Here is a 113,098-nt window from a genome sequence, read left to right as displayed (position 1 = left end):
TACTTAATATCGACCTTGGCGCCGGCTTCTTCAAGCTGCTTCTTGATCTTGGCGGCCTCGTCCTTCGTGGCGCCTTCCTTGACCGGCTTCGGAGCGCCCTCGACCAGGTCCTTGGCTTCCTTCAGGCCCAGGCCGGTGATCGCACGGACTTCCTTAATCACGTTGATCTTCTTGTCGCCGGCATCGGCGAGGATCACCGTGAACTCGGTCTGCTCTTCGGCCGGAGCGGCAGCGGCAGCGGCCGGGCCGGCGGCGGCAACGGCCACCGGAGCGGCGGCGGAGACGCCCCACTTCTCTTCGAGGAGCTTCGACAGCTCGGCGGCTTCCAGGACGGTCAGGGCCGACAGATCGTCGACGAGCTTCTGCAGATCAGCCATGTTACTACTCCAAACGACTTGAGTTCTGGGGATGTAAAAAACGAGTGACTAGGCCTGGTTAGGCCGCCGCCTCGTCGTCCTTCTTCGCGTAGGCAGCAAGCACGCGGGCGACCTGGCCGCCCGGAGCCTGGAGAACACCGGCGATACGGGTCGCCGGGGTCTGGATCATGCCCACGAGGCGGCCACGCAGTTCGTCCAGCGACGGGAGCGAGGCGAGGGCCTTGACCCCCTCCGCGTCCAGAATCTGGGTGCCGAGGCTGGCGCCGACGATCTTGAGCTTCTCGTTGGTCTTCGCGTAGTCGGCCACCACCTTGGCAGCCGCAACGGGATCCTTCGAGTAAGCGATCGCCGTCGGTCCCTTGAAGAGACCGTCCAGACCTTCGAACTGCGTCCCCTGAAGGGAACGACGGGCGAGCCGGTTCTTCGTCACTTTGAAGCTGGCGCCAGCAGCCCGAACCTTCGCACGCAGGTCGGTGACTTCCTTCACCGTCAGGCCCAGATGGTGGGTGACCACCACCAGGCCCGTGTCCTGGAGCTTCGATTGCAGAGCCGCGATCGTCGCTTCTTTTTGTGTACGATCCACGGATCGCCTCCTTGTACAGAGGTTTACATGAACCCCCTGCCCTTGCGGGTCGGAGGTCCGGCGAACCTGTCCCAGAAGTTCAAGCCGTTCCTGGTCCGGCGTCCCCACCTCGGCGGGGACCGGACTGGTCAACGGGTTCAACTCCTGTCTGCGCCGGTGAATTTTAAGCCCTCGCCTTCCGAAGAAGGGGCGGACACCTGCGGTCTCGGACAGGGGTGGGCGGGTGTTCCGCCGGGGCGAAGCCCCCTTGGTTCATCCACCCGGTCGCCGCCGACACCCGAAGGAACCGGCAGCGAAAGACGTTCGATTACGCCGCGGTGCCGGCCGCGGCCGACACGCTGGCGAGGTCGAGCTTCAGGCCCGGACCCATCGTCGACGAGAGCGAAACCTTCAGCAGGTACTGGCCCTTGGCGCCGGTCGGCTTGGCACGGGTGATGGCATCGACGAAGGCGCGGATGTTCTGGACCAGCGCCTCTTCCGAGAAGCTGACCTTGCCGACGCCGGCGTGGATGATGCCGGTCTTCTCCGCACGGAACTCCACCGCGCCGGCCTTGGCGGCCTTGACGGCGCCGGCCACGTCGGGGGTCACGGTGCCCAGCTTCGGGTTCGGCATCAGGCCGCGCGGGCCGAGCACCTTACCGAGCTTGCCGACCACGCCCATCATGTCGGGCGAGGCGATGCAGCGGTCGAAGTTGATGTTGCCGGCCAGGATCTGTTCGGCCAGATCGTCGCCGCCGACAACGTCGGCGCCAGCGGCCAGAGCCTCATCGACCTTGGCGCCACGGGCGAACACCGCCACGCGGACGGTCTTGCCGGTGCCGTTCGGCAGGTTCACGACGCCGCGGACCATCTGGTCGGCGTGGCGCGGATCGATGCCGAGGTTCATCGCGATTTCGATGGTCTCGTCGAACTTGGCCTTGGCGGCACCCTTCACCAGGGTAACGGCCTCTTCCAGCCCGTAGAAGGAGTCGCGGTTGACGCTCTTGTAGGCGTCGGTCAGACGCTTGCCCAGCTTCGCCATAGGATCAGCCCTCCACCACTTCGAGGCCCATCGAACGGGCGGAGCCGGCGATCATGCTCGCGGCGGCTTCGACGTCGTGTGCGTTCAGGTCGACCATCTTCTTCTGGGCGATCTCGCGGATCTGCGAGGTCGTGACCTGGCCGACGAAACCGCCCTTGCCGGGGGTCGTCGAACCCTTGTCCTTGCCCGAAGCCTTCTTGAGGAAGTAGCTGACCGGCGGGGTCTTGGTCACGAAGGTGAAGGTGCGGTCGCCGTAGGCGGTGATGACCACGGGAATCGGCATGCCGACTTCCATGTCCGCCGTCTTGGCGTTGAACGCCTTGCAGAACTCCATGATGTTCAGGCCGCGCTGACCGAGCGCCGGGCCGATGGGCGGCGACGGGTTGGCCTTGCCGGCCGGGACCTGCAGCTTGATGTAACCGACGATTTTCTTCGCCATCTCACAACCTCCTGGGACGACGCCTCACGCCCTATGACCGGATGGCCCGGCGCGGCGTCGCGGGGTTTTGCGGTTCGGCCATGGCGAGCCTCCCGCAACAGAATGGAGCCACCGATGCAAGCACCGGCAGCTCCGACTCATAAAATTTGGAACCTTGCGATCAGATCTTTTCGACCTGCGTGTATTCCAGCTCGACCGGCGTGGAGCGACCGAAGATCGAAACCGCCACTTTGAGGCGGGACTTCTCTTCGTCGACTTCCTCGACGACACCATTGAACGAGGTGAAGGGACCGTCGCTCACTCGCACCTGCTCGCCCACCTCGAAGGTGATCGAGGGCTTGGGGCGCTCAAAGCCTTCCTGCACCTGATGGATGATCCGCTCGGCCTCGCGCTGGGAAATCGGCTGCGGCTTGCCGCCACCACCCAGAAAGTCCGTGACCTTCGGCGTGTTCTTCACCAGCGACCAGGATTCGTCGGTCAGGTCCATCTTGACGAGGACATAGCCGGGGAAGAACTTGCGTTCTGTGTTGATCTTGGAACCCCGGCGCACTTCGACCACTTCTTCGGTCGGGACCAGGATTTCCTCGAACTTGTCTTCCAGACCCTTCTGAGCCGCCTTTTCGCGGATGGCCTGGGAGACCTTCTTCTCGAAACCCGAATAAACGTGAACGACGTACCAGCGTGCAGCCATGTCTCAGCCCCCCAGCCCAAGGATCAAGCGAACGGCAACCGCCAGCACCTGATCGACGACGAGGAAGAACAGGGCGGCGAGCACGACCATGACGAACACCATGGCGGTCGTGATGCCGGTTTCCTTGCGGGTCGGCCAGGTGACCCTGGCTACCTCGCGGCGGACCTCGCGCGCGAATTCTGCGGGATTGACTTTAGCCATCGTGCGAACCGTGCGAGCTCCGGAGCGACTGTGAGGGCGTCGCTTTTGCCCTAACCGTTATTGGGACGGGATGGCAGGAGTGGAGGGGATCGAACCCCCAACCCCCGGTTTTGGAGACCGGTGCTCTACCAATTGAGCTACACTCCTATCTCCGTCCGGCCACACCTTTCGGCGTGGGAGGCCGCTTAAACCATTCTTTAGGCGGCGGTGTCAAGGCCTTTCGACCCGACTTTCGGAATAACTTTCAGAACGGCTTTCCGGAAGCCCAACCGTACTCTTCAGACAGACAACCTCCCCCGCCGGACCTTGGGCCCAGCGGGGGAGGCAGGCTTATAGCATCACTCGACGATCTTGGCAACGACGCCGGCACCGACGGTGCGGCCGCCTTCGCGGATGGCGAAGCGCAGGCCTTCGTCCATGGCGATCGGGGCGATCAGCGTCACTTCCATGGCGACGTTGTCGCCCGGCATCACCATCTCGACGCCTTCCGGCAGCGCAACCATGCCCGTCACGTCCGTCGTCCGGAAGTAGAACTGCGGACGGTAGTTCGTGAAGAACGGGGTGTGGCGGCCGCCCTCTTCCTTCGTCAGGATGTAGGCTTCGGCCTTGAACTTGGTGTGCGGGGTGATCGAACCCGGCTTGGCCAGAACCTGGCCGCGCTCGACGTCCTCGCGCTTCGTGCCGCGCAGCAGCGCGCCGATGTTGTCGCCGGCTTGCCCGGAGTCGAGCAGCTTGCGGAACATCTCAACGCCGGTCACCGTCGTCTTCACCGTCGCCTTCAGGCCGACGATCTCGACTTCCTCGCCGACCTTCACGATGCCACGCTCGACGCGGCCGGTCACAACCGTGCCACGGCCCGAGATCGAGAACACGTCTTCGATCGGCATCAGGAACGGACGGTCGACCGGACGCTCCGGCTGCGGGATGTACTCGTCGACCGTCTTCATCAGCGCCAGGACGGCGTCACGGCCGATCTCCGGCTGACGGTCTTCCAGAGCGCACAGCGCCGAACCCTTGGTGATCGGAATGTCGTCGCCAGGGAACTGGTAGGACGACAGAAGCTCGCGAACTTCCAGCTCGACCAGCTCCAGCAGCTCCGGATCGTCGACCATGTCGACCTTGTTCATGAACACCACCAGCGCCGGAACGCCAACCTGGCGCGCCAGCAGGATGTGCTCGCGGGTCTGCGGCATCGGGCCGTCGGCGGCCGACACGACCAGGATCGCCCCGTCCATCTGGGCGGCGCCCGTGATCATGTTCTTCACGTAGTCGGCGTGGCCCGGGCAGTCGACATGCGCGTAGTGGCGGTTCTGCGTCTCGTACTCGACGTGCGCCGTCGAGATCGTGATGCCGCGCGCCTTCTCTTCCGGCGCCTTGTCGATCTGGTCGTAAGCGGTGAAGGTCGCGCCGCCGGACTCCGCCAGCACCTTCGTGATCGCCGCCGTCAGCGACGTCTTGCCGTGGTCGACGTGGCCGATCGTGCCAACGTTGCAGTGCGGCTTGTTCCGCTCAAACTTTGCCTTCGCCATCGCTTTGGTCTTTCGTTCCCGACGTTCCGGACGCACACAATGGCCCGGCCGAGATCGGTTTTCCGTGGCGCACGCGGGATTGGAGCGGGTGAGGGGAATCGAACCCCCGTCGTAAGCTTGGAAGGCTTCTGCTCTACCATTGAGCTACACCCGCAAGCATCCCGCCGGCGCGACCGTCCGGGGCAAACGCGATCACGGACAAGCCGTGGAAAGTAATGGTGGAAGGGGCTGGATTCGAACCAGCGTACGCGTACGCGGGCAGATTTACAGTCTGCTGCCTTTAACCACTCGGCCACCCTTCCAGTCCGCGGCCTGGCGATGCCCGCCGCGGAGTTCGGCAATATGCGAATTTTTCAGGCCTTGTCAACACGGGTTAAGCGGTTCACACCAGAAAAAATTCGGCCGCAGTCCGCTGCGGCCCCCTCCCCTTCTTCGTGGGTATCATGACGCGCTCCAGACATCCCGGTTCCGGCCCCTCCTCCGCCCGTCCCGCAGACCGCAACACCGACCGGTCCGGCGGCAGGCCGCAGCAAGGCGCGTCTCCGCGGCAGGACGACGGAGACGAGGGATCGCGCGGCGGCCGCAAGGCGGCAAAGGGAGGACGGGGGCCGGCGGCACGCGGCGTGCTTCTTTACGGACTGCATCCGGTGGCCGCTGCCTTGACCAACCCCGAACGGCGCATCCACCGCCTGATGGTGACCGACTCGGGCCGCGCTGCGCTGGAGCCGGCTATCGCCGCCGCCCGCGCCCAAGGGCTGCAAAGGCCGGAGGCGTCGCCGGCCGACCGGATGGAACTCGACAGGATGCTGCCGCCGGGTGCGGTGCATCAGGGCGTCGTCGTCGATGCGTCTCCCCTGCCCGATCTGGGCATTGAGGATCTGTGCAACGAGTTGGCCGGGGAAACCTCGGCGGTCATCGTGGCGCTCGATCAGGTGACGGACCCGCACAATGTCGGCGCTATCCTGCGGTCCGCCGCCGCGTTCGGCGCCCGCGCCGTCGTGGTGACCGAACGCCATGCTCCGGAGACGACAGGCGTTCTCGCCAAGAGCGCTTCGGGCGCCTTGGAGGCGGTGCCGCTGATCCGCGTCACCAATCTGGCCCGGGCGCTGACGGATCTGCAACAGAACGGCTTCTGGTCGGTCGGGCTCGCCGAATCGGGTCCGTCGACGCTGGCCAAGCTGAATTTGACCGGCAAGACGGTGCTGGTGATGGGGGCGGAGGGAAGCGGCCTGCGCCGGCTGACCATGGAGCGCTGCGACGCCATCGCCCGGCTGCCGACCGGCGGCCCCGTCGGCAGCCTCAACGTCTCAAACGCCGCCGCAGTGGCGCTGTATGAGGTTGCCCGCCTGCGCGAGTGACCGAACCGCGAGGCTGTCTCGGTCAAGTGCTTGTTTACGCGGAAAAGGGACGCTAAGGTGTGCGTCCCGCAAGCGGCGGGCGCGCCGGATTAGCTCAGCTGGTAGAGCAGCTGATTTGTAATCAGAAGGTCACGGGTTCGATTCCTGTATCCGGCACCAGATTTTTCAACGGCTTAGCGCATATCGCGCTAGGCCGTTTTGCGTTTCGGGAAAATGCTGGTCGGCTGTCGGTCTATTGAGGCGGGTTCAATCCACCGACATGGCAAGTTTATCGGACTTGGGAGCCGTCCAGTCGCTTGGAGTCCTGCGCGGGGAAGTCTTCTTATCTGTCACGCATCGCCCCAGCATACTGACGCGTCTGCCGAGCATCGCGCCCATCCGGTCCCAACCAGAGGGCTTTCCGACCCTTTGCAGTCGCCTGCAAGGCCGCGCTCGCCGGAAAGCTCCGCAGGCCTGTCGCCGTAGGGTTGCACTGTTCCGGCATAGGTCTGGATACGGCATCCGATCTGGGTTATACCCCATGCCGCTCTGGACCGAAATGCCGCTTGAATTTGGAGTTCCGGAACCATAGGCGCGCAGCAGGTATAGAATAAGGGTGGATGATGGTTTTCAGCTCTATCGTATTCATCTTTTATTTTTTGCCAATTTTTATCTTTTGCTATTATTCCCTGCCGCTGAAGCACGGAACGCTGCTTTTCTTCAGCTTGGTTTTCTATGCGTATGGCGAGGTGATCTACACCTACGTCATGCTGTTGTCGATCCTCGTCAATTATGCCTTCGGGCTGTGGATCGCCAGCCAGGAGGGACGGGGCCGCAAGCTCGCCATGGGGGCCGGCGTCGTCGTCAATCTGGGTATTCTCGTCTATTTCAAATATCTGGGCTTCTTCTACGAGATGGTGGCCGCGCTGTTGCCCAACCTGTTCTCGGGGCCACCGCAAGTGCATCTGCCGCTCGGCATCTCGTTCTTCACCTTCCACGCGCTGTCCTACCTGATCGACGTCTACCGCCGGCAGGTTCCGGTCGAGCGCAGCCTGATCTATGTCGCCGTCTACATCACCATGTTCCCGCAGCTCGTGGCGGGACCGATCATCCGCTTCCATGACATCCGCGACGAAATCCACAACCGCAGGGTCAGCGCCGGGCTGTTTGCCGAGGGCATTCAGATCTTCGTGATCGGCCTCGCGCAGAAGGTGCTGATCGCCAACACGGTGGCGGTGGCGGCGGACCAGATCTTCGCGCTCGACCCGACGGGGCTGAGCCTGCTGATCGCCTGGCTGGGAATCGTCTGCTACACCCTGCAGATCTTCTTCGATTTCTGCGGCTATTCGACCATGGCCATCGGGCTGGGGCTGATGATCGGCTTCCATTTCCCGCTGAACTTCAACTTTCCCTACATCGCCCAGTCGATCACCGAATTCTGGCGCCGCTGGCACATCTCGCTGTCGATGTGGTTCCGCGACTATCTCTACATCCCGCTGGGCGGCAACCGCGCCGGTCCGCTGGCCACCTACCGCAACCTGCTGATCGTCTTCTTCCTGTGCGGCCTGTGGCATGGCGCCAGTTGGACCTTCGTGGTCTGGGGCCTGTGGCACGGCGCCTTCCTGGTGTTCGAACGGCTGGGCATCGCCCGGATGCTCGACCGGTCGGTGCCGGCGGTCCGCCATGTCTACACGCTGCTGGTGGTGATGATCGGCTGGGTCTTCTTCCGCGCCGACACGCTGGGCCATGCCTGGATCTTCCTGAAGGCCATGGCCGGTGCCGGCCATCCCAGCCCTCTGGCGCCGCATGTCCTACAGTTCCTGACGCCGGAAACCGTCACCGCCCTGGTCATCGGCGCAGTCGCCGCGACGCCGCTGCTCGGCCGGCTGGTGCGGGGCGGGCTGGATGCGGTGCGGACCGCGGCCGGCGGGCGCCTGCTGGTCGGCACCGGCGAAGCCCTGTATCTTGCCGGCCTGCTCGGCATGTTCGCACTGGCCGTCATGAGCCTCGCGGCCGGCACCTACAACCCGTTCATCTACTTCCGGTTCTGACCATGCGAGCGATGTCTCTCGGGATCGTGCACAGCACGCTTTTGCAGAAGCTGTGCATCGGGATTTTCCTGGCGCTCCTCCTGCTGCCCATGATCGGCCAGACGCTGTCGGTCGGGACGGGCGTGACGGCGACCGAAATGCGGGCACCGAACGAGCTGCCCGGCCTGCCCGCCACCTTCGATGAGTTTTCCGTCCTGCCGCAGCGCTTCGAGGCGTGGCTGAAGGATCATTTCGGCTTCCGCAACGATCTCGTCCTCGCCAACAACTTCATCCGGGTCAAGGTGTTCGGGCAGAGCACCTCGCCACTGGTCGTGCTCGGCCGGAACGGCTGGCTGTTCTACACAGGCGAGCATGCGCTCGAGCAGACGCGCGGCATCGACCGCTTCTCGCCCGAGGAGCTGGACCGCTGGATCGACGTGATGGAGCGGCGGCAGGCATGGCTGGCGGAGCGCGGCATCCCCATGCTGATGGTCGCGATCCCCAACAAAGAGCGCATCTATCTCGAGGACCTGCCGGCCTGGGCCACCCAGGTGAACCCGGAAAGCCGGATGGACCAGATCGTGCGGCGGCTGGCGGAGCGTCGCTCGCCGCTGGTGTTCAAGGACATGACCGCCGACCTCGTCGCCGCGAAGAAGGACATGAAGGTTTACCTCCAGGCCGACACGCACTGGACGGGCGATGCCGCCTTCGCCATCGGCTATCGGCGGATCGTGGAGTGGATCAAGACGGTCCGCCCGGATTTCACGCCGCTGACGACGGCCGACATGAAGCAGGTCCATGTCATGCGCCAGGGCGTCGATCTCGACCTCGCCCGCATGCTGGGACTGGCCGCGGTTTATCGGGAAGAGGAAGTCCGCTACGAGTCCCTGAGACCGCCCAAGCTGCACGCCAACGACGTCTCGATGCCGAACGGCATCGTCCAGAACATCCTGCGCGCCGATCTGCCGACGGCCCCCAGCGTGGTGTGGTTCCGCGACTCCTTCACCATCCCGATGTTCCCGTACATCGCCGAAAGCTTCAGCAAGGCGGTGGTCACGGAGCACAAGGGACTGCGCTTCGACAAGGCGTTGATCGAGGAGCAGAAGCCGGATGTCGTCGTCTACCAGTTCGTCGAGCGCTCGCTCAACAACCCCGTCCCGGCGGAGTGAACGGGGGGTAGGCCGGGACCCTACCCTCGCCAGCTTGCGCCCCGGCGCTGACGCAGACGGGCCCTGCCCACGACGATGATCAGGCCGAGCAGGGCCTCGCCACATCCCACGAATGCCAGCATCAGTCCGGCTCCGAAGATCGGCGGCATTTCTCCGCTGATGGAGCCGTCGGGCAGCACAGTCGGAGGCAGGCAGCACAGGGCACTGGCCGCCCCTGCACTGCCGCCGGCGATCAGGATCGCGCAGCAGGCCCAATAAAGCCGCCGCCATCCGCGGACACGGACCGTCAGGACCGTCGCCGCAAGCAACAGGGTCACCGCAATCGCCGAGATGCCGAATGCCAACAGCGTCAGGCCGGTGTCGGGCATCGGGCACTCCCATGGCTTGAGTCGTTTGCCCGCGTCTTGCGATTGCCGACAAGTCCACGGATGTTTCGCGGCGGGGAACCCCCGGCAGGACGCGGCGGTTGGAGAAGGCATCGGAATGCCACTCACGGCAGTTTGCGCGAAAGGCCGACCATGACCAAGCCCCATCCCGAGTCGGACGACCGGACGCCCACCACCCCCAGCGCGGAGGCGAATCGGATGCGCGCGGACATCGACCGCGGCCTGACCGGCGACAAGGTTCCCGCCACCGATCCTGCCGCAGCGCCGCTCGGCACCGATGACGAAGCCGCCGGCACCACCCCGCCGCACGGCATCTCCCGCGATGCGGTCGTTCCCAGCAGCCAGCGCATGCCGCCGGGGCAGAAGAAGGGCGGTGACACGCTCGACACCTGATCGGACATCCCGATCCGCAGACGGCAGAAAGCCCGGCCGGGTGTTCCCCGGCCGGGCTTTCGTGCAATCCGGCGGCGCCTTGCCGCCGGCCCTGGAAAGCAATGCTTAGAAATAGCGCTCCGGAATGCGGACCACGTCGTCCGGCATCACCGAGGTGGTGATCGGGGCCTTGCGGATTTCCTTCTTGGGATCGCTGCCGCGGGTGATGAGGATGTAGTCCTCCTTGGCGCGGTAGGTGTAGCCGCCGGCCATCGCCACCGCCGACAGGGCGGTCATGCCGTTGACATACTGGTACTGGCCGGGATTGCGAACCTCGCCCAGGATGAAGAAGGGGCGGTGGTTCAGCACCTCGACGCTGACCTTCGGGTCCTTCACATAGCCGGCGGACAGCCGGGTGGCGATTTCCTTCTCCAGGTCCCGGGTGTTGCGGTCCTTGGCCGAAACCTCGCCGATCAGCGGCATGGCGACCTTGCCGGTGCCGTCGACGCGGAATTCGCCGGACAGCTGCTCTTCGCCGAACACGATGACGCGCAGCGCGTCACCCGGGCCGAGACGGTATTCGCCGATCTGACCGGCGCTGGCGGTCTCCATCGGCGCGTCGTTGCCGCCGGCGCAGCCGACCATGGCAACGGCGAGCGCGGCCAACCCGATCCCCTGGCCCAGCGCACGGATCACCTGACGTCGATTCATCCCTAAACCCTTTCCCTGGCTGGTGGATGCCTGCCACAGCGCCGGTCCGGCCCAATGACGGGTCGGTTCCGAGGAACCGTCCCATCCGCCGGCCGCCTTGCAGCGGCGCCCTTTGGTCACGCACCTGAATTCGGGTGGAGACTAGCAACTCGCAAGCGCTTGGGAAAAAGTGGAGAGGAATTACCGCCTTCGGATCTGTTCAGTACATCGCCATCGATCATAAGAGCAGGCATAAGAAAAGGGCGCCCGTCATAGGACGGACGCCCTGCCCTGTTCAGCGGAACCTTTAGGACCTTCGGCCGGGACTTTCCCGGTCGGCCAACCCGATTCCGCCGGATTACCTGCTGGCTTACATCTGGGCGCCGAGTCGCAGATAGATCAGGTTGTCGCTGTATTCGGCGGAGCTGATGTTGGAATTGCGCTTTTCGTAGGTGTAGCCGCCGGTCAGATACAGGTTGCGGTTCATCTGATACGTGCCGCCGACGCCGGCCGTATAGACCTTGTCGTTGCGGTCGTTGCCGTTGAAGTCGTCCTGGCGGTATTGCAGGCGGCCGTTCAGCACCAGCGAGCGCAGCAGCTCGTGGTCGACGCCCAGGGCGACCAGGGTGCGGGTGTAGCTGGAGGCGGTGCCGAAGCCGGGGCTGGCCGACGTCTCGCGCACCTGGCGGCTGGCGGTGGCGCTGATGCCGGTCAGCTGGGTGACCGCCCAGTTGACGCGCCCGCCGAAGGACAGGCCGCTGAAGTCCTCCAGCCGCGAATCCTTGTAATTGCGGACGAGATAGCCGGCGAAGACCTCGCCGGTGATCAGGCCGGTCAGGTCGGTGGCCAGACCGCCCACCACCTCGTAGCCGTCCGAGTCGCGGTCGAGGCCGAAGGAGTCGCGGTCGTTCTTGTGGCGGGTCCAGGAATAGGTGCCCTGGACGAAGGCCTCGTAGCCTTCGATGAACTCATAGCCGACGCGGCCGACCGACGCGTATTCCCAGCGGTCGCGGTCGCCCTGGCGGGCGACGCCGCCGCCGATCAGATCGACGTCGTCGTAGGAGATGTACTGGGCCGAACCGGAAACGCGGGCGCGCAGGCGGTTGAAGCGCTGGGTGTAGCCGGCCTCGCCGCCGCTGGTGAGGAAGGTTACCGGCTCGGCATAGCCCTGCAGGCTGTTGATGTCGCCGCGGCCTTCGTGATTGCGGCGGTGGAACAGCTGGCCGTCCAGCGCTCCGCCCTTGTTCACGTCGAAGCGGCCGTCGGCCTGCACGGCGTAGTCGGTGTAGTTCTCGCCGGAATGGTCGCTGTAGCGGCCGGCATCGGCCGAGGCCGAGAAGTTCAGCGCGTGGGCCGAGAAGTCCGACTTGATGTCCAGCCGCGGCCGGACCGTCCAGATGACGTCGTCCTCATGGTTGTCGCGGGTGGCGTAGACGTTGGTGTCATAGGTGGCACCGGCTTCCACCCGCGGCAGGAACAGGAAGGAGCCGGCGCGCAGCCCAAGCTGCTCCAGCTCCGGCCGGCGGCGCTCCAGCACGGTTTCGCCACGCTGCAGGTCGTCCTGGGCGGCGGCGGGAAGCGACGTCAGCCCGGTCGAGGCGAGAGCGAGGGCGAGAAGGGAAAGGGTGCTGGTCTTCATGGAGTCACCGCGCTTGGCTGGGTTCGGTCGGCTCACTGGGCCGGGGGTCCGGCTCCTTGGTGGGAGGCGCGCCGCCACCGGTCTTCGGCCAGAACCCCGGCCGGGACCGCTGCGGACGCATCCTCGGCAAAGACACAACAAACCGTGCTTCCTACGCAACAGTGAAGCCCAGGCGCCGTTGCTTTTGCCGGGTCCTGTGGTGTGGCCGCAACAAAAAGCTGCCGGCCGGTCGATGGCGCCCGAAGCGATGACCCGCTTGATTTCAGCGCATTTTTAAAATGGTCCTAAGATCAAGGTCATAGCCCGACGAGGTGAAACCGGCACCACCACAGGGCTCCTGCTTTGGAACCGCCCGCCCGGCATCGGGTTGTTCATCACGTTTCTTGATCCGCAAAGGTGCCGCATGACACGCCGACTCGACACACCGCCCCCGCCGCCCTCGACCAAGCGCCCGCCCGACGCCACCACCCCGCCCTATACGCCGGGCGGCGTCGCTCCCCCCGAAAAGGACGATGCCGCCAGCCCGGCTGAAAAGACCGCTCCGCCCGACAGCTACCCACCCAAACGGACGCCTTGACCAAAAGCAGCCGGTGAAATGCGGCGGCAGCGAAGGCGTATCGCGCCGCCGCGGTCATGAATCGGCGGTGCAGACACGTCGAATTGCGACAGAATCCGTTCGCAGCTTATTTTCAGGCTTGCGGCGCTTCTTTTGTTGCGCAAGCGATGACATTCGCATTCCTGTGGCTCTATGCCGCATCTGCGAAGATTGCACTGTGCCCATTGTGTTTTCTACCCTTTCCATGAGGAACGCATGATGGACGCATCGGATGGTGACAGGCGGGAAACGCCGCGCCATCCCTGCCCACGCAGCCGGGAGCGGCGGTCCGTGTCCGCCCCAGCCTTCGCCCCGGACCGAAGGCGGGCGCGAACCACGGGCCCGTTGACATGGACGACTTCGGACGACTGCCTCCCGACGATTACCAGTTGGCCGGCCAGGTTCACCACCGCCTTCGCCGCGCCCATCAGCGTGCCTCGGCGATCTTCATAGACCTGATCGGCGATCAGCTGCTGACCCCCACCCAATGGGGGGCGCTGGCCACGCTGCATGCCGAAGGTCCGCTGTCGCAGAACCAGCTCGGCCGCCTGACCTACATGGATCCCGCCACCACCCAGGGCGTGATCCTGCGGCTGGTGGAACGCAATCTGGTGGAACGCCAGCCCGACCCGCAGGACCGCCGCCGCACCAGCGTCCGGCTGACCCGGATCGGTCAGGCGCTGGTCATCGATTTGATGGCGAACGCCGCCGCCGCCCACGAACAGACGCTGACCCCGCTGAGCGAGGAGGAGCGGGTGCAGTTCATGTCGCTGCTGGCCCGCCTGATGTAGGCGGCACCCGAGACGGCAACTGCAGGAGGGGCACGGACGGGAGGAGCACCTGCGGGAAAACCCCGATCAGTCGGTGACTTTTGCGCCGGGTTTGCTATGAACGCGGTGTGTTGCGTCGCACCGCGACCGGACACGCCGCTGGTCTCTTACGAACCGGGGTCCCCGCAGGATGAAGCACCGCCACCCGACCGCCTCGCCGCTGGCGAAGCTCCTCCGCCCCGCCGCTCTGGGCGCCACCCTGTCCGTCGCACTTGCAGCGGCGGCTCTCACTGCCGGCCCCGCCGCGGCTCAGTCAGCGAAGGAACCGGTGAAATTCTCCGGCGCACCCGTGCGGGTCGGCGAGATCAACAGCTACACCGGCCTGCCCGCCTTCACCATTCCCTATCGCCAGGGCTGGCAGCTGGCGCTGGAGGAGATCAACGCCGAAGGCGGCGTGATCGGCTGCTGCGAGCTTCAGGTCGTCTCGCGCGACGATGCCGGCAAGCCCGACGACGCGGTGCGCGTCGCGCAGGAGCTGGTGACGAACGAGGCGGTCGACGTGCTGGCCGGCACCTACTTCTCCCACATCGGGCTGGCGGTCGCCGATTTCGCCGCACGCAACAAGATGCCCTTCGTCGCGGCCGAGCCGTTGACCGACGCCATCACCTGGTCGAAGGGCAACCGCTACACCTTCCGCCTGCGCCCCAGCACCTACATGCAGGCGGCCATGCTGGTGGAGGAGGCGGCGAAGCTGCCGGCCAAGCGCTGGGCCACCGTCGCCCCCAACTACGAATACGGCCAGTCGGCGGTGGCGTGGTTCAAGCAGCTGCTGAAGGAAAAGCGCCCGGACGTCGAGTTCGTCGCCGAGCAGTGGCCGGTGCAGGGCAAGCTGGAGGCCGGACCGACGGTGCAGGCTCTGGCCGCCGCCAAGCCCGACGCCATCTTCAACGTCACCTTCGGCGCCGACCTCGCCAAGTTCGTGCGCGAGGGCGAGGGCCGCGGCCTGTTCCGCAACCGCAAAGTCGTCAGCCTGCTGACCGGTGAACCGGAATATCTGGAGCCGATGAAGGACGAGGCGCCGGAGGGCTGGATCGTCACCGGCTATCCCTGGGACCAGATCGACACGCCCGCCCACAAGGCCTTCGTCGCCGCCTACACCGCGCGCTTCAAGGACTCGCCCAAGGCGGGGTCCATCGTCGGCTACATCACGATGAAGGCGGTCGCCGCCGCGATCACCAAGGCCAAGTCGGCCAATTCCGAGCCGATCGTCGATGCGCTGGCCGGCCTGACCATCGACAGCCCGGTCGGCCCGGTGACCTTCCGCGCGTCCGACCATCAGGCGACCATGGGCGCCTATGTCGGCACCACGACCGTGAAGGACGGCCGCGGCACCATGAAGGACTGGCACTACGCCGACGGTGCCAACTACCTGCCGCCCGACGACGCGGCGCGCAAGATGCGGCCGGCGGAGTAAGGCGCCGGGCTTCCGGCGCCTCACCCCCATGTCCTTCCTGCTTGTCCAGGCCCTCAGCGGGCTTGCGACCGCGGCGACGCTGTTTCTGGTGTCGTCGGGGCTGACCATCGTGTTCGGCGTGACGCGGATCGTGAATTTCGCGCACGGCTCCTTCTACATGGTCGGTGCCTATGCCGGCTGGTCGCTGATCGAACGGTTCGGCGGCACGCCGGCCGGCTTCTGGGGTTCGGTCGCCGCCGCGGCGCTGGCGATGGGCGTGCTGGGCGCGGCAATGGAGATCGGGCTGCTGCGCCGGCTCTACCGCTCGCCGGAGCTGTTCCAACTGCTGGGCACCTTCGGTGTCGTGCTGGTGGTGCAGGATCTGACCGCCTGGGCCTGGGGGCCGGAGGATCTGCTGGGCCGCCGCGCGCCGGGGCTGAAAGGCTCCGTCGACATTCTGGACCAGCCCTTCCCGCTCTACGACCTGATGCTGATCGGGCTCGGGCCGCTGGTGCTCGGGCTGTTGTGGCTGCTGTTCAACCGCACCCGCTGGGGCACCCTGGTGCGGGCGGCGACGCAGGACCGCGAGATGACCAGCGCGCTCGGCGTCGATCCGGCGCGGCTGTTCACCGGCGTGCTGTTCCTGGGCTGCGCGCTGGCCGGGCTGGGCGGCGCCCTGCAGGTCCCGCGTGAGTCGGTGACCCTGCAGATGGACATGGCCATCGTGGTGGAAGCTTTCGTCGTCGTCGTGGTCGGCGGCATGGGCAGCCTGACCGGCGCCTTCCTCGCCTCGCTGCTGATCGGGCAGTTGCAGGCCTTCGGCATCCTGGTCTTCCCGCAGATCACGCTGGTGCTGGTCTTCCTGTTCATGGCGGTGGTTCTGGTCCTGCGCCCGCACGGCCTGCTCGGCCGAGCCGAGGAGGTGCCGCCGACCGCACCGGCCGCGGTGACCGTGCCGCTGTCGGCCGGGCGCCATGCCGGGCCGTGGGCACTCGCCCTGCTGGCGCTGTTGGCCGCGGCACCGCTGGTCGCCGGCGACTACGCGCTGATCCTGCTGACCGAGGTGGTGATCCTCGCTTTGTTCGCCGCCAGCCTGCATCTGCTGATCGGGCTGGGCGGGCTGGTGTCCTTCGGCCATGCGGCATGGTTCGGGCTGGGCGCCTACGGTTCGGCCCTGCTGGTCAAGCATCTGGGGGCGCCGATGCCGCTGGCGCTGGCCGGAGCGCCGGTTCTGGCCGGGCTGGGGGCGCTGGTGGCCGGCTGGTTCTGCGTGCGGCGGTCGGGGCTGTATTTCGCCATGCTGACGCTGGCCTTCGCCCAGATCGTCTGGTCGATCGCTTTCCAATGGTATGCGGTGACCGGCGGCGACAACGGCATCCTCGGTGTCTGGCCGCCGGGCTGGGCGGCGGGCAAGGCGACCTATTACTGGCTGACGCTGGGCTTGTGCGGCGGCGCACTGTGGCTGCTGCGCCGGGCGGCCTTCGCCCCCTTCGGCTACGCGCTGCGCGCCGGCCGCGACTCGGGATTGCGGGCGGAATCGGTGGGCATCGACGTGCGCCACTTCCAATGGATGGCCTTCGTGCTGGCCGGCACCGCGGCGGGGCTGGCCGGCGGCCTCTACGCCTTCGCCAAGGGCAGCGTCTTCCCCACTCTTTTGGCGGTGCCGCAGTCGGTCGACGCGCTGGTGATGGTGCTGATGGGCGGCATCCAGACCGTCGCCGGGCCGCTTGCCGGCGCGGTGGCATTCCACCTGCTGGAGTCGGAGGTCATGAGCCTGACCGACTGGTGGCGGCTGGTGCTGGGCCTGATCATCGTCGCGCTGGTGCTGGTCTTCCCCAAGGGGATCGTCGGCTTCCTGTCCGGCCTACGTTCTTCCTTGGGGGGGAGGCGGGCATGAGCGAACTGGTGGTGCGCGACCTGCAACGCTCCTTCGGCGGGGTGCAGGCGGTCGGCGGCGTGTCCTTCACCCTGCGGTCCGGCGACCTGCTGGCGCTGATCGGCCCGAACGGCGCCGGGAAGAGCACCTGCTTCAACCTGCTGAACGGCCAGCTGCGCCCCGACTCGGGCTCGGTCAGGCTGGACGGCACCGAGCTGGTCGGGCTGCCGCCCCGGCGCATCTGGGCACTGGGGGTCGGCCGCACCTTCCAGATCACCGCGACCTTCGCCTCGATGACGGTGGCGGAGAATGTGCAGATGGTCCTGCTGTCGCGTGCCCGCCGGCTGTTCGGGCTGTGGCGCCCGGCCGCCGCCCAGTTCCGCGAACCGGCGCTGGCCCTGCTGGAGCGCGTCGGCATGGGACCCCAAGCCGACCGGCCCTGCGGCGTGCTGGCCTATGGCGACGTGAAGCGGGTCGAGCTGGCGATGGCGCTGGCGAGCGAGCCGACGGTACTGCTGATGGATGAGCCGACCGCCGGCATGGCCCCGGCCGAACGGCTCGTCCTGATGGCGCTGACGGCGGAACTGGTGCGCGAGCGCGGCCTCGCCGTTCTGTTCACCGAGCATGACATGGACGCCGTCTTCGGCCATGCCACCCGCGTGCTGGTGCTCGACCGCGGCCGGCTGATCGCGGAGGGCTCGCCGGATCAGGTGCGCGCCGACCCCCGCGTGCAGTCCGTCTATCTGGGAGGCGAGGCGTGAGCGAACCCCTGCTGACGGTCGACGGCCTCCAGGCCTGGTATGGCCGCGCCCATATCCTCGACGGCATCGCCCTGACCATGGGCCGCGGCGAGGTGGTGGCGCTGATGGGCCGCAACGGTGCCGGCAAGACCACCACGCTGAAGGCGATCATGGGGCTGGTCGAGCGCCGCGCCACGACCCTGCGTTTCGATGGCCGCGACCTGTCGGCCCTGCCCGCCCACCGCATCGCCCGGCTCGGAGTCGGCTATGTGCCGGAGGACCGCCGCATCTTCGCCGACCTGACGGTGGAGGAAAACCTGGAGGTCGGCCGCCAGCCGCCCCGCCCCGGCGCGCCGGCCTGGACGCCGGAGAAACTCTTCGCCCTGTTCCCCAACCTCGCGGAGATGCGCGGACGCCGCGGCACCCGGATGAGCGGCGGCGAGCAGCAGATGCTGACCCTGGCCCGCACGTTGATGGGCAACCCATCGCTGCTGCTGCTGGACGAACCGTCGGAGGGGCTGGCGCCGCTGATCGTCAAGCAGATGGCCGAGGCGGTGCGGCGGCTGAAGGCGGAGGGGCTGTCGGTGCTGCTGTCCGAACAGAGCCTGTCCTTCGCCTCGGCGGTCGCCGACCGCGCCTGCGTCATCGAAACCGGCCGCCCGCGCTGGACCGGCACGATGACGCAGCTGATGGCGGACGATGGGGTGAGGGCGGCCTATCTGGCGGTGTGACCGCCCGTCCCCCCGCTCGTCACTGCCCGGCGACGCTGAGGTCCATCACCGACTTCGGATCCAGCGCCTTGTCGACCTGACCTTCCGACTGCCAGAACTTCACCTGATTGACGACGTCGTCCACCAGCAGGCGGGCCTGCGGGTCGACATAGGGCAGGCCGGCGGCAGCGATGTCGGGCTTCTGCTTGGTGGCGTCGGCAATGATGGTCAGCAACTCGTCATAGCCGGGGCCCTTGACCAGATTGCCGGCGGCGTCCTTGCCGTTGAAGGCGGCGTGGTATTCGGCCAGCGCGGTCTTGTAGGCGCGGACGAACTTCTCGACCAGCGGACGGCGGTCCTTCATCGTCTTCGGCGCGGTGAACAGGGCGCCGAGCTGCCAGGGCGTCTCGTCGCCGACCCAGCCCAGCATCTTGCCGGCGCCGTCGGCCACCAGCTGCCGCGACACGGTGGACGGCGCGATGATGGCGTCGACCTGCCCGCCCTTGAAGGCGGCGACCATCTTCGGCACGTCCTGCAACGGCACCATGGTCACGTCCTTGACCGTGAAGCCGTGCTTCTGCGCCAGCAGCCCGATCATGTAGTGGAAGGTCGAGCCGACGGTGGTGATGGCGACCCGCTTGCCCTTCAGGTCGGCCGGCGTCTTCAACCCGGCATCGTAGGCGGCGTTGGTCGCGAGATAGGCGCTGAGGGGGAAGCCCGGCTCGTCGCGGCTCTGCGCCGCGATGATGGTGACCGCTCCCTTGGAGGCGAGATTGTAGAAGCCGGCGGTCAGGCCGGTGACACCGAAATCGACATCGCCCGAGGTCACGGCGACCGGGACCTGCTGGGCCGAGGTGAACATCTTCAGATCGACGTCCAGCCCTTCCTTCTCGAAATAGCCCTTGGCCTTGGCGATGAAGATCGGCCCGGAAGAGGACAGCGCCAGCACGCCGACCGTCGCCTTCTCCAGCGGCTGCGCCAGCGCGGCGGACATCAGGGTGCCGGCGGCGAAGGCGGCGCCAGTGGTGGCGATCAGGGCACGCCGGGTGAGGCGGGCCAGGGTCATGGCGGCGGTCATGGACGGAAATCCTCCCGATGGATGGTTCAGGTTTCTTGGGTAAAGGTCGCTCAGCGCCAGTTCAGCAGGCGCCGCTCCAACTGCGACAGCACGGTGCCGATGGCGAGACCGAGCAGCGACAGCACCAGCACGCCGGCCAGCAGCGTGTCGGTCTGCATCAGGTTGCCGGCCATCAGCACAAAGGCGCCGATGCCATATTCGGCGCCGATCATCTCCGCTGCCACCACCAGGATCAGCGCGATGGATGCGGTGATGCGGAAGCCGGCCAGGATGCCCGGCAAGGCGCCCGGCAGGACGATGGAGCGCAGGATCGACCGCCAGGGCAGGCCGAAGCTCTGCGCCATGCGGATCAGGTTGCGCGGCACCGAATCGATGGCGCTGTAGGTGGCGATAACGGTGGGGAAGAAGACGCCGAAGCCGATGGTGGCGAATTTCGACGGCTCGCCGATGCCGAACCACAGGATGAACAGCGGCAGAAGCGCGATCTTCGGGATCGGGAAGAAGGCCGACACCAGCGGCACGCCGACCGCGCGGGCGGTGGAGAAGATGCCCATGGCGAAGCCGACCAGCATGCCGCCCGCCGTGCCCAGCACCCAGCCGACGGCGATGCGCCCCAGCGACGCCTTCAGGTTCACCCACAGCGATCCGTCCGTCACCATGCCGGACAGGGCATGGGCGACGGCGCTCGGCGGCGGCAGGAACAGCGGGCTGGCGAGGCCGAGGCGGCTCACCCCCTCCCATACCGCGATCAGCACGGCGAAAGCAGCCAGCGCCGCCCAGGGATGGCGTTTTACGGTAAAACCGCCGCCACGGAAGCGGACGGGCTGGCCCATCGTGGAGGCAGCGGCTACGGTGGTTGGGTTCAGGCTGTCAGGCACGGGCGATCTCCCGGTCGGCCATCTGGGCTTCGGCCTTCATCAGGTGCCACAGACGGTCGCGCACTTCGGCAAGATGGGCCTGGGCCGACGGCTCCTGCCGGCGCTCCCGCGGCTCCTCGATGGTGACCAGTTCGCGGATGCGGCCCGGACGGCGGCTCAGCACGCAGACGCGGTCGGCCAGCCGCAGCGCCTCGTCCAGATTGTGGGTGACATAAAGCGCGGTGGTCTTCTCCCGCCGCCAAAGCTCCAGGAAATCGTCCATCAGCAGCTCGCGCGTCTGGGCGTCCAGCGCCGACAGCGGCTCATCCAGCAGCAGCATCGCCGGGCGCACCGCCAGCGCGCGGGCGATGCCGACCCGCTGGCGCATGCCGCCGGACAGCTGTTTGGGCAGCGCCTTGCGGAACTCCCACAGCCCCATGCGGCGCAGGCCGCTGTCGATGCGCTCGCGCCGCTCGGCGGATGAGAGCGGGTGATGCTCCAGCACCAGGGCAACATTGTCCTCCACCGTACGCCAGGGCAGCAGGGCAAAGTCCTGGAAGATGAAGGTGATCGGGTTGAGGCAGCCGTCCGGCACCTCCCCCTCCACCCGGATGCTGCCGGAGGTCGGGGAGACGATGCCGCCGGCGATGCCGAGCAAGGTCGACTTGCCGCAGCCGCTGGGGCCGATCACCGCCAGGATTTCCCCCTCCGCCAGGGTCAGGTCGATGCCGTCCAGCACGGTCAGATCGTCATAGCGGTGGGTCAGATCGGAAACGAGAAGCCTCATCGCGCCCTTATCAAGCCTGCAGCTTTGTCGGTGGAGTCCGACTGTTCGTTGGGCCTGCCACTATAGCGCGGCGATCCGGCGGCGGAGAGGGGAAAGGCGTTCCGCATCCCAGCCATACGGCAGTATGGTAGTGGCCGGAAGGCGTCAAGCCGCTGTCGGCTTCGCGACAGCAGTCGTCGTCAGGCGGTTCCGCTGACCGGGTCACCACCAACCGGCAGGTCGAGCACACGTAATGCGGCGGCACAGCGGCCGACCGCCGCTTCCGCCAAGGCATGGCGTTCGCTCAGTCCCGCCTCGTCCACCTCGTCGGGGGTCATCGCCTGCAACAGGACGCGCAGAGTGCGGACATAGGTGCGCAGAAGCGTGGCTTCCTCGGCATGGTCGCCCAGCAGACCGGCCTGTCCGGCGGTGCGCAGGGCGACAAGCTCGCCATCCAGCGACGCGGCGGCCATCTCGATGGCGAGCAGGGCCCGCGTCAGGCGGACATGCTTCAGAACGACGATATCGGCCATGCCCACCTCCCTTGCCGGCTGGAATGGCCGGGTGAAAGCAATGGCCGTGCCAGCGGCTTCGCGAGGCCCGTCAGCGCCCCCGCATCGACGGATGCCAGGCCGTGGTCGCCCGCTCCAGCACTGCCAGCGCGCCATACAGGCCAGAGCCGGTCAGCGCCGCCACGGCGATGGTGGCCCAGACGATGTCGAGACTCATCCGCGCCACTTCGGTCGAGATGCGGAACCCCATGCCGACCACCGGCGTGCCGAAAAATTCGGCAACGATGGCGCCGATCAGGGCCAGGGTGGAGTTGATCTTCAAGCCGTTGAACAGGAAGGGCAGTGCATTGGGCAGCCGCAGCTTAATCAGCGTACGGCCATAGCCGGCGGCGTAGCTGCGCATCAGGTCGAGCTGGATGCGCTCCGAATTGCCGAGGCCGGCCAGCGTGTTGATCAGCATCGGGAAGAAGGTCATGACGACGATGACCGCGGCCTTCGACTGCCAGTCGAAGCCGAACCACATCACCATGATGGGCGCAATGCCGACCACCGGGATGGCACTGGCAAGATTGCCGAGCGGCAGCAATCCGCGGGCAAGAAACGGCACGCGGTCGGCAAGGATTGCCACCAGGAAGCCGGCACCGCAGCCCATGACATAGCCGCGCAGGACGGAGGTCAGCACGGTCTGGCGGAAATCGTCCCACAGCACCGGCGCGTTGGCGGCCAGCGCCGCGGCGATGCGGCTGGGCGGCGGCAGCAGGATCGCCGGCACCTGGAAGCCGCGGACCAGCACCTCCCACCCCACCAGCAGGCCGAGCCCGAACAGGCCGGGCACGATGACGGAACGGGTCCAGCCCGGCACGCCGGCCAGCACCCCCATCACCCGCCACAGCAGCAGCGTCGCGGCGGCGAGGAACAGCCAGAGCCCCCAGCCGGCGGACAGGTCCAGCCCCTCGTTCAGCAGATGCAGCGGCAGGAGCCAGGCCAGCGCCACGCCGGCCAACTCCGCCCAGGCGCCCCAGACCCGCTTCGGTGCCGACGCGCCTGCAATGACGGCCAGCACCACACCGATCAGGAACAGCGGCGCCATCGTTCCGCCGAACCAGCCAAGGACAGCGCCATTCCGGACACCCACCGGCAGGGCCAGTGCCGCCAGCGCCGGCAGGGCGATGGCGACCAGCCCCCAATCGGCGGCGGTGCGCAGGCTGGTGCGGTAGGGAGTCGTCGCCGTATCGCTCGCCGAATCGCTCATCGCAACCCCGCCCGGCCCAGCAGGACCAATTCAAGCCCGCGCACCACCGCGATCAGCGCCACCGACAGCAGCGAGGCCATAATCAGCGCCGCCCAGATCTGCACGGTCTGTCCGTAATAGGAGCCCGACAGCAGCCGCGCGCCCAGCCCGGCCTGCCCGCCGGTCGGCAGCTCGCCGACGATGGCGCCGACCACGCTGATGGCGACCGACACCTTGAGGCTGGCGAACAGGAACGGCATGGAGGCCGGAAGCCGCAGCGACCAGAAGGCGCGCAGCCCGCTCGCCGAATAGGTCCGCATCAGGTCGAGCCACAGCGGATCGGCGGAGCGCAGCCCCTTCACCATGCCGACCGTGATCGGGAAGAAGCAGAGATACATGCAGATCACAGCCTTCGGCAGCAGCCCGGTCAGCCCGATGTTGCCGAGGATGACGACGATCATCGGGGCAATCGCCAGGATCGGGATGGTCTGCGACGCGATCACCCAGGGCAGCAGGCTTGCCTCCAGCGTCCGGGTATAGACGATGCCGGCGGCCAGCAGGATGCCGAGCCCCAGCCCCATCGCCAGCCCGGTCAGCGCCGCCTCCGCCGTCACCCAGGCATGGAACAGCAGGTTGCGCGGGCTGGTCGGCGCGTAGCCGGTCAGGGAGTTCCACAGTTCCACCACCACCTGATCGGGGGTGGGCAGGATCGGCCGCTTCATCGCATAGGCCTGGGTCAGCACATCTGCGAAGCCGGCCGACTTGTTCGCTCGGGTCAGCGTCTCCGCCGCCTGCGGCCAGTTCAGCCACGCCGCCCCGATGTACCAGGCCGCCAGCAGAAGCAGCGTCATCACGGTGACGGGAAGCGCACGCTTAGTCATCGTAGCTGTGCCCTTCCTTCAGCCCCTCGCGCACACGGTGGGCGATGGCGGCGAATTCCGGCGACTCCCGGATGTCCAGCCTGCGCTCGCGCGGCAGGCTGTTGCAGTCGATGACGTCGAGGATACGGCCCGGCCGCGGGCTCATCACCACGATGCGGGTGGAGAGGAACACCGCCTCGGCAATCGAATGGGTGACGAAGACGCAGGTCTTGCCGGTCGCCCGCCACAGCTGGGTCAGATGCAGGTTCAGGTGGTCGCGGGTGATCTCGTCCAGCGCGCCGAACGGCTCGTCCATCAGCAGCAGGTCCGGCTGGAGCGCCAGCGCGCGGGCGATGGAGACGCGCTGCTGCATGCCGCCCGACAGCTGCCAGGGGAACTTGCGCTCGAAGCCCGACAGACCGACGCGCTCCAGCTGCTCGCGGGCCCGTGCCTGCCGGTCGGCACGGGCGATCCCCATGATCTCCAGCGGCAGCATCACGTTGCGCTCCACCGTCCGCCAAGGATAGAGCGCCGGCACCTGGAAGACGTAGCCGTAGAGCCGTTTCAGCCGCGCCTGCTCCGGCGTCATGCCGTCGATGGCGATCCGGCCGGAGGTCGGACGCTCCAGATCGGCGATCACGCGCAGCAGCGTGGTCTTGCCGCAGCCGCTGGGACCGATCAGCGAGACGAAATCGCCCCTGGCGATGGTCAGGTCGACCTCGCTCAGCGCCATAACCGGCTTGTCCGCCGTGGGATAGACAAGAGAGAGCTTGCGTGCCTCGACAACCACCGGGGACTTGGCCGAAGAAGCGGCCCTGTCCGAGCCTTGCCTGGAAGCGGTCGCCTCCCGGACATCGAGCGGATTTGGGAAGGTCACGGGCGGCGGTCCTTCACAGGGCGGATATGGGGCGGATTTGGAAAACGGACCTGACGGTTTGGTCAGAAATCATCCACCCTGCAAACTATCACCACCCCGACCAAGGCACCAGGGTTGCAAAAGCCCAGCCCTCTCGCCCAACGGCATCGGAACGCAACTTTGAGGAAAATTTTCGCCAGAGCGCAATTGGCATGCACATGCATGCCCTGCATTCTCGCGCCGCCGGACGCGCGCCATGCGCCGATGGCAACCGGAAGGAGGTGACGCGAGTGAGAAAATTCCTAAAGTGGCTCGGCCGCTTCTGGTTCAAGCTGAAGTTCGAGTTCGAAGCGGGCTTCAACACGGACCAGGACAGGTAAGCCAACATTGGCGGGGCTGGGAAACCGGTCCCGCCATTCAGGAAGCGGCTCGCGTCACCTCCTGCCCCGCAGATTACCATGCCCCCCGCCATTTTCAAGGCATGGGCGAGGGGGCGACCCACCCGGACACGCAGCGCGGGTGCGGATACCGCGTAATCGGGACAGGGCGAAAGAACTGGACGGGCGGCACCCCGCCGGAACAGGATCACGCCCCGTTCACGACCGCGCCAGCGACATGCCCGCCGCCAAGCCGCCCCCCAGTCTGGAAGTCACGCGCGAAGACAGCGCGGCCGGCGCCGTGTTCGTGGCAACGCCGGTGCTGACGCCGGTGATCCGCACGCGCTACCTGCTGATCGCGGGACTTCTGGCGACCGGCTTCATCGCCGGGGCCGGGCTGGCGCCCGACGAGCTTTCCCGCATGCTGCAATGGCTGGCCGCTTTCTGCGCGGTGCCGGTGCTGCTGCTGTGGGTGGTGACCCTGTCGGAGACGGTGCAGCGCCGCGCCGTACGGCTCGGCGTGACGGAACGCGGGTTGACGGTGGACGGCGCGCGCATCCATCCGCACGAGACGATCCGGGACCTGGCGCTTTATCCAATGGTGGGCGGCAAGCCGCTGTTCGTCGCCTGGATCGATCCGGCGCACGACTACCGTCACAAGGTGGAGATGACTCTCGTCGCCGGCAATATGGCGCCCAACGATGCGGTGAAGGCGGAATTGAAGGCTGCCGGCAGTCGAAATGTACGGCTGGTCATGCACCGGCGCGGCGGCCACAAGGCGATTGTCCTCGTCCGCGGCCTGACCCTGTCGGGCGGGCAGACCCTGCTGGCCGCCCTGGCATCGGAGCTTCGCGCTCGCAGCCGCTAGAGTGTGATCGCTTCGAGCGGAATCGCTTGAAGCGTGAATCCGATCGCCGAACATAAAACCATAGCGTCGTGCATTTCATATCAAACGCACGACGCTATGGGGCGCCCCAGGGCGAGAGACTGGAAAAGACCGGGAAATCAGCGGCGCGGAATGGCCGGTGGCTCCGGCAGGTCCTCCTCCAGGATGACGACGTTCAGGGCATAGGACACCTCGCCCTCGTCCTCGTCACGGTTCAGCGTGCCGAAAAACTCGCCATCCACCGTCACTTCGGCCGACTGGCCGGGCTTGGCCGGCGGCTCGATCACGATCTTGGGATTGCCCAGCGTCTTGCGCAGGTACATCTGCACGCGGGCGATTTCGGTGTCGGACATCCGGACGGCGGACGGCTTGGCGGGCGGCATGGCGAACCTCGTTGTCTGCGAAGGAGCGTCATATAGGCGGCTTCGCCGCGAAGGGAAAGCGATACATCTCCGGATCTCCCGCTGCCACCGCAGGTGTGGCGCGTGCGCCAGAGCCGCCCCCACCTACGCCCTCGCCCACGCGGGGTAACGCCGGCACAGTCCGACGCTCCGAATGAGCGGCGCTCCCGGCTGGCGGAAAAGGCTATGCTCCCCGCGGCGGTACGCTTCCCGGCAAAGGGCGGCGCCCAGGGGCATGGCCGTGGGGTCATGGCTGTGGGTTCATGGCTGTGGGTTCATGCCCATTGCCCTGGCAACAGGCTGCCGCGATTACGCAAGGATGGAACGCCGTGACGAAGACCGCACTCCCGACCGCAAGCCATGCAGACCGCCGCCCGGCCGGCCGGCGGAGGCGCCGGCTCGAGGCGACCGTCCTGACGGCGGCACTGCTGGCCGCCCTGCCCTTCGGCGGCATGCAGGCGGGCAGCGCCTGGGCGGAGACCGGCAAGCGCGTGGCGCTGGTCATCGACAACGGCCGCTACACCGCGCTCGACGGCCGGTCCGATCAGGCGGTCGCCAACGCCTCGGCCATGGCGTCGGCCTTGCGCAGCGCCGGCTTTTCGGTGACGCGGGCCGACAATGTCGGACGGGTCGCCATGGAATCGGCGCTGGAGCGTTTCCGCGAGGCGCTGTCGGGGGCCGACCTCGGCTTCGTCTATTACACCGGCCTCGCCGTCGGGCTGGGGGAGCGGGAATTCCTGTTGCCCGCCGATGCCGCCCCCACCGGAGCCGACGACCTGCCGCGCAACGCCCTCGACCTCGACGGCGTGCTGAGCGACCTGCGCGACAGCGGGCGCAAGTCCATCGTGGTGATCGATCCCGGCGTCGCCGAGGCGCTGGCCCAGCGGGTCGGTGGCGGTGCGCTGGGCACGCCGATGGAGGCCGACGGCCTGTTCGTCGTCTATGCCCACCGTCCGGGCGTGCCGCCGGTGCCGCCGAAATCGGGCAAGGGACCCGATGCCTTCACCGCCGCGCTGGCGCGCGAGATGGTCAGGCCCGGCGTCGCCTTCCGCGATTCGCTGGCCGAGGTCGCACGTTCGGTCGCCGAACGCAGCGACGGCCGGCAGCTGCCCTGGCTGCAGGACCGGCTGGGCAGCACTCTTGTGCTGGTGCCGGCGGTTGCCGCCGCCCCTGCCAAGTCGCCGGCCACCCCGCCAGCCACGCCAGCCACGCCAGCCACGCCTCCGGCGAAAGAACCGCCAGCGGTGACCAGCTCCAGCCTTCCGCCCGGCAATTATGAAATGGCGAAGTCGGGCGTCCTGTTCGACCGGCCGGCGGTCGGCGCCCGCGGTGTCGCCCAGTTGGCAGCGGGCAGCGCCGTGACGGTGCTGGACTCCGTGCCGGAAGGAAGCTGGCTGCGCGTGCGCGACTCGGCCGGGCGAACCGGCTATCTCACCGCAGGGGCGCTGTCGGCCCGCTGGGCCGACCCATCGCCGCAGGCTGCCCGTGCCCGTGGCCCGGTGGAGGCCGGACCGTCCTTCGGCGATCCCGGTTTGGACCAGGGCGTCGAACCGCCCGCCGCCGGCACCTCCGACCCGGTCCAGACCGAGCAGCGCAGCTTCCCCAGTGCACCGCCCGGAACCGGCTTCTCGACCCCTGACGGCCCGGCGGTGGAGGCGGAGCAGCAGGCGATGCGTGCACTGGGCGATGCCCGCACCGCGGCGGAGCGGGCGCGCAGCCGCCCCGACAGCCGGTTCTGGAGCTACGGCTTTTCCGGCGGCGACCGCTATGAGGGCGGCTGGACCCAACCTTCGTCGAATTCAGGTCTCGGGCGGCCGATCCGCCAGGGAACCGGCGTCTACCATTTCGCCAATGGGCAGACTTATGAAGGGGAATGGTCGGGCGATCTGATGTCCGGCTTCGGCGTGATGACCTTCAACGACGGCAGCCGCTTCGCCGGACGGTTCCGCAACGGCCAGCCGGACGGCCCCGGCATCTTCCACTACGCCAATGGCGGACAGAGCGCCGGGATGTGGCGCGGCTCCGTCCGCCTCGACCAGTAGAACCTACCCGGCACATCCGCCGGTAGGATCAACCCGGCTTCGATCAGCGCGGCTTCAGGGCTTCCACCACCTGCACATGCCCCTGCAACGCGCCCAGCGTCAGGGCGGAGTTGCCGTTGGCATCCATGCGGTAGGGGTTCGCCCCGCTGTCGAGCAGCAGCTTCGCCACCGCCTCGTGCCCGTTGTTGGCGGCGTACATCAGGGCCGACCAGCCATAGGCGGTGGTGCGGTCGACCATCACCCCGCGCTGGATCAGCGTGCGCGCCACCTCCTGGTGGCCGCGGGCGGCGGCGGCCATCAGCGCGGTCTTGCCGTCGCTGTTGGTGGTGTCGAGGTCGGCACCGCCCTCTGCCAGCGCCCGGACCACCGCATCATGTCCGCCCCAGGCGGCATACATCACCGCGGTGGCGCCGTCGGAGGTGCGCAGGTCGGTGCGGGCGTGGCGGTCCAGCAGCACGCGCACCGCGTCGGCCAACCCCTGTTCGGCGGCGATCATCAGCAGGGTCTTGCCGTTGTCCAGCCGCGTGTCGGCGCTGGCGCCCGCCTGGAGCGTGCGCGCCAGCTCCGCCGGGTTGCGCAGCAGGGCCAGAACCGATTCGCGGTCGCCCAGCCCCGGCGTCGCCTTCACCGGCGCCGCGGAGCTTGCGGGCGCGGCGCTGCCGGCATTGCCGATAGCGGTCCCGGTGGCGGGGCCGACGGAGGGACCGGTATAGACCCGCTGTTCGCTCGCGGCACGGATGCGCTCGGCCAGATCGGGGCTTTCCGGCGAGATCATCTGCGCCCGCTCGTAGAAGCGCTTCGTCTCCGACCAGTCGCCGTCCCGTTCGGCCAGCATCGCCCAGCGGCGGTAGGTGTCCGTCATGGTGGTCAGCAGGTCCGCCGCCTCAGGCGACGACGGCGCGATCTGGCGGATGCGCTGCACCGTCTCATAGGCGTTGTCGCCCGGCGGGGTGGTCAAGCGCTTGCCGGCGATCTGGCGGCGGGCCTGATCGACCATCGTCCGCACGCGCTGGGCGGCGTCGGCATCCGGAGCGGCAGGCTGGGGAGCGGCGGGAACCGCGGCGGTCGTCGACGGGTCCTCCAGCGGCGGCAGCGAGGCGACGCCCGGCGCCGCTTCCGTGTTGCCGGTCGCGGGGGCCTTGGCTGCGGGCGGCTGCGCCTGGGCCGGCGGCAACGCCGCGGTTTCTACCGGAGCCGACGCTGTCGGCACAGCCGTCGAAACAGGCGTCGCCGGCTTCGACACTGTCTGGGTGCCGGTGGCGACGGGTGGCAGCGCGGCGGGCGGCTGGGCAGCCGTCTGCGTCGTCGGTGCGGTGGAGGGAACAACGCCGGCAGAGGCGGTCACGTCGGAAGCCGGTGCGACCGGCACCGTGACGGCATGCTGCCGCTCGGCGGGCGCCGCAGCCCCGGTCAGGCCCTGCACGGTCCGCTCGACCGCATCGCGCGCCTTGGCCCAGCCCTCCTCGACCATGGCCAGAGCACGGTCGGGGAAGGCGTCCGGCACGGCGGTGGCGATGGCGGCACCGGCGGCCCCCAGCAGGACCAGCGTGGTCAGCGCCGCCCCGGCATAGAGCGCGGTCCGCCGCGGCGCCCGCATGGCACCGGCCTGACCGCCGTCCGGCGGCCAGCCCTGGCCCTCTGCGCCGGCCATTGGCCCGGCGCCGCGGTCGGTCCAGCTCTGGTCGCCCTGCCAGCGCTCCTCCTGCGTCGGATGTTCCCGACGCTGCCCCACCGACCAATCGTTCGCCGGCGGAATCGCGGCGGACTGCACCGGAACCTGCTGTGGTTGGGGCTGGGGCGGTACCGCCAGCATCGGCGCAGGCCGGGGTACGGGCTGCGGCGTAGGAGCAGACTCCCGCACGTCGTCGACAAAGCCGCCGCCCGCCGTCATCCGGTAGATCACGCCCATGTCGCGCAACTCGTCGGTCAGACCGGCGCGCGCCAATGTGCCTTCCAGTTCGGGCGTGCCGCAGAGCAGCACCTGCATGAAGCGGCCGGCCGGCGTCTCCGCCCGCGTCAGATCGACCAGATCGGCCAGCACCGGCGGCGCCAGCACGGCGGCGTTGTCCACCGCCAGCAGCCCAGACCCGGCAAGCTCCAGCCGCTCTTCCAGCGCCGCGATCAGCGCGTCGAAATCGGTCTCGCCGTCCTCCCCCGGAACCAGATCGGGCAGGGCGCCACTGCCGGCGGCAGCGACCAGATCCTCCACCTCCGATCCGACCGATGCCGCGACCGGCAGCGCCATGGCACCGTCGGCCTCGACATGCTCGACCAGTTGGCGGAACAGGGCGGGACGGCCAGAGCCGGCGTCGCCCACGAGCACCAGCAGCCTTTTGCGCGCCAGGAAGGCGAGCACCAGTCCATCGCGAATCTCGGCCGCCGTGACACCGGCGGACTCGGAAACGGGATCGTGGTGGCCCGGAGCAGCGCGGCGGGCGCGCGAGGAATGTTTCGGGGCAGAACGGTCCATGGACATCTCAAGACGCCGATCAGTGAAGGATGCGCTGATGAGACTCTAGTGATGCGCCCCCCAAGCCCCGACGGAGCAAAGGGCGGTTGCCCCCTCTCTTCCGGGGTGGGTGGACTGACCCTTCCGGCGCGAAAGCAACCCTGGTCCGCCGGACGGGGGAGGCGTATAGGGTTGCCGCCGAAATTCGGTCATATCCCACCATCCGGACAGCGACATTCATGCGAGTCGGAATCGATTTGGGCGGCACCAAGATCGCCGCCGTGGCGCTGGACCGCGACGGGACGGAACTCGCCCGCCACCGCCGTCCGACCCCCCGCGGCTACGACGCCACGCTGGACGCCCTGGCGGAGACGGTAAACGCCCTCGATCCGGCTGGAGCCGGCGGTGTCGGCATCAGCCTGCCCGGTCTGGTCGACGTCGCCGCAGGGCGGGTGCGTGCGGTCAATTTGCCCTGGCTGGAGGGCCATGGCTTCGTCGCGGACGCAACGCGGCGGATCGGGCGGCCGGTGCGGATCGCCAACGATGCCAACTGCTTCACTCTGTCGGAGGCGACCGATGGGACGGGGGCCGGCGGAGGTCCGGTGGTGTTCGGCGTCATCCTCGGCACCGGGGTCGGCGGCGGCATCGTCGTGGATGGCCGCATCCTGCCCGGCGCCAACGGGTTGGCCGGCGAATGGGGCCATGCGCCGCTGCCCTGGCGCGAGGAGGCCGACGGCCCGCCGGTGCCCTGCGGCTGCGGCAGGATCGGCTGCCTGGAAACCATGCTGTGCGGGGCCGGGCTGTCGCGCCTGCACCGCCATCTGACCGGCGAGGCGCTGGACCCGCCGGAGATCGCCGCCCGCGCCCAGGCCGGCGATGCCGCCGCGGCCGGAACGCTGGCCCGGCATGCCGATGCCCTGGCCCGCGCGCTGGCGCCGGTGCTGAACCTGCTGGACCCCGACATGGTGGTGGTCGGCGGCGGCCTGTCCGCCCTGCCCGGCCTGTGCGAGGCGGTGACGCGGCGCTGGGGCGCCTGGACACTGGCTGCCGATCCGCGCACCCGGATGGCCGTCGCCCGCCATGGCGGGGAAAGCGGCATGCGCGGTGCCGCCCGCCTGTGGCCGGACTGACCGGCATTCCGGCCACAGCACCACTTTCGAGACAGCAGCCGCAACCAACGGTCACGGGTGGCACGAGACTTGCGCATTCTCCGCTCAGACCGAACGGGGGACATGCCCATGATGCGGAAGAAATTGGGGACGCGAGCCACGGGCAGCAGCGTTCATTTGCATTTTGCAAACCGGAACGCGACGCGGGCCGGAAAACCGACTGCGCGTTTGCATTCTGCAAATGATCCTGGGGCTCGCGATCAGCAAGCCGTCCTGGGCACCGGCCTCCATCTGGAGCATGCCTGTGCACGTTTGCAGGACGCGGCGGTCGAACTGGAAACGGTGCTGGCGGCCCTGCCCGGCGACGAGCAGGCCGACCTGCACGAGGCCATCGGCTCGATCATGGAGACGCTGCAACTGATCGCGTCGGCCCATGCCCGGCTGGAACCGCCCATCGCCGCCGACTGAGGCGCCATTCCGCCGATTGGCCGCATGGAATTGGCGACATGGAAAAAGGGCGGCCCGATGGGACCGCCCCTTCCGTTCGCCTGACCGTCGGATGCCGGTTCGGTCGGCAATGCGCTCAGTCGGTGATCGTCTGCCAGAAGAAGAACGCGACGGCGAGAACCATGATGGCGATGTCCATGGGAACGGCTCCTGTGGATGACGGCGGATAAGTGTTTCGCTTCGATCTATACGACAGTTCGCCGGCCGGCGGCAGTGCCTCCGTTCCCCCTGCGGCGGTTTTTCGCTCCCCTACCCGCTCCGCACAAAAAAAATCTGTGGGCACATGCTGGCCAACGATGCCGACAAAGTTGGGGACGCGGCCTTCCTGCTGGCGCCCGCCGCCCGGCGGTCCGGACCGAAGAGCCGACAAACTCCGCTTCATCTATTTGTAAACAAAAGAAATTTCGAAGTCGCCGGACCCGTGCCGCCGCAATGGCCCCGTCCGGCCCTCGCGCCGACCTGCCGGCTCCAGACCGGAAGATCGCAGCGCTATGACTTTTGTCAGGGGTTGCCTTCCCAGGGGGCTTTCTGGCAAGAAAAAGGCCGCTGGAAACAGCGGCCTTGAGTTTAGGGAGGAAACGCCCAAGAAGGGCGAAGCAGCAATCGCTTGCTGCACTGCAACAGTACCAGAAGCGGGGGGCGCTGCAACCCCCAAAGCCGGCCCCCGCGTGGGGCCGCAGCTTTTGGAGGGGTCTGTTGCGCATCGGCCACAGCCGGGTCATTCCTTGTTCTGAAACGGAGGCCACTCCGGCAGTCCGGCCGTTACACCAACGCGGCGTGCCGGCATCGGTCGGCCGCTGCATTCCGACCGGCAGCGGCGCTGATGAGGACCCAGCCTTGACCCTCCTTCCCCCCTCCGCCTTGGCGGAATTCGATGCCTTCACCGCATCCCTGGGCAGCCGCACCCCCGCCCTGTTCCTCGATTATGACGGAACGCTGGCCGCCATCGCGCCACGGCCCGAACTGGCGGCGATGCCCGACGAGGCGCGCGCGGTGGTGCAGCGGCTGTCGGCGCTCTGCCCGGTCGCCTTCGTCAGCGGCCGCGACCTGGACGATCTGACCGCGATGGTGGCGGTGGATGGCTTGGTCTATGCCGGCAGCCACGGCTTCGACCTGCGCGGTCCGGACCTGCGGAGGCAGGTGGGGGTGGAGTATGTCCCCGACCTCGACATCGCCGACGGCAATCTGCGCGACCGGCTCGGCGGCATTGCTGGCGCGCTGGTGGAGCGCAAGCGCTTCGCCATCGCCATCCACACCCGGCAGGTCGCGCCGCCGGAGAAGCCGCGGGTCGCCGACGCCGTCCGCGCGGTGGTGGAAGCCCAGCCGCGCCTGCGCATGACCGGCGGCAAGGAACTGTTCGAGCTTCGCCCCAACCTGCCCTGGGACAAGGGCCGCGCCGTGCTCGCCCTGCTGGAGGCTCTGGGGTTGGAGGGGGCCGGCACCATGCCGATCTATCTCGGCGACGACGAAACCGACGAGGATGCCTTCCGGGCCCTGGCAAGCCGGGGGGACGGCAACGGGATCGGCATCCGGGTGATGGACGGCCCGGCGGAGACGGCGGCGACCTGGAGCCTGCACGACCCGGCGGAGGCCGCGGCCTTCCTGGGACGGCTGGCGGGCTGGCTGGCACAGGGGTAACGGCGAACGGTTGATGATTTGGGGAAGCGGCTCCCCCATTCACCAACCCTAAACCCCCGCCGCCTTATGCTGGCCGCTCAACCAGCCGGACAGCGCGTCATGGACATCGGATCGGCCACCACCGCCACGCCCTATCGTCCGCAGGCCAGCGCCGTCGACGGCCTGCAGGACGCGCAGGCCCGCACCGAAGCGGCGTCGGAACAGATCGCCGCCGGCAACCTGGACCCCGCCGTGGTGCTGGAACTGACCTCGGCCCAGGTGGATTTCGCCGCGAACGCCAAGGTGCTCCAGGCGACGCAGGAAAACAGCCGGCGCCTGCTCGACATGCTGGCCTGACCTTGGCCTGAGCCCTGCCGCCGGATCAGCGCGGCTTGTTGGGGCCGTAGATTTTGGGCTGGCTGAAATTCAGGTGGTCGAGAAGGCCCTGGGTGGCGCAGCCGTCCACCGGCAGCTTGGCCGCGCGCTGGTAGGAGCGGATCGCCGTCCGGGTGCGCGATCCCATCTGGCCATCGACCGAACCGGCGTTGAAACCGTGGTCGTTCAACGCCTCCTGGGCGCCCGAGATGAAGGCACGGCGCATCTCGTCGGGCAGATTGTCGGTTTCGCAGGCGGCAAAGGCCGGGGTCGCCAGCAGCATGGCGCCGCACAGCGCGGCACCGCTCAGGGCCGGAAGAAGACGTCTGTTCATGGATCGGTCGCTCCGCATCGTTGGAGTAGCAGTCTGTTGAAACAGCCGAGCCCACCCTTCCATTCCATGGATGGGCATTCCAAAAACGCCTCGAATCGAAAAGGGCGGCCGCAAGCGACCGCCCTTTTTCCCGTCCGACCGGTCAGCCCCCGGCGGCGTGCGCGTCGTCGCTCTGCCCCTTGATCCGGGAGGCGAGTGCGGCCTCCAGGAAGGGATCGAGCGCACCGTCCAGCACCGCTTGGCTCTGCGAGGTTTCCACCTCCGTCCGCAGATCCTTCACCATCTGGTAGGGGTGCAGGACATAGGAACGGATCTGGTGGCCCCAGCCGATGTCGGTCTTGGTGGCTTCCAGCGCGGCGGCGGCGTCCTCGCGGATCTTCAGCTCGCGCTCGTACAGGCGGGCACGCAGCATGTCCCACGCCTTGGCGCGGTTCTTATGCTGCGACCGTTCCTGCTGGCAGCTCACCACGATGTTCGTCGGGATGTGCGTGATGCGCACCGCCGAGTCCGTCTTGTTGATGTGCTGGCCGCCGGCGCCCGACGCCCGGTAGGTGTCGATGCGGCAGTCCTTCTCGTTGATCTCGATGTCGATCTTGTCGTCGATCACCGGGGAAATCGAGACGGCCGAGAAGCTGGTCTGGCGCCGCGCCTGGCTGTCGAACGGGCTGATGCGCACCAGACGGTGCACGCCGGCCTCTGTCTTCAGCCAGCCATAGGCGTTGTGGCCCTTGATCTGAACGGTCGCGGACTTGATGCCGGCCTCTTCGCCCGGCGTCTCGTCCAGCCATTCCGTCTTGTAGCCGTGCTGTTCCGCCCAGCGGGTGTACATGCGCATCAGCATCAGCGCCCAGTCCTGGGCCTCCGTGCCGCCGGCGCCGGCATTCACCTCGACGAAGCAGTCGTTGGCATCGGCCTCGCCCGACAGCAGGCTTTCGATCTGAAGCTTGTTGGCGCGGTCGCGCAGGCCGTAGAGCTGGGCCTCCGCATCGGCGACGACGGTGGCATCCCCCTCAAGCTCGCCCATCTCGATCAGTTCCAGGCTGTCGGACAGGTCACGCTCCAGCGCGCGGTAGCCGGCGACGGAGGTGTCGAGCTGGGTGCGCTCGCGCATGATGGTCTGGGCCCGCGTCGGGTCGTCCCAAAGCTTGGGATCCTCGGCGAGGTTGTTCAGTTCGTCGAGACGCCGCAGTGCATTGTCCCAGTCAAAGATGCCTCCTCAGCAGCGCCAGCGATTCTCTGATCTCGCCGGCGGCCGCTTCGATCTCGGCCCGCATGGCGGTGCCTCCTCGTCAGCCAGAGTTGAAGGGTGTGTCGGCTGCATATGTAGCCGCTCGCCCCCCGCCTTGCACCCCCTTAATGAGCAGCGCCGTCCCGGGCCGCGCCGCCGCACCGGGACGGCTTGCCACTTTCGAGTATGGCCGAGCCCCTGCTTGGCGGTCCTATCCGTTTGGAATCATCGGACCGGTTCATTTCAGAGTACGTCCCATATCCGGCCGCACAACCCTACCGCGGCGGCCGGGATTCCCCGAAATCGAGCTTATCTTCTGCGTCGTTCCTTACCTTTCTTGCGCGATTCCGCCGGGCATCCCTGGCGCGGTCCGCGCAGGGCATTCCTTGCGCGAACGCCTGGACGCGCGACACCTCTGCCGGGGGCACGATGAGCTTCACCAGCCTGAACTTCCTGCTGTTCATCACCGTGTTCAGCGCCGGCTTCATGGCGCTGGCCCGCACGCGCGCCTTCACGCCCTTCCTGCTGGTGGCCAGCTATATCTTCTACGGCTATTGGGATTACCGGTTCTGCGGGCTGCTGGCGCTCAGCACCTTCATCGACTTCTATTGCGGGTTGAAGATCGCTGACTCGCCCGACCGCAGCACGAAGAAGATGTACCTGTTCATCAGCCTGGGCGCCAACCTGGGCATGCTGTTCTTCTTCAAATACTACAATTTCTTCGCCGACAGCGCCGAGATCGCGCTGGCCTCGCTGGGGGTGGAGATCGGACGGCGGACGCTGGACATCCTGCTGCCGGTCGGCATCTCCTTCTACACCTTCCAGAACCTCAGCTACGGCATCGACCTCTACACCGGCGAGGTGAAGGAGCCGGAGCGCTCGCTGATGCGCTATGCCACCTTCGTCGCCTTCTTCCCGCAGCTGGTGGCCGGCCCGATCGTGCGGGCGCGCGACCTGCTGCCGCAAATCCAGCAGCGCCCGCGCGAGATCCCGTTCGAGGAGCGCTTCGCCGGGCTGGAAAAGGTGATCTGGGGCTATTTCCTGAAGATCGGACTGGCCGACAACGCCGCCGTGGTGGTCGACGCCCGCTTCCATCAGCCGGAGTTCTTCAACGCGCTCCAGCATGTGATCGGGCTGGTCTGCTTCTCCCTGCAGATCTACGGCGACTTCGCCGGCTACTCGCTGATCGCCATCGGGCTGGCGCAGATCTTCGGCTACACCATGTGCGAGAATTTCGCCCGCCCCTACTTCGCCACCGGCATGCGCGATTTCTGGCGGCGCTGGCACATCTCGCTGTCCACTTGGTTCCGCGACTATCTCTATGTGCCGATGGGCGGCAGCCGCACGCGCTGGCTGCGCATCCGCAACGTCGTCATCACCATGCTGATCTCCGGCCTGTGGCACGGCGCCAACTGGACCTTCGTGCTGTGGGGCGCGATGCATGGCGGCCTGATGCTGGTTGAGGATGGCGCCCGCCGGCTGGCCGCCGCCAGCCCGGTGCGCCTCAGCGGCCCGATGCTGGCCGCTGGGCGGCTGGTGATGATCGGCCTCGTCTTCATGGTGGTGACGCTGACCTGGCTGCCCTTCCGCGCCGATAACCTGCAAACCGTCTGGACCATCCTCGGCATCATCGGCCATGGCGATTTCGGCCTCCAGCAGGGCAACCAGCAGGCCAGCACGCTGATCCGCGTCGCCGTCGCCGGCATGATCGTTCTGCTGGTCGACATGATGGTCGAGCGCGGCGCCGGCCGCCGCTATGCCGGGACCAATGTGGTGGCCCGCTCGATGGCCTGCTCGGCCCTGATCCTGGTGATGCTGCTGTTCGGCAGCTTCGCCAACCACGCCTTCATCTACTTCCAGTTCTGACCGGACGGAGACCTCCCCATGTACCGCCTTCTGGCTTGCATCGCGCTGATCCTCGCCACCGTCACCGCGATGGACCGGGTTCTGGCCTCGGCGCTGGGCGATCTGCTGCTGCGCTCCAGCGATCGCTTCATGACGGTCTACCGCCCGTTCGAGGCGGAGGCGCAGCCCGCCATCGGCCCAGGGACCAATCCGGGCATCAAGCCCGGTATCAAGCCGCCCGCCGGCCAGGAGGAGCAGCCGAACGCCCTGCTGGTGAAGGCCGCCCTGACGACGCAGCCGCGGCCGGCCAACGCGCCGGCGACCGGCCCGGTCGCCAAACCCGCCAGCGGTCCCGCCGACGTGCTGGTGCTCGGCAACTCGCGGGCGGACAACCACTTCCCCGTGTCGGCACTTCAGGACATGACCTGCGGCCGGGCGCTGAACCTCGGCATGGGCGGGGCGCCGACCGTCCTGTCGGCCCTGCTGTGGGACGATTACGTCGAGCGGCATGGCGCGCCGCGCCTGCTGGTGCTGGAGCCGACCGGCCTGGTCGACAACCCCCACGATCTGGCCGACCTGCCGCTGCTGGCCTACTACTCGCAGCGGATCGACGCCTTCGTCCGTCAGGAAAACCGGGAGCTGTGGATGGCCAACCACGCCTTCAACCTGATGACCTTCAACAACAACCAGACCATGCGGCTGATCGCCGGGCTGGTGAAGCCCGCCGCCGACCGCACCCTGGTGGGCGCCATCCCGGACCCGATGAAGGCGCAACTCGCCGCCGCACCGGAGGAGACGATGACCGCCGATGCCGCCAACTGGCAGGCGCTGGACCACATCATCACCAGCGCCCAGGCGCAGGGCACCCGGGTGGCGGTGGTCATCACCCCCTATTTCCCGACCTATGCCGGCAAGCTGAAGAATTTCGACGCCTTCTTCGCCGACCTGAAGGGCCGCCTGCCCACCGGCGTCACCGTGATCGACGCCCGCCGCGCGGTGGACAAGGACGAGTTGTTCATGGACGCCCTGCATGTCAACGAGGATGGCGTGCGCGCGATGTTCGCGGCGATGGAACCCGACCTGCGCCCGCTCGGCAGCTGCCCGGTCGATGCGATGGCGTCGCTGTCGGGAACCGGAAACACGACGCACTGATCGCCTGAGCGCCGTCACTGTAGCCAACGAAAAAGGGGCGCCCGCGGTGGGCGCCCCTTTCTCTTTTCGGCTCAGTACAGCCCGCCGGTTCCCAGCGTCGCCGCGGCGGGCGGGGCCGGTATCCCCGGCTGCTGGGCCCCAAAACCGGCGTTCGGGTCGCCGCCCATCATGGCGCCGGCACCCTGCGAGGACCCGTCCAGAACCATCTGCGGCTGGTCCGGGTTGGGCTCGGTGCCCGGCAGGAAGGCTTCCCAGATGGCGCGGCTGTCGCCGAACTGGGCCAGCTGGCCGTTGGCCGGGTTGACGCGGACGAGGCGCAGGCCGGGCGGGACGCGGAACGGCGTCGCCGGCTTGTCCTTCAGCGCCACCTGCATGACCTCCTTGAACACCGGCACGGCGGCGGACCCGCCGGTCTCGTGGCTGCCCAGCGAGCGCGGCTGGTCGAAGCCGATGTAGGTGCCGACCACCAGATCGGGCGAGAAGCCCATGAACCAGGCGTCGTGGCTGTCGTTGGTGGTGCCGGTCTTGCCGGCCAGCGGCTTGCCCAGCGACTTCAACGTCGCTGCGGTGCCGCGCTGGACCACGCCTTCCAGGATCGAAACGATCTGGTAGGTGGTGCGCGGGTCGTTCACCTGCTCGCGGGTGTCGGGCACGGCGGGCACCGCCATGCCGTCCTTCCAGCTGACGTTGGTGCAGCCCTCGCACGCGCGGTTGTCGTGGCGGAAGACCGTCTTGCCGTTGCGGTCCTGCACACGGTCGATGAAGGTCGGCACCACCCGCTTGCCGCCATTGTCCAGCATGGCGTAGGCGGTGGCGAGCCGCAGCACCGTCGTCTCGCCGGCACCCAGCGACATCGGCAGATAGGGCTGGAGATTGTCGACGATGCCGAACTTCTCGACCAACGCCTTGACCTTGTCCATGCCGATCTGCTGGGCGAGGCGGACGGTCATGACGTTGCGCGACTTCTCGATGCCGACGCGCAGGGGGGTCGGGCCGTAGAATTCGTGGCTGTAGTTCTCGGGCCGCCAGACCGGCTGCCCGCCGCCCGGATCGAAGGAGAAGGGCGCGTCCATCACCAGCGACGACGGGGTGAAGCCCTGGTTCAGCGCGGTCAGGTAGACGAAGGGCTTGAAAGACGACCCGGGCTGGCGCAGCGCCTGGGTGGCGCGGTTGAACACGCTCATCGCCGGAGAGAAGCCGCCGACCATCGCCAGCACGCGGCCGGTGTGCGGGTCGAGCGCCACCAGACCGCCCTGCACCTGCGGGATCTGGCGCAGGCCGTAGCTGCCCGGCGGCAGCTCCTTCGCGGCGGACTTGTCATTCTTCCTGGCCGGCTTCTCGTCCTCGTCCTTGGCCGGCGGACCGCTCACCGCCTCGACCAGCAGGATGTCGCCCAGCTTGGCGACGTCGGACGGCTTGCGGATCGCCGGACCGGCGACGTCGCCATCCTTTGAGGCGCGGGCCCAGCGCAGCTCGGACAGCGGGATGCGGCCGCGGGTGCCGTCGGCCACCCCGATGTCCAGCCCGTCCGACTGGTCGTCCTTCAGCACGACCGCCAGCTTCCAGCCCTCGGAGCCCGCGGGCGGCGGCATGGCGGCCAGCTTCTTCGGCCAGTTGTCGAAATTCTCCATCTTGGCGACCGGGCCGCGCCAGCCATGGCGGCGGTCGTAGGCGATCAGCCCGTCGCGCAGCGACTTGGTGGCGGTGGCCTGCAACACCGGGTCCATCGAGGCGCGGACCGACAGCCCGCCCTCATACAGCGCCTGCTCGCCATAGAGCTTCACCAGCTCGCGCCGGATCTCCTCGGCGAAATATTCGGAGGTCACGACCTCCTGCTCGTCGCGCTTGCGGGTGACCAGCGGGCGCCCCTGGGCGGCCTTCGCCTCCTCCGGCGTGATGTAGCCGTCCTCCGCCATACGGCCGATCACCCAGTTGCGGCGGGCGATGGCGGCGTCATGCTGGCGGTCGGGGTTGTAGTTGGACGGCGCCTTGGGCAGGGCCGCCAGGAAGGCGACCTCCTCGATGCTCAGCTCGTCCAGCGCCTTGTTGAAATAGTTCAGCGCCGCCGCTGCCACGCCGTAGGAGCGGTTACCCAGGAAGATCTCGTTCAGGTACAGCTCGATGATCCGGTCCTTGGTGAAGGCCCGCTCGATGCGGACCGCCAGGATCGCTTCCTTGATCTTGCGGGCGAACGACACCTCGTTGGTCAGCAGCATGTTCTTGGCGACCTGCTGCGTGATCGTGCTGGCGCCCACCGGCCGGCGCTCGCGTCCGAAATTCTCGATGTTGGTCAGGATCGCGCGCAGGATGCCGATGGGGTCGACGCCCTGGTGGCCATAGAAATTCTTGTCCTCGGCCGCCATGAAAGCGTTCATCACCTGCCGCGGCATGGCGTCGATGGGCACGAAGATGCGCCGTTCCGACGCGAACTCGGCCATCAGGCGCCCGTCGCCGGCATAGATGCGCGTGGTCACCGGCGGCTCGTAGTTGGCCAGCTTGGTGTAGTCGGGTAGGTCGTGGTCGTAATGCTCGAACAGGAAGACCAGCCCTCCGGCGCCGGCAAGAACCAGCATCACGAAGGCCATCAGCAAGGACAGAAGGAGACGCATGACCAATCCCGCAAGAAACGACGAAGAGCGTGGCTGAAGCCCGCCCTTTTCCGGGTTGGGGCCGCGAGCCATGCCTGACAGGGCGGCGCATCCTACACCGCCGCGCCGCGAAGCGCCGCCCCCGTTCCCGTCATGTCAGGAAAATGTGACGCGCAGAGGGCGCGAACAAGAAATCGCCGGCGCAGAAGGGGTAAGCCGTCCCTCGCTGCCGCGCCTCAGCTGCGCTGCGAGCCGTGCAGCCAGCGGAAATAGCTGTCGATGGTCCGGGCCAGCGACTTGCCCAGCCGCTCGCGGTGCGCACCGGAGGTCAGCAGACCGACATCCTGCCGGTTCGACAGATAGCCCATCTCGATCAGCGCCGACGGCACGTCGGGCGCGGTCAGCACGGCGAAGCCGGCCTGCCGGTGCGGCCGGCTGGAGATCAGCGGCACGTCGCGGCCCAGGGTCTGCAACGCCAGCGTCGCGAAGCGCTTGGAATGGTTCATCGTGTCGCGCTGGGCCAGATCGATCAGGATGTTGGCGACCAGCTGGTTCTCGCCCGACAGGTCGAGCCCGACCAGGGCGTCGGCCTTGTTCTCCTTGGCCGCCAGCATCTCCGCCTCGCGGTCGGACGCCTTGTCGGACAGGGTGTAGATCGACAGGCCGCGCATGTCGCCGCTGCTGATGCTGTCGGCATGCAGCGAGATGAACAGGTCGGCCCCGGCCTCGCGCCCGATGGCGACGCGGTCGCGCAGGCGGATGAACACGTCGCTGTCGCGGGTCAGCTTCACCCGGTAGCGGCCGGTCGCCTCCAGCTGGCGCTTCACCTCCCTGGCGGTGGCGAGCGTGATGTCCTTCTCATAGATGCCGCCGACGCCGATGGCGCCGGGGTCCTGGCCGCCATGGCCGGGGTCGAGCACGATCAGCGGCTTTTCCGCCACCGTCGGCGGCTTGTTGTCCGGCAGCGGCGGGGCGACGGGCAGAGCGGCCGGGATCAGCTGGGCCGGCGGGATCGGCGGCAGCGGGGCGAAGGGCGGCGGAGCCGGAACCGTGCTGGCGGGATCGGCGGGCGGCGACGGCTGCGGGGCCGGAACCGGCGCCGGAACCGCCATCGCCGACGAGACGATGGAGGACATCGTCAGTTGTCCCTTGCCGCCGACCTCCTTCGCATCCCTGCCGGCCGCGGCGAGCTGCCGGAATTCGGCCGGCGTCGTCTTTTCCAGGTCGAGGACGAGACGCGGCTGATGGCCGTCGCGCGCCGGGATCATGTAGCCCTCGCGCAGCCGGGCCGGACCGACCGTCTCGAAGGTCAACCGCGTGCCGCGCGGGCCTCCGGCATGGTGATAGCGCGCGACCACCCCCTTGCCCTCCACCGGCAGCGACCCGCCGGGCCAGATCAGGTCGGGCAGATCGACGACGATGCGGTAGGGATCGGCGGCGACCGACACGGTGAAGGACACCGGGTCGCTCAGCTCCAGCACGAAGCGGGTCTTGTCCGGATGGATGCCCAGCCGGGCATCGACCACCGCCGTGCGCGGCGGCGCCGACGGCAGCGCCGCCGTGGTCTGCGCCATCGCCGGCCCGGCCGTCATCCCGGCCGACCCGAAGCCCAGCAGCAACAGCGCCAGCAGAAGCACCCCGAGGACACAGCCAACCGATCTCCGCGGCGAACGGGCGGAATGCGGATGGCGGTCGGGCGCGGCGGCGGGCAGGCTGGGCGGCCGTGGCATCAAATCTCCTCGGCGGCAGAGGGTGTGCGGCAATGGGCAAGCGGCGGAAACAGGCGCCGGATGACCAGCTATAGCCCAGCCAATTCAACGCTCTCAACGCGGATCGTCAGATCCCGAGTCAATTCCCACCAGGGGTGCCGTTCCTGCAACAGTGAGCAGGACGGTTGCCTTGGCGCGGCCGGATCGTACCCCGGACGGGTTGCCCCGGTGGAAGGTGGCAGCCCGGCTTCCCCGCGACGAACTTGTTCGCCGAATCGGCGCATTTCCGCGTTGTGCAAGAGGGATCGCTTGTCTATGGTATCTTTGCGACAGACCGCAATTCGCCAGACCAGGGTCGGACTCCCAAGGTGAGCGCCGATTCGCTGATCCCCGGACATCGATTCCATCGAGCCGAAGGTCAGCCGATCGCCGGTCACGGGGCTTACCCAAGGGGCTGCGGCGTCGCCCTCGACACCGCCTGTCCGGCCATCCGCGCCGGAGGGACGTCGCAGGGTGGCGCGTTCGGGTTGGCGGTAAGAGGACGAAACCTCGAAGCTGGCTGTGGCCGCAAGGCGGCAGCCCGGCGCGTGTCGACCGGGCCGTCCTGGCTGCTCTCGTCAGCGCCGTTCGGCGGTTCCGGTCCGTCGTGCCGTATGCTTCGCCCACAACAGACGCTGCGTCCAGGCGGCCCGACCGGTCGCGCGGGTTCCCTGGGTCGCGCCGTTGAGGATCGTATATGGCCAAGCGCATGCTGGTGGACGCCACGCACCCGGAAGAAACCCGGGTCGCCGTGGTCAATGGCAACCGGCTGGAAGAACTCGATTTCGAGATCGCCAGCCGCAAGCAGCTGAAGGGCAACATCTACCTGGCGAAGGTGACGCGGGTCGAGCCTTCGCTCCAGGCGGCCTTCGTGGAGTATGGCGGGAACCGCCACGGCTTCCTCGCCTTCTCCGAAATCCATCCCGACTATTACCGCATTCCGATGGCCGACCGCGAGGCCCTGCTGGCCGAGGAACGCCGGCTGGAGGAGCAGGCGGAAGCCCGGGCCGAGGCCGCCGCCGACGGCGCCGTGATGGCCGAGCCGATCCGCCCCGAGCAGGTGGTCGAGGAATGGTCGCCGATGCCCTCCCCCATCGCGCCCGAGGCGTCCGATGAGGAAGACGGCGACGACAGCGGCGAAGACGCCGAGGCCGGCGACGAGCAGGCCGCCCCGTCCGAGGGCGCCGCTCCCGACACGCTCGGCGGCGACGAGGACGAGGAGGCGGAGACCCAGCGCCGCCGCTCGCGCCCGCTGCGCTCCTACAAGATCCAGGAAGTGGTGAAGCGCCGGCAGGTCATGCTGGTGCAGGTGACGAAGGAGGAGCGCGGCAACAAGGGTGCGGCGCTGACCACCTACCTGTCGCTGCCCGGCCGCTACTGCGTCCTGATGCCCAACACCGGCCGTGGCGGCGGGATTTCCCGCAAGATCACCAACCCGGCCGACCGCAAGCGCCTGAAGGAGATCCTGTCGGATCTCGACATTCCCGACGGCATGGCGGTGATCCTGCGCACCGCCGGGCTGGAGCGTTCCAAGCCTGAGATCAAGCGCGACCTGGAATATCTCCTGCGCCTGTGGGACGACATCCGCGAACAGACGCTGAAGTCGTCGGCGCCCTGCCTCATCTATGAAGAGGCGAACCTGATCAAGCGGTCGATCCGCGATCTCTACGCCAACGACATCGACGAGATCTGGGTCGAGGGCGAGGCCGGCTTCCGCACGGCGCGCGAGTTCATGGACATGCTGATGCCGGGCCATTCCCAGCGCGTCCAGCTGTACCGCGACAGCCAGATCCCCCTGTTCCACCGCTATCAGGTGGAAACGCAGATCGACGCCATCCACAGCCCGGTGGTGCAGCTGCGTTCCGGCGGCTACATCGTCATCAACCCGACCGAGGCGCTGGTCTCCATCGACGTCAACTCCGGCAAGTCGACCCGCGAGCGCAACATCGAGGAAACCGCCTACAAGACCAACCTGGAGGCCGCCGACGAGGTGGCGCGCCAGCTGCGTCTGCGCGATCTGGCCGGCCTGATCGTCATCGACTTCATCGACATGGAGGAGCCGCGGAACAACGCCGCCGTCGAGCGCCGCATGAAGGAGGCGATGAAGAACGACCGGGCGCGCATCCAGCTCGGCCGCATCTCCGCCTTCGGCCTGCTGGAGCTGTCGCGCCAGCGTCTGCGTCCGTCGCTCTTGGAGACCAACTTCGAGCGCTGCCCGCACTGCTCGGGCACCGGCGTCGTCCGGTCGGTCGAATCCGCCTCGCTGCACGTCCTGCGCGCCATCGAGGAAGAGGGCATCCGCAAGCGCTCGGCCGAGATCACCATCTTCGTCCCGACTTCCATCGCGCTCTACATCCTCAACCAGAAGCGCGGTGAACTGGCCAAGATCGAAGAGCGTCACGCCTTCAGCGTGATGGTCCAGGCCGATGACGGTCTGATCGCCCCGGATCACCGTCTGGAGCGCAACAAGGCCCGCCTGCCCGACGACGACGCCCCACTGGTCAGCGCCGACCGCGTGATGGCCGAGACCGACCGTGCGCTCGCCGCCGAACCGGTCGAGATGGTGGAAGAGCCGGAAGCCGAGACCGAGGCCGTCCAGGTCGAGGAGACCGGCGAGCGCGCCGAAGCCAACGGCGACGGCAATGGCGAGGATCGCCGCCGCCGCCGCCGCCGTCGCCGCGGCCGTGGCCGTGACCGCGAGGAAGGCCGGACCGACGGCGACAGCGCCGAGGGCGATGCCGAGACGGACGAGGGCGATCAGGATGCCGGCCAGGACGCCGGTCAGGACGCCGATGAGAGCGTTCTGCCGGTTGCCGCCGAAGCCATCCCCGGTGCCGCCATCTCCGAACCTGCGGCCGACTCCGCCGACGCCGACGCTGAAGGCGACGACGAGGATGAGGACGACGGCGAGGACGAGACCGGTGCCGATGCCGGCGAACGCAACGGCGATGGCCGCAAGAAGCGCCGCCGCGGCAAGCGCGGTGGCCGTCGCCGGTCGCGCCGCGAGGGTGCGGAAGGCCTGGAGGGCGGTGAGGATGCCGCCGACCAGCAGCCCGCCGCCGCTCCGGGTCAGGATACTCCGGTCCAGGCAGCACAGGCTCCGGCCGAGGCGAGCGATCTCGACTGGATCCTGGCCGGCGAAGCCGCTCCGGCGGTCGAGGAAGCTCCGGTTCCGGTGACCGCGCCGGCCCCGGCTCAGGCCGAGACCGCCGCCAAGGCGCCCGCCAGGAAGGCCTCGCGCAAGCGCAAGGCCGCTGCCGAGGCTCCGGTCGAAGCTGCCCCCGAGCCCACTCCGGCGGTCGTCGCCGAAGCTCCGGCCAAGGGCCGCAAGCGCAAGGCCGCTGCCGCGGTCGAGGCGCCGGTTGAAGCCGTTGCCGAGACCGCGCCGAAGAAGGCGTCGCGCAAGCGCAAGGCCGCCGCCGAGGCTCCGGTCGAAGCCGCGCCCGAGCCCACTCCGGCGGTCGCTGCCGAAGCTCCGGCCAAGGGCCGCAAGCGCAAGGCCGCCGCTGCGGTCGAGGCGCCGGCGGAGACCGTTGCCGAAGCCACGCCGGCCAAGAAGGCGTCGCCGCGTAAGCGCAAGGCTGCTGCCGAGGCCCCGGCCGAAGCCGCCGCCAAGCCCGCGGCCGCCACGCCGGCCCCGGCTCCCGAGCCGGCTGCGGCTGACAACGACGCCGACGCCGATGCAAAGCCGCGCCGCGGCTGGTGGAAGCGGTAAGCCCAACGGCCCAACCGGGACCTCTGGAAAAGGAAAAGGCGCCGCAAGGCGCCTTTTCCTTTTCCCGGACGTTATCACCCCTGCCACAGGACAGGTCGGACCATGAGCAAGGCCTTCACCCGCGAGAACGACACGCAGGACGACGACGACCTCGACGATCCGGCACCGTTGCCGCAGGGCTTCAAGAACTACATGACCCCGCCCGGCTTCCAGCGCCTGCAGGAGGAGCTGCGCCGCCTGCTGCGGGTGGAGCGGCCGAAGGTGGTGGAGGTGGTGTCCTGGGCCGCCGGCAACGGCGACCGCTCGGAGAATGGCGACTATCTCTACGGCAAGAAGCGGCTGCGCGAGATCGACCGCCGCATCCGCTTCCTGAACAAGCGGCTGGAATCGGCGGTGGTGGTCAATCCGCAGGACCAGAAGAACCGCGAACAGGTCTTCTTCGGCGCCACCGTCACCTATGCCCGCGAGGATGGGGCGGAGAACACGATCACCATCGTCGGCGCCGACGAGGTCGACCCCGACCGCGGCCATGTCAGCTGGATTTCCCCCATGGCCCGCGCCCTGCTGAAGGCGCGGCAGGGCGATCTGGTGGATGTCCGCACCCCGGCCGGACTGGAACAGGTCGAGGTGCTGGAGATCCGCTACGCGGACTGACGGAGGGGGCGGCAACCCGCCCCCTGTCAGGCCTCACTCCGCCAGACCTTACTCCGCCGCCGGCTGGTAGATTTCCCCGCCCGACTGGCGGAACTTCTCCGACATCTCGGCCATGCCGGACTCCGCGGCGTCGCGGATTTCCTGCGTGATCTTCATCGAGCAGAATTTCGGCCCGCACATCGAACAGAAATGCGCGGTCTTGGCGCCTTCCGCCGGCAGGGTCTCGTCGTGATAGGCCATCGCCGTGTCGGGATCGAGCGACAGGGCGAACTGGTCGCGCCAGCGGAAGGAGAAGCGGGCGCGCGACATGGCGTCGTCGCGCAACCGCGCCGCCGGATGCCCCTTGGCGAGGTCGGCGGCGTGGGCGGCGATCTTGTAGGCGATGACGCCGGCCTTCACGTCGTCGCGGTCGGGCAGGCCCAGATGCTCCTTCGGCGTGACGTAGCAGAGCATCGCCGTGCCGAACCAGCCGATCATCGCCGCGCCGATGGCGCTGGTGATGTGGTCGTACCCCGGCGCGATGTCGGTCACCAACGGCCCCAGCGTGTAGAAGGGCGCCTCGCCGCACAGCGCCAGCTGCTTCTCGACATTGTGCTTGATCTTGTGCATCGGCACATGGCCCGGCCCTTCGATCATCACCTGCACGTCGCGCGCCCAGGCGATCTTCGTCAGCTCGCCCAGCGTCTCCAGCTCGGCGAACTGGGCGGCGTCGTTGGCGTCGGCCTGGCTGCCCGGCCGCAGCCCGTCGCCCATCGACAGCGCCACGTCATAGGTCCGGCAGATCTCGACGATGTCGGCGAAATGGTCGTAGAGGAAATTCTCGCGGTGATGCGCCAAGCACCATTTGGCGATGATCGAGCCGCCGCGCGAGACGATGCCGGTCACCCGCTTGGCCGTCAGCGGAATGTGGGCCAGCCGCAGGCCGGCATGGATGGTGAAGTAATCGACACCCTGTTCCGCCTGTTCGATCAGCGTGTCGCGGAACAGCTCCCAGGTCAGATCCTCGGCCTTGCCATTCACCTTCTCCAAAGCCTGATAGATCGGCACGGTGCCGATGGGAACCGGAGAGTTGCGCAGGATCCATTCGCGCGTCTGATGGATGTCGGCGCCGGTGGACAGGTCCATCACGGTGTCGGCGCCCCAGCGGATCGACCAGACCATCTTCTCCACCTCCTCCTCGATGGAGGAGGTCACGGCGGAGTTGCCGATGTTGGCGTTGATCTTGGTCAGGAAGTTCCGGCCGATGATCATCGGCTCCGACTCGGGGTGGTTGACGTTGGACGGGATGATCGCCCGCCCGCGCGCCACCTCGTCGCGGACGAATTCCGGGGTGATGAAGTCGGGGATCTCGGCGCCGAAATCCTCGCCGTCGCGGGTAGCCTCAAGTGCTGCAGCGCGGCCGAGATTCTCACGGACGGCGATGTACTCCATCTCCGCGGTGACGATGCCGGCGCGGGCGTAGGCCATCTGGGTCACCGCGCCGCCGCCCTTGGAGCGCAGCACGCCGTTGTCGGCGGCCTCGACATCGCCGCGCTCCAGGATCCAGTCGCGGCGGTGCTTGGACAGGCCGGCCCGCACATCGATGGCGACCGACTCATCGGTGTAGGGGCCGGAGGCATCATAGACGGTCAGCGGCGGCTCGCCGCCCGACAGCGCGATCTCGCGCAGGGCGACGCGCAGGTCGGGAAAGCGCGTGCCGGGCACATGGATTTTCCGCGACGACGGCAGCGGGCCGGTCGAAATGCGGATGGCGTTCTCGTTGAAGTCCTTAGGCATTGGGTTTCTCCGTCGGAGTTGGGCGGACAAACCCGGGACTGCGGACGGAGGTGCGGTATCTTCGTGCGGGCCGTTTCGGAATGGCTTCCCCGGCATGGCGGGGCCGATACGGCCGGACGGGGCGAGAATCGGCCCGTCACGAGGTCCCTCCCTTCGCCGGTATGACCCGGATCAGGTTCGAAGGGTCACCACGCTGCCGGCTTGCGCAGTGCGCCGTCCGGCTGTTGGTATCTCAGCCCCCTGTCGGGACCCCCCTGGAATGCGGCCCATCCTGCCGCCGACGGACGGTCGTGTCAAAAGGAAAGCGCTGCGGACGATCCGCCTGCCATATTGTGGAAATTCGCTACATCCAGCGTTTCGACCGCACATAGACCATCGGCAGCAAGGCCGACAGCAGCATCAGCCCCAAGGCGCTGGCATAGCCGAAGGGCGATTGGCTGCCGGGCATGTCGGTGAAGTTCATGCCGCCGATGCTGGCGACCAGGGTCGGCGGATAGAGCAGGACGGTCAGAACCGACACGATCTTGACGATCTCATTCTGCTCGACATTGATCTGCCCCAGCGCGGTGTCGAGCGCCAGGGCGACCTTGCCGGACAGGAAGCGGGCATACTGGTCCAGCCCGCGCAGATCCTGCAGCGTGGTCTTGGCCCAGCGCCGCGTCGCCTTGCCGGCGTTCCATCCGTCGCCGCGCGCCAGGAAGTCGGTCATCCGGGTGAGGCTGGCCAGACTGATCCGCGCCTTGCCGATTAGGTGACCGGCATGGCCGATGCGCTTCAGCGTCTGGGCGTCGTCCAGCGTCTCGCCGCGGGAGCGCAGCTTGCGCCCGCGGAAATAGCGGCGGTTCAGCGCATCCATCTCCACCCCGGTCCGCCGCAGCACGACCGACGTGCGGTCGATCATCCCGTCCACCAGCGCCGCCAGCACCAGCTCGCCGCGAGACGCGGAGACCTGCCCATGGGTGGCACGGCGGCGGAAGGCCAGCAGGGCCTGCGGATCGATGTCGTGGATGGTCACCAGCCGCCGGCCGGCCAACACGAAGCTGACGGTGGCGATGCGCGGCTCGTCGGTGTCGGCCCAGACCAGCGCGGTGACGGTCATGGTCAGCGCACCGCCGGCCACGCGCAGACGGCTCGACTCCTCGATCTCCGCCATCTGCTCACGGGTGGGCAGGCCGCTGCCGATCAGCGCCTCCGCCCGCGCCAGTTCGTCGGGCGTCGGGTTGATCAGGTCCAGCCATACGGCGGACTCAGGGAACGGGACCGACTCGTCCGCGGCCTCCCTGTCCCAGCGCAGCAGACCGCCGTCATTGACGAAAACATGCAGCAAGGCTGTGCTCCTTGCATGGGCGCGGTTCAGGCGCCCAACCTAGGTCACCCGGCCACCGCGCCGCGGCTTCGCCGGGGGCGGCGCCTTCTCCCCATCGAGGTCGAGCGACGCGCCCTCGTCCTTCAGCGCCTGTTCCAGCTTGCGGCGGAAGGCACCGCCGTCCCGCTTGGCGTCGAGGAAATGGCCGACCGCCTCCTTCGCCGCGTCGCTGTCATAGGGGACCTTGCCCAGAGCGGCCAGTCTGGCACGCTCCATCAGCTTCGGGTCCATCCTCTCCCGGATGGCCTTCATCTGGCGGAGCAATTCCTTGCGCAGATCGCTCATCGGTCCCCCCTTTGGCGGTCCCCTTCCGTGGCGTCAGGCCTTGCCGATCAGGGTGCCGGCGCCGCCTTCGGTGAAGATCTCCAGCAGCAGCGCATGCGGCACACGGCCATCCAGGATAACAGCGGCATCGACGCCCTGCTCCACCGCGCCGATGCAGGTCTCGATCTTCGGGATCATGCCGCCCGAGGCGGTGCCGTCGGCGATGGCCTTGTGGGCATCCTCCAGCGACATCTTCTCGATCAGCTTCTTTTCCTTGTCGAGCACACCGGCGACGTCGGTCAGCAGGAAGAAGCGCGCCGCCTTCACCGCCGCCGCGACCGCGCCGGCCGCCGTGTCGGCGTTGATGTTGTAGGTGTCGCCGTTCACGTCGAAGCCGACCGGCGCGATCACCGGGATGATGTCCGACTGGGCGAGCGCGTGCAGAATCTGCGGGTTCACCTTGTAGGGCTCGCCGACGAAGCCGAGGTCCAGCACCCGTTCGATGTTGCTGTCGGGATCGCGCTGCACGCGCTCCAGACGGCGGGCGGTGATCAGGTTGCTGTCCTTGCCCGACAGGCCGACGGCCCGGCCGCCGGCGCTGTTGATGGCGGCGACGATCTGCTTGTTGATGGAGCCGGCCAGCACCATCTCGACCACCTCGACCGTCTCCTTGTCGGTGACGCGCAGGCCGTCGATGAAGCTGGACTTGATCTTCAGCCGTTCCAGCATCTGGCCGATCTGCGGGCCGCCACCGTGGACGACCACCGGGTTGATGCCGACCTGCTTCAGCAGGACGATGTCGCGCGCGAACAGCTCCGCCAGGCTGGCATCGCCCATGGCGTGGCCGCCGTACTTGATGACGAAGGTGCTCCCGGCATAACGGCGCATGTAGGGCAGCGCTTCGGACAGGGTACGGGCCTTGGCGAGCCACTCGTCACGGGTGGGAGTCTGCACGGGAGGATGCCCTTTGTCGGGGTGGAGTGTCGGGCTTCTTTAACGGAAAGGCCGGCCGGTTGCCTAGGGGGCAATTTAACGGTCACACACCCCCGTGACGGCCTCCCGCGGCTGCGGCCACCGTGCCGCCGGCCGGACGCCACAATCCGGCCAGCCGGGTCATCGGCTGCGTCAGCGCCGTGACCGCCACCGCCATCAGCACCATCGCCGAGAAACAGGCGCCGGACAGCACGCCCGCCTCCAGCAGAAGGGTCAGGACGATGACCTCCATCAGCCCCTTGCACGGCATCAGCGTGCCGAGCCGGAGGGCATCAGGCCAGGACTCCCCGGCCCAGCGGGCGGGCAGTGTGGTGCCGGCCATCTTGCCGGCGATGGTGGCGAGGCTGGCAAGCGCGAAGACGGTCCATTGCGCCGGATCGTCCAGCGTCAGGTTCACCTTCAGCCCGGTCAGGGTGAAGAAGAAGGGCAGCAGGATCAGCGTGGCGAAATGCTCCAGCCGGTCGAGGATCGCCGCCGCATAGCGGCGCGGCATCGCGCTGCCGGCGATGAAGGCGCCCAGGATGTAATGCAGCCCGATCAACTCGGTCACCGCGGCCGAGGCCAGCAGCGCCGCACAGGTCACCACCACCGCGGTGTCGCCCATCCGCCCGTCCGGCGCCACCTGCTCCAGCAAGCGGTCGAGCAGCGGGCGCACGAGCAGGACCGTCGCCCCGACATAGGCGAAGCCCAAGAGGCCAACCTTCGCCACCGCCCAGGCATCGCCGCCGCCGTTCCCCCCGTCGGCGGTCGACCAGGCCAGCACCGCGGTGATCAGCAGCCAGAGCAGCGCGTCGTTCACCGCGGCATAGCCCAGCGCCAGCCGCCCCACCCGGTCGCCCAGCAAATCCATCTCGCGCAGGATGGCGCCCAGCACCGGCAGGGCGGTGACGCCAACGCAGATGCCGAAGCCGGCGGCGAACAGGCCGGGGGTGGCGTGCTTTCCGGTCATGGCGGGAAAGGCGCCGGCCAGCCACCAGCCCAGGGCTCCGCCCAGCAGGGTCGGCACCAGCATGCTGGACAGCGCCACCGTGACGAAGGCCCCACCCCGCCCGCGGAACTCGGCGGGATCGAGATGCAGGCCAGTCAGGAAGGCGAAGAACACCACGGCCATCAAGGCCAGCCCGGACAAGGGCGCAAGCGCCGCCGGCGCAAACAGGACGCCCCACAGATCGGGAACCAGCCGGCCGAGCAGCGACGGCCCCAGCGCCACCCCGAACAGGATCTGGACCACCACCATCGGGGCGATGTGACGGCCGCCGCCGAGCCGCCACAGCAGAAACGGCCCGGCGATCAGCAGCAGGGCCTGCATCAGGAACAGCAGCGCGGGAGACAGACCACCCATCGCTGCCGCCCCTTACTCGGCGCCGAGGGCGAGCGCCGCCAGACTGGCGCGCAGCTCCGCGATGCCGGTGCCCTTCTCGGAACTGGTGACGTGGATGTCCGGGAAGGCGGCGGGGTGCTTCTTCAGCCCGGCCTGGGTTTCACGGCGGATCCTGTCGAGATCCGCAGCCTTGACCTTGTCCGCCTTGGTCAGCACGACGACGTAGGGCACCGCCGTGCGGTCGAGCATCTCCATGATCTCATGGTCGTGGGGCTTCATCCCATGGCGCGAATCGATCAGCACCAGCGCCCGGCGCAGGGTGACCCGGCCGCGCAGGAAGCGGCGGACCATGTCGTTCCACGCCTCCACCTTCTCCTTCGATTCCTTGGCATAGCCGTAGCCGGGCATGTCCACCAGCTTCAGACGATTGCCGAGGTTGAAGAAGTTGAGCTGCTGGGTGCGGCCCGGCGTGTTGGAGGTGCGGGCCAGCGTCTTGCGCCCGGTCAGCGCGTTGACGAGGCTCGACTTGCCGACATTCGAGCGGCCGGCGAAGGCGACCTCCGGCAGGTCGGCCTCGGGCAGCTGGTTCAGCGCGTTGGCGCCCCAGACGAAGTCGCACTCCTTGGCGAACAGCAGCCGGCCGGCCTCCAGCGCGGCCTCGTCGAAGCCGGAAACGATGCTGGGGGTGTCGGGGGTCGGCGTGGCGGGGCTGGTCATGGCGGTGCGCTTTCGTTCTGGTCGGCTAAAAAACATACCGCCGGCAGAGGCCCGTCAAGGGTCTTTGCCGGCGGCAGGTCTCAGACATTCGGCAGAGGCTGAAGGATCAGGCCTTCACGCCCATGCGCTTCATGATGGTCCACTGCTGCAGGACCGACAGTGTGTTGTTCCAGGCCCAGTAGATCACCAGACCGGCCGGGAAGCCGGCGAGCATGAAGGTGAAGACGATGGGCAGGAACTGGAACACCTTCTGCTGGATCGGGTCCGGCGGTGCCGGGTTCATCTTCTGCTGGAACCACATCGTCACGCCCATGATCAGCGGCCACAGGCCGAGATGCAGCATGGCGGGCGGGTCCCAGGGGATCAGGCCGAACAGGTTGAAGATGGTCGTCGGATCGGGCGAGGACAGGTCGTGGATCCAGCCGAAGAACGGCGCATGCCGCATTTCGATGGTCACGAACAGCACCTTGTAGAGCGAGAAGAACACCGGGATCTGGATCAGGATCGGCAGGCAGCCCGACACCGGGGAGACCTTCTCGCGCTTGTACAGCGCCATCAGCTCCTGGTTCATGCGCGCCTGATCGTCGCTGAACTTCTCGCGCAGCTCCTGCATCTTGGGTTGCAGGGCCTTCATCTTGCTCATCGCCTGATAGGATTTGTTGGCGAGCGGGAAGAAGACAGCCTTGACGCAGACGGTCAGCACCAGGATGGCGATGCCAAAGTTCCCGATGATGCGGCCCAGGAAATCCAGCGCGTAGAAGAACGGCTTGGTCAGGAAATAGAACCAGCCGAAGTCGATCGCCAGATCGAAGTTCTTGATGTTCAGCTTCTCGGAGTAGCTGTCGAGCAGCTTCACCTGCTTGGCACCGGCGAACAGGCGACCGGTGTTCTCGGCCGAGGCGCCCGGCGCCACCGTGACCGGCGCACCCATGGTGTCGGTCTGGTAACGGTCGGTGTTGGCGACCTGATTGTAGAGGAAGCGCGCCGTGACCTTCTCGTTCGGGTCGGGCACCAGCGACACCAGCCAGTACTTGTCGGTGATGCCGACCCAGCCGCCGGTGGTGTCCTTGGCGATCGAACCGGCCTTGCGGACGTCGTCGTATTTCTCTTCGGTCAGCGAGCCGTTGAAGACGCCGAGCGGACCCTCATGCAGGATGTAGTAGCCGGACGTGTGCGGCGTGCCGCTGCGCGACACCAGGCTGTAGGGCAGCAGGGTGACCGGGGCGGCGCCGGTGTTGCGGACGGTCTGCGTCACCGTGAACATGAAGTCCGGGTCGACGGCAATCTTGCGCTCGAACACCAGCCCCTGGCCGTTGTCCCAGGTCAGGGTCAGCGGCTTGTCCGGCGTCAGCGCGGCGCCGTCGGCGGTCCAGCGGGTGGTCGCGGTCGGGGCGGCGATGCCGGCGCCCTGCGGGACCCAGCCGAACTCGGCATAATAGGCGGCGGGCGTGCCGGCCGGGGCCAGCAGCACGATCTCCGGGCTCTTGGGGTCCGGCGTCTCGTGGTACTGGGCCAGCGTCAGGTCGTCGATGCGGCCGCCGACGAGGTTGACGGAGCCGTGCAGGGCCGGCGTGTCGATCTTCACGCGGGTGCCGGCCGCCAGCTGCTCGGCGAGCAGGACGGGGCGCTCCTTCGCGACCTCAGCCGTGGCCGGAGGCTGCTGGGCGGGCACGCCGGGGGCCGGCACCGGCACCGACTGCTCCGTCTGGGCGGCCTGCTGGGCGGCGAGTTGCTTCTGCTGCTCCACCCGCGGCTTCTCGTAGAAAAACTGGAAGCCCAGAAGGATGGCGATCGACAGGGCAATCGCGATGATGAGGTTGCGTTGGTCGGTCATGGCGTCCCGGTTGCCGTGGGGCCTTTGGAAGAAGGGCGGCGTGTGCGCGGCCTTGTTACGGGTTTTCGCCGGGCTGGGCAACCGCCGCATGCCCCTTTTCCCGCAGTCCGCAGCGATGCGGCGCCATGGGCGCCGGCCGCGGGACGGGATCGGGCACGGGATCCCAGCCAGACCCGCCCCAGGGATGGCAACGCCCGAGCCGGCGCACAGTCAGCCATCCCCCCCGGATGGCCCCATGCTTTTCCAGCGATTCGATGGCATAGCAGGAGCAGGTCGGCTGGAAACGGCACTGCCAGCCCACGAAGGGCGACAAGGTCCAGCGATAGAGATAGACGAGCGCGCGGAGCAGGTGCGCGAGCGGGCTGAGGCCGGCGATGCGAAACATGACGTCGCGAGCCTCCTACCCTTCCGCCTCGCGCCACAGGCCGAGGCGCTTCAACCCGGCGGCAAGGTCGCCGAGCAGGTCGGTCCACGGCCGTTCGGCCGTACCGCCGCGGGCGACCAGCACGAAATCGTGGCCGGGCGCCGCATGAACGGTCAGAATCTGCCGCGCGGCCTCACGCAAACGGCGGCGGGCGCGATTGCGCACCACCGCGTTGCCGACCTTGCGGCTCGCCGTCAAACCGAGACGGATCGGCGGACCGCCTTCGGCGGGCCGCTGCTTGTCGTCGTGCCGGCGCACCTGGAGGATCAGGCCGGGAGCCACATGCTTTCGCCGTGTCCCGGCCACGGCCAGAAATTCCGGCCGCCGCATCAGGCGCCCGACCTCGTGGCCCGGCGCCGCCATAGCGGGGATCAGGCGCTCAGAACCTTGCGGCCGCGGGCGCGGCGACGGGCGATGACCTTGCGGCCGCCGACAGTCGACATGCGGTGGCGGAAGCCATGACGACGCTTACGCACGATTTTGGACGGCTGGAACGTGCGCTTCATGGCGCCTACTCCTTAAGCTTTTCTGATGGTGACGGGAAGAAGACGCCCAGCCGATCGGCCGGGCGCCGGATCTATGAACCTGAACCGAACCGAAAGGCGCCTTACTCGGCAGCCCGGCGGCCGTTGACCATGCCGCGGCCGGTGGTGCGCTCGGAGATGCGGGCAGCCTTGCCGCGCAGATCGCGCAGATAGTACAGCTTGGCGCGACGGACGGCGCCCTTGCGGACCAGCTCGATCGAGTCGATGCGCGGGGAGTAGAGCGGGAACACGCGCTCCACGCCCTCGCCGTAGCTGATCTTGCGGACGGTGAACGAGGAGTTCACGCCAGCGTTCTTGCGGGCGATCACGACGCCCTCATAGGCCTGGACGCGCTCGCGCGTGCCCTCGACGACCTTCACGTTCACGCGGACGGTATCGCCCGAGGAGAACTCCGGGATCGTCTTGCCACCGAGGGCCTTCTCGATCTGCTCCTGCTCGAGCTGCTGCAACAGGTTCATAGCACTACCCCTTTTCTATCGGCGCGCCTCGCGGCGGACCGTCACTCCGGTTTCGGGTCGCGCCGGCGAGCCTGCCGCCGACCCTTGTTCGTAACAGTTACTGCCGGACGGCTTGCCTGGTAGAGCGACCACAGGTCCGGCCGTCGGGCCTCCGTGATCTTCTCCGCCTCGGCCAGCCGCCAGGCCTTGACCTTCCCATGGTGACCGGACAGCAGAACCTCCGGCACCGCGCGCTCCACACCCTGTCCGTCGGTCCAGACCGCCGGCCGGGTGTAGTGGGGGTATTCGAGCAACCCCCGTTCGAAACTCTCTTCGCCCGCCGTCTCAACGTTGCCCATGACGCCGGGGAGCAAGCGCACCACGGCATCCATCAGGCTGAGCGCGGCGAGTTCCCCGCCGGACAGCACGAAATCCCCGAGGCTGACCTCTTCGAGGCCGTGCGCATCGAGGACCCGCTGGTCCACCCCTTCGTACCGGCCGCAGAGCAGCGTCACCACCGGGGTGGCGGCCAGCTCCTTGACCAGTTCCTGGTTCAGCACCCGTCCGCGAGGCGACAGATAAATCGCCCGGCTGCGTCCCGGTGCCCCCACAGGTCCCGCCGTCGCAGTCAAAGCCGCGTCCAGCACGTCGGGCCGCATGACCATGCCGGCCCCTCCGCCGAAGGGGGTCTCGTCGACGGAGCGGTGTTTATCGCGCGCGAACGAGCGAATGTCCACCGATTCCAGCGCCCAGACTCCATTTTCCAACGCCTTGCCGGCCAGCGAGTGGCCGAGCGGCCCCGGAAACATTTCCGGGAACAGCGTCAGAACCTTGGCCGTCCAGACCCGCGGACCGTCGGCGCCGTGATTCACGGCCCCTCCTCCCCGCTCCGGTCTCCGTCCTCTTCACCCCCGGCCTCCTCCGCCTCGTCACCGGAGCCCTCGCGGGCCTCGATCACGGCGGGAAGGTCGACGACGATGCGACCGCCCCGGACATCGACCGCCGGCACGCAGGCCTTGGAGAAGGGAAGCATCTCCAGCGGCCCGCCTGCGGTCCTGATCTCCAGCACGTCGCCGGCGCCGAAGTCGTAGATCGCCTTCACCGTGCCGTAGACGGTCCCGTCGGCGAGTTCCGCACGCAGGCCGATCAGATCGGCATGGTAGAACTCGTCCTCGTCCTCCGTCGCCGGCAGGGCACCGCGCTCCACATAGAGCCGCAAGCCTGCCAGGGCCTGCGCCTGTTCGCGGCTGGTCACTCCGTCGACCTTGGCAAGGAAGTTGTCCTTGACCATGCCCTGGAGCGTCACCGTGAACCGGCGGGTCCCCGTCTCGTCCGACAGCGGGCCGTAGGTCATGATGTCGGCGGGTTCGGCGGTGAAGCTTCGCAGCTTCACCAGCCCCCGCACGCCGTGCGATCCCGCGAACTGGCCGACACAGATTTTGGCGGTCATCGAAGGAGCACCCGGCACGTCGTCACAACCTCAACCCTGCGGGCCGGATGGCCCACATTCACCCGTATCAGCCCCAAGGTCAGCCTTCTGCGGCCGCCGCGGCAGCGGCGGCCTCGGCCTTCAGACGCTCCTGCGCCTTGGCCTTCGGAGCCGACTTCTTCGGGGTCTCGCGGACGGCGGGCTTCTCGACCAGGCCGGCAGTGGCCAGGAAGTGAACGACGCGGTCCGTCGGCTGGGCGCCGACCGACAGCCAGTGCTTGGCGCGCTCGGCGTTCAGGATGATGCGCTGCTCGTGCTCGCGCGGCAGCATCGGGTTGTAGGTGCCGATCTTCTCGATGAAGCGGCCGTCACGCGGGCTGCGGGCGTCCGCGATGACGATCGAGTAGAACGGACGCTTCTTCGCACCACCGCGAGCCAGACGAATCTTCAAAGCCATTGGTCGAAACTTTCTCTTCTCAAGTCAAACAGGTATCGGGTGATTTCGAGAGGCGGTCGGGTCAGCCGAAAGGCCCCTTCCCGCCAAAGCCGCCGAGTCCCTTCGGCAGCAGATTTCCGAGGCCGCCGCGCAGCATCCCCTTCTTCCCAAGCTTCTGCACCTGCTTCATCATTCCGCGCATGGTCTCGAACTGCTTCAGCAGCTTGTTGACCTCCTGCACCGAGGTGCCGGAACCGGCGGCGATGCGCTTGCGGCGCGAAGCCTTGATAAGGTCGGGGTTCTTGCGCTCCGCCTTGGTCATCGAGGAGATGATCGCCTCCTGGCGCTTGATCATCCCGTCGTCGACGTTGGCGTCCTTCAGCTGGTCCTTGATCTTGCCGATGCCCGGCAGCATTCCCATCAGGCCGGACATGCCGCCCATCTTGCGGAGCTGCTTCAGCTGCATCGCCATGTCGTCGAGGTCGAAGCCCTGGCCCTTCTCCATCTTGCGGGCGAGCTTTTCGGCCTCGTCCTTGTCGATGGTCTCGACGGCCTTCTCCACCAGCGACACCACGTCACCCATGCCGAGGATTCGGCCGGCGATGCGGTCGGGGTGGAAGGGCTCCAGCGCGTCGATCTTCTCGCCGACGCCCAGCAGCTTGATCGGCTTGCCGGTGATCTGGCGCATCGACAGGGCCGCACCGCCGCGGGCGTCGCCGTCGATGCGGGTCAGCACGATGCCGGTGATGCCGACCTTGTCGTTGAAATTGGTGGCGACGGTGACGGCGTCCTGGCCGGTCATCGCGTCGGCGACCAGCAGGGTTTCCACCGGCTTCGTCGCGTCGCGGACGGCCGCGACCTCCGCCATCAGCTCCTCGTCGATGGCGAGGCGGCCGGCGGTGTCGAGCATGACGACGTCGTAGCCTTCGAGACGGCCGGTCTCGATGGCGCGCCTGGCGATGGCGACCGGGTCCTGGCCCGGCACGATCGGCAGCGTGGCGACGCCGGTCTGCTCGCCGAGAACCTTCAGCTGCTCCTGGGCGGCCGGACGGCGGACGTCCAGCGAGGCCATCAGGACCTTCTTGCGGTCCTTCGTCTTCAGGCGCAGCGCGATCTTGGCGGTGCTGGTGGTCTTGCCCGAGCCCTGGAGGCCGACCATCAGGATCGGCACCGGGGCGGCGGCGTTCAGGTTGATCTCGGCGCCTTCGCCCAGCATCTCCACGAGGTTGTCGTGGACGATCTTGATGACCTGCTGGCCGGGGGTGACCGACTTCAGCACCTCCTGCCCGACGGCGCGTTCCTTCACCTGGGTGACGAACTGCTTGACGACGGGCAGGGCGACGTCAGCCTCCAGCAACGCCACGCGAACTTCGCGCAGTGCGGCGGAGACGTCCTCCTCGGTCAGCGCGCCACGGCGGCGCAGCTTGTCGAAGATGTCGCCCAGGCGTCCGGTCAGGCCTTCGAACATGCGTTACTCGTTCCCCAGTTCCGGGTCCAGCGTCAGAGCCGCCACCCGCACAAGCACGAAAGCGCCAGTGCGCGAATTTCGCGGACTGGCGGAGATACCCGGCGTTGGGCCGGGGTACCCGGTCTATCGACTTTGCGGAAGACAGGTCGGCGGACCATAGAGAAGCCGGCAGGCCGAGTCAACCGCCGCAGTCGGTCTTTTGCCGTTATCCTTACGTCTGCCTTGCCCCGCGGCGGTTATCGGTCCCAAGCTTGTCACAAGCCATCAACCCTTAACCAAATTTTGGCGACTCTTTCGGATTATGAGTCACCAAATAGAGAAGGTATGCCGGCGATGTCGTCCGCCCAGGGCTTTGGCTCCAACAGCCCGCGAACCAAGCTGACCCAGAGCCAGCTCAACGCGATCCTGTTGCGGCACCAGGCATTCCGCAAAAGCCAGCCCGGCGGCGTGCGCGCCAACCTGAAGATGCGCGACCTGTCGCATCTCGATCTCTCCGGCATCGACCTGTCCGACGCCGACCTGTCGGGAGCGAAGCTGTTCAGCGCCCGGCTGACCGGCGCCAACCTCGCCAACGCCAACCTCTATGCCGCCGACCTGCGGCTCGCCAATCTGGAGAAGGCCGATCTGCGCCGGGCCGATCTGCGCGGCGCCTGCCTGCGCGGTGCCGTGCTGAGCGAGGCGACGCTGGTGGAGGTCGACCTGCGCGACGGCACGCTGCTGCATTACGACTCCAGCGGCGGGATGTACGCCCACGAGTATGAGGATTCCGTCCTGACGTCGGAACTGACGGCGGCGACCATCCGCGGCGCCGACCTGTCGCGGGCCAAGATCGCCAACGCCTTCGTCATGCAGACCGACCTGACCGACGCCGTCCTGCGCGGCACCAAGTTCATGCGCGCCAACCTGACCGGCTCCAACCTGACCGGCTGCGACCTGACCGACGCCGACCTGACGGAGGCGAACCTGTCGGGCGCCCGGCTGTCGGGGGCGGTGATGACCGGCTGCGCCATCAACCGCACCAATTTCAGCGGCGCCACGCTGATCGGCGCCATCCTGGACGCGGCGCAGATGCGTTCGCCCAACCTTCAGGCGGCGGTGCTGGCCAAGACGCTGGAGAACCCGGAAGACGACCTGCGCGAGATGCTGATGGAGCATCTGAGCTGGATCGACAGCGGCGGCAAGTCCGGCAAGCGCGCCGACCTGTCGGCGCTGGACCTGTCGGGGCGCAAGCTGGACGGCATCAACCTGTCGGCGGCGATCCTGCAATGCATCGCGCTGCGCGGCGCCAACCTGTCCGGTGCAGCGATGGCGATAGCCGACATGTCGCTGGCCGACCTGCGCAAGGCCGACCTGTCGAAGGCCGATCTGCGCGGGGTGAATTTCGAACGTGCTACCCTGACCGGCGCCAACCTGACCGGCGCCCAGCTCGGCCCCGTCCATATCCAGACGATGAGCGGCCATGTCTGGCGCGCCAACCTGCAACGCGCGCGGCTGGGCATGGCGCTGCTGTGCAAGGCCGACCTGCGCAAGGCCAACCTTTCCGGCGCCAACCTCGCCGGTGCCGACCTCACCGGCGCCAACCTCAGCGAGGCCGACCTCACCGGCGCCGACCTGACCGGTGCGGTGCTGGACGGCGCGACGATGGATCAGGCGATCGTCGAGGAAGCGATCGGGCTGGCCAGCTGAGCTGGTCGGTTCAGGGTTTCGGTTTCAGGCGGCCAAAGTTTTAAACGGACGGCCCGCCCCGCCGGGCCATCCAGTCGCCGGAACCGTAGACACTGCGAACATGGTGGACCAGCAGGTTGCGGGCATCGATCAGCTGGCCCATCCGCTCGCGGCAGGCGACGATGCCGGTGTCCGGGTGATAGACCGGCGCCAGTTCGCGGAAGCGCCGCCGCACCTGATCCTCGTCGAAGCACCATTCATTGACGAAGCCGAACAGCTGGGCGGCGTCGCGCACCTGCGTGATGCGACCGTCGAGCGGCTGGAAGGACAGGCGTTGCAGCGCATGGGCCAAAGTCTTGTTGCGGTAGCCCAGCGTCTCCACCGCGGCTTCGAGCCGGCGGACATCCTCGCCCGGCAGGATTCGGGCGCCGGGATCGGCAAGCGCCAGGGCGGCGGCCAGCGCCTTGCGGATCTCACCGTCGCTGGCGTCGGTCTCTCCCACCTCCAGCAGCGCCTCCCCCTCCGGATCGCGCGGGCCCGGATCGGCACCCGCCTTCAGCGCCAGCAGCAGGGCTGCGGCGACAAGCATCGGCACCCCTGCCCCGCGGGTGGCGGCCAGCTCCAGAACGGCGGCACGGAACCGGGCGCCGCAGGGCACGGCCCGGCCGGGGGTGGATGAGGAAACGGTCTCTTCCGGTGCGGTCATCGTCGGCGCCAACACTTGGTGGAAGCGGGCGCGAGTCTACGCAATCGCCGGAGTCGCCGCAATCGCACCGATGGACGCGGGACCAGGGATAAAAGAGGCTGGATAAAAGAGGCTGGATGACGGGGATGGAGGATCCGCTTCCGGATCACTGCGCCTTCATCGCTCCCGGCTTGGCCGGCAACCGGTCGAGCAGTTCGCCGATATAGGCGGTCTCGTCCTTGCCGGCCATGGCGGCGAAGCCCTTCAGCATCTGGCTGCCGAAGGTGAAGACGCTGGCAAGGTCGATGCGCCACGCCCCGCCCTCGCGGACGAAATCGGCAGGGACCAGCGCCGGCCGGTTGTCGACCATCAGCAGGCCCGACGCCCGGTCGCCCTTGACCCGCACCGGCCCCAGCGCACTGCGGGAGATGACGTTGGGTCCGAGCCAGCCGGCTTTCAGCGCATGGTTGGCGATGTCGCCGACCGACATGCGCCGCAATTCCGCCGGACCGAGATAGCGGCGCAGCCCCATGGCGGCGAAGCGCTCCGCCGGCTCCAGCCGTTGCAGGGGCGCATCGCCGGGCTGGCGGGCGGCGTCGCGCACCGACTCCAGCGCCTTGACCGAATTGCGGGTGAGCAGCGGAATCACCGCCGCCCCCCGCTTCTCGGACAGCGCCGTGCGGGCGGCGTCGAACGTGGCGGCGACCTCGCGCTCCTCCGGCGTTTCGCGCGGCGGGGCGGCGAAGCTGGTGGCGGCGGCGATCAGGACGACGAAGAAGGCGAGAAAGGCGACACGCATACCGGAGAGAACCCGAAAACGGAGGGAAACGTCACGCCTTCTCCTCGACACCGAAGAATTCGAGCTGCCAGCGCATCTCTTCATCGGTCATCGGATAGTGCGTGCCGTCCCGAGCATTAAGCGCTGTTTTTGGCGGAATCTGGGCGAGCCGCAGCTGCACCTGCCGGGCGAAGCGCATGGTCAGCCCGGCGCGCCACACCAGGGCGGTAACGGCGCGCGGCGCATGGGTGGCGACGATGCGGTCGACCACCGGCAGCGGGATCTGCGAAAGCTCCGCGAGCGCGGCCATGACGAAGCCACGGTCACCTTCGACCATCGAGCCCTCGATCAGCTTCTCGGTCAGCTTGCCTTCCTTGTTCAGGCGTGCCGCCTTGTCGCTGGGACGCTCGACCGGCTTCTCCGGTCCGGCAGCGGCGGCGACCGCCTCCTCGCCGAAATCGACAGGGCCGAGCGGCAGGCCGGGTGCCGCGCCGCCCGCCGCCTGTCCCACCCGCTGGCGCACCGCCTCCACCAGCCCGCGCGCGGCAGCCGGGTCGAGGTCGTCGCGGTCCTGCAGGACCTTCAGCAGATTGTCGGCGACGAAGCTGGCCAGCCGCGCCACCGCGCGGGCCGGCAGCCGCGGGCGGCGGACCAACGGCGAATGCCAGGGCTCGTGCTGCGGCGCCTGATCGAGGATGCGGTCGAGCGTCTCTTCGCGGATCTGGGCCGACGGGTTGCCGAGCAGTGCCGTCACCGCCGCCTCGTCGTCCGAGCGCGCGATGGCGTCGGCGACGGAGGCGGTGACATTGTGCCGGCTGGCGATGGCGGTCATCGCGCCGCGCACCGGCCCCTTCATGATGATGTCGGTCAGATCCTCTTCGGTGAGGATCGGCGAATGCTGCAACACGGGCGCGCAGACCGACAGCTCGACGTCGCGGGCCAGCCGGTTGATCACGCCGTGCGGGGCGTTGGGCAGGTCCTTCAGCGCTTCGGCCAGGATGCCGCGCACCTCCGTCGCCTGATCGCGGGCCAGCGTTTCCAGGCATTCCACCGTCAGCCGCTCGATCTGCATCGCCTGGTCGGCCGACAGTTCCGGCAGCAGGCGGGCGATCTTGCGCGCCACCGCCTGCCGCACCATGACCTCGCGGTCCTTGGCCAGCAGCAGGTCGGCCTGCCGCGGCGTGCCGGCATTGGTGGCGATGGCGCGCCGCACCTCGGCTGCAGCATCGGCGGCGAGGAAATACAGCAGCTCCGGCCGGGTCTTGGGATGCTCGGCGACCTTCCGGCGAACCGCCGGATCCTCGCTCTGCACCATCCGCTTGGCGGATTCGTAGTCGGCGGGGTCGAGGGTCTCGGGACGCGGATTGGCAGGCGGGGTCACGGGATAGGCTCCGCGGCGGAAACATCGGAGGAAGGTGGCTGAGCGGCCGCCCGATAGGCGGGGGCCAGGGCGAAATGGCCCTTGCCGCTCTTCTTGGCGTCGTACATGGCGGCATCGGACCGGTCGGTCAACTCCCGCACCGATTCGCCGCGGCCGGGGGTGTGGACGGCGATGCCGATCGACAGGCCCAGCGGCTTCTCGGGACTGGCCGACAGGTGGGCCAGATCGCGCATGCCGTTCAGCAGCCGTTCGGCGACGATGCGGGCCTTCGCCTCGTCGGTGCGGCCCAGCCACAGCACGAATTCGTCACCGCCGAGGCGACCCGGCAGGTCGCCCGGCCGCACCCCGGTGCTCAGCAGCGTGCCGATGGCCTTCAACACCGCGTCGCCCTGCTGGTGGCCGTGCAGATCGTTGACCGCCTTGAAATTGTCGAGGTCGACATAGAGCAGGGCCGACGGCCCGCTGTCCGGCCGGGAGATCGACTCCTCCAGCCGTTCGAAAAAGGTGCGGCGGTTGAACAGGCCGGTCAGCCCGTCGCGCTCCGACAGGCGGCGCAGCCGTTCCTGGTAGGCGAGATGGGCGTGCGCGATGCCGATATGGTCGGCCACGCCCGACATCAGATGGCGGTCGTCTTCGTCCCACGGCTCGGAATCGCCGGTGCGCCAGACCAGCAGCGCGCCGTTCGCCGCCTGCCGGTACTCCGTCCGCTCGCCGATCAGCTGCACGTCGCCCAGCCGGTCGGTCACCAGCCCTTCGCTGTTGGCGATGCGGTCGAGCAGGGCGGTGCCGACCTCCGGCAGTTTTGCGCCGAACTCCGCCACCAGCGACAGGACGACACGGCCGCCGGCCGCGCCCTCCTCCGCCCGATAGATGCGGCAGCCGTCGGCGCTGAGCGCCCGCGCCGTTTCGGTCGCGGCAACGGCCAGCGCTTCCGCGGCGTCGAGCCGGTCACGCAGGGTGTGGACGATGTGACCGAGCAGCCGTTCGCGGTTCCGGATGCGCGCCAGCTCGTTGGAGCGCAGCACCTGTTCGGTCACGTCGCGGCAGACACCGCGGGCACCGATCCAGTCGCCCTGCACCCCGAACAGCGGCAGGGCGGAGGCGACGACGCAGGCCGGCGTGCCGTCGGCGCTCTTCAGCCACAGCTCGGTCTGGTCGACCGCCCGGCGGCAGTCGAACGGCATCGGCAAATCTTCCGCCTCCTCCAGCGCCAGGCTGCGCGGGTCGCGGCCGATCAGCGCGTCGGCCGGATAGCCCAGCGCGCCCTTGTGGCTGACGAAGACGAAGGTGCCGTCCGGCCCGGTCTCCCAGGCGAAGTCGGAGGAGACCTCCACCAGATCCTTGTAGCGCCGCCGCGATTCGGTCAGCGTGTGGCGCAGCTGGCGCTCCAGCGTGTCGTCGCGGCCCAGCAGCAGGAACCCGCCGTCGGGCAGCGGCACGCCGGCCCATTCGACGATCATGATCCCGCGCAGCGATTCCACCGGCACCGACCGCAGCCCCGGCGCCACGCTGGACGCCGACAGCCAGTTGCGCAGCTCCGGCAGCCAGCGCGGATCGCTGTCCATCATGTCTTCCGCCTCGGCATTCGCTTCGGCGACGGCCAGCGCCGAATCCAGCCGCAGGGCCGGGCCGGGATACAGCGCGACCAGCGTCACGGGGCCGGTCTGGCCGCCGGTGGAGGCGGAAGCGGTGGCGAAGGTACCGGTGGTCAGAAGAAGGTCCACGGCAATCCCAGAGGGCAATCCACGAGGCTTGCGGGCCACGAGGCAGGCGGAGCGGAAACCTTTGGCTGTAAACCATTACAAGGTCTGGTCCATGCTACCTCTTTAGGGGTTAATCTTCAATCAACCAACGACGCGGGGAACTCCCCATAGCGGCGGCTTGGCCAAAGGGCGGCTGCGCGCCTGCGACTATGTGAAGCGCCTTGCGGCCGGCCGGCGGCGGCCCCATTCTTGGGGGATGACCGTCCCGACCTCCCCCCAGGACAAGGCCGCCGCACCGGCGCCCAGTTCCACGACCGGCTCCGTTTCCGGCCCTGCGACCGCTCCGCCCGCCGCCCTGCGCGACCGCGCCGTGTGGATCTTCGACCTCGACAACACACTCTATCCGGCGTCCTGCAACCTGTTCGCCCAGGTCGACCGCCGGATCAACGAGTTCATCGCCGACCATTTCAACATCGGCATGGACGAGGCGCGGGTGCGGCAGAAACAGTTCTTCCGCGACTACGGCACCACGCTGCGCGGCCTGATGATGGAGCATGACGTCGATCCGGTCGCCTACATGGATTATGTCCACGACATCGACGTGACCGGGGTCCAGCCCTCCGCCCTGCTGGCCGACGCGCTGGCGCGGCTGCCCGGCCGCAAGATCATCTACACCAACGGCTCGGTCCGCCATGCCGAGAACGTCGCCGGCCGGCTCGGCATCCTCGACCGGTTCGACGCGGTGTTCGACATCGCCGCCGGCGGCTTCGTGCCGAAGCCCGATCCCCGCCCCTATGCCACGCTGGTCGAGCGCCACGGCGTCGATCCCGCCGACGCCTGCATGGTGGAGGACATCGCCCGCAACCTCGCCCCCGCCCATGCGCTGGGCATGACCACCGTCTGGGTCCGCGGCGAGCAGGAGTACGAGAAGGCCGGCGTCGGCGCCGGGGTCCACATCGACCACACCGTCGACGACCTGCCCTCCTGGCTGGCGGCGGTGGCTGGAGTTTAAGGGGCGCGTCCGGGGGCTTTGTCGCAAACCGGCCGACGCCGGCCGCGGGTATGGTTGGCAGCGGTATGGTTGACAGCGGCCGCGATGCGGCTCCATGGTGCCGTCCCTTGGACAATCGACAGCAGAACGACCGCGCCATGAGCCACGCCAGCCTGCAAGCCACCATCGACGCCGCCTGGGAAAACCGCGCCGATCTCACCACCGCCACCACCGGTTCGGTCCGCGACGCCGTGAATTCGGCGCTGGACGCGCTGGACGCCGGCGACCTGCGCGTCGCGGAGAAGACCGCGGACGGCTGGACGGTCAACCAGTGGCTGAAGAAGGCGGTGCTGCTGTCCTTCCGCCTGAACGCCAACGAGATGATCCCCGGCGGCCCCGGCGGCTCCTCCTGGTACGACAAGGTGCCGCCGAAGTTCGAGGGCTGGAGCGAAGGCCAGTTCCAGAACGCCGGTTTCCGCGCCCTGCCCGGCGCCATCGCCCGCAAGTCGTCCTACGTCGCCCCCGGCGTCATCCTGATGCCGAGTTTCGTCAATGTCGGCGCCTACGTCGACAGCGGCACCATGGTCGACACCTGGGTCACCGTCGGCTCCTGCGCCCAGATCGGCAAGAACGTCCACCTGTCGGGTGGCGTCGGCATCGGCGGCGTGCTGGAGCCGTTGCAGGCCGATCCGGTCATCATCGAGGACAACTGCTTCATCGGCGCCCGCTCGGAGATCGTCGAGGGCGTGATCGTCGAGGAAGGTGCGGTCATCTCCATGGGCTGCTACATCGGCGCCTCGACCAAGATCATCGACCGCCACACCGGCGAGATCTTCATGGGCCGCGTCCCGGCCTATTCGGTCGTCGTCCCCGGCTCGCTGCCCGGCAAGCCGTTGCCCGACGGCACCCCGGGCCCGAGCCTGTACTGCTGCGTCATCATCAAGCGCGTCGACGAGAAGACCCGCTCCAAGACCGCGATCAACGACCTGCTGCGGGATTGATCCGACAGCAGGTCCAGCGTCACCCCCGCGAAGGCGGGGGTCCAGGCGTCGCATACAGCACTCCGGCCCCGGCACCTGGATCCCCGCCTTCGCGGGGATGACGACCGGCGGAGGCCGGGCCGGTTGGAAAAGAGCCGCATGACCATCGACCCCGTCGCCCTCGCCCAGGATCTGATCCGCTGCCCCAGCGTCACGCCGCGCGACGACGGTGCGCTGGGCGTGCTGGAGGCGGCGCTGGCGCCGATGGGCTTCACCTGCCACCGCCTGCGCTTCCAGCAGGAGGGGACCGAGCCGGTCGAGAACCTCTATGCCCGGCTCGGCACCGCGGGGCCGAACTTCTGCTTCGCCGGCCACACCGACGTGGTGCCGCCGGGCGACCGGGGCTGGACGGTCGATCCCTTCGCCGGCGAGGTGATGGGCGGGCGCCTGTTCGGCCGCGGTGCGGTGGACATGAAGGGCGCCATCGCCGCCTTCGTCGCCGCCGTGTCGCGCCGGCTGGAGGACGGGCCGCCTGCCGGCTCGATCAGCCTGCTGATCACCGGCGACGAGGAGGGGGTGGCGATCAACGGCACCCGCAAGGTGCTGGACTGGCTGGCCGAGCGCGGCGAGCGCATCGATGCCTGCGTGGTCGGCGAGCCGACCAACCCCAAGGCGCTGGGCGACATGATCAAGATCGGCCGGCGCGGCAGCCTGACCGGCTTCCTGACCGTGTTCGGCGCGCAGGGCCACGTCGCTTATCCGCATCTGGCCGACAACCCGCTGCCGCGGCTGGTCCGCATGCTGGCCGCCATCACCGAAGACCCGATGGACGAGGGCACGGCGCATTTCCAGCCCTCCACCCTGGCGCTGACCACCATCGACGTCGACAACACGGCGACCAACGTCATCCCGGCCCAGGGCAAGGCGACCTTCAACATCCGCTTCAACGACGCCCACACCCCGGCCGGCATCGAGGCGTGGCTGCGCCAAACCTTCGATGCCGTCGGCGGCGCCTATGAGCTGGAGGTCTACTGCTCCGGCGACAGCTTCGTCACCCCGCCGGGTCCGCTGACCGAGCTGGTGGCCGAGGCGGTGGAGGGGGTAACCGGGCGCCGTCCGGAATACTCGACCACCGGCGGCACGTCGGACGCGCGCTTCATCAAGACTGTTTGCCCGGTGGTGGAATTCGGGCTGGTTGGCCAGACCATGCACAAGGTGGACGAATATTGTTCGGTGGAGGATCTGCGCCAGCTGACCGCCATCTACGAGTCGATCCTGAAGGGCGTGTTCACGCGCCTTGCCGGGTGAGAGGTCTGACCGGGACACCACGATGCCGCTGACCACGCCCGCCATCCTGTCCGCGCTGAACGGCGCCTGGCGGCTGGCCCGCTTCGACCGGACGGGGATGGAATTCTTCGACCGCACGCCGGACGGCGCGCTGAACTCCTTCTACGCCGCCCTGGTGGTGTTGCCGGCCTATGCGCTGCTGCTGGCGATCCGCCTGTGGGACCAGCTGGACGGCACGCCGGTCCTGCAGCTGGTGACGGTGGAGGGCATCGCCTACGTCGTCAGCTGGACCGCCTTCCCGCTCGCCCTGTTCCGCATAGCGGCACTGCTGGGCAAGGAGCAGCTCTATCCCGGTGCGCTGACCGCCTACAACTGGTCGGCGGTGGTGCAGATGGGGATTTATCTGCCGGCCATCCTGCTGTCCGCCAGCGGCCTGCTGCCGTCCGGCGTGTCCGAAGCGCTGGTCTTCGGCGTCATGATGGCAATGCTGACCTACCAATGGTTCGTCCTGCGCACCGCCCTGTCGCTGTCGGGTCTGGCCGCCGCGGCCCTGGTGATGCTGGACCTGTTCCTGTCTGCCGCGATCAGCGATCTGGCGGACGGGATGCTGTGATCGGGATGTCGTGAGGGCCAGGAAATCCCTCACGACACCCTGACCCACCATTACCCCTGCGTGCTGACGCCCGCGTCGGCGAAGGTCGCCATGCCGGCGTGGCATGCGACGGCCGACTTGACGATGTTGATCGCCAGCGCCGCACCGGACCCCTCGCCCAGCCGCATGCCGAGATCGAGCAGCGGCTCCTTGCCGATCAGTTGCATCAGGCGGGTGTGCCCCGGCTCGACCGAGCGGTGGGCGACCATGCAATGGTCGAGCGCCCGGCGGTCGGCCTTGTAGAGCACCGCGGCGGCGGCGGTGCAGGCGAAGCCGTCGAGCAGGACCGGAACGCGGGCAACGCGGGCGGCCAGGATGGCGCCGGCAATGGCGGCGAACTCGTAGCCGCCCAGGCAGCGCAGCGCCTCGAACGGGTCGTCCTTGGCCTGCGGGTTGGCGGCGACGCCGGCCTCCACCGCGGCGATCTTGCGGGCAAGGCCCTCGTCGTCGATGCCGGTGCCACGGCCGGTCCAGTCGGCCGCCTCGCCGCCGAACAGGGCGAGGCAGAGCGCCGCCGCCGAGGTCGAGTTGGCGATGCCCATCTCGCCCAGCGCCAGCAGCTGGACGCCCATCTCCACCGCCATCATGCCGTAGGCCATGGTGCGGCAGCATTCCTCCTCACCCATGGCCGGGCCCTGGGTGAAGTCGGCGGTCGGGTTTTCCAGGTCCAGCTCATAGACGCGCAGGTCGGCGTCGGCCACCTCGCAGAGCTGGTTGACCGCCGCCCCGCCATTCTGGAAGTTGGCGACCATCTGCACCGTCACCTCGGCCGGATAGGCCGAGACGCCGCGGGCGGCCACGCCATGGTTGCCGGCGAAGACGGCGACGCGCGGACGGCGGGCTTCGGCCGGGTGCTGGCCCTGCCAGGTCGCCATCCACTGCGCGATCTCCTCCAGCCGGCCGAGCGACCCGGCCGGCTTGGTCAGCTGCCGTTCGCGCTGGAGGGCCGCGGTGCCGGCCTCCAGATCGGGGCCGGGCAGGTTGCGCACGAGCGCGCGGATTTCCTCGAAGGTGACGGCGGGCTGCTGGTTGCTCATGATCGGTCCTGAGGGGTGAGCGCCAAAAACGGCGCGACCTTGCACCCATCCGGCCGTCAAGTCAAAGCGCCAGCGTAGGGCATTATGCCGCCTTGGAGACCGCGTCGGTTCCGGCAGCGCCCGCCGTGGCGGACGCCACCGGCGTCGCCGACTCAGAGCCGACGATGCGGCCCAGACCGAGGCCGAAGCCCACGGCGACGCCGGTGCCCGACGACTGGTCGGTCCGCACCGGCTCGTCACGCATGCGGCGATGCTCCTTATCGCGCAGGCGGGCCGGGCGGCCGCTGACGCTGTCGACCTCGTCCGGCGTCTCCAGCGCGTTCAGCGCCAGCACCTGATAGATCGACAGCGGCGTGCCGTTCAGCGCCTTGGCCGGGGCCGTCGGCACCTGGGTGGTGAAGCCGTCCGGCATGTCCTGCTTGCGCACCGCGTCGTTCGCCACCTGGGCCGGGGCGAAATTCGCCATCGGGTTTTCGGAGAATTTGGAGGCGAAGCGGTCGTAGATCTCCTTCAGCGACTTCGCCTTGCCGGTGGCCTTGTCGTAGAAGACGTTCTTGTTGGCGGCGGCGGCATCGGGGAAGACGTCGCGGGCGGTGCGGCCGGGGTTCTCCTGCATCGCGTTCAGGAACTTCGAGGCACCGCCGGCGCCCAGGAAATGCGCCATATACAGCTCGGTCGAGCCGATCTTGCCGTCGACCGTCTCCTCCAGATACTCCTTGTTGTCGCGGGTGTATTCCGCGGCCATCAGGGCCGACGCGGTCGGATCCTTGCGCAGATCCAGGATCTCCTTCTTCATCTCCGGGTCGGAGACATAGGGCCGGCCGTCGCCGCGGGTCTGGATGGCGTTGGCGTATTTGCCGTAGCCATGGTCGGCGCCATGCTCCTTCATCGTCTGCAGCCAGGTGCTGTCGATGAACTGGTAGAGCCCCGTCGCCGAAGAGGAGGAGGACTTTACGTCCGTGCGGTACCCGCTCTCCACGGCAGCTTTTTCCATGAGGTAGGAAAAATCGACCCCCGTCTTCGCGCTGGCATTGCGCACGGCAGCCTCCACAGTGGCCGGCCCGCGCGAGGCGGCGGCGGCTTGGGCGGCGGCGTTGCTGGGATTGCCGAGGGCGGAAGCGTAGGTCATGGGTCGATCCCCGTGTGAAGGCCCCGATAGGGGGCAGCCTCTCTTATGCAGACGCCGTGCCAGTCGGCTGGAGGGTTGATGCTGCCCCATGGCTGGCCTAGCCTTGACGATGGGGATGGACGCGGCATCCCACCCTCTCGCCAAGCGCCATCCGATGCTGTATGTTAACCTATAGGTAAACCAAACAATTCGCCCTGGGAGAACCGCCCCGCCATGACCTACACCGCTCCGGTCGACGATCTGCGCTTCGTCCTGAACGAGGTGGTCGGCCTCGACGCCATCGCCGCCCTGCCCCAGTGCGACAGCGCCGCCCCCGATCTGGTCGACGCCATCCTCGAAGAGGCCGGAAAATTCGCTTCCGGCGTGCTCGCCCCGCTGAACCGGGTGGGCGACAAGGAAGGGGCCAAGCTGGAGAACGGCGTCGTCCGCACCGCCACCGGCTGGAAGGAGGCCTATGGCCAGTTCACGCAAGCCGGCTGGAACAGCCTGCCCTTCGAGCCGGAGTATGGCGGGCAGGGCCTGCCCTGGACGGTCTCCTTCGCGGTCAACGAGATGTGGCAGGCCGCCAACCTGTCCTTCGGCCTGTGCCCGCTGCTGACCCAGGGCGCCGTCGACCTGCTGACCGAGCATGCGAGCGACGAGCAGAAGGCGGTCTACCTGTCGAAGATGATCTCCGGCGAATGGACCGGGACGATGAACCTGACCGAACCGCAGGCGGGCAGCGACCTCGCCGCGGTGCGGACCAAGGCGGTGCGGGCCGGCGACGGCAGCTATCGCATCACCGGGCAGAAGATCTTCATCACCTATGGCGAGCATGACCTGACGGAGAACATCGTCCATCTGGTGCTGGCCCGACTGCCCGACGCCCCGGCCGGCATCAAGGGCATCAGCCTGTTCATCGTGCCGAAATTCCTGCCCAACGCCGACGGCACGCCAGGCCAGCGCAACGACCTGCGCTGCGCCAGCCTGGAGCACAAGCTGGGCATCATGGCCAGCCCGACCGCCGTCATGGCCTATGGCGACGACGAGGGCGCCATCGGTTACCTCGTCGGCGAGGAGAACCGCGGCATCGAATACATGTTCACGATGATGAACAACGCCCGGCTCGGCGTCGGCATCCAGGGTGTGGCGATTGCCGAGCGCGCCTACCAGCAGGCCCGCGACTATGCGAAGAGCCGCGTGCAGAGCAAGGATCTGGCCGATCCCAAGGGCTCCGGCGTCGCCATCATCAAGCATCCGGACGTGCGCCGCATGCTGCTGGACATGCGCGCCAAGACCGAGGCGGCCCGCGCCCTGGCGCTCTATGCCGGCACGCAGCTCGACATCTCCCGCCACCACGAGGATGCGGCGGTGCGTGCCGTGGCCACGGCGCGGGTCGATGTGCTGACCCCCATCGTCAAGGCGTGGTCGACCGACATCGGCTGCGAGGTCGCCTCCACCGGCGTGCAGATCCATGGCGGCATGGGCTTCATCGAGGAGACGGGAGCGGCCCAACATTACCGCGACGCCCGCATCACCCCGATCTATGAGGGCACCAACGGCATCCACGGCAACGACCTGACCTTCCGCAAGACCGGCCGCGACAAGGGTGCGGCGGCCCGTGCCTTCGTCGCCGACATGCGGGCGACCGTGGACGAGCTGGGTGCCGCCCCCGGCGACGACCTCGCGGTGATCCGGACCGAGCTGTCGGCCGGGCTGGACGCGCTGGACCGCGCCATCGACTGGATGGTGGCGACCCAGGCCGAGGGTGACCTGCAAGGGGCTGCCGCCGGCGCGGTGGCCTATCTGAAGCTGTGGGGCACGGTTGCCGGCGGCTGGATGCTCGCCCGCTCGGCGATGAAGGCAATGGAGGGCCTGCGCCAGCCCGGCGCCAACGCCTCCTTCCTGGAAACCAAGCTGATCGTCGCACGCTTCTACGCCGAGCAGGTCCTGGCGACCGCCCCCGCCCTGCTGCCGACCATCGCCAGCGCCCGCAACACGGTGATGGCACTGAGCGAAGAGCAGTTCTGAGGTCTGCACCCCTGTTTTGCGGGGGTGGATGGAACGTTTGAAACGCCGTGAAACGGTTTTCCGGCCCCTGTTCAGGTGTTCCACGCCAACCGCGCGAGGGCGGCGGGGAGCGGTGAACGGGGCGGGAAACCGGGCAACGGGGGACATGGGGACTCCGCGGGAAAACAGGACGTTAATCCTATATCCAGCAGATGCTTCAGACAACGTTCCGCCGAAAATCGGGCCGGACGGCGTTCGCCCTCAAGATGGCATTTTGCCAAAGCCAGCGCGGCTTTCCCTCTCCCGGGGCGGGAGAGGGCGTTTGTCAGCGCGCCAAGCCCCTCTCTCCCAGGGGAGAGGGGCTTTCCCTGTGTCGCTTCACCCTATACTTCCGTCGGCTTCCGACAGCCCCGCTTTTTCGGGGAGCTTTGTTATCGCCTATCGAATGAGCATGGTCCGAATGGCCAACTGAACATCCTTGTTATCGGTGATAGCGTCCCATTGTTCGCGTCACCAACAAAGATGAAGTCGAAAGCCATGACAAGCACGGAGACCCATACAGAGACGCATACGGGCCGCTGCTTTTGCGGTGCGGTCGAGGTGGAGGTCACCGGCTCGCCGGAGGCCATGGGCTATTGCCACTGCCGGTCCTGCCGCTCCTGGTCCGGCGGCCCGGTCAATGCCTTCACCCTGTGGAAGCCCGACGCGGTGCGCGTCACCGCAGGCGCCGAACATCTCGCGACCTTCCAGAAGACGCCGGTCAGCCAGCGCCAGTATTGCGCGAAGTGCGGCGGGCATCTGATGACCAATCACCCGCCGCTCGGCCTCGTGGACGTCTTCTCCGCGACCCTGCCGACCCTGCCCTTCGCCCCCGCCGTCCATGTCAACTATGCCGAGACCGTGCTGCCGATGCGGGACGGCCTGCCGAAACTGAAGGACTTCCCTGTGGAGTTCGGCGGTTCCGGCGAAACGATGGCGGAATAGCGATTCCGCTCACCAGTAGCGCATCGCATCCGCGTACAGCCCGCGCAGATCGTCCTCCGACACCGGGCGCGGGGCGATGGTCAGCAGGCGTTGCTGGGCGGCGGCGCCCCTGACCAGCCCCGGAATGTCGGCCTCGCCATAGCCGAGCGCCGACAGCCCGTTCGGCAGGCCGGTCGCCCGCATCATGCCGATCAGCCGGGCCGCCAGCAGTTCGCCGCCATCCTCCGACGCCGCACCGCGCACATCCGCCCCCAGCGCCTCGGCGGCGCGCAGATGGGCCTCGGGCGCGGCCGGGCCGGTGAAGCGGAAGGCGGCGGGAGCATTCAGCACCACCGAGATGCCGTGCGGCACCATCGGATCCACCGTCTCGTAGCCGGTGGCGGTGAAGCTGTGGTTCATCCCGGCCACCGAATAGGACATGGCGTGCGGGATGTGCACCCCGGCATTGCCGAAGGCCAGACCGGCCAGCGTCGCCGCGAACATCAGGGCGTCGCGGGCTTCCGCACAGTCGGGGTCGTTGACCGCCCGTTCAAGCCACTGTCCACCCAGCCGGATCGCCTGCAGGCTGCCGATGTCCGACCACGGGTTGGCGCCCTGGTAGGGCGGGCGGGCCGTCGGCGACTCCGGCTTTGGGCGGGAGCGGAAGGGGCGCGCGGTGTGGCTCTCGATGGCGTGGGTCAGCACGTCGAAGCCGGTGGCGGCGATGGCGCCGGGCGGCAGGCTGTCGATGGTGCGCGGATCGACGACGGCGAGGCTCGGCCGCAGGTAACGCGACGAGATGCCGGTCTTCACCTGCTTTTCCACATGGTCGAAGATGGCGACGCCGGTGGTCTCGCTGCCGGTGCCGCAGGTGGTCGGGCAGGCGATGTGCGGCTTGACCGGACCGGGAACCGGGATCCCCTCCCCCAGCGGCTTGTTGACGTAGGCGAGGAAGTCGGCCGGATAAGTGGCATAGAGGTTCGCCGCCTTGGCGGTGTCGATCACCGATCCGCCGCCGATGGAGACGTAGCCGTCGAAACCGCCGTCCCGCGCGAAATCGGCGGCGTCGAGGAAGGAGGCGCTGGTCGGCTCCACCCGGCAGCGGTCGAACACCACCGGATCGACGCCGGCCCGCTTCAACCCATCGAGCGCCATGGCGAAAGGCGCCGTCGTCGCCACCCGCGGGTCGGTGAACAGCGCCACCCGCGTCATGCCCAGCGACAGCGCGTCGCCACCCAGCTCCGCCAGCATGCCGGGGCCGAACTTCATCCGCGCCGCCTCGACGGTGAAGCCCTCCTCGCCGTCGGGCAGGATGGGATAGGCGTTGCCGTGCGTGTCGCTTGCCATGAGCGCTGCTCCTCCGGTGGCGGGGGCCGGATTTCCGCTCCGGCCCATCCTTCACCGTATGGGAGCGTCCCCCGCCCGGCCTGTCAATGCGTCCGTTGGTCCAACAGAGTGTCCGTGGGCAGATCATCTGTCGGCGGTGGCGGCTCCGGCGGCGTGCCGGCCGCGGGCGGACGCAGCAGCCGCTGATAGAGCCAGCCGGTGCCGACCAGACAGAGGCCGAGGCCGAGGAAGGAGGCGACGCGGTACATCCCCTCCAGGTCCGCCATGTCGCTGAGGAACACCTTGGCGACCACCGCCAGCACAAGCACAAGCCCGGCATGGCGCATCCAGCCCCAGCCGAAGCGGATGCCCACCACCAGCATCGCCACCGCGAACAGCAGGAAGCCGGCCGAATAGCTGTACCATTCGGCGTCCGACATCTCGTAGCCAGACAGGACCGGCCCCTGGAACGAGCGGCGGATCTCCAGCGCCAGATTGGTGGCGATCAGCAGCAGCGGCAGCACCGGGGCGGCACTGCGCAGGGCCGTCGACGGCGGCGGATCGTACCAGAGATAGACCAGCCCCAGCAGGGCCGGCGCGCCATAGGCCAGCAACAGCCGGTTGACCACCGGCCAAGTTCCAACCCACTCGTCGTTCCACAGCGGGTTCAGCGCCATCAGATGCAGGAACAGGGCAGCCGTGGCCGCCATCAGCACCAGGAAACGCCGGCCCCACACCGCGACGGGCCGCGCGCTCCACCGCCGGTCGGCCGCCAGCAGCAGGGCAAGGCCGAGCCAGGACAGGGTGTGCAGAGCCACCTCCGCCAGGCTGGACGGCGCCTCCTGCAGGCTGCCGGCCATCCAGCGATGGATGCCCAGCGACAGCATCAGGGTGGTGAAGATCAGGGCGCCGGCCTCCAGCACCATCACCACCAGATCGTCGCCCTTCCCGCCGGGAGCGGTCCGCATCCAGCGCGCCGCCACGAGGAAGCCCAGCGCCGGCAGGCCATAGCCGTAGGCGATCCAGCCATAGCCCTCGTAATCCAGCACGGAGGGGTTGATCGCCAGCCGGACCAGCACGGCGACCGCCACCAGCAGGGCAACGCCGCGCAGCTCGCGCAAGTTCAGCTGCCGCTCCAGCCACGCCAGCACCGGCACCTGCATCGCCAGCGCGACGGTCAACCACGCCTCCTGCAGGACCATGGTGGCGCCGAGCGCGATGGCGCCGGTGGCCCCGGCAGCGAAGGCGGCCAGCCCCAGCGAGGCGCCCGGCCGGTGGCGATGACGGCCCAGCGGCGTGGTGGCGCCGACCAGCAGCGCCGCCAGACCCAGCGCCGCCGCCGGCCAGCCGATGGCGGTCTCCGGCGGCTCCACCAGCGCATAGGCCAGCGTCAGCAGGGCGAGCGGCACCAGCGCCGAGATCGAGGCCCACAGCGCCGCCCGCCGCGCGTCCCACAGCGCAATGAAGCCGCCGACCCCGAACAGGGTGGCGAATCCGCCCGCCACCCACAGGAAATGCGCGACCGCCGCCGGATAGCCGGCCGGATCGACGACGATCAGCGGCTGACCATCGGCATTCAGCGGCGGCGGGCTGGCCGGCACATAGGGCAGGCTCCAGGGCGCCAGCGACAGCAGCACGCTCAGCGCCGCGATCCAGGCGACGCCGGCGATCCGCTCGGTCCGCCGCCCGCCGACCATCGCCAGCAGGGCGAACAGCCCGAGGACGATCAGCGAGACCGAGCCGTGCGAGTCGATCCAGGTGACCGCGGCGACCAGCACCCCGAACACCACCGTCGCCGTCATCGCCAGCCGGTCGGCGGGATGGCGCTGCTTGCGCCGGGCCCAGTCGGGCAGCGCCGTGCGCCATCCGGTGGCAGGGGCCGGCTCCGGCAGCGTGTGGTCCAGCACGCCGCGCACCGCCGGCACCAGGAACAGCGCCGAGGTCACCAGCAGATAGAGGCCGGTCGGCAGCTCGTCGCCGCTGCGCCAGGGATCGATCATCCACAGCAGCGGCCACAGCGCGGCACCGGCCAGCGCCCCCCAGCCGAGCCAGCGCCAGCCGCGATACAGCACCACCCCCATCCCGGCGCCGTTCAGTGCCAGCAGATAGGCGAACAGGCTCCAGGCGTCCGGGTTGCCGGTGGACACCAGAAGGGGCGAGACATAGCCGGCCAGCAGCCCCAGCGCGGCGATGAGCGGCCCTTGCAGCAGCGACAGGCCGATGGCGGCCAGCGACAGGCCGGCCAGCAGCGCGAAGGCGACCAGCGGGGTGAACAGGCCGAACAGGGCGAAGCCGCCATAGACGCTGATGAAGGCGGTGAACAGGCCGGCGGCGGTCAGGGCCGGCGGCACGTAGTCCGGCTGCACGGCGGCGACGGCGCGCTGCATCGGCCGGCGGCGCAGCCACTCGCCCCCCACCATCAGCCCCAGGCCGGCGAGCAGCCCCAGCGCGACGCGGACCGACGGCCCGAGCCAGCCATGGTCGACCGACAGCTTGATGAAGAAGGCCGCCGCCAGCGCCATGGTGCCGCCGCCGAGCCAGATCAGCCAGCGCGAGGCCAGCGATTCCTCCAGCTCGCGCCATCCCGTCCGCGCCGGGGCCGGAGCCGCGGGTTGCGCGGTGGTCTGCGGGGTTGGTGGCGGCAGCGGCTCTTCCGCCTCGGATGCGAAGACCGGTTCGCCGACCGCCTCCGGCGGCGCCTCGACCTCCGGGACCGCGGCCTCGGCGGGTGCGGCTTCCGCTGCCGCTTGCGGTGGCAGGCCCCCGCTCAGCGCCTTGTCCAGCCTGCCGCGCAGAAGGGCGATCTCCGCCGCCTGCGCCTTCAGCCGCCGGTCGAGCCGGTGGGTGAGGAAGCCGAAAATCAGCAGTAGGACAACGAACTCCATGACCGCACCGCCTGCACGCCGTTGCCCCGACTTCGGGGACGTTTCGTGGCAGGATAGCTGTGCAACAATGCACTGTCTCGGTCGTGCTAGAGGCTCCCCCAATGGAGAGTCCCGCCGATGAACGGCAACCGGTTCAGATCTGGAGCGCTTGCAACCGTGCCACCGTCGCCAGCGCGTCGTCGACGGCATGGAAGTCGGCGGTGTTGTCGAAGACGCACCAGACCGGCCGCAGCGCCGCCTCCGCCGCCAGCCTCTCGGCCAGCGCATCCAGCACCGCCGGTTCGTAGGCCGAACGGTACATCACCGGCGATCCGTGCAGCCGCCAGTAGCGCAGGCCGTCCCAACCGCCCGGCTCGCCCGCCCCGGCCACCGGAGCGGGGTCGGCGGCGACACGGGCGACACGGTGGGCGACCAGCAACGCCTCGGCCGCGTCGGTGAACCAAGTGGCGTGGCGCGGCTCGCACACGACGTCACCTTCGAATCGGGCGCGCAGCAGCGTGAAGAAATCCTCCGCCACCGCCCGGTCGAAGCGCAGGCTGGGCGGCAGTTGCACCAGCAGCGGACCGAAACGGTCGCCCAGCATGCCCGCCTCGGCCAGGAAACGGTCGAGCGCCGCCTCCGCGCCGACCAGCCGGGCGTCGTGGCTGATCGCCTTGGGCAGCTTCACCGCGAAGCGGAACCCCAGCGGGGTGGAGGCCGCCCAGCGTGCCCAGGTTTCCGGCTTGTGCGGGCGGTAGAAGCTGCTGTTCACCTCGGTCATCGGCATGACGCGGGCGGTGCGCTCCAGATGGGTGCCCTCCACGGGAAAGGCGTGGGCCGAGAGCTTGGGAATGCTCCAGCCCGCGGTGCCGATCCGGATCGGGTGCCCGGCCGGTTGCGCCATCACTCGGCCGGGAGTCCCTGGGGCGGGGCGGCTCCGTCAGCGTCACGACCGCGGCGCGCGCGCAGCGACTCGGCCTCCACGAAGATGCGGCGGATGATCGGGTACTGGCTGCGGATGCGGCTTTCCAGCGAACAGACGGCGTCCTCCACCTCGCGGGCGTTCAGGCTGTCCTGAAACTCCACCGACAGGTTCAGCAGCACGTCGTCCGGCCCCATATGCATGGTCAGCACGTCGAGCGGGCGCTTCACCCGCGCCTCCTCGCCGACGATGCGGCGGATGCCCTCGACGACGCGGCGGTCGGCCGACTCGCCGATCAGCAGCCCCTTCGACTCGTAGGCCAGCAGCGCCGCGACAACCGCCAGCACCACGCCGATGGCGATGGAGGCGTAGGCGTCGAAGATCGGGTTGCCGGTCACCTCGCCCAGCGTCAGGCCGATGCCGGCCAGCAGCAGGCCGATCAGCGCCGCGGTGTCCTCCAGCAGCACGACGAAGACCGACGGGTTCTTCGAACGGTGGACGGCGGACAGGATGCCGACACCGCTCTGGCCGCGGCGGAACTCGCGCAGCGCGACGACCCAGGAAAAGCCTTCGAACAGCACGGCGAAGCCCAGGACGGCGAAATTCACCCAGGGGCTTTCGACCGGCTCCGGATGGGACAGCGCGTGCCAGCCGTCATAGATGGACAGGCCGGCGCCGATGCCGAACAGCAGGACCGCGACGACGAAGGACCAGAAATACACCTCGCGCCCATGGCCGAAGGGATGCTGGGGCGTCGGCGGGCGGCGGGCGCGGCGGATGCCGTAGAGCAGCAGAAGCTGGTTGCCGCTGTCGACGACGGAATGGATCGCCTCGCTGAACATGGCGGCGCTGCCGGTCATCGCGGCGGCGACGAACTTGGTCAGCGCGATCATCAGGTTGCCGCCGAGCGCTGCGAGCACGACCTTGGTGGAGCCTTCGGCCAAAACGGGACCCCTTCGCTGAAGCGGACGGACTTGCGCATGAGCAACGTCCATCCGCCGCGGCGGTTCCCTAAGGGGTCGTCAAGGACCGCGCAGCGTCCGCCAGGCGCAGACCGCGGCGTAATAGACCGAGGTCGCCAGCCACAGGCCGAACAGCCAGCCCGGCCGCGCCGGCTCCAGCACCACCAGCGCGATGCAGCAGAGCAGCCAGACCGTGGTCACCGCGATGTTCAGCGCCATCAGCGCCTTGACGCGGAAGGGATGCAGGAACTTGACCGTGGTGAAGGTCAGCAGCCCCAGCGCCACCACCACCGCCGCGTTGAACCAGGGATTGAGGTCGAGCAGCCAGAGATAGAGGGCCACGACGTTCCAGATCGCCGGGAAGCCGACGAAATAATTGTCGCCGCTCTTCATTCCGACATTGGCGAAGCAGTAGAGCGCCGTCAGCAGGACCCAGGCGGCAAGCGCGATGCTGACCAGCCCCTCCGGCAGCAGGCCGAAGCGGTGCATGAACACCGCCGGCACCACGACATAGGTCAGGTAGTCGATCACCAGATCCAGCGCCGAGCCGTCGATGCCCGGCAGCACCTGCTTGACCGAGACGCGCCGGGCCAGCGTGCCGTCGACGCCGTCGACGACCAGGGCGATGCCCAGCCACATCAGGCACAGCTTCGCATCGCCCGCCGCCGCCGCGAGAAGGCCGAGCAGCCCCAGCACGGCGCCGCTGGCCGTGAAGATGTGAACGCCCCAGGCCGACAGGCGGTGGGTGATTCCGTAGGCGGCGCTCATGCCGATGTTTTCCGTGGGTGGCGAGGACAAGGCGATGACCTGGACGGGGCGGGGGCTGGAACGATAGGCGGTGAGGCGGGCGGATTTTCTGACACAGATGGACGCAGATAAACACAGAATTGTGGGGGTACGAAACCCCCCGGTTCCGCCCACGCCGACCTGCGCGCCCTCTTCTCCCCGCCCCGATGGTCAGGCCGCCCGCACCCCGCCCTGCCGGAAGGCCGGGCGTCCGGCCAGCGCCTCGGGCAGCGGGCCGCCGGTCGCCCAGTCCAGCAGCTCCACCGTGTGGACCACCGGCAGTCCCGTCCCGCCGGCAATCTGGGTGATGCAGCCGAGATTGCCCGCCGCCACCGCCTGGGCCTGGGTGCTCTCGATGGCCGCGACCTTGCGGGCCCGCAGCTCTCCCGCCAGTTCCGGCTGCAGCATGTTGTAGGTGCCGGCCGACCCGCAGCAGAGATGCGCGTCGGGAATCTCCTTGACCAGGAAGCCGGCGGCGCGCAGCAGGGCGCGCGGCGGCTCCTTGATGCGCTGGCCGTGCTGCATGGAACAGGCGGAGTGGTAGGCGACCGCCTGCCCGGTCTCCACCACCGGCCGGGCCAGCCCGATCTCGTCCATCAGCTCGGTGACATCCCGAGCGAGACCGGCCACCCGCGCCGCCTTGGCGGCGTAGGTGGCATCCTCGCGGAACATGTGGCCGTAATCCTTCACGCTGGTGCCGCAGCCCGACGCATTGATGACGATGGCGTCGAGCCCGCCGCCCTCGATCTCTGTCGTCCAGGCGTCGATGGTCTTCTTCGCGGCGGCGTGGGCGAGGTCCTCCTTGCCCATATGGTGCGTCAAGGCGCCGCAGCAGTCGGCGCCCTTCGACACCACCACCTCGACCCCGTGGCGGGTCAGCAGGCGGATGGTCGCCTCGTTGATCTGCGGCGCCAGCACCTGCTGGGCGCAGCCGATCAGCAGGGCGACCCGCTTCTTCCGCGGCCCCTCGGCCGGATGAACGCCGGGCCGGTCGCTGTAGCTCGGCGCCGGGACGCTGGACGGGGTCAGCGCCAGCATGGCGGACAGCCGCTTGGGCAGCAGGACGCGGAAGGGCCGGCCGATGGACGCCCCCAGCAGGGCCATGCGGAACAGCCGCGGGTTGGGAAGCACCCGCGCGATCAGGTCGCGCACCGCCCGGTCGGCCGGCGGGCGGCTGTGCGTCGCCTCGATATGGGCGCGGGCGTGATCGACCAGATGCATGTAATGGACGCCCGACGGGCAGGTCGTCATGCAGGACAGGCAGGACAGGCAGCGGTCGATGTGCTTGACCGTGGTTTCGGGCGGCGGGCCGCCCTTCTCCAGCATGTCCTTGATCTGGTAGATGCGGCCGCGCGGGCTGTCCAGCTCGTCACCCAGGATGGTGTAGGTCGGGCAGGTCGCGGTGCAGAAGCCGCAATGCACGCATTTGCGCAGGATCTGCTCCGAGTCGCGGATCGCGGCGTCGGCCAGCTGGGCCAGCGAGAAGTTGGTTTGCATCGAGATCGGTCTTCCCGTTACAGACCCGCATACATGCGGCCGGGGTTGAGGATGCCCTTGGGGTCGAAGCTTTCCTTGACCCGGCGGCTGAGCGCCATCAGCGCTTCGGGCAAGGGCTGGAACACATCCGTCGCCGCGCGCACCGACTCGGGCGCCCGCACCAGCATGGCATGGCCGCCGGCGGAGAGCGCGCCGCGGATCGCCGCCGCCGAGTCGGGCGGTGCCGAATCGGATCGAAGCGCCAGCCAGACCAGCCCGCCGCCCCAGTCATAGAAGGCTTCGACATCAAGCGTTCGGCGGATGGCCTCGACGGTGGCGGGACCGGCCGACGGGGGAACCGAGAGTTTCCAGAGATGGGCGTCGTTGCCCGCCCCCAAGCAGTCTCCGTCCCGAACCTCGCGCCAGACCGCCAGCGACAGGTCGCGACCGAGCACGGCGTCGGCCCGCAGCTCCTCGCGCAGCATGGCGACGCGCGCGGCGACCGACGGGCCGAACCCCTCCAGCCGCACCAGCGTCACCGCCCCGCCCGCCCCCGACACCGCGGACACGCCCGACCGCGCGGCGATCCCCGCCGGCAGATGGGCGGCTCCCGACACCTCGTAGGGGCTGCGCAGCGCGCGGTCGAGCATCGCCACGGCTGCCTGGTCGTCCAGCCCGGACAGCAGCAGGGTCGCGCTGTCCTCCGGCGCCGGCAGCACCTTCACCGTGATCTCGGTCAGCGCGGTCAGTGTGCCGAAGGATCCCGCCATCAGCTTCGGCACGTCATAGCCGGTGACGTTCTTCACCACCTTGCCGCCGCCCTTGTAGGCCTCGCCCCGGCCGCTGACCCCGGCGATCCCAAGCGTATGGTCGCGGGCCGACCCGGCGGAGATGCGGCGCGGCCCGGCCAGACCGCTGGCGACCAGCCCGCCGAGCGTCCCTCCCTCCGGCGGCTCGAAGGCGAGATGCTGCCCGCGGTCCGCCAGCATGGCGCGGATCATGTCCATCGGCGTGCCGGACAGTGCCGTCAGCACCAGCTCCTCCGGCTCATAGGCGATGACGCCGGACAGGCCCGACAGGTCGAGCGCGTGACCGGCCTGCACCGGGCGCCCCAGCCCGCGGCGGCTGCCGCTGCCGAGAATCTCCAGCGGCTCACCGGCCGACAGCGCCCAGCGCACCGCGTCGGTCACCTGCGCGGCGGTTTCCGGCTTCAAGGTGGTGATGGTCATGGCGAGCGGCGGCCCCTCAGAAGCGCGGAATGTCGGGGAAGCGCAGTTCCCCCTGGTGGACGTGCAGCCGGCCAAGCTCGGCGCAGCGGTGCAGCGTCGGAAAGACCTTGCCGGGGTTCAGCAGACCGTCGGGGTCGAAGGCGCATTTCAGCCGCTGCTGCTGCTGCAAATCGGCCTCGTCGAACTGGTCGGTCATCAGGTCGCGCTTCTCGACGCCGACGCCATGCTCGCCCGTCAGCACGCCGCCGACCTCGACGCACAGGCGCAGGATGTTGTTGCCGAACTCCTCCGCCGCCTCCAGCTCGCCCGGCTTGTTGGCATCGTAGAGGATCAGCGGATGCAAATTGCCATCGCCGGCATGGAAGACGTTGGCGACGCGCAGGCCGCAGCGGTCCGACATCTCCTGCATCCGTTGCAGCACCAGCGGCAGCGCCTTGCGCGGGATGGTGCCGTCCATGCAGTAGTAATCGGGGCTGATCCGCCCCACCGCCGGGAAGGCGGCCTTGCGCCCGGCCCAGAAGGCCAGCCGCTCCTCCTCGCTTTTCGACACGCGGGCATAGCAGGCGCCCTTGTCGCGCGCGATGGCCTCGACCCGGTCGATCAGATGGTCGACCTCCGCCGCCGGCCCGTCCAGCTCGACGATCAGCAGCGCCTCGACGTCCAGCGGATAGCCGGCATGGACGAAGGCCTCCGCCGCATGGATGGCCGGGCGGTCCATCATCTCCATGCCGCCGGGGATGATGCCGGCGGCGATGATCGCCGCCACGCAGTCGCCGCCCTGCTCGCTGCTGGGAAAGCCGAGCAGCACCGCACGGGCGGTCGCCGGCTTCTTCAGGATGCGCACCGTGACCTCGGTCACGACGCCGAGCAGCCCTTCCGACCCGGTGACGATGCCCATCAGGTCGTAGCCGCCGGCGTCGAGATGCTTGCCGCCCAGCCGGATGATGGTGCCGTCGATCAGCACCATCTCCAGCCCCAGCACGTTGTTGGTGGTCAGCCCGTATTTCAGGCAGTGCACGCCGCCGGAATTCTCGGCGATGTTGCCGCCGATGGTGCAGGCGATCTGGCTGGACGGATCGGGGGCGTAATAGAAGCCCTCATGCGCGACCGCGTTGGAGATGCCGAGGTTGGTCACCCCCGGCTGCACGGTGACGCACCGATTCGCATAGTCGATGTCGAGGATGCGCTTGAACTTGCCCATGCCGAGCAGGACGCCATCGGCCAGCGGCAGGGCGCCGCCCGACAGCGAGGTGCCGGCGCCGCGCGGCACCACCTTCACCCCCATCGCCTTGCAGGCTTTGAGGACCTGCGATACCTGCTCCACCGTGCTGGGCAGCACGGCGACCATCGGCAGCTGGCGGTAGGCGGTCAGCCCGTCGCATTCGTAGGCGCGCAGTTCGTTCTCGTCGACGATCACGCCTTCGCCGGGAACGATGGCGCGCAACGCCTCCACGATCTCCCGGCGGCGGGTGATCACCCCGCTGTCCGGCACCGGCATCTTCATGGCGGGCGGTCCTTATCCCGTTGCGGCGAACTCGTCCGCCACACGTACCATCCGCCGCAACCGTAAGACAAGACGATGCCGCTTCCGACCCATCCGGCCGGAACCGTCCCGCGGAAAGCGCAGGCCACAAAACGCAAGAGCCGCACCCGAAGGCGCGGCTCTTGCGTAAACACCCGATGACGGGAGGCTGGGCGCGATGCCCGGCCTCGCAGTCGATCGACCCTTGCGGATCGATCAGCCCTGGCGGGCCTTGAAACGGGGGTTCTGCTTGTTGATGACGTAGACGCGGCCCTTGCGGCGGATCACGCGGCAGGCCTTATGGCGCGTCTTCATCGACTTCAGGGAGTTGACGATTTTCATGATGCTGTTCCTGAACGCTCGGCGGCTCGATTGAAGGCGCGCACCATAGTGCGGTGCCCACCGACTGTCAACGCTCGGGAACGCTCCGAAAAAGACCTCCCTGCCGCTCAGCCTTTCCCACCCCACCCGCCCCCGCCGGACCGACAGATGCGGGAGAGCAGATGGACAAAGCATACTTATAAGGCACAATGGAGAAACGATCTCTCCAATAAAGAGAAATCCATGGGACGGTCCGACAAACCGTATGGAAGATATACAACTTCGCGTTAGCGGCTGCCGATGGGCGGCGGGCCGGAAATGACTGTCCGCCCACGATTCTCGACTTCTCCCTTCCCGAAAAATCCCAACAAGAACCGTCATGCAATCGAGCTGATACACAGTATTTACTTATGACACCCTGATAATTTCATCAAGCCTTCGCAATATTATGCGGTGTATTGACGCGACGATCCGAAATCGTATGCTGCGGAGTTGAAGACATGTTCTTGCTGATGTAGGAACATCCTCAGATATTCAGCGGCATCCGGACCGCCATCGCGCATGATTACAGCCGGTCCCGTCGGAAAGGCTGTCGATTCGTGCCGGATCGGCCCGGACTCCGTGCCGTTCCGCGCATGGCATGCCGCATGCGGCCGTCTGCGCAGCGCATCATCGATGGGGGGATCATGAAGTTCTGGAAAGCTCTCTCTCTGGCAGCCGCGGCCGGCGCGCTGTTCATGTCGGCCACGAACGCCGAGGCGGCCTATCCGGAGAAGCCGGTCACGATGATCGTGGCCTTCGGCGCCGGCGGCGGCACCGATCTGCTGATTCGCGCCCTGGCACCCTTCCTGGAAAAGCAGCTGGGTGAGGGCAGCCGGGTCGAGGTGGTGAACAAGCCCGGCGCCGGCGGCGAGATCGGCTTCGCCGCCATCGCCGACGCCGCCCCCGACGGCTACACCATTGGCGCCATCAACTCGCCGAACGTCAACGCCATCCCGATCGAGCGCCAGGCCCGCTATTCGCTGGACCGGCTCGACCCGCTCTACAATCTGGTCGACGATCCCAGCTCCTTCGCGGTCAACAACGAAGGTCAGTTCAAGACGCTGACCGACGTCGTCACCTTCGCCAAGGCCAACCCGAACAGCGTGACGGTGGGCACCACCGGCATCGGCTCCGACGACCATCTGGCGATGCTGGTGTTCCAGCGCCAAGCCGGCGTGACCTTCACCCATGTGCCCTTCCAGGGCTCCGCCGCCAACGAGGCGGCGCTGGCCAACAAGAAGATCATGCTGAGCGCCGTGAACATCGGCGAGGCGATGCAGTACAAGCAGAAGGACCCGATCACCGTCCTGGGCGTGATGGCCGAGAAGAAGGTGGAGCAGGCTCCCGGCGTCGGCACCTTCAAGGAGCAGGGCTTCAACGCGCTGATGTCGTCGCTGCGCGGCATCGCGGCGCCGAAGGGTCTGCCGCCGGAGGTGCGGACCAAGCTGGTCGATGCGCTGGGCAAGGCTGCCAACGATCCGGGCTTCCAGGCCAAGGCGAAGGAGCTGTACCAGCCGATCCGCCTGCTGGCGCCGGACCAGTACGCCGCCGAACTGGCCGAGTCGACGAAGGAACTGCGCGAGCTGTGGGCCACCAACCCGTGGCTGAAGTAAGAATCCCCGCAGGGTTCGGGCGATAAGGAAAGGGCGCCGGCTTGCACCGGCGCCCTTTTTCCGTCCAACGATCCCTCTGGTCAGCCCCTCACTTCAGCCAGGGCGTCTCCTTCCAGATGGTGCGGAAGGTCGCCTCCTGGGTCTTCAGCTCCGCCGCATACTGGTCGGAGGGCAGCAGGCGCAGCGGCTGGTAGGCCTTGCGGGCGATGTCCTGGAACTCCGGATGCTGGACCGCCTTGGCGATGGCGTCGACCAGCTTGGTCCGCACCTCCGGCGGCAGGCCCATCGGGGCGGCAAGGCCGCGCAGCGACGACATCTTCACGTCGAAGCCGAGTTCCTTGAAGGTCGGCACGTCGGCGGCCTGCTCCGACCGCTTTTCCGTCATCACGCCCAGGATGCGGATCGGGTCGCCTTCGCGGGCCCGCGCCGATTCGCCGATGTTCATCGAGGTGACCTGGATGTGCCGGCCCAGCAGGGCGCGGTGGGCGTCGGCGCTGCCCGGGAAGGGCACATGGGTCAGCTGGGTCTGGGTCAGGCGCTGGAACATCAGCATCGCCAGATGGTCGTCGGAGCCGATGCCGGTGGTGCCGACCGTCACATTGTTGGGGTTGGCCTTGGCGAAGGCGGCGACGTCGGCCAGCGTCTGGAACGGGCTGTCCTTGTGGACGACGAAGGAGCCGGGATCGTCGACCAGATTGTAGAGCGGGTCGAGCCGGTCGAGCGAGAAGCGCGCATGCCGCTCGATCGGAATGGTCACGACGTTGGGTGAGTTGATGAGGCCGATGGTGTAGCCGTCGGGGGTGGCGTCGGCGATGGCGGCGAAGCCGATCTCGCCGCCCGCACCCGGACGGTTCATCACGATCACCCGGGCGCTGCCGCCCAGTTCCTTCTCGATGAAGGGGGCGAGCGACCGGACGATGAAATCGGACCCGCCGCCGGCGGCATAGCCAACGATCAGGCTGATCGGCTTCTCCGGATAGGCGGCCAGGGCCGCGCCCGGCGCCGCCAGCGCGATGGCCGCCGCCAGCCCGGCGGCGGCCCCAGTGGCGGCCCCAATGGCGAGAGTCCCGATGGCCGCCGACAGCCGCACCAACCCTCCCGACAGGATCCGTCGCGACAAGGCGCCGAACCGGCCGATCCCGGCCACAGGGGCGGCGGGGCCTGTCGATCCATCCTGAACGGTGGAATGCGCCTTCATATCCATACATCGCCTCCTTCGGTTCGCATCCGCGCCACGGCCGGGACCACGATCCAGCGTTGTGCCTGGAACCGCCCCAGGAACCGCCATGCCTGCGGATGCGGCATCTTTCAATTGCTTTTTATCGACCGGCAGACGCCGTTCCGACGCCTTCTTGCGGCAAGCCCCATCGTAAAGGCGATTTTCCAGCAATCAACCTCCGTTTCGTTGTTTTCAGCTACAGGCAAATATTCTAATACTTGTTCATCTGTCGTGATTCACCCGTCATAAGGATCATCCGGGGCACACCGCACCGGATGCCGCTCATTCGCGAAAGGCTGTTCCCGGCATGACCGTTCACAAGGATTTCGCCCGCCCCGACGCCGCCACGCTGGAGGCGCTGCGTGCCCAGTCCCCCGCCACCCTGCACGAGGCGATGGGCAAGAAGGGCGCCATGGGCTACCCGATCAAGCCGCTGTTCCCCGGCATGCGGCTGTGCGGTCCGGCGCTGACCGTGTCCTGCGGGCCGACCGACAACCTGATGATCCACATCGCGGTGGCGCTGGCCAAGCCGGGCGACGTGCTGGTGGTGGATTTCAAGGGCATGACCGATGCCGGCCCCTGGGGCGACATCCTGACCGCGTCGGCCATCGCGCGCGGGTTGGGCGGGCTGGTGATCGACGGCTGCGTGCGCGACGCCACCGCCATCCGCGACATGGGTTTCCCCGTCTTCTGCCGCGGCACCAACATGAAGGGCACCAACAAGACCGACGCCAAGGGCGACGTCAACACGACCGTCGTGGTCGGCGGCGTGATGGTCTCGCCGGGCGACATCGTGGTCGCCGACGACGACGGCGTGGTGGTGGTGCCGCAAGGTCTGGCTGCCGACACGCTTGAGAAGGCCGCCGCCCGCGAGGCCGCGGAAGAGGCCTACCGCCACAAGCTGGAGGCCGGCGAGACGACCATCGAGCTTCTGAACCTGAAGCCCTATCTCGACGCCGCCAACATCGCGCTCTGATCCACCCGCCGACCGCCCCCTCCAGCGAAGTCCCCCCGACATGCCCGACATCATCATTTCCGAGTTCATGCAGCCCAGCGCCGTGGACGAGCTGCGCCGCGACTTCGACGTCCATTACGACGAGACCCTCTACAAGCGCCTGGACGAGCTGTATGCGATGGGCCGCGACGCCCGCGCCATCTGCATCCGCAACGAGACGGAGATCCGCGGCGCCTTCTTCGACGCCTTCCCCAACCTGAAGGCGGTGGGCCGGCTGGGCGTCGGGCTCGACAACATCGACGTGCCGGCCTGCCGGGAGCGCGGCATCGCCGTCCTGCCGGCCACCGGCGCCAACGAGGTGTCGGTGGCGGAGCTGGCGATTGCCGGCCTGATGATGCTGGTGCGCGGCACCACCTATTTCGCGACGCCGGACGTGGCCGCCGGCAAATGGCCGCGCGGCCGGCTGATCGGGCGCGAGGTGTCGGGCAAGACGCTCGGCATCGTCGGCTTCGGCCGCATCGGCCGCCATGTCGCCCGCCGCGCCCAGGGGCTGGACATGACGGTGATCGCCGCCGACCCGCATGTGCCGGCCGACGATCCGGTCTGGGCCCGCATGGGCGTGGAGAAGGTGTCGTTCGACCGCATCTGGGACAGCGCCGACGCGCTGTCGCTTCACCTGCCCTACACGCCGGACACCCACAATCTGGTCAGCGCCGAGGTGATCGCCCGGCTGAAGCCCGGCACCATCCTGGTCAACGTCGCCCGCGGCGGCATCGTCGACGAGGCGGCGCTGGCGGCGGCGCTGAACAGCGGCCATCTCGGCGGCGCCCTGCTGGACGTCTATGCGACGGAGCCGCTGCCTGCCGACAACCCGTTCCGGGGCGTGCCGAACCTGATCCTGACCCCGCACATCGGCGCCACCACCGACGAGGCGCGCATCCGCACCGGCCACATGATCGCCGACAACGTCCGCGCCGTGCTGACCGGCACCATCCCGGACACCGCCATCGTGTGAAGATCGCCCTCTCTCGCCCCGGGAGAGGGAAGAAAGACTGACATCCCTGCCCGGCTTGCAGCCGCGCGGCAAAAGGCGGAGAGTCGCGGCCACCCGCCCACCGGTTCCGGAATCCCTCCTTTGCGGCTGCTGCTGATCGAAGACAACCGCCGGCTGGCCGCCCTGACCGCCGAAGGGCTGGGCAAGGCCGGTTTCGCCGTCGACCTCGTCCACAGCGCGGAGGATGCGTCGGCCGCCCTGGCCGTCGCCGGCTTCGATGCCGTGCTGCTCGATCTCGGGCTGCCCGATGCCGATGGGCTGACGCTGCTGTCGGGCTTGCGCGCCCGCGACGACGCCACCCCGGTGCTGATCCTGACCGCCCGCGACGGGGTCGATGACCGGGTCAAGGGGCTGAACCTGGGGGCCGACGACTATCTGGTGAAGCCCTTCGCGCTGGAGGAGCTGGTCGCCCGCATCCGCGCCCTGCTGCGCCGGCCGGGGGCGGCGCTGGGCATGGTGCTGCAACAGGGGAACCTCGCCTTCGATTCGGCGGCCCGTCTGGCCAGCGTCGCCGGCAGGCCGCTGGACCTCAGCCGGCGCGAGCTGGACGCGCTGGAACTGCTGCTGCGCCGCGCCGGCCGGGTGGTGTCGAAGGCGGCGCTGGAGAACGGCCTCTACGGCTTCGGCGAGGAGGTCGGGTCGAACGCGGTCGAGGTGCTGATCCACCGGCTGCGCAAGCGGCTGCAGGCCGCGGGCGCCACCGCCGGCGTCCAGACCCTGCGCGGCATCGGCTATATCCTGGCTGAAGTGCCAGCGGAGAAAGGGGCGGAGAAGGGGGCGGAGGCCGGCGCCGAGAGCAGGCAATGAGCGGCGGAGCGGACAAAGGGCGCCCGCCGTCGCTGCTGGCGTCCATCGCGCGCTGGCTGGTGCTGGTCACGCTGTTGGCGGTCGCCACCACGGCGCTGCTGCTCTATGTCGAGTTCAAGGGCACCCACGACCGGATGCGCCAGCGCACCCTGTCCGGCGTCGCCCGCGTGATCGAAAAGGCGGTGCGCGGCCCCGACGGCACGGTGAACACTGGCCTGTCAGAGCCGGTCCAGGCGATGCTGCGGGTGAATGCCGCCTCTTTCGCCCTGGTCGATGGCGAGGGCCGGCTGCTGCTCGGCTCCAGCGGAGTCGACGGTCCGCTCGACCCGACGGCGACCGAACGGCCGCGCAGCGTCTTCCGCGTGCCGGCGCAGAACGGCGAGCCGCCGCTCTACGGCCTCAGCCACCGCATCGAGGTCGGCGGCCGGCCCTATTGGATCCAGGTCGCCTCCGGCGAGGAAGAGCTGCACATCGAATGGCTGCTGGAGGAGTTCGTCGAGCATTTCGGCTGGATCTGGCTGCCCTTCGCGCTGGTGCTGATCCTGGTCAATCTGGTCATCATCCACCGCGGCCTGCGCCCGTTGCGCCGTGCGTCGGCCCGTGCCGCCGCCATCGGGCCGGACAGCGTGTCCGAACGGCTGCCGGAACAGGGCATGCCGCGCGAGGTGCTGCCGCTGGTCCGCGCCGTCAATCAGGCGCTCGACCGGCTGGAGGCCGGCTACGAGGCGCAACGCGGCTTCATCGCCGACGCCGCGCACGAGCTGCGCACGCCGCTGGCGGTGCTGGACGCCCATCTCGCCCTGATCGGCGCCGCGGGAGCCCCGATTCGCGAGGATGTCGCCGGCATGGCGCGGCTGGTCGACCAGTTGCTCGATCTGGCACGGCTGGACGCCCTGCGCATCGCTCCCGACGAGTCGGTCGATCTGGCGCAGCTGGCGGTGGAGGCCGCCGCCCATCTGGCACCGCTGGCGCTCGGCAAGGGCCGCCTGATCGAGGTGATCGGCGACGAACGGCCGCTGCCGGTGCGCGGCGCCCATGACCCGCTGTTCCGCGCCCTGCGCAATCTGGTGGAGAACGCCGTCTGCCACGCCCCAGCCGGCAGCACGGTCAGCGTGGAGCTGGCGCAGTCCGCAGACGGCGGGCCGCTGCTGCGGGTGATCGACCGCGGCCCCGGCATCCCGCCGGTCCAGCGGACCCGCGTGTTCGAACGTTTCTGGCAGGGCGGGCGTGACAGCCGCCATGGCGCTGGAACGGATGGTAGCGGAGCTGGTGGTGCCGGGCTGGGCCTGTCCATCGTCGCCCGCACCATGGCGGCGCATGGCGGCAGCATCGCGGTCGAGGACACCGCCGGCGGCGGCGCCACCTTCACCCTGCGCTTCCCGACCATGCCGCGACAGACCGACGCAGTGCGGCCGATTCGGGCTGCTACCGGCGTCCCGTAAGCCCCCTGTAAGCTTGGCAGGCTAGACCGGTGGGAACTCTTCGCCCTTGCCAGGATGACCGCCGATGCTGTCCGCCACTTCCTCGACCGCCCTGCCGACGATGCCGTCACCGCTCCAGAGCCGCCCGTCCGCAACGGCGACGGCCACAGCCGGGATCGACAGCGACGGCGACCGCGACAACGACAGCCGCGAGAGCCCCGCCGCCCAGGCCGCCGAGCAGCGCAGCACCACCCCCAGCCTGCCGACGGACCCCAACCGCGGCCGCACGCTCAACATCACCGCCTGACCGGAGGCGCGTTCCAGATGCCCACCACCTACAGCACCACCCAGAAGACCCTGCACTGGCTGATCGCCCTGCTGATCGTCGGCCTCTATCTGCTGACCTTCGGCGAGGATTTCTATGAGCGCGGGCACCCGATGCGGGCGACGATCTGGTGGCTGCACATCTCCTTCGGCCTGGGCCTGCTCGGGCTGGTGCTGGCGCGGATCGTGCTGCGCCTGACCCGCGGCACCCCCGCCCTGCCGCCGGAGATGACGCCGGTCGAACGCGGCGCCTCGCACCTCGTCCATTTCGGCCTCTACGCCCTGATGCTGGCGATCCCGCTGGTGGGTGTGGTGCTGACCTGGCTGCGCGGCGACACGCTGACCTTCTTCGGCCTGTTCACCATCCCTTCCCCCTTCGAGGCGGACCGCACGCTTGGCCGCTCGGTGAAGGATATCCATGAGCTTGGCGCCAACCTGATCCTTGTGCTTGCCTCCCTGCATGCGGCGGCGGCGCTGTGGCACCATTTCGTCCGCCGCGACGGCGTGCTGGCCCGCATGCTGCCGGGCCGTCATGGACGCAACCAGCCCGGCCTCGCCGACTGATCCCGCGACCTTCTTTCTCCACCGATGCGAGCGCCGCCCCTGTGCGCTCGCGCATCCAGACGCTATAGTCTTTGCCATACATATGCATGGCGATGGGCGATGGCAGAACGCAAGACGACAGGACGCGGCCGGAAGACCGGACGTGCGGCAGGCGGAACGGAAATGGACGATGCTGGCCAAAGCGCCGGCCTCCTGCCCTTCCCCGACCTGCCGGCATCGAGCGCCGGTCCCGCCCCCAATCCCGACACCGATCCCGCCCCCAATCCGGCCGGCGACGCCGACGATGAGGCTGCCGCCGAGGATCCCCATTATCTCGACCATCGCGAACGGCTGCGCCGCCGCTTCCTCGACCGCGGTCCCGACGCGCTGGAGGATTACGAACTGCTGGAGATGGTGCTGTTCGCCGTCAGCCTGCGGCGCAATGTGAGGCCGCTGGCCAAGCTGCTGATCCGCACCTTCGGCGACCTGTGGGGGGTGGTCAACGCCCCGCCGGAACGGCTGCGCGGCCTGAAGGCGGACGGCGTGTCGCTCGGCACCGACAATGCCGTCGCCACCGTGCGCATCGTCGGGGCGGCGGCCCTGCGCGCCTTGCAGCAGCGGGTGATCGACCAGCCGGTGCTGGCCTCGTGGCAGGCGCTGATCGACTATTGCGCCGCCGCCATGGCGCATGAGCCGACCGAGCAGTTCCGCCTGCTGTTCCTCGACCGCAAGAACAAGCTGATCGCCGACGAGGTGCAGCAGCGCGGCACCATCGACCACACCCCGGTCTATCCGCGCGAGGTGGTGAAGCGCGCGCTGGAGCTGTCGGCCGCCGCCGTGATCCTGGTGCACAACCACCCCTCGGGCGATCCCACCCCCAGCCGAGCCGACATCGAGATGACCAAGGAGATCGTCCGCGCCGCCAACGCCGTGGGGCTTGTCGTGCACGACCATCTGGTGATCGGCAAGGGCGGCCGGCACACCAGCTTCAAGGCGCAGCGCCTGCTGTAGCCGGTTCCTCATCCCCTGCTTGCCATGCAGCCGCGCCATGCGCCGCCACTTTGCATTTGCGAATCGGTCGCCATTTTGTTGACCTGACGATGCCCCGCCGAAAGATCGACCGACCGCATGTCCTCCTCGCCCCTCTCCCTGAAGCGCCGCAGCCTGCTGATCGGGTGCGGAGCACTGGTGCTGATGTCCGACCGCGCGATGGCCGCCCCGGCCGCCCCGCGCCGCCTGACCCTGACGAACCAGCACACCGGGGAGACCTTCGACGGCCCCTACCGCGACGCCGACGGCCCGCTGCCCGACGCGATGGCCGACCTCGGCAAATTCCTGCGCGACCACCGCGCCAACAAGGAGGGGCCGGTCGACGTCGGCACGCTCGATTTCCTGGCCGATATCCTGGAGGCGGTGGGACAGTCCAAGGCGACCATCCTGTCGGCCTTCCGCACGCCGGAAACCAACGCCATGCTGGCCGCCCGCAGCCTGGGCGTGGCGGAGCACAGCCAGCATCTGCTGGGCCGGGCGCTGGACGTCACCCTGCCATCGCGCCTGCCCGACGCGCACCGCAGCGCGCTCGACCTGAAGCGCGGCGGGGTGGGCTGGTATCCGCGCTCCCACTTCCTGCACATCGACACCGGCCCGCTGCGCAGCTGGGAAATGTTCGGCCAGAATTTGGACGGGCTGTTCGCCCCCGGCGCCCGCAGCACCCGCCTGCGCACGGTGTCGCAGCGCATGCAGCTGCACCGGGCCATCGCCCGCCGCCAGATGCTTGGGCGGAAGTGACCGTCCAAGGCTGGATCTTTCCCTCACACCGGTGTAGGGAGTGCGCCATGACCGACCGCATCGCCCTCACTGCCCCGATGTATTATCCGCCGCTCCCATAGCGCGGCGTCGATCGGTCATACCCGAAACCATGCCGTCGCAAGTCCGGCGGCCATGGTTCTCTCCCCATACAGAGACAGTCTCCGGACGGCCCGGCCAACCGTAGAGACGTCTTCCATGCCGACCCAGTCCAATGCAGCCGACTTCCTGCGCATCCTGCGCGAGCGCGGCTTCCTCCATCACTGCAGCGATCCGGCCGACGACCTGTCGGGTCTCGCCGCCGAGGCACCGGGTGGGGTGCTGACCGCCTATGTCGGCTACGACGCCACGGCGGCCAGCCTGCATGTCGGGCACCTGCTGTCGATCATGGCGCTGCGCTGGCTTCAGCGCACCGGCAACCGCCCCATCGTCTTGATCGGCGGCGGCACCACCCGGATCGGCGATCCCAGCTTCCGCGACACCAGCCGCCCGATGCTGGACGAGGCGCAGATCGCCGCGAACGCCGCCGGCCTGCGCAGCGTCTTCGGCCAATACCTGACCTTCGGGGACGGCCCGGCCGACGCCGTCATGGTCGACAATGCCGACTGGCTGGACGGGCTGGACTACGTGCCCTTCCTGCGCGACGTCGGCCGCCATTTCACCATCAACCGCATGCTGAGCTTCGAGTCGGTGCGCCAGCGGATGGAGCGCGAGCAGCCGCTGACCTTCCTGGAATTCAACTACATGATCCTCCAGGCCTATGATTTCCTGGAGCTGTCGCGCCGCCACGGCTGCCTGTTGCAGATGGGCGGGTCCGACCAGTGGGGCAACATCGTCAACGGCATCGAGCTGGCCCGCCGGGTCGAGCGGCGCGAGCTGTTCGGCCTGACCACGCCGCTGCTGACCACGGCGTCGGGCACCAAGATGGGCAAGACCGCCGGCGGTGCGGTGTGGCTGAACGCCGACGCGCGCAGCCCCTTCGACTTCTGGCAGTTCTGGCGCAACACCGAGGACGCCGATGTTGGCCGCTTCCTGCGCCTGTTCACCGAACTGCCGCTCGACGAGATCGCCCGGCTGGAGCGGCTGGGGGGCGCGGAGATCAACGAGGCGAAGATCGTGCTGGCGACGGAGGCGACCCGCCTGTGCCATGGCACCGCGGAGGCGGAACGGGCGGCGTCCGCTGCCGGCAGCCCCTTCGCCCCCGGCGGCGACGGCCTGCCGGAGGTCACATTGCGGCTTGCGGAGGGAACCGGCGGCGTGCCGCTGGTCGATGCGCTGGTGGCCGCCGGCCTGTCGGCCTCCAAGGGGGCGGCGCGCCGCCTGATCCGCGAGGGCGGCGCCCGGCTGGACGGCCAGCCGGTAACCGACGAGGCGGCGACGCTCACCGCACCGGCCGTGCTGTCGGCCGGCCGCAAGCGCCATGTCCGCCTGATCGTCACCGCGTGACGATGGAGAGAGGGTGGCGTCAGCCCTCCAGCTGGCGCCACATCTCCATGTCGCGCTCGGCGGTCCAGATGCGGGGATCGACGTGGCCGGTCGCCTCGTCATAGGCGCGGGTGACGTTGAACGGCATGCAATGGTCGAAGATCACCCAATGGCTGAACTTCGGCTTCAGCGCGGCATAGGTGTCCTTGTAGATGGCGCGCAGGTCCTTCCCCGCCGCGACACCCTGCTTAACCAGCTCGAACAGTTCGCTGGTGAAGGCGCGGGTGCCGCGCAGCCCCTCCTGCACCTGCTCCGCCGTGGTCAGGGCGGCACCGCGGCCGGGCACCAGCTTCTCCGGCTTCAGCGCGGCGAGGGCATCCAGCGTCGCCGGCCAGTTGGTGAAGTAGGCGTCGCCGCAATAGGGGGTGGCGCCATATTCGACGAGGTCGCCGGAGAACAGGATCTTCTGCTGCGGCAGCCACACCACCGTGTCGCCCTTGCTGTGGCCACGGCCGAGTTGCAGCAACTGCACCTCCAGCGAGCCCAGCCATAGCGTCATGTGGCCGCGGAAGGTGATGGTCGGCCAGGTCAGGCCGGGGACGGATTCGACGGCGCGGAACAGGCGCGGGAAGCGGCCGATCTCGCTCGCCATGTCGGCCTCGCCACGCTCGACGATCAGGTCGCGGGTGTCCTCGCTGGCGATGATCTGCTCCGGCGCATAGCCCGAGGCGCCCAGCACGCGCACCGCGTGGTAATGCGACAGCACCACATGGCGGATCGGCTTGTCGGTGACCTCGCGGATGCGGCGGATGACGTCCTGCGCCATCACCGGCGTCGCCTGGGTGTCGATCACCATCACAGCATCGTCGCCGATGACGATGCCGGTGTTGGGGTCGCCCTCCGCCGTGTAGGCATAGGCGTTGTCCGACAGCTTGTCGAAACTGACGGTCTTTTCGTCCAGGTCGGCGTGCGAAGCGAAGTTCTTGGACATCCGTTTTCTCCACAGGCGCGGCCGATCCCCCCAACCCTCCAGGGAAGCACGGCCGTCATTGATCGGTTGGGCAAACCATATCGTTTCACTTGAAACCATGCAACGCGTTTGAATTAACCGGTTGTTAGCGGGCGCCGCCGCTTCCTGTCTGCGTCGGGTCGCCGGGGGAGGCATCGGGTGAAGCGGTGGGTGCGTTTCGATTTTGCCGGACTGCCGGCCAGAATGCCGGCCGCACTGCTGGCATCCGCCCTGCTGGTTGCCGCAACCCCGGCACTGGCCGACCGCGCGCCGAAGGGCATCGCCGCCGTCCCGCCGCACTGCCTGGACATGGCGGCGGTGGAATGGCAGGTGCCGGCCGATGCGCTGCGGCTGATCCTGGCGGTCGAACAGGGCACGCCCGGCGCCTGCTCCGCCAACAGCAACGGCACCAAGGATTGCGGGCCGGGGCAGATCAACAGCATCTGGTTCCCGGTGATCGCCGCCGGCCGCGTCCCGCCGGAGGTGGTGCAGCAGGCGCTGACCTTCGACCCCTGCTACAACATCCGGGTCACCGCCTGGATCCTGCGGCGGGAGATCGACGCCGTCGGCTGGGAGAATTTCTGGACCGCCGTCGGCAACTACCACAGCCGCACGCCGGAGTTCCACGCCCGCTACCTGCGGCGCGTCATAGAGGCCGCCAAGTCGCTGTCCAGCCAGCCCAAATAAGCCCCACTAGAGCGCCTTGCGCGTCAGCTCCACCTGCATGCTGACCTTTCCATTCGGGCCGCCAGGGGAGCCGCCGGGACCGCAGGACAGCCCCATGCAGAAATAGGACAGCGTCATGTCCGGGCAGAAGGCCAGCAGGCCCGACGCGTCGGTCAGCGAGGTCCGCTGGTCGACCGCGTCCGGCAGCGTGACGCGCAGCCCCTCCGGCGTCACCGTCAGTTCCCCGCCCATCCGGCGGGCGGCCCCCAGGCAGACACCGTCCGACCGGCTGCCGCCCTCGGCCACCGCCTCGCCCAGCAGATAGCTGCGGACATGCAGGGCCGCCCCAACCCCGGCGAACAGGACGCCGCAGACCGACAGGGCGATGCAGGTTGTGCAGACCGATCCGGGGGCGAAGAGGGGGCCGGGCATGGCGGTGGAGTTTCCTCGGCTCAAAAGGGTTGCCGCGCGATGTGCTCGGCGAGTTGCAGGATCGGCACGATGGTAAGCCCGAACATGACGATGCCGGCCACCCCGACCACCACCACGGACAGGCCGCGCAGCACCGGTTCCGCCACTGCGACGGCGTGCAGATAGAGGTCGCGGTACTGCTCGGCCAGCGCCGACAGGCTCTGCGCCAGTTCCACCCGGTTCTCCGCCGCGGCGATGGAGGCGCGGTCGGTGCCGGGCAGCGCCCGCATGGCGTCGGTCCAGGGCAGCCCGGCGGCAACCGCCCGCGTCGCATCAATAAGGTCGGCAGCCAGCGCACCGGCGGGAGCGCCGTCGGCGGTCAGCCGCAGCGCCCGGTCGATCGGCACGCCGCCGGCCACCAGCAGCGACAGCTCGCGGAAGATGACATGGTGCTGGATGCCCAGCGCGATGTCGCGGTAGAGCGGGATCCCCATCACCAGCCGGTCGACCCGCTCGGGCGCCGCCCGCCGGCCGGCCGTCGCCAGCCCGCCCAGCACGGCCAGCGCGACCAGCACGATCGCGACCAGCCCGGTGGTCAGGTTCGACAGCAGATAGACCCAGTCGACATTCACCTCCTCCCCCGCCCGCCGGAACACCTCGGTCTCGAGCAGGAGCGGCGTCAGGACGAAGGAGGTGCCGACCATCACCACGCCCGACGTCACGACATAGAGCACCGCCAGCGCCAGCCCGGAGCGGAAGCCCTGGCGCGCCCCGGCAAGCTGCCGTTCGAACTCGGCGGCGGTGCGGAGCGCAGCCGGCGTGCCCTCGCCGAAGCCGCCGGCCCGCACCAGCGCCACCAGCACCGGCGGGAAGCTGCGCGGCTGGCGCAGCATGGCGTCGGCAAGATCGTCGCCCAGCTCCACCGCGTCGGCCATGCGTTCTGCCGTGCGGCGGATGCGCCCGCGGAAGGCGGCGGCGATGCGGCGCAGCGCCTCTGCCAGCCCGACCCGTGAGTCGAGCATCGCCGCCAGCCGGATGAACAGGATGTGCCGTTCGTTGCGGTCGAGCGGCCGGCCCCAGCCGCCGACCTTGAGCCGACGGCGGATCGACAGCACGCGGCCCCGGCCGCTGATGGCGTCACGGGCGCGGCGTTCGTCGGCAGCCTCCACCTCGATGGAGCGGGCGCGGCCGCCGGCGAGCAGCCTGACCTCGAACCACGCCATCGCCGCCGTCCCGTCAGCGCGCCGCCGGACGGAAGACCGTCACGGTCGGCCGCAGGATCAGGAAAAGCGCGTCCTTGCTGATGTCCTGCGCCTGCTTGCCGATCACCCCCTTGTCGATTGCTCCGCGGGTCACCGTCGGCTGGTTGCCGCTGAAACCGCGGCTGTCGGTCTGCAAGCCGCCCAGCACCACCGTGTTGCCGGCCACCACCCGGACGATGTCGTTCAGTGCCTGCTCCTGCGTCACCGGCTGTGTCAGGATGCCGACCTGATTGCCGGCGTTCAGGTCGCGGAACTCGATCAGATTGTTCAGCAGCAGGTTCAGGTCGATGGTGACGATCTGGTTGTCGGCGTCGAAATGCGGCGTCAGCTTGATCGTCAGCCCGGTCTGGACCGTGCCGGTCTGCGCCGACCCCACCACGCCCGGCGAATTCAGCGCGGCGTTGCCGGTCGCCGTGGTGGCGGTGCCGAGCCCGCCGACGGCGGTGACGCCGACCCCGGTGACGTAGGGGATGGTCTGGCCACTGCGCAGCGTCACCTCCGCCCCCGACAGGGTGTGCACCTCGACATTCTGGCGGGTGTCGGTGTTGCCGAACTTCGACAGGAAGGAGATGGCGCCCGCCACATTGAACACGCCGCTGACCCCCAGCAGCGTGCCGGGGTTGGAAATGTTGACGGAGATCGGCGCCTGGGCCGCCGAAACCGTACCGGCGAGGCCGCCATTGACCGTCGTCGTCCCGTTGGTGGTCGTGGTGGTGCCCGATTGCAGCCGGTTGAACTGCAAGGCCAGCGCGTTCCAGTCGAAGCCGCTGGCCGACTGGTCGGTCAGGCCCAGGCTGACCACCGCCAGCTGGATGCGCACCATCGCCATGTTGCGGTGCAGCCGGTCGATGTAGGGCTGGATCACCTCGCTGTAGACAGTGGGCGAGGCGGAGAAGACCACCTGTCCGCCGCGCAGCGACTGGGTGATGTCGGTGGCGCCCAGCGTCTTCAGATCGGTCATCACCGAATCGATGACCGCCTGGTTCTGCGGCACGGTGAAGGCGAAACGGTCGCGGTTGCTGAGGAACAGCGTGCCGTTCTGCCACCACGCCACCACGCCCATGCCGGTCTCCAGCACGCCTGCCAGATCGGTGAAGCTGCCGGTGAAGGCGCGGATCGGCAGGGTCTGGCGCAGCATCGCCGCCCCGTCGGTGCCCTCGAACCGGGTGGCGACCGGCACGCCGGAATAGGTCATCATGCTGGTCAGCCGGTCCAGCGTGTTCTCGCCCGACGGGAAGCTGACCGAGATCTGGCGCGCCGCGAGGCTGGCCGGCAGCGGCTGGCGCAGGGATTGGGCGACCAGCATGCCGCGGCCCACCGGCACCTCGGTCACCGCCGGGGAGTTGTCCTCGGTCAGGCGCTGCTCGGCGGCGGCGACCACCGTCTCGCGCTTCGGCAGCTCGGCCACCTCCGGCAGGGAGCAGGAGGCCAAAGAACCCGCCGCCAGCAGCCCCACCATGGCGGGCAGCAGAAAGCCGGTCCGGATTGAGCCGCTCTTGCGGGCAACGGTCATCTTGCGCATGTGGCGGGTCCCCCGCCCGTCGCCGGGAAGGCGCGCGGGTCGATCAGGAACGGCGTGCCGGCGCGGTCCTGGAAAAAGGCGCGGCCGTCGAGACAGCCGACGAAGGTGGCGCCCGACGGCACCAGATCGGCGGCCGACATGGCGGCCCCCGGCATGTTGGGCAGCGGCGGCAGTGGCGGCGCCCCCGGCGGGCTTCCGGCCAGAGCCGCCCCCTGGCGGCGTCCGCCCGGCGCCATCGCCCCGGCGGAGGCACCACCGGGCAAGGCCCCGCCCGGCGCCGCCATCCGGCGGGCCAGCGCATCCTCGACCGCCCGCGGCAAGGCGCCGTCGCGCGCCCGTCCGTCGAGGGCATCGACCATCGCCTTGGCGACCCGCTCCTCCAGCCCGGACACCGCGGTGTCGATGCGCTGTTGCAGGCGCCGCTCCAGAGTGTCCTGGCGCGCCGCTGGCGGCAGGAACGGGCTCTCCTCCGCCAATGCCGCGGCAGGGAGCAGTGGGCCGGCCGACAGCGACGCCGCCAGCAAGACCGCTCCCACCCTCCGTCTCATCATCCCGGAAACCCGGTCCACCATCGTTCCCGCCCGCCGGTTGCGACCATCAGGTCCGGCGGCAATAGTCCCAGCGCTATGCTTGAGAATGGGTAAATCGGCAACCGTCAGCGCCATCAACGGGCACCCGCGGTCTGGCCTGCGCTTGGAGCCGCAATCGGGCCGGCAACCTCGATGGTCCATTTGCCGTCGCGGTATTCCAGCTTGCTGACATAATTGTCCGGACCGATGGCGGCCAGCGCCGCCTCCCACTGCCGGTGTGGCATCTGCTCCAGCGTCAGGGCCTGCGGCTGCGGTACACGGTGCGGCGACCAGTAATACAGCCCGCCGCCGGTGGTCAGCAGCCCCAGCCCGGCGGCGAAGCCGACCGAAGACAATGCCAGCGGCACCGAGACCGGAGCCGCCACCCGCCGCATCCGCCGCGTCGCCCGGATGGTGCGCAGCCTGACCTGATCGGCGGTCACCCAGGGCGGGATCACCACGCCATAGGCCTTGCCGTCGACCGGCACCGTCGGCCGGATCGCCGCCATCTGAAGCTGGACCTGCCGGCTCTTGGCCTCGGGCAGCAGCCCGCCGACCGGACGCCCGTTGCGCACCGTCAGCTCGAACACCCGCCGCCCCGACGGAACCAGCGCGATGCCGCCGGGATTGGCGTCGAGTTCCGTCACCAGATCGGGCAGAAAGGACCGGCCGGGGCCGCCCTCGTGGATTTCATAGAGGAAGCCGGTCCACAGCGGTTCGACCGCGTACCAGCAGCGTTCGGAGCTTCCCACCGTGCGCCGCGCGAACGAGCGCGCATAGGCGAGGGCGTCGCGGCGCTCCACACCTTCCAGGAAGCCGTACATGACATTGGTCGCGAGACCGCCGCTGCCCAAGAACGCCCCTGCCTTCCCGACTCGACCGAAAGAGGTGGCGACAGTCCGTCCAAGTTACCACGTGCGGACAGGGCGCCGCAGCATCTCTATGCCCGCCGACGCCCCGCGGTCAATGGCCGGGGCTGAAACAACGTCATGACCACGGCCAAGCCCCCCTATCGCGCCGTCCGCTGCATCCACAGGGTGGCGGCCACGGTTCCTGACGGCTCTCCCCCCGTCCCGCCGCAACTGCGCGTCACCTCGTACAGCCCCTCCGGCCGCCGGGTGGCGAGCGAAGTAAGCGCCCCCGTCACCGGATCGCCGGCAGAGCCGCCGGACAGCGGTCCGGACAGGCAGAACCAGGTTCCCTCCGCCTGCACGCCATAGGACCAGGACAGCCCCGACACCGCCGCCGGCATCGTGCCGAAGGCCGGGAACAGCGCCGCCTGCCACCCATCGGCGGCCGGCACCGCGGCACCGCTGGCCTGCCGGCTGCGGTAGGCGCCCTCCAGCACGGAAAAGCCGGAATCGGCCTGCGAGGCGACGCGGCTCTTCGCCATGGCCGACGGGTTGACGTACTGGATGCCACCCGCCACCACCATGCCCATCAGGGCAAGGGCGAAGATCGCCTGGATGATGTTCATCGCCCGGAGGATCTCGGGGTTTTTGCGTTTTCGTGAGGCGCTTCTCGGCCGTCATTCCCGCGCAGGCGGGAATCCAGCCACCGCAAAGACCTGGATGCGGAGACGTCTGGATCCCCGCCTTCGCGGGGATGACGACCGACAGGAACGTCTGGAAGCGCGAAACTTTTCATGTCTTCGACCTTACTTTTTCGGCCGCGGCGCCGGCATGCGCTGCTCCACACCCTTGGCCTCGCTGCCGAAGACGCGGCGCAGTTCGGCCGCCGTGGTGACGCCGGCATGGAATTTGGCGACCGCATCCTCATACAGCGACCGCCAGTTCCGCGCGCCCTTCGCCGCGGCGACCACGGCGGCGGGCTCGTCGAACACCGCGCATTCGCTGACTGCCGTCCGCCCGGCATAGCCGGCATTGCCGCAAGCCTCGCAGCCGGCGCCATGGCAGGCCCGACAGAGGGTGCGGACCAGCGACTGGACCAGAACGCCGCGCAGCAGCGACTTGATGTCGTGGGCCGGCACGCCGAGATGGCGCAGCCGGTCGATGGCCCCGTTCACCGATCCCGTGTGCAGGGTGGTCAGCACCATATGGCCGGTGTCGGCGGCGCGCACCGCGATCTGCGCCGTCTCCTCGTCGCGCACCTCGCCCAGCACGATCACGTCGGGATCGGCGCGCATGAAGGTGCGGACGACCCGCGCGAAGTCCAGCTTCACCGCCGGGTTGACGTTGACCTGCCCGGTATAGGCCATGCGGTATTCCACCGGATCCTCGATGCTGTAGATGGCGCGGCCCAGCCGGTCCATCTCGCGCACGGTCGCGGTCAGGGTGGTCGATTTTCCGGACCCGGTCGGTCCGCAGACCAGGCACAGCCCATGGCGCCGGTCCACCGCGCGGCGCCAGTCGCCGACATGGCTGATGCCCAGCCGGTCCAGGTTCGGCTGCACCCGCTCCACATCCAGAATGCGCATGACGATGATCTCGCCATCCACCGACGGCACGGTGGTCACGCGCAGATCGACCGGCCGCCCGCGATGCTCGACCTCGAACCGTCCTTCCTGCGGCAGCCGCCGTTCCGCCAGATCCATGCCGGAGCGGTCCTTGATCCGGGCGACGATGGTGGCGGCGGTGGCCGCCGCCGTCTCGTCCATCAGGCGGCGGATGCCGTCCACCCGCAGGAAGATGCTGCAGGTCTTGCGGCGCGGCAGGATGTGGATGTCCGATGCCCCGGCCTCAACCGCGCGCGACACCAGCTGCTCCACCGGATCGCTGTCCTCCATCCCGGACTGGGCACGGCGGACGCGGTCGAGAAACTCGTCGAACTGGTCGGGGACGAAGCTGCTGAAACGCACCGTCCGGCCGGGGTAGTAGCGGGCCGCCACCCGGCCGGCCACCGATTCGTCGTGCAGCGTCGCCACATGCACCGCATCGTCGCTGAGCCCGGTGACGATGATCGCGTGACGCTCCAGCAGCGGCAGTGGGATCGGCGTGCCGCCCATCGCCTCCGGCGTCTCCAGGGCGGTTTCATGGCTGATCTTCGCCTCGTCCAGGTCGGCGCGGGCAAGGAAGCCGTTGCGCACCAGGATGGCGCCCAGCGACTCGCCGGTCACCCGCTGCTCCGCCATCGCGGCGTCGAGGATGCCGCGCGTCACCAGCCCCTTGCGCAGCAGGTAGCCGGCAAGTTCCTCGCGGAACGCCGCGGACGGCTTCAGGACCGGCATGTCCAGCTCGCCCGGTTGGCGACCGACGGCAGCACCGCGCCCGCTGCGGCGGCCCCGGAAACGGCGCGCCCCCCCTCCCCCGCGACAGCCTGCTGGGAAAACAGCGCCCCCTGGGCGCAGCGGCCGCCGGGCGCCGACCAGATGTGGCTGTTGGGATCCGCCACCGCATGCGACCCGCCGAGGTCGAGGACACCGGCACTGCCCGGCCGCGCCGTCGGCCCGCCGATGACAGAGGACTTCATCTCCAGCTGCCCGTTCTCGATGACGATGCCGAAGGGCGTGCCGTTGTCGACGGCAACGTCGGTCCGGTCGAGGATGGCCTGGCCGCCGCCGCTGCGCAGCGCCGCCATCGGCAGTCCCCTGCCATGGACTTGCAAAGACGGGCGCCGCGACTCGGCCGTGAAGGTGACGCCGGCCCCCAGTGAGGACACCAGCGCACTGCGGCCGGCCCCGACCGTGACCTCGACAGCAGCGTCGCGGAACAGGGCGGTGCCGCCATCGACCAGCACACCGTCGCCGCCGGGCGCCGTCACCGTCAGTTTCCCGCCCGCAACATCCAGCCGCGCATGGGCCACCCGCAGCCCGGCGGCCCGGTTGGTCGAAATGGCGTTGTTACCAGCAAAGGTCAGCCGGGTGCCGGGAAGCGCCTCGACCGGCATCTCGAAGCCGATATTCTCGATCCGGGTATCGGTCGGCAGCCGCAGCGCCATGTCCGGCGGGTTGGTCGACACCACGACTCCGGGCCCCTCCGCCTTCAGCACCAGCCGCACCGCCCGGCCACCGTCCTGATCGGCCGCCAATGCCTGCACCTGCGCCACCGGAAGCTCGTGCCGGCCGGGGGCGAGGCGCAGGATCATGGTCGAGGGCCGGGTCGCCTGCCAATGGCCGAGCGCGGCCGACAGGGTCATGGCGTCGGCCGCGCTGGTCCCGGTCGCATCGCCCTGCGCGGTCGGTGCCACATGGCGCGTGACGGTCGCCGAGGCGGCCAGTGCTGCGAGATCGGCCGAGGCCCCGCGGGTGACGGCGACGGCGCTGCCCTCGGCGACCTCGATCCGGCCGTCGCGGAAGGTCAGGGCCGTGCAGTCCGGCAAGGTCGTTGAGCCGATGGGCGGCGCCACGATGGCGGCGATCACCCCGGCACGGGCCAGTTCCGCCGGAGCAGCGGGTGCGGCCGCCACATAGCTGCGCCCAGCGCTGGCCGCCCCCGCCGGCCAGGATGCCGTGCGGAGCTGCGCCGCCGCCCGGTCCGATGACGGAGCAAAGACGCAATAGCCGTAGACCGCTCCCCAGGGTGTCCGGGTGCCCGGCATCAGCCAGCGCGGCAGGGTGCCGGCCGGTTGCACCGGCTCCTTGGCCGCAGCCTTGCCGGTCGACGCCTGCGCCTTTGCGGACGCGGCAGTTGCTGGACGTGGGGGCGGATCCTCGGGCGCCGGCGGGCTGGCGACTCCGTCATTGTCGAGAACGCGCAGGTTCGCCTCGACCAGTGCCGCCAGCCGATGCATGTCGGCGGCACTTCGCTGGGCTTGGCTGATCCGGTTCGAGGCGTCGACCATGGTGTAGGCGGTGTAGCCGGTCGTCGCCACCAGCGAGATGGCCATGATCGTCATCAGGATCAGCGATGTCATGGCATGGCCTCCAAATCGGGCCCACTCTATCTCGCCGCCGGGTCGCGGACCAATCCCGTTGCCGTACTTTCCGGAAAAAGACCCGGAAAATCACAAGAAAGCGCCCCGGCCGCAGGGGTCGGGGCGCTTCGGTCAGCAACAGGGCGTTTCGGACGACGCTTAGAACTTGTAGTAGGCGACGTACTTGTTGTTGTCACCGGCGATGCCGGTCACGTTGTTGAAGGTCAGCGCCGTCGCCGTGGTGATCTGGACGCAGCCGAACTTGTAGCCGGTGAAGGCGGTGTTGAAGGCTGCCGGGGTGGCGACGGCCAGCGTCAGACCGGTGCCGGGAACGGCCAGCGTGCCGGTGGCAGAGATCTGACCGCCGGCACGGGCGATTTCCGTGCACTGCGACAGGGCCGTGGTGCCCAGCACCAGGAAGATGCCGCCGTTGGCAAAGCTGCCGAACTGGGTGACGCCGGTGGCCGTCGCGGTGTTGGTCAGGTCGAGCGTGTAGGCACCGGCGACGCCGTTCCAGGTGGCGGAAATCGTCGGAGCGGTCGGCACGGCGGCGAGATAGCCGGTGTTGATCAAGTCGGTCTGCGTCGCCGCACCGGACATGGTCGGGAAGGTCGCGCCCGCCGCACCGAGCGTTGTGGTGTTGCCGTTACTGCCATACAGCGTCCAGGCCGCATCGACCTGCGACAGCGCCTGGACGATGCCGACGGCGGCGGCCTTCGGACCGGCGGTGGTGAAGGCGCTACCGACATAGAACACGCCGGCGGCTCCCATCACCGCCGTGAGGGCGACCGAAATAATAACGGTCAAAATATTGAACATTTATGTCTCCTGGGGAGGCCGGCACACGGCTGGTGGTCGCGCGACAGGAGATCGACCCGCCAGCCCCTTCCCGGCCCGGCGACCTTCCCTCTGCCTTGCTTTTGTCTAAAATAGGTTCGTCGGGAAGGCGTTTATGAGAGGTTAATTTCGCGCGTGCGTTGATTTGAACGCCGGCTGCAAAGCTTCAACTTTGCCGTGCTGCACAGCCGTTTTGAAGAGCGCAGGGTCCGCACAGCGCGACAACCCACCGCACTCTCTCATCAAAGCCGTCCGTTCTGCGGATGAAGTTCTGCGGATGAAGGGGCGCGGACGGAAAGGACCGGAAACAGCAAGAAGCCCGCCGTGCGTGAGCGCGGCGGGCTTCTTATTGATTTGGTTGCGGGGGCAGGATTTGAACCTGCGGCCTTCAGGTTATGAGCCTGACGAGCTACCGGGCTGCTCCACCCCGCGGATGTCTGTTCTGTCGGATGATGGATTTGGTGAAGATGCAAGCATGTGCGCTTTTGGATTGGAGCGTCTCTTGTGCCTGAGCGACCTGGCGGCGACCTACTCTCCCACGTCTTAAGACGCAGTACCATTGGCGCGGAGGCTTTTCACGGCCGAGTTCGGGATGGGATCGGGTGTTTGACACCTCGCCATGACCACCAGGTCACCGAGGCACAAGACCGACGCCGTTACCGAAAGCGCTGTATGCTTGTTCGTGCAAGTGAGTCGAGGATGGGATCGAACGGCTGTGCGCTGGTCAAGCACTGCTTTGGAGCAGGCTTGCTGCTGCGCATGGCGCGGTTTGTGGTGTCGAGATCAAGCCGATCGAGCGATTAGTAAGGCTTAGCTTCAGGCATTGCTGCCGGTCCACATGCCTCCTATCGACGTGATGGTCTGTCACGGCTCTCAAGGGAGCTCTGGTTTAGAGGTGGGTTTCCCGCTTAGATGCTTTCAGCGGTTATCCCGTCCATACTTAGCTACCCGGCCATGCCACTGGCGTGACAACCGGTGCACCAGAGGTATGTCCATCCCGGTCCTCTCGTACTAGGGACAAATCCTCGCAAAACTCCGACACCCACGGCAGATAGGGACCGAACTGTCTCACGACGTTCTAAACCCAGCTCACGTACCACTTTAATCGGCGAACAGCCGAACCCTTGGGACCTGCTCCAGCCCCAGGATGTGATGAGCCGACATCGAGGTGCCAAACGACTCCGTCGATATGGACTCTTGGGAGTCATCAGCCTGTTATCCCCGGCGTACCTTTTATCCGTTGAGCGATGGCCCGTCCACGTGGAGCCACCGGATCACTATGGCCGACTTTCGTCTCTGCTCGACTTGTCAGTCTTGCAGTCAGGCGGGCTTATGCCATTGCACTCGTCGAGCGATTTCCGACCGCTCTGAGCCCACCATCGCGCGCCTCCGTTACACTTTGGGAGGCGACCGCCCCAGTCAAACTACCCGCCATGCAGGGTCCCGGACCCGGATCACGGGCCACGGTTAGATGCCAGAGACTTCAAGGGTGGTATTTCAAGGTTGGCTCCACACGAGCTGGCGCCCATGTTTCCAAGCCTCCCACCTATCCTACACATGAAGTCCCTAGCACCACTGCAAAGCTGTAGTAAAGGTGCACGGGGTCTTTCCGTCTGACCGCGGGAACTCCGCATCTTCACGGAGAGTTCAATTTCGCTGAGTTGGTGTTGGAGACAGCGGGGAAGTCGTTACGCCATTCGTGCAGGTCGGAACTTACCCGACAAGGAATTTCGCTACCTTAGGACCGTTATAGTTACGGCCGCCGTTTACCGGGGCTTCAATTCAGAGCTTGCACTCCTCCTCTTAACCTTCCGGCACCGGGCAGGCGTCAGACCCTATACGTCGCCTTGTGTGGCTTCGCAGAGCCCTGTGTTTTTAGTAAACAGTCGCTACCCCCTGGTCTGTGCCCCCCGCCTGCGCTTGCGCACAAACGGGGCCCTCTTCTTCCGAAGTTACGAGGGCAATTTGCCGAGTTCCTTCAACACCATTCTCTCAAGCGCCTGGGTATACTCTACCAGTCCACCTGTGTCGGTTTGGGGTACGGTCTATAAGGCGGGGCTATTTCCTGGAACCGGTCCACAGCACGATCAATCCGATAAGATCGTACACGCTTTCCAATCCGTCACCTCCGCCAGGCCCACGAATATTAACGTGGTTCCCATCGACTACGCCTTTCGGCCTCGCCTTAGGGGCCGGCTCACCCTGCGTGGATTAACCTTGCGCAGGAACCCTTGGACTTTCGGCGACAGTGTTTCTCACACTGTTTGTCGCTACTCATGTCAGCATTCTCACTTCCGATACCTCCAGGCGGCCTCACGGACACCCTTCGCAGGCTTACGGAACGCTCCGCTACCACGTGATCTGAAAGATCACATCCGCAGCTTCGGTACACGGCTTGAGCCCCGATACATTTTCGGCGCAGGCCGGCTTAACTAGACCAGTGAGCTATTACGCTTTCTTTAAAGGATGGCTGCTTCTAAGCCAACCTCCTGGTTGTCATGGCCTTCCCACATCCTTTCCCACTTAGCCGTGATTTGGGGACCTTAGCTGGCGGTCTGGGCTGTTTCCCTCTCGACGATGGACCTTAGCACCCACCGTCTGTCTGCCGGACTGCACTCTGCGGTATTCGGAGTTTGGTTAGGTTTGGTAAGGCTCGCGCCCCCCTAGCCCATCCAGTGCTCTACCCCCGCAGGTGATATCCGACGCGCTACCTAAATAGCTTTCGCGGAGAACCAGCTATTTCCTGATTTGATTGGCCTTTCACCCCTAGCCACAGGTCATCTCCGACTTTTTCAACAGGCGTGAGTTCGGTCCTCCAGTGCGTGTTACCGCACCTTCAACCTGCCCATGGCTAGATCATCAGGTTTCGGGTCTAAAGCATGCAACTCGGTCGCCCTATTCAGACTCGCTTTCGCTGCGCCTCCACCTACCGGCTTAAGCTCGCTGCATACTCTAAGTCGCTGACCCATTATACAAAAGGTACGCCGTCACCCCATGAAGAGGCTCCGACTGCTTGTAGGCATCCGGTTTCAGGAACTGTTTCACTCCCCTTGTCGGGGTGCTTTTCACCTTTCCCTCACGGTACTGGTGCACTATCGGTCACTGAGGAGTACTTAGGCTTGGAGGGTGGTCCCCCCACATTCAGACAGGGTTTCACGTGCCCCGCCCTACTCGAGCATTCGATCCGGTTTATCCGTACGGGGCTATCACCCGCTATGGCCCGACTTTCCAGACGGTTCCGGTTATGTAGATCGAATGACTGGCCTGGTCCGCGTTCGCTCGCCACTACTAGCGGAGTCTCGGTTGATGTCCTTTCCTCCGGCTACTTAGATGTTTCAGTTCGCCGGG

Annotated in this window: 103 protein-coding genes, 5 tRNA genes, 2 rRNA genes and 1 riboswitch (2 of these 111 cut by a window edge); of the genes, 39 read left to right on the top strand and 71 right to left on the bottom strand. The window is 68.3% G+C overall.

Annotation, left to right across the window (positions count from 1 at the left end):
* The 10 genes from rplL to ABNQ39_RS00990 all read right to left on the bottom strand — a co-directional run.
* On the bottom strand, positions 1-377 hold the 5' portion of the coding sequence (gene rplL / locus ABNQ39_RS01035) for a 50S ribosomal protein L7/L12 (protein WP_014246882.1). 1 nt of this gene lie to the left of the window's left edge; the window shows 377 of its 378 coding nt (coding positions 1-377); it begins with the start codon at positions 375-377; the stop codon is cut by the window's left edge — 2 of its three bases fall inside, at positions 1-2.
* A 58-nt stretch (positions 378-435) separates the two neighbouring features.
* Positions 436-960, bottom strand: a complete 525-nt coding sequence (gene rplJ, locus ABNQ39_RS01030; RefSeq protein WP_098740499.1) for a 50S ribosomal protein L10 — start codon at positions 958-960, stop codon at positions 436-438.
* A 307-nt stretch (positions 961-1,267) separates the two neighbouring features.
* Positions 1,268-1,981, bottom strand: a complete 714-nt coding sequence (gene rplA / locus ABNQ39_RS01025) for a 50S ribosomal protein L1 (RefSeq protein ID WP_376958353.1) — start codon at positions 1,979-1,981, stop codon at positions 1,268-1,270.
* A 4-nt stretch (positions 1,982-1,985) separates the two neighbouring features.
* Complete coding sequence (gene rplK / locus ABNQ39_RS01020) at positions 1,986-2,420, bottom strand: 50S ribosomal protein L11 (protein WP_376958352.1); 435 nt, start codon at positions 2,418-2,420, stop codon at positions 1,986-1,988.
* A 160-nt stretch (positions 2,421-2,580) separates the two neighbouring features.
* The gene (gene nusG, locus ABNQ39_RS01015) at positions 2,581-3,111 is read right to left on the bottom strand and encodes a transcription termination/antitermination protein NusG (RefSeq protein WP_012973192.1); all 531 of its coding nucleotides are present in this window, start codon (positions 3,109-3,111) and stop codon (positions 2,581-2,583) included.
* 3 nt (positions 3,112-3,114) lie between these two features.
* Positions 3,115-3,312, bottom strand: a complete 198-nt coding sequence (secE, locus tag ABNQ39_RS01010) for a preprotein translocase subunit SecE (protein WP_014246876.1) — start codon at positions 3,310-3,312, stop codon at positions 3,115-3,117.
* Positions 3,313-3,383: 71 nt separating this feature from the next.
* A tRNA-Trp gene (locus ABNQ39_RS01005) sits at positions 3,384-3,459 on the bottom strand.
* A 191-nt stretch (positions 3,460-3,650) separates the two neighbouring features.
* Positions 3,651-4,841 (bottom strand): elongation factor Tu, encoded by a 1,191-nt coding sequence (gene tuf, locus ABNQ39_RS01000; RefSeq protein WP_376958351.1) that lies wholly within the window; start codon positions 4,839-4,841, stop codon positions 3,651-3,653.
* Positions 4,842-4,921: 80 nt separating this feature from the next.
* Positions 4,922-4,995: transfer RNA gene (locus ABNQ39_RS00995), tRNA-Gly, on the bottom strand.
* A 62-nt stretch (positions 4,996-5,057) separates the two neighbouring features.
* Positions 5,058-5,143, bottom strand: a tRNA-Tyr gene (locus ABNQ39_RS00990).
* A gap of 141 nt (positions 5,144-5,284) precedes the next feature.
* Between ABNQ39_RS00990 and rlmB the strand changes: the two genes are divergently transcribed.
* From rlmB to ABNQ39_RS00970, 4 genes are all read left to right on the top strand, one after another.
* Positions 5,285-6,199, top strand: coding sequence for a 23S rRNA (guanosine(2251)-2'-O)-methyltransferase RlmB (gene rlmB, locus ABNQ39_RS00985; RefSeq protein WP_376958350.1), 915 nt, complete (start codon positions 5,285-5,287; stop codon positions 6,197-6,199).
* An 83-nt stretch (positions 6,200-6,282) separates the two neighbouring features.
* Positions 6,283-6,358 (top strand) — tRNA-Thr (locus ABNQ39_RS00980).
* Positions 6,359-6,903: 545 nt separating this feature from the next.
* The gene (locus ABNQ39_RS00975) at positions 6,904-8,229 is read left to right on the top strand and encodes an MBOAT family O-acyltransferase (RefSeq protein WP_376958349.1); all 1,326 of its coding nucleotides are present in this window, start codon (positions 6,904-6,906) and stop codon (positions 8,227-8,229) included.
* A gap of 11 nt (positions 8,230-8,240) precedes the next feature.
* Positions 8,241-9,377 (top strand): alginate O-acetyltransferase AlgX-related protein, encoded by a 1,137-nt coding sequence (locus tag ABNQ39_RS00970; protein WP_376958348.1) that lies wholly within the window; start codon positions 8,241-8,243, stop codon positions 9,375-9,377.
* A 20-nt stretch (positions 9,378-9,397) separates the two neighbouring features.
* On the opposite strand, the gene ABNQ39_RS00965 is transcribed toward ABNQ39_RS00970, so the two are convergent.
* Complete coding sequence (locus ABNQ39_RS00965) at positions 9,398-9,745, bottom strand: hypothetical protein (RefSeq protein ID WP_376958347.1); 348 nt, start codon at positions 9,743-9,745, stop codon at positions 9,398-9,400.
* Positions 9,746-9,895: 150 nt separating this feature from the next.
* Here ABNQ39_RS00965 and ABNQ39_RS00960 point away from each other — a divergent pair, with 150 nt between their 5' ends.
* Positions 9,896-10,156: a hypothetical protein gene (locus ABNQ39_RS00960; protein WP_376958346.1), complete on the top strand. Its 261-nt coding sequence runs from the start codon at positions 9,896-9,898 to the stop codon at positions 10,154-10,156.
* Between the two features lie 105 nt (positions 10,157-10,261).
* On the opposite strand, the gene ABNQ39_RS00955 is transcribed toward ABNQ39_RS00960, so the two are convergent.
* Both ABNQ39_RS00955 and ABNQ39_RS00950 read right to left on the bottom strand, forming a co-directional pair.
* Positions 10,262-10,846, bottom strand: a complete 585-nt coding sequence (locus ABNQ39_RS00955; RefSeq protein WP_376958345.1) for a polysaccharide biosynthesis/export family protein — start codon at positions 10,844-10,846, stop codon at positions 10,262-10,264.
* Positions 10,847-11,195: 349 nt separating this feature from the next.
* Positions 11,196-12,464, bottom strand: coding sequence for an outer membrane beta-barrel protein (locus ABNQ39_RS00950; protein ID WP_376958344.1), 1,269 nt, complete (start codon positions 12,462-12,464; stop codon positions 11,196-11,198).
* A 403-nt stretch (positions 12,465-12,867) separates the two neighbouring features.
* Between ABNQ39_RS00950 and ABNQ39_RS00945 the strand changes: the two genes are divergently transcribed.
* The 6 genes from ABNQ39_RS00945 to ABNQ39_RS00920 all read left to right on the top strand — a co-directional run bounded on the left by ABNQ39_RS00945 (position 12,868) and on the right by ABNQ39_RS00920 (position 18,629).
* Complete coding sequence (locus ABNQ39_RS00945) at positions 12,868-13,041, top strand: hypothetical protein (RefSeq protein ID WP_376958343.1); 174 nt, start codon at positions 12,868-12,870, stop codon at positions 13,039-13,041.
* Positions 13,042-13,409: 368 nt separating this feature from the next.
* Entirely contained in the window at positions 13,410-13,850 is a 441-nt protein-coding gene (locus tag ABNQ39_RS00940; RefSeq protein ID WP_109051352.1) for a MarR family winged helix-turn-helix transcriptional regulator, read from the top strand.
* 169 nt (positions 13,851-14,019) lie between these two features.
* Positions 14,020-15,303, top strand: a complete 1,284-nt coding sequence (locus ABNQ39_RS00935) for an ABC transporter substrate-binding protein (protein ID WP_376958342.1) — start codon at positions 14,020-14,022, stop codon at positions 15,301-15,303.
* Between the two features lie 28 nt (positions 15,304-15,331).
* Positions 15,332-17,179 carry an ABC transporter permease gene (locus ABNQ39_RS00930; protein WP_376958341.1) on the top strand — a complete coding sequence of 616 codons (1,848 nt, stop codon included), beginning with the start codon at positions 15,332-15,334 and terminating at the stop codon, positions 17,177-17,179.
* Positions 17,176-17,919, top strand: coding sequence for an ABC transporter ATP-binding protein (locus ABNQ39_RS00925; RefSeq protein ID WP_376958340.1), 744 nt, complete (start codon positions 17,176-17,178; stop codon positions 17,917-17,919). Before ABNQ39_RS00930 ends, ABNQ39_RS00925 begins: the two co-directional genes overlap by 4 nt.
* Positions 17,916-18,629: an ABC transporter ATP-binding protein gene (locus ABNQ39_RS00920; RefSeq protein WP_376958339.1), complete on the top strand. Its 714-nt coding sequence runs from the start codon at positions 17,916-17,918 to the stop codon at positions 18,627-18,629. Before ABNQ39_RS00925 ends, ABNQ39_RS00920 begins: the two co-directional genes overlap by 4 nt.
* Positions 18,630-18,648: 19 nt before the next feature.
* Here ABNQ39_RS00920 and ABNQ39_RS00915 read toward each other — a convergent pair whose 3' ends face one another.
* The 7 genes from ABNQ39_RS00915 to ABNQ39_RS00885 form a co-directional block, all read right to left on the bottom strand.
* Complete coding sequence (locus tag ABNQ39_RS00915; RefSeq protein WP_376958338.1) at positions 18,649-19,686, bottom strand: ABC transporter substrate-binding protein; 1,038 nt, start codon at positions 19,684-19,686, stop codon at positions 18,649-18,651.
* 50 nt (positions 19,687-19,736) lie between these two features.
* Positions 19,737-20,564, bottom strand: coding sequence for an ABC transporter permease (locus tag ABNQ39_RS00910; RefSeq protein ID WP_376958337.1), 828 nt, complete (start codon positions 20,562-20,564; stop codon positions 19,737-19,739).
* Positions 20,557-21,330 carry an ABC transporter ATP-binding protein gene (locus ABNQ39_RS00905; protein WP_376958336.1) on the bottom strand — a complete coding sequence of 258 codons (774 nt, stop codon included), beginning with the start codon at positions 21,328-21,330 and terminating at the stop codon, positions 20,557-20,559. The genes ABNQ39_RS00910 and ABNQ39_RS00905 overlap by 8 nt, the downstream gene beginning before the upstream one ends.
* Before the next feature lie 179 nt (positions 21,331-21,509).
* Entirely contained in the window at positions 21,510-21,842 is a 333-nt protein-coding gene (locus tag ABNQ39_RS00900) for a hypothetical protein (protein ID WP_376958335.1), read from the bottom strand.
* A 70-nt stretch (positions 21,843-21,912) separates the two neighbouring features.
* Complete coding sequence (locus tag ABNQ39_RS00895; protein WP_376958334.1) at positions 21,913-23,073, bottom strand: ABC transporter permease; 1,161 nt, start codon at positions 23,071-23,073, stop codon at positions 21,913-21,915.
* Positions 23,070-23,933 (bottom strand): ABC transporter permease, encoded by an 864-nt coding sequence (locus tag ABNQ39_RS00890; protein WP_376958333.1) that lies wholly within the window; start codon positions 23,931-23,933, stop codon positions 23,070-23,072. The genes ABNQ39_RS00895 and ABNQ39_RS00890 overlap by 4 nt, the downstream gene beginning before the upstream one ends.
* Positions 23,926-24,645, bottom strand: a complete 720-nt coding sequence (locus ABNQ39_RS00885; protein WP_376958332.1) for an ABC transporter ATP-binding protein — start codon at positions 24,643-24,645, stop codon at positions 23,926-23,928. Before ABNQ39_RS00885 ends, ABNQ39_RS00890 begins: the two co-directional genes overlap by 8 nt.
* A gap of 738 nt (positions 24,646-25,383) precedes the next feature.
* Between ABNQ39_RS00885 and ABNQ39_RS00880 the strand changes: the two genes are divergently transcribed.
* Positions 25,384-26,013 carry a hypothetical protein gene (locus ABNQ39_RS00880; RefSeq protein ID WP_376958331.1) on the top strand — a complete coding sequence of 210 codons (630 nt, stop codon included), beginning with the start codon at positions 25,384-25,386 and terminating at the stop codon, positions 26,011-26,013.
* A gap of 137 nt (positions 26,014-26,150) precedes the next feature.
* Here the strand turns inward: ABNQ39_RS00880 and ABNQ39_RS00875 are convergent, their stop codons facing one another.
* Complete coding sequence (locus ABNQ39_RS00875) at positions 26,151-26,414, bottom strand: DUF3126 family protein (RefSeq protein WP_098740518.1); 264 nt, start codon at positions 26,412-26,414, stop codon at positions 26,151-26,153.
* A 347-nt stretch (positions 26,415-26,761) separates the two neighbouring features.
* On the opposite strand from ABNQ39_RS00875, the gene ABNQ39_RS00870 reads away from it, so the two are divergent.
* Positions 26,762-28,474 carry a caspase family protein gene (locus ABNQ39_RS00870; protein ID WP_376958330.1) on the top strand — a complete coding sequence of 571 codons (1,713 nt, stop codon included), beginning with the start codon at positions 26,762-26,764 and terminating at the stop codon, positions 28,472-28,474.
* A 43-nt stretch (positions 28,475-28,517) separates the two neighbouring features.
* On the opposite strand, the gene ABNQ39_RS00865 is transcribed toward ABNQ39_RS00870, so the two are convergent.
* Positions 28,518-30,944 (bottom strand): ankyrin repeat domain-containing protein, encoded by a 2,427-nt coding sequence (locus ABNQ39_RS00865; RefSeq protein WP_376958329.1) that lies wholly within the window; start codon positions 30,942-30,944, stop codon positions 28,518-28,520.
* Positions 30,945-31,162: 218 nt separating this feature from the next.
* Between ABNQ39_RS00865 and ABNQ39_RS00860 the strand changes: the two genes are divergently transcribed.
* A complete protein-coding gene (locus tag ABNQ39_RS00860; protein WP_376958328.1) occupies positions 31,163-32,053 on the top strand; it encodes an ROK family protein in 891 nt (296 codons plus the stop codon).
* A gap of 291 nt (positions 32,054-32,344) precedes the next feature.
* Positions 32,345-32,500, top strand: coding sequence for a hypothetical protein (locus tag ABNQ39_RS00855; protein ID WP_376958327.1), 156 nt, complete (start codon positions 32,345-32,347; stop codon positions 32,498-32,500).
* 115 nt (positions 32,501-32,615) lie between these two features.
* On the opposite strand, the gene ABNQ39_RS00850 is transcribed toward ABNQ39_RS00855, so the two are convergent.
* Positions 32,616-32,909, bottom strand: a complete 294-nt coding sequence (locus ABNQ39_RS00850; RefSeq protein ID WP_376958326.1) for a hypothetical protein — start codon at positions 32,907-32,909, stop codon at positions 32,616-32,618.
* Between the two features lie 467 nt (positions 32,910-33,376).
* Between ABNQ39_RS00850 and otsB the strand changes: the two genes are divergently transcribed.
* Together otsB and ABNQ39_RS00840 are read left to right on the top strand one after the other, a co-directional pair.
* Positions 33,377-34,177, top strand: a complete 801-nt coding sequence (gene otsB / locus ABNQ39_RS00845) for a trehalose-phosphatase (protein ID WP_376958325.1) — start codon at positions 33,377-33,379, stop codon at positions 34,175-34,177.
* Between the two features lie 99 nt (positions 34,178-34,276).
* Positions 34,277-34,513, top strand: a complete 237-nt coding sequence (locus tag ABNQ39_RS00840) for a hypothetical protein (RefSeq protein WP_376958324.1) — start codon at positions 34,277-34,279, stop codon at positions 34,511-34,513.
* A gap of 25 nt (positions 34,514-34,538) precedes the next feature.
* Here ABNQ39_RS00840 and ABNQ39_RS00835 read toward each other — a convergent pair whose 3' ends face one another.
* Complete coding sequence (locus ABNQ39_RS00835; protein WP_376958323.1) at positions 34,539-34,865, bottom strand: peptidoglycan-binding domain-containing protein; 327 nt, start codon at positions 34,863-34,865, stop codon at positions 34,539-34,541.
* Positions 34,866-35,007: 142 nt separating this feature from the next.
* Positions 35,008-36,139, bottom strand: a protein-coding gene (gene prfB / locus ABNQ39_RS00830) for a peptide chain release factor 2 (protein WP_376958322.1) whose coding sequence is annotated in 2 segments (ribosomal slippage) — positions 35,008-36,069 and positions 36,071-36,139 — 1,131 coding nt in all. Because the reading frame shifts where the segments join, the coding sequence is not laid out codon by codon here.
* Between the two features lie 383 nt (positions 36,140-36,522).
* Between prfB and ABNQ39_RS00825 the strand changes: the two genes are divergently transcribed.
* Positions 36,523-37,959, top strand: coding sequence for an MBOAT family O-acyltransferase (locus tag ABNQ39_RS00825; protein WP_376958321.1), 1,437 nt, complete (start codon positions 36,523-36,525; stop codon positions 37,957-37,959).
* Between the two features lie 18 nt (positions 37,960-37,977).
* Positions 37,978-39,090, top strand: a complete 1,113-nt coding sequence (locus ABNQ39_RS00820) for a hypothetical protein (protein ID WP_376958320.1) — start codon at positions 37,978-37,980, stop codon at positions 39,088-39,090.
* A gap of 71 nt (positions 39,091-39,161) precedes the next feature.
* Here the strand turns inward: ABNQ39_RS00820 and ABNQ39_RS00815 are convergent, their stop codons facing one another.
* Entirely contained in the window at positions 39,162-41,699 is a 2,538-nt protein-coding gene (locus ABNQ39_RS00815) for a penicillin-binding protein 1A (protein ID WP_376958319.1), read from the bottom strand.
* Between the two features lie 215 nt (positions 41,700-41,914).
* Positions 41,915-43,408 (bottom strand): N-acetylmuramoyl-L-alanine amidase, encoded by a 1,494-nt coding sequence (locus ABNQ39_RS00810; protein WP_376958318.1) that lies wholly within the window; start codon positions 43,406-43,408, stop codon positions 41,915-41,917.
* A gap of 715 nt (positions 43,409-44,123) precedes the next feature.
* Between ABNQ39_RS00810 and ABNQ39_RS00805 the strand changes: the two genes are divergently transcribed.
* A complete protein-coding gene (locus ABNQ39_RS00805) occupies positions 44,124-47,141 on the top strand; it encodes an Rne/Rng family ribonuclease (RefSeq protein ID WP_376958317.1) in 3,018 nt (1,005 codons plus the stop codon).
* Positions 47,142-47,243: 102 nt separating this feature from the next.
* Positions 47,244-47,795 carry a transcription elongation factor GreB gene (gene greB / locus ABNQ39_RS00800; protein ID WP_376958316.1) on the top strand — a complete coding sequence of 184 codons (552 nt, stop codon included), beginning with the start codon at positions 47,244-47,246 and terminating at the stop codon, positions 47,793-47,795.
* A 48-nt stretch (positions 47,796-47,843) separates the two neighbouring features.
* Here greB and thiC read toward each other — a convergent pair whose 3' ends face one another.
* From thiC to ffh, 15 genes are all read right to left on the bottom strand, one after another.
* Positions 47,844-49,571: a phosphomethylpyrimidine synthase ThiC gene (thiC, locus tag ABNQ39_RS00795; RefSeq protein WP_376958315.1), complete on the bottom strand. Its 1,728-nt coding sequence runs from the start codon at positions 49,569-49,571 to the stop codon at positions 47,844-47,846.
* 131 nt (positions 49,572-49,702) lie between these two features.
* Positions 49,703-49,837, bottom strand: a riboswitch (TPP riboswitch).
* 77 nt (positions 49,838-49,914) lie between these two features.
* Entirely contained in the window at positions 49,915-50,898 is a 984-nt protein-coding gene (locus ABNQ39_RS00790) for a magnesium transporter CorA family protein (RefSeq protein WP_376958314.1), read from the bottom strand.
* 39 nt (positions 50,899-50,937) lie between these two features.
* Entirely contained in the window at positions 50,938-51,222 is a 285-nt protein-coding gene (locus ABNQ39_RS00785; protein WP_376958313.1) for a hypothetical protein, read from the bottom strand.
* Between the two features lie 33 nt (positions 51,223-51,255).
* Positions 51,256-52,155: an acetylglutamate kinase gene (argB, locus tag ABNQ39_RS00780; RefSeq protein ID WP_098740533.1), complete on the bottom strand. Its 900-nt coding sequence runs from the start codon at positions 52,153-52,155 to the stop codon at positions 51,256-51,258.
* A gap of 82 nt (positions 52,156-52,237) precedes the next feature.
* On the bottom strand, positions 52,238-53,536 hold the full coding sequence (locus ABNQ39_RS00775) for a cation:proton antiporter domain-containing protein (protein WP_376958312.1): 1,299 nt from the start codon (positions 53,534-53,536) through the stop codon (positions 52,238-52,240).
* A gap of 12 nt (positions 53,537-53,548) precedes the next feature.
* The gene (gene yihA / locus ABNQ39_RS00770) at positions 53,549-54,232 is read right to left on the bottom strand and encodes a ribosome biogenesis GTP-binding protein YihA/YsxC (protein ID WP_376958311.1); all 684 of its coding nucleotides are present in this window, start codon (positions 54,230-54,232) and stop codon (positions 53,549-53,551) included.
* Positions 54,233-54,338: 106 nt separating this feature from the next.
* Complete coding sequence (gene yidC, locus ABNQ39_RS00765; protein ID WP_098741149.1) at positions 54,339-56,066, bottom strand: membrane protein insertase YidC; 1,728 nt, start codon at positions 56,064-56,066, stop codon at positions 54,339-54,341.
* A gap of 55 nt (positions 56,067-56,121) precedes the next feature.
* On the bottom strand, positions 56,122-56,451 hold the full coding sequence (gene yidD / locus ABNQ39_RS00760) for a membrane protein insertion efficiency factor YidD (protein WP_174472678.1): 330 nt from the start codon (positions 56,449-56,451) through the stop codon (positions 56,122-56,124).
* Between the two features lie 15 nt (positions 56,452-56,466).
* The gene (gene rnpA, locus ABNQ39_RS00755) at positions 56,467-56,853 is read right to left on the bottom strand and encodes a ribonuclease P protein component (protein ID WP_098740537.1); all 387 of its coding nucleotides are present in this window, start codon (positions 56,851-56,853) and stop codon (positions 56,467-56,469) included.
* Between the two features lie 8 nt (positions 56,854-56,861).
* Positions 56,862-56,996 carry a 50S ribosomal protein L34 gene (gene rpmH / locus ABNQ39_RS00750; protein WP_098740538.1) on the bottom strand — a complete coding sequence of 45 codons (135 nt, stop codon included), beginning with the start codon at positions 56,994-56,996 and terminating at the stop codon, positions 56,862-56,864.
* 101 nt (positions 56,997-57,097) lie between these two features.
* Positions 57,098-57,493 (bottom strand): 50S ribosomal protein L19, encoded by a 396-nt coding sequence (rplS, locus tag ABNQ39_RS00745; protein ID WP_109047281.1) that lies wholly within the window; start codon positions 57,491-57,493, stop codon positions 57,098-57,100.
* Positions 57,494-57,534: 41 nt separating this feature from the next.
* Positions 57,535-58,281, bottom strand: a complete 747-nt coding sequence (trmD, locus tag ABNQ39_RS00740; RefSeq protein ID WP_376959741.1) for a tRNA (guanosine(37)-N1)-methyltransferase TrmD — start codon at positions 58,279-58,281, stop codon at positions 57,535-57,537.
* A 59-nt stretch (positions 58,282-58,340) separates the two neighbouring features.
* On the bottom strand, positions 58,341-58,922 hold the full coding sequence (rimM, locus tag ABNQ39_RS00735) for a ribosome maturation factor RimM (RefSeq protein WP_376958310.1): 582 nt from the start codon (positions 58,920-58,922) through the stop codon (positions 58,341-58,343).
* Between the two features lie 79 nt (positions 58,923-59,001).
* The gene (gene rpsP / locus ABNQ39_RS00730; RefSeq protein WP_042704821.1) at positions 59,002-59,358 is read right to left on the bottom strand and encodes a 30S ribosomal protein S16; all 357 of its coding nucleotides are present in this window, start codon (positions 59,356-59,358) and stop codon (positions 59,002-59,004) included.
* Positions 59,359-59,419: 61 nt separating this feature from the next.
* Positions 59,420-60,805: a signal recognition particle protein gene (gene ffh, locus ABNQ39_RS00725; RefSeq protein WP_376958309.1), complete on the bottom strand. Its 1,386-nt coding sequence runs from the start codon at positions 60,803-60,805 to the stop codon at positions 59,420-59,422.
* Positions 60,806-61,138: 333 nt separating this feature from the next.
* Between ffh and ABNQ39_RS00720 the strand changes: the two genes are divergently transcribed.
* Positions 61,139-62,491, top strand: coding sequence for a pentapeptide repeat-containing protein (locus ABNQ39_RS00720; RefSeq protein WP_376958308.1), 1,353 nt, complete (start codon positions 61,139-61,141; stop codon positions 62,489-62,491).
* 40 nt (positions 62,492-62,531) lie between these two features.
* Here ABNQ39_RS00720 and ABNQ39_RS00715 read toward each other — a convergent pair whose 3' ends face one another.
* The 4 genes from ABNQ39_RS00715 to ABNQ39_RS00700 all read right to left on the bottom strand — a co-directional run bounded on the left by ABNQ39_RS00715 (position 62,532) and on the right by ABNQ39_RS00700 (position 67,038).
* A complete protein-coding gene (locus tag ABNQ39_RS00715) occupies positions 62,532-63,176 on the bottom strand; it encodes a hypothetical protein (RefSeq protein ID WP_376958307.1) in 645 nt (214 codons plus the stop codon).
* A gap of 145 nt (positions 63,177-63,321) precedes the next feature.
* On the bottom strand, positions 63,322-63,954 hold the full coding sequence (locus ABNQ39_RS00710; protein WP_376958306.1) for a hypothetical protein: 633 nt from the start codon (positions 63,952-63,954) through the stop codon (positions 63,322-63,324).
* A 31-nt stretch (positions 63,955-63,985) separates the two neighbouring features.
* Entirely contained in the window at positions 63,986-65,314 is a 1,329-nt protein-coding gene (locus ABNQ39_RS00705) for a DUF2336 domain-containing protein (protein ID WP_376958305.1), read from the bottom strand.
* Positions 65,311-67,038 (bottom strand): sensor domain-containing diguanylate cyclase, encoded by a 1,728-nt coding sequence (locus tag ABNQ39_RS00700; protein ID WP_376958304.1) that lies wholly within the window; start codon positions 67,036-67,038, stop codon positions 65,311-65,313. Before ABNQ39_RS00700 ends, ABNQ39_RS00705 begins: the two co-directional genes overlap by 4 nt.
* A 235-nt stretch (positions 67,039-67,273) precedes the next feature.
* Between ABNQ39_RS00700 and ABNQ39_RS00695 the strand changes: the two genes are divergently transcribed.
* From ABNQ39_RS00695 to ABNQ39_RS00680, 4 genes are all read left to right on the top strand, one after another.
* On the top strand, positions 67,274-68,029 hold the full coding sequence (locus ABNQ39_RS00695) for a pyrimidine 5'-nucleotidase (RefSeq protein WP_376958303.1): 756 nt from the start codon (positions 67,274-67,276) through the stop codon (positions 68,027-68,029).
* A gap of 137 nt (positions 68,030-68,166) precedes the next feature.
* Positions 68,167-69,009: a 2,3,4,5-tetrahydropyridine-2,6-dicarboxylate N-succinyltransferase gene (gene dapD / locus ABNQ39_RS00690; protein WP_376959740.1), complete on the top strand. Its 843-nt coding sequence runs from the start codon at positions 68,167-68,169 to the stop codon at positions 69,007-69,009.
* 138 nt (positions 69,010-69,147) lie between these two features.
* Positions 69,148-70,296 carry a succinyl-diaminopimelate desuccinylase gene (gene dapE / locus ABNQ39_RS00685; RefSeq protein WP_376958302.1) on the top strand — a complete coding sequence of 383 codons (1,149 nt, stop codon included), beginning with the start codon at positions 69,148-69,150 and terminating at the stop codon, positions 70,294-70,296.
* Positions 70,297-70,318: 22 nt separating this feature from the next.
* Positions 70,319-70,888 carry a hypothetical protein gene (locus ABNQ39_RS00680; RefSeq protein WP_376958301.1) on the top strand — a complete coding sequence of 190 codons (570 nt, stop codon included), beginning with the start codon at positions 70,319-70,321 and terminating at the stop codon, positions 70,886-70,888.
* A gap of 50 nt (positions 70,889-70,938) precedes the next feature.
* Here ABNQ39_RS00680 and cobT read toward each other — a convergent pair whose 3' ends face one another.
* On the bottom strand, positions 70,939-71,964 hold the full coding sequence (gene cobT / locus ABNQ39_RS00675; protein WP_376958300.1) for a nicotinate-nucleotide--dimethylbenzimidazole phosphoribosyltransferase: 1,026 nt from the start codon (positions 71,962-71,964) through the stop codon (positions 70,939-70,941).
* 82 nt (positions 71,965-72,046) lie between these two features.
* On the bottom strand, positions 72,047-73,093 hold the full coding sequence (locus tag ABNQ39_RS00670) for a transglycosylase SLT domain-containing protein (RefSeq protein ID WP_376958299.1): 1,047 nt from the start codon (positions 73,091-73,093) through the stop codon (positions 72,047-72,049).
* Between the two features lie 213 nt (positions 73,094-73,306).
* On the opposite strand from ABNQ39_RS00670, the gene ABNQ39_RS00665 reads away from it, so the two are divergent.
* Positions 73,307-75,103 (top strand): acyl-CoA dehydrogenase, encoded by a 1,797-nt coding sequence (locus tag ABNQ39_RS00665; protein WP_376958298.1) that lies wholly within the window; start codon positions 73,307-73,309, stop codon positions 75,101-75,103.
* Positions 75,104-75,619: 516 nt separating this feature from the next.
* Entirely contained in the window at positions 75,620-76,066 is a 447-nt protein-coding gene (locus ABNQ39_RS00660) for a GFA family protein (RefSeq protein ID WP_376958297.1), read from the top strand.
* Between the two features lie 9 nt (positions 76,067-76,075).
* Here the strand turns inward: ABNQ39_RS00660 and ABNQ39_RS00655 are convergent, their stop codons facing one another.
* From ABNQ39_RS00655 to ykgO, 9 genes are all read right to left on the bottom strand, one after another.
* Positions 76,076-77,392, bottom strand: a complete 1,317-nt coding sequence (locus ABNQ39_RS00655; protein WP_376958296.1) for a hydroxyacid-oxoacid transhydrogenase — start codon at positions 77,390-77,392, stop codon at positions 76,076-76,078.
* Positions 77,393-77,475: 83 nt separating this feature from the next.
* Complete coding sequence (locus ABNQ39_RS00650) at positions 77,476-80,256, bottom strand: DUF2339 domain-containing protein (RefSeq protein WP_376958295.1); 2,781 nt, start codon at positions 80,254-80,256, stop codon at positions 77,476-77,478.
* 133 nt (positions 80,257-80,389) lie between these two features.
* On the bottom strand, positions 80,390-81,139 hold the full coding sequence (locus ABNQ39_RS00645; RefSeq protein ID WP_376959739.1) for a DUF72 domain-containing protein: 750 nt from the start codon (positions 81,137-81,139) through the stop codon (positions 80,390-80,392).
* On the bottom strand, positions 81,139-82,101 hold the full coding sequence (locus ABNQ39_RS00640; RefSeq protein WP_376958294.1) for a cation diffusion facilitator family transporter: 963 nt from the start codon (positions 82,099-82,101) through the stop codon (positions 81,139-81,141). The genes ABNQ39_RS00645 and ABNQ39_RS00640 overlap by 1 nt, the downstream gene beginning before the upstream one ends.
* A 78-nt stretch (positions 82,102-82,179) precedes the next feature.
* The gene (gene pcsA / locus ABNQ39_RS00635) at positions 82,180-82,887 is read right to left on the bottom strand and encodes a phosphatidylcholine synthase (RefSeq protein WP_098740557.1); all 708 of its coding nucleotides are present in this window, start codon (positions 82,885-82,887) and stop codon (positions 82,180-82,182) included.
* Between the two features lie 189 nt (positions 82,888-83,076).
* A complete protein-coding gene (glcF, locus tag ABNQ39_RS00630) occupies positions 83,077-84,402 on the bottom strand; it encodes a glycolate oxidase subunit GlcF (RefSeq protein ID WP_376958293.1) in 1,326 nt (441 codons plus the stop codon).
* 17 nt (positions 84,403-84,419) lie between these two features.
* Positions 84,420-85,610 carry a glycolate oxidase subunit GlcE gene (glcE, locus tag ABNQ39_RS00625; RefSeq protein ID WP_376958292.1) on the bottom strand — a complete coding sequence of 397 codons (1,191 nt, stop codon included), beginning with the start codon at positions 85,608-85,610 and terminating at the stop codon, positions 84,420-84,422.
* Between the two features lie 16 nt (positions 85,611-85,626).
* Positions 85,627-87,114: an FAD-linked oxidase C-terminal domain-containing protein gene (locus ABNQ39_RS00620; protein WP_376958291.1), complete on the bottom strand. Its 1,488-nt coding sequence runs from the start codon at positions 87,112-87,114 to the stop codon at positions 85,627-85,629.
* A gap of 234 nt (positions 87,115-87,348) precedes the next feature.
* A complete protein-coding gene (gene ykgO / locus ABNQ39_RS00615) occupies positions 87,349-87,474 on the bottom strand; it encodes a type B 50S ribosomal protein L36 (protein ID WP_012973122.1) in 126 nt (41 codons plus the stop codon).
* Between the two features lie 665 nt (positions 87,475-88,139).
* Between ykgO and ABNQ39_RS00610 the strand changes: the two genes are divergently transcribed.
* Positions 88,140-89,108, top strand: a complete 969-nt coding sequence (locus tag ABNQ39_RS00610) for a tripartite tricarboxylate transporter substrate binding protein (protein WP_376958290.1) — start codon at positions 88,140-88,142, stop codon at positions 89,106-89,108.
* Positions 89,109-89,196: 88 nt separating this feature from the next.
* Here the strand turns inward: ABNQ39_RS00610 and ABNQ39_RS00605 are convergent, their stop codons facing one another.
* Positions 89,197-90,312 (bottom strand): tripartite tricarboxylate transporter substrate binding protein, encoded by a 1,116-nt coding sequence (locus ABNQ39_RS00605; protein ID WP_376958289.1) that lies wholly within the window; start codon positions 90,310-90,312, stop codon positions 89,197-89,199.
* A gap of 322 nt (positions 90,313-90,634) precedes the next feature.
* On the opposite strand from ABNQ39_RS00605, the gene ABNQ39_RS00600 reads away from it, so the two are divergent.
* From ABNQ39_RS00600 to tyrS, 9 genes are all read left to right on the top strand, one after another.
* Entirely contained in the window at positions 90,635-91,303 is a 669-nt protein-coding gene (locus tag ABNQ39_RS00600) for a 4-carboxy-4-hydroxy-2-oxoadipate aldolase/oxaloacetate decarboxylase (protein ID WP_376958288.1), read from the top strand.
* A 40-nt stretch (positions 91,304-91,343) separates the two neighbouring features.
* Positions 91,344-92,297: a hydroxyacid dehydrogenase gene (locus ABNQ39_RS00595; RefSeq protein WP_376958287.1), complete on the top strand. Its 954-nt coding sequence runs from the start codon at positions 91,344-91,346 to the stop codon at positions 92,295-92,297.
* Between the two features lie 120 nt (positions 92,298-92,417).
* The gene (locus ABNQ39_RS00590; protein ID WP_376958286.1) at positions 92,418-93,143 is read left to right on the top strand and encodes a response regulator transcription factor; all 726 of its coding nucleotides are present in this window, start codon (positions 92,418-92,420) and stop codon (positions 93,141-93,143) included.
* The gene (locus tag ABNQ39_RS00585; RefSeq protein WP_376958285.1) at positions 93,140-94,585 is read left to right on the top strand and encodes a sensor histidine kinase; all 1,446 of its coding nucleotides are present in this window, start codon (positions 93,140-93,142) and stop codon (positions 94,583-94,585) included. The genes ABNQ39_RS00590 and ABNQ39_RS00585 overlap by 4 nt, the downstream gene beginning before the upstream one ends.
* Positions 94,586-94,649: 64 nt before the next feature.
* Complete coding sequence (locus ABNQ39_RS00580) at positions 94,650-94,871, top strand: hypothetical protein (RefSeq protein WP_376958284.1); 222 nt, start codon at positions 94,650-94,652, stop codon at positions 94,869-94,871.
* A gap of 17 nt (positions 94,872-94,888) precedes the next feature.
* A complete protein-coding gene (locus ABNQ39_RS00575; RefSeq protein ID WP_376958283.1) occupies positions 94,889-95,452 on the top strand; it encodes a cytochrome b in 564 nt (187 codons plus the stop codon).
* A gap of 99 nt (positions 95,453-95,551) precedes the next feature.
* Positions 95,552-96,442, top strand: a complete 891-nt coding sequence (gene radC, locus ABNQ39_RS00570) for a RadC family protein (protein ID WP_376958282.1) — start codon at positions 95,552-95,554, stop codon at positions 96,440-96,442.
* A gap of 117 nt (positions 96,443-96,559) precedes the next feature.
* Positions 96,560-97,219 (top strand): YcbK family protein, encoded by a 660-nt coding sequence (locus tag ABNQ39_RS00565; protein WP_098740568.1) that lies wholly within the window; start codon positions 96,560-96,562, stop codon positions 97,217-97,219.
* A gap of 216 nt (positions 97,220-97,435) precedes the next feature.
* Positions 97,436-98,683: a tyrosine--tRNA ligase gene (gene tyrS / locus ABNQ39_RS00560; protein ID WP_376958281.1), complete on the top strand. Its 1,248-nt coding sequence runs from the start codon at positions 97,436-97,438 to the stop codon at positions 98,681-98,683.
* Between the two features lie 19 nt (positions 98,684-98,702).
* Here tyrS and ABNQ39_RS00555 read toward each other — a convergent pair whose 3' ends face one another.
* On the bottom strand, positions 98,703-99,653 hold the full coding sequence (locus ABNQ39_RS00555) for an MBL fold metallo-hydrolase (RefSeq protein ID WP_376958280.1): 951 nt from the start codon (positions 99,651-99,653) through the stop codon (positions 98,703-98,705).
* Positions 99,654-99,875: 222 nt separating this feature from the next.
* Between ABNQ39_RS00555 and ABNQ39_RS00550 the strand changes: the two genes are divergently transcribed.
* Positions 99,876-100,358 (top strand): lytic transglycosylase domain-containing protein, encoded by a 483-nt coding sequence (locus tag ABNQ39_RS00550; RefSeq protein ID WP_376958279.1) that lies wholly within the window; start codon positions 99,876-99,878, stop codon positions 100,356-100,358.
* Between the two features lie 6 nt (positions 100,359-100,364).
* On the opposite strand, the gene ABNQ39_RS00545 is transcribed toward ABNQ39_RS00550, so the two are convergent.
* From ABNQ39_RS00545 to ABNQ39_RS00490, 12 genes are all read right to left on the bottom strand, one after another.
* The gene (locus ABNQ39_RS00545) at positions 100,365-100,769 is read right to left on the bottom strand and encodes a hypothetical protein (RefSeq protein WP_376958278.1); all 405 of its coding nucleotides are present in this window, start codon (positions 100,767-100,769) and stop codon (positions 100,365-100,367) included.
* A gap of 20 nt (positions 100,770-100,789) precedes the next feature.
* Positions 100,790-101,971: a type II secretion system F family protein gene (locus tag ABNQ39_RS00540; RefSeq protein ID WP_376958277.1), complete on the bottom strand. Its 1,182-nt coding sequence runs from the start codon at positions 101,969-101,971 to the stop codon at positions 100,790-100,792.
* Positions 101,972-101,984: 13 nt separating this feature from the next.
* Positions 101,985-103,532: a type II secretion system protein GspD gene (locus tag ABNQ39_RS00535; RefSeq protein ID WP_376958276.1), complete on the bottom strand. Its 1,548-nt coding sequence runs from the start codon at positions 103,530-103,532 to the stop codon at positions 101,985-101,987.
* The gene (locus ABNQ39_RS00530; protein ID WP_376958275.1) at positions 103,520-104,068 is read right to left on the bottom strand and encodes a hypothetical protein; all 549 of its coding nucleotides are present in this window, start codon (positions 104,066-104,068) and stop codon (positions 103,520-103,522) included. Before ABNQ39_RS00530 ends, ABNQ39_RS00535 begins: the two co-directional genes overlap by 13 nt.
* A 128-nt stretch (positions 104,069-104,196) precedes the next feature.
* Entirely contained in the window at positions 104,197-104,925 is a 729-nt protein-coding gene (locus tag ABNQ39_RS00525; protein ID WP_376958274.1) for a hypothetical protein, read from the bottom strand.
* Between the two features lie 185 nt (positions 104,926-105,110).
* The gene (locus tag ABNQ39_RS00520) at positions 105,111-105,578 is read right to left on the bottom strand and encodes a hypothetical protein (protein ID WP_376958273.1); all 468 of its coding nucleotides are present in this window, start codon (positions 105,576-105,578) and stop codon (positions 105,111-105,113) included.
* A 180-nt stretch (positions 105,579-105,758) separates the two neighbouring features.
* The gene (locus ABNQ39_RS00515; protein WP_376958272.1) at positions 105,759-107,288 is read right to left on the bottom strand and encodes a GspE/PulE family protein; all 1,530 of its coding nucleotides are present in this window, start codon (positions 107,286-107,288) and stop codon (positions 105,759-105,761) included.
* The gene (locus ABNQ39_RS00510) at positions 107,276-108,913 is read right to left on the bottom strand and encodes a hypothetical protein (protein ID WP_376958271.1); all 1,638 of its coding nucleotides are present in this window, start codon (positions 108,911-108,913) and stop codon (positions 107,276-107,278) included. Before ABNQ39_RS00510 ends, ABNQ39_RS00515 begins: the two co-directional genes overlap by 13 nt.
* Positions 108,914-109,072: 159 nt before the next feature.
* On the bottom strand, positions 109,073-109,732 hold the full coding sequence (locus tag ABNQ39_RS00505) for a hypothetical protein (protein WP_376958270.1): 660 nt from the start codon (positions 109,730-109,732) through the stop codon (positions 109,073-109,075).
* 373 nt (positions 109,733-110,105) lie between these two features.
* Positions 110,106-110,182: transfer RNA gene (locus ABNQ39_RS00500), tRNA-Met, on the bottom strand.
* 83 nt (positions 110,183-110,265) lie between these two features.
* Positions 110,266-110,381, bottom strand: a 5S ribosomal RNA gene (rrf, locus tag ABNQ39_RS00495).
* Between the two features lie 148 nt (positions 110,382-110,529).
* Positions 110,530-113,098 (bottom strand): 23S ribosomal RNA (locus ABNQ39_RS00490) (it continues 178 nt past the right edge of the window).

This window comes from Azospirillum sp. A26 (genome assembly GCF_042604635.1).
Lineage (GTDB): Bacteria > Pseudomonadota > Alphaproteobacteria > Azospirillales > Azospirillaceae > Azospirillum > Azospirillum palustre.
Note: the sequence above shows the minus strand (reverse complement) of the source record. Positions and strands in the feature narration are given on the sequence as shown.

Coding starts and splice junctions, on each gene's coding strand:
- rplA (WP_376958353.1), bottom strand. CDS start 1,981: ATGGCGAAGCTGGGCAAGCGTCTGACCGACGCCTACAAGAGCGTCAAC.
- rplK (WP_376958352.1), bottom strand. CDS start 2,420: ATGGCGAAGAAAATCGTCGGTTACATCAAGCTGCAGGTCCCGGCCGGC.
- nusG (WP_012973192.1), bottom strand. CDS start 3,111: ATGGCTGCACGCTGGTACGTCGTTCACGTTTATTCGGGTTTCGAGAAG.
- secE (WP_014246876.1), bottom strand. CDS start 3,312: ATGGCTAAAGTCAATCCCGCAGAATTCGCGCGCGAGGTCCGCCGCGAG.
- tuf (WP_376958351.1), bottom strand. CDS start 4,841: ATGGCGAAGGCAAAGTTTGAGCGGAACAAGCCGCACTGCAACGTTGGC.
- rlmB (WP_376958350.1), top strand. CDS start 5,285: ATGACGCGCTCCAGACATCCCGGTTCCGGCCCCTCCTCCGCCCGTCCC.
- ABNQ39_RS00970 (WP_376958348.1), top strand. CDS start 8,241: ATGTCTCTCGGGATCGTGCACAGCACGCTTTTGCAGAAGCTGTGCATC.
- ABNQ39_RS00965 (WP_376958347.1), bottom strand. CDS start 9,745: ATGCCCGACACCGGCCTGACGCTGTTGGCATTCGGCATCTCGGCGATT.
- ABNQ39_RS00960 (WP_376958346.1), top strand. CDS start 9,896: ATGACCAAGCCCCATCCCGAGTCGGACGACCGGACGCCCACCACCCCC.
- ABNQ39_RS00955 (WP_376958345.1), bottom strand. CDS start 10,846: ATGAATCGACGTCAGGTGATCCGTGCGCTGGGCCAGGGGATCGGGTTG.
- ABNQ39_RS00950 (WP_376958344.1), bottom strand. CDS start 12,464: ATGAAGACCAGCACCCTTTCCCTTCTCGCCCTCGCTCTCGCCTCGACC.
- ABNQ39_RS00945 (WP_376958343.1), top strand. CDS start 12,868: ATGACACGCCGACTCGACACACCGCCCCCGCCGCCCTCGACCAAGCGC.
- ABNQ39_RS00940 (WP_109051352.1), top strand. CDS start 13,410: ATGGACGACTTCGGACGACTGCCTCCCGACGATTACCAGTTGGCCGGC.
- ABNQ39_RS00935 (WP_376958342.1), top strand. CDS start 14,020: ATGAAGCACCGCCACCCGACCGCCTCGCCGCTGGCGAAGCTCCTCCGC.
- ABNQ39_RS00930 (WP_376958341.1), top strand. CDS start 15,332: ATGTCCTTCCTGCTTGTCCAGGCCCTCAGCGGGCTTGCGACCGCGGCG.
- ABNQ39_RS00925 (WP_376958340.1), top strand. CDS start 17,176: ATGAGCGAACTGGTGGTGCGCGACCTGCAACGCTCCTTCGGCGGGGTG.
- ABNQ39_RS00915 (WP_376958338.1), bottom strand. CDS start 19,686: ATGACCGCCGCCATGACCCTGGCCCGCCTCACCCGGCGTGCCCTGATC.
- ABNQ39_RS00905 (WP_376958336.1), bottom strand. CDS start 21,330: ATGAGGCTTCTCGTTTCCGATCTGACCCACCGCTATGACGATCTGACC.
- ABNQ39_RS00900 (WP_376958335.1), bottom strand. CDS start 21,842: ATGGCCGATATCGTCGTTCTGAAGCATGTCCGCCTGACGCGGGCCCTG.
- ABNQ39_RS00895 (WP_376958334.1), bottom strand. CDS start 23,073: ATGAGCGATTCGGCGAGCGATACGGCGACGACTCCCTACCGCACCAGC.
- ABNQ39_RS00890 (WP_376958333.1), bottom strand. CDS start 23,933: ATGACTAAGCGTGCGCTTCCCGTCACCGTGATGACGCTGCTTCTGCTG.
- ABNQ39_RS00885 (WP_376958332.1), bottom strand. CDS start 24,645: ATGGCGCTGAGCGAGGTCGACCTGACCATCGCCAGGGGCGATTTCGTC.
- ABNQ39_RS00880 (WP_376958331.1), top strand. CDS start 25,384: ATGCCCGCCGCCAAGCCGCCCCCCAGTCTGGAAGTCACGCGCGAAGAC.
- ABNQ39_RS00875 (WP_098740518.1), bottom strand. CDS start 26,414: ATGCCGCCCGCCAAGCCGTCCGCCGTCCGGATGTCCGACACCGAAATC.
- ABNQ39_RS00865 (WP_376958329.1), bottom strand. CDS start 30,944: ATGGACCGTTCTGCCCCGAAACATTCCTCGCGCGCCCGCCGCGCTGCT.
- ABNQ39_RS00860 (WP_376958328.1), top strand. CDS start 31,163: ATGCGAGTCGGAATCGATTTGGGCGGCACCAAGATCGCCGCCGTGGCG.
- ABNQ39_RS00840 (WP_376958324.1), top strand. CDS start 34,277: ATGGACATCGGATCGGCCACCACCGCCACGCCCTATCGTCCGCAGGCC.
- ABNQ39_RS00835 (WP_376958323.1), bottom strand. CDS start 34,865: ATGAACAGACGTCTTCTTCCGGCCCTGAGCGGTGCCGCGCTGTGCGGC.
- ABNQ39_RS00825 (WP_376958321.1), top strand. CDS start 36,523: ATGAGCTTCACCAGCCTGAACTTCCTGCTGTTCATCACCGTGTTCAGC.
- ABNQ39_RS00820 (WP_376958320.1), top strand. CDS start 37,978: ATGTACCGCCTTCTGGCTTGCATCGCGCTGATCCTCGCCACCGTCACC.
- ABNQ39_RS00815 (WP_376958319.1), bottom strand. CDS start 41,699: ATGCGTCTCCTTCTGTCCTTGCTGATGGCCTTCGTGATGCTGGTTCTT.
- ABNQ39_RS00810 (WP_376958318.1), bottom strand. CDS start 43,408: ATGCCACGGCCGCCCAGCCTGCCCGCCGCCGCGCCCGACCGCCATCCG.
- ABNQ39_RS00805 (WP_376958317.1), top strand. CDS start 44,124: ATGGCCAAGCGCATGCTGGTGGACGCCACGCACCCGGAAGAAACCCGG.
- greB (WP_376958316.1), top strand. CDS start 47,244: ATGAGCAAGGCCTTCACCCGCGAGAACGACACGCAGGACGACGACGAC.
- thiC (WP_376958315.1), bottom strand. CDS start 49,571: ATGCCTAAGGACTTCAACGAGAACGCCATCCGCATTTCGACCGGCCCG.
- ABNQ39_RS00785 (WP_376958313.1), bottom strand. CDS start 51,222: ATGAGCGATCTGCGCAAGGAATTGCTCCGCCAGATGAAGGCCATCCGG.
- ABNQ39_RS00775 (WP_376958312.1), bottom strand. CDS start 53,536: ATGGGTGGTCTGTCTCCCGCGCTGCTGTTCCTGATGCAGGCCCTGCTG.
- yihA (WP_376958311.1), bottom strand. CDS start 54,232: ATGACCAGCCCCGCCACGCCGACCCCCGACACCCCCAGCATCGTTTCC.
- yidC (WP_098741149.1), bottom strand. CDS start 56,066: ATGACCGACCAACGCAACCTCATCATCGCGATTGCCCTGTCGATCGCC.
- yidD (WP_174472678.1), bottom strand. CDS start 56,451: ATGTTTCGCATCGCCGGCCTCAGCCCGCTCGCGCACCTGCTCCGCGCG.
- rnpA (WP_098740537.1), bottom strand. CDS start 56,853: ATGGCGGCGCCGGGCCACGAGGTCGGGCGCCTGATGCGGCGGCCGGAA.
- rpmH (WP_098740538.1), bottom strand. CDS start 56,996: ATGAAGCGCACGTTCCAGCCGTCCAAAATCGTGCGTAAGCGTCGTCAT.
- rplS (WP_109047281.1), bottom strand. CDS start 57,493: ATGAACCTGTTGCAGCAGCTCGAGCAGGAGCAGATCGAGAAGGCCCTC.
- trmD (WP_376959741.1), bottom strand. CDS start 58,281: ATGTTTCCGGGGCCGCTCGGCCACTCGCTGGCCGGCAAGGCGTTGGAA.
- rimM (WP_376958310.1), bottom strand. CDS start 58,922: ATGACCGCCAAAATCTGTGTCGGCCAGTTCGCGGGATCGCACGGCGTG.
- rpsP (WP_042704821.1), bottom strand. CDS start 59,358: ATGGCTTTGAAGATTCGTCTGGCTCGCGGTGGTGCGAAGAAGCGTCCG.
- ffh (WP_376958309.1), bottom strand. CDS start 60,805: ATGTTCGAAGGCCTGACCGGACGCCTGGGCGACATCTTCGACAAGCTG.
- ABNQ39_RS00720 (WP_376958308.1), top strand. CDS start 61,139: ATGTCGTCCGCCCAGGGCTTTGGCTCCAACAGCCCGCGAACCAAGCTG.
- ABNQ39_RS00715 (WP_376958307.1), bottom strand. CDS start 63,176: ATGACCGCACCGGAAGAGACCGTTTCCTCATCCACCCCCGGCCGGGCC.
- ABNQ39_RS00710 (WP_376958306.1), bottom strand. CDS start 63,954: ATGCGTGTCGCCTTTCTCGCCTTCTTCGTCGTCCTGATCGCCGCCGCC.
- ABNQ39_RS00695 (WP_376958303.1), top strand. CDS start 67,274: ATGACCGTCCCGACCTCCCCCCAGGACAAGGCCGCCGCACCGGCGCCC.
- dapD (WP_376959740.1), top strand. CDS start 68,167: ATGAGCCACGCCAGCCTGCAAGCCACCATCGACGCCGCCTGGGAAAAC.
- dapE (WP_376958302.1), top strand. CDS start 69,148: ATGACCATCGACCCCGTCGCCCTCGCCCAGGATCTGATCCGCTGCCCC.
- ABNQ39_RS00680 (WP_376958301.1), top strand. CDS start 70,319: ATGCCGCTGACCACGCCCGCCATCCTGTCCGCGCTGAACGGCGCCTGG.
- cobT (WP_376958300.1), bottom strand. CDS start 71,964: ATGAGCAACCAGCAGCCCGCCGTCACCTTCGAGGAAATCCGCGCGCTC.
- ABNQ39_RS00670 (WP_376958299.1), bottom strand. CDS start 73,093: ATGACCTACGCTTCCGCCCTCGGCAATCCCAGCAACGCCGCCGCCCAA.
- ABNQ39_RS00665 (WP_376958298.1), top strand. CDS start 73,307: ATGACCTACACCGCTCCGGTCGACGATCTGCGCTTCGTCCTGAACGAG.
- ABNQ39_RS00660 (WP_376958297.1), top strand. CDS start 75,620: ATGACAAGCACGGAGACCCATACAGAGACGCATACGGGCCGCTGCTTT.
- ABNQ39_RS00655 (WP_376958296.1), bottom strand. CDS start 77,392: ATGGCAAGCGACACGCACGGCAACGCCTATCCCATCCTGCCCGACGGC.
- ABNQ39_RS00650 (WP_376958295.1), bottom strand. CDS start 80,256: ATGGAGTTCGTTGTCCTACTGCTGATTTTCGGCTTCCTCACCCACCGG.
- ABNQ39_RS00645 (WP_376959739.1), bottom strand. CDS start 81,139: ATGGCGCAACCGGCCGGGCACCCGATCCGGATCGGCACCGCGGGCTGG.
- pcsA (WP_098740557.1), bottom strand. CDS start 82,887: ATGAGCGCCGCCTACGGAATCACCCACCGCCTGTCGGCCTGGGGCGTT.
- glcF (WP_376958293.1), bottom strand. CDS start 84,402: ATGCAAACCAACTTCTCGCTGGCCCAGCTGGCCGACGCCGCGATCCGC.
- glcE (WP_376958292.1), bottom strand. CDS start 85,610: ATGACCATCACCACCTTGAAGCCGGAAACCGCCGCGCAGGTGACCGAC.
- ABNQ39_RS00620 (WP_376958291.1), bottom strand. CDS start 87,114: ATGAAGATGCCGGTGCCGGACAGCGGGGTGATCACCCGCCGCCGGGAG.
- ykgO (WP_012973122.1), bottom strand. CDS start 87,474: ATGAAAATCGTCAACTCCCTGAAGTCGATGAAGACGCGCCATAAGGCC.
- ABNQ39_RS00610 (WP_376958290.1), top strand. CDS start 88,140: ATGAAGTTCTGGAAAGCTCTCTCTCTGGCAGCCGCGGCCGGCGCGCTG.
- ABNQ39_RS00605 (WP_376958289.1), bottom strand. CDS start 90,312: ATGGATATGAAGGCGCATTCCACCGTTCAGGATGGATCGACAGGCCCC.
- ABNQ39_RS00600 (WP_376958288.1), top strand. CDS start 90,635: ATGACCGTTCACAAGGATTTCGCCCGCCCCGACGCCGCCACGCTGGAG.
- ABNQ39_RS00595 (WP_376958287.1), top strand. CDS start 91,344: ATGCCCGACATCATCATTTCCGAGTTCATGCAGCCCAGCGCCGTGGAC.
- ABNQ39_RS00585 (WP_376958285.1), top strand. CDS start 93,140: ATGAGCGGCGGAGCGGACAAAGGGCGCCCGCCGTCGCTGCTGGCGTCC.
- ABNQ39_RS00580 (WP_376958284.1), top strand. CDS start 94,650: ATGCTGTCCGCCACTTCCTCGACCGCCCTGCCGACGATGCCGTCACCG.
- ABNQ39_RS00575 (WP_376958283.1), top strand. CDS start 94,889: ATGCCCACCACCTACAGCACCACCCAGAAGACCCTGCACTGGCTGATC.
- radC (WP_376958282.1), top strand. CDS start 95,552: ATGGCAGAACGCAAGACGACAGGACGCGGCCGGAAGACCGGACGTGCG.
- ABNQ39_RS00565 (WP_098740568.1), top strand. CDS start 96,560: ATGTCCTCCTCGCCCCTCTCCCTGAAGCGCCGCAGCCTGCTGATCGGG.
- tyrS (WP_376958281.1), top strand. CDS start 97,436: ATGCCGACCCAGTCCAATGCAGCCGACTTCCTGCGCATCCTGCGCGAG.
- ABNQ39_RS00555 (WP_376958280.1), bottom strand. CDS start 99,653: ATGTCCAAGAACTTCGCTTCGCACGCCGACCTGGACGAAAAGACCGTC.
- ABNQ39_RS00550 (WP_376958279.1), top strand. CDS start 99,876: ATGCCGGCCGCACTGCTGGCATCCGCCCTGCTGGTTGCCGCAACCCCG.
- ABNQ39_RS00545 (WP_376958278.1), bottom strand. CDS start 100,769: ATGCCCGGCCCCCTCTTCGCCCCCGGATCGGTCTGCACAACCTGCATC.
- ABNQ39_RS00540 (WP_376958277.1), bottom strand. CDS start 101,971: ATGGCGTGGTTCGAGGTCAGGCTGCTCGCCGGCGGCCGCGCCCGCTCC.
- ABNQ39_RS00535 (WP_376958276.1), bottom strand. CDS start 103,532: ATGCGCAAGATGACCGTTGCCCGCAAGAGCGGCTCAATCCGGACCGGC.
- ABNQ39_RS00525 (WP_376958274.1), bottom strand. CDS start 104,925: ATGTACGGCTTCCTGGAAGGTGTGGAGCGCCGCGACGCCCTCGCCTAT.
- ABNQ39_RS00520 (WP_376958273.1), bottom strand. CDS start 105,578: ATGAACATCATCCAGGCGATCTTCGCCCTTGCCCTGATGGGCATGGTG.
- ABNQ39_RS00515 (WP_376958272.1), bottom strand. CDS start 107,288: ATGCCGGTCCTGAAGCCGTCCGCGGCGTTCCGCGAGGAACTTGCCGGC.
- ABNQ39_RS00510 (WP_376958271.1), bottom strand. CDS start 108,913: ATGACATCGCTGATCCTGATGACGATCATGGCCATCTCGCTGGTGGCG.
- ABNQ39_RS00505 (WP_376958270.1), bottom strand. CDS start 109,732: ATGTTCAATATTTTGACCGTTATTATTTCGGTCGCCCTCACGGCGGTG.